Annotated in this window: 79 protein-coding genes and 6 pseudogenes; 41 read left to right on the top strand and 44 right to left on the bottom strand. The window is 71.5% G+C overall.

Annotated elements, in window-relative coordinates; all coding sequences use genetic code 11:
- The first annotated feature begins 168 nt into the window (after positions 1-168).
- The 3 genes from ACXJMZ_RS21380 (at position 169) to ACXJMZ_RS21370 (ending at position 6,323) form a co-directional block, all read left to right on the top strand.
- Positions 169-4,392 carry a hypothetical protein gene (locus tag ACXJMZ_RS21380; RefSeq protein ID WP_457031663.1) on the top strand — a complete coding sequence of 1,408 codons (4,224 nt, stop codon included), beginning with the start codon at positions 169-171 and terminating at the stop codon, positions 4,390-4,392.
- Positions 4,393-4,669: 277 nt separating this feature from the next.
- Positions 4,670-5,251: a hypothetical protein gene (locus ACXJMZ_RS21375; RefSeq protein ID WP_457031662.1), complete on the top strand. Its 582-nt coding sequence runs from the start codon at positions 4,670-4,672 to the stop codon at positions 5,249-5,251.
- A gap of 112 nt (positions 5,252-5,363) precedes the next feature.
- A complete protein-coding gene (locus ACXJMZ_RS21370) occupies positions 5,364-6,323 on the top strand; it encodes a spherulation-specific family 4 protein (RefSeq protein WP_457031661.1) in 960 nt (319 codons plus the stop codon).
- On the opposite strand, the gene ACXJMZ_RS21365 is transcribed toward ACXJMZ_RS21370, so the two are convergent.
- The 3 genes from ACXJMZ_RS21365 to ACXJMZ_RS21355 are packed head-to-tail and all read right to left on the bottom strand — an operon-like array spanning position 6,227 to position 9,764.
- Positions 6,227-7,267: an agmatine deiminase family protein gene (locus ACXJMZ_RS21365; RefSeq protein WP_457031660.1), complete on the bottom strand. Its 1,041-nt coding sequence runs from the start codon at positions 7,265-7,267 to the stop codon at positions 6,227-6,229. The two genes, ACXJMZ_RS21370 and ACXJMZ_RS21365, sit on opposite strands and share 97 nt — an antisense overlap.
- Positions 7,268-7,303: 36 nt before the next feature.
- Entirely contained in the window at positions 7,304-9,022 is a 1,719-nt protein-coding gene (locus ACXJMZ_RS21360; protein ID WP_457031659.1) for an urease subunit alpha, read from the bottom strand.
- Between the two features lie 31 nt (positions 9,023-9,053).
- Positions 9,054-9,764: an urease subunit gamma gene (locus ACXJMZ_RS21355; RefSeq protein WP_457031658.1), complete on the bottom strand. Its 711-nt coding sequence runs from the start codon at positions 9,762-9,764 to the stop codon at positions 9,054-9,056.
- Positions 9,765-9,997: 233 nt separating this feature from the next.
- On the opposite strand from ACXJMZ_RS21355, the gene ACXJMZ_RS21350 reads away from it, so the two are divergent.
- The 4 genes from ACXJMZ_RS21350 to ACXJMZ_RS21335 all read left to right on the top strand — a co-directional run bounded on the left by ACXJMZ_RS21350 (position 9,998) and on the right by ACXJMZ_RS21335 (position 14,698).
- Entirely contained in the window at positions 9,998-10,963 is a 966-nt protein-coding gene (locus tag ACXJMZ_RS21350; protein ID WP_457031657.1) for a quinone oxidoreductase family protein, read from the top strand.
- Positions 10,964-11,032: 69 nt separating this feature from the next.
- On the top strand, positions 11,033-11,500 hold the full coding sequence (locus ACXJMZ_RS21345) for a MarR family winged helix-turn-helix transcriptional regulator (RefSeq protein ID WP_457031656.1): 468 nt from the start codon (positions 11,033-11,035) through the stop codon (positions 11,498-11,500).
- Between the two features lie 285 nt (positions 11,501-11,785).
- Entirely contained in the window at positions 11,786-12,187 is a 402-nt protein-coding gene (locus ACXJMZ_RS21340; RefSeq protein ID WP_235502448.1) for an ATP-binding protein, read from the top strand.
- A gap of 288 nt (positions 12,188-12,475) precedes the next feature.
- Entirely contained in the window at positions 12,476-14,698 is a 2,223-nt protein-coding gene (locus ACXJMZ_RS21335; RefSeq protein WP_457031655.1) for a SpoIIE family protein phosphatase, read from the top strand.
- A gap of 34 nt (positions 14,699-14,732) precedes the next feature.
- Here ACXJMZ_RS21335 and ACXJMZ_RS21330 read toward each other — a convergent pair whose 3' ends face one another.
- The 5 genes and pseudogenes from ACXJMZ_RS21330 to ACXJMZ_RS21310 form a co-directional block, all read right to left on the bottom strand.
- Complete coding sequence (locus tag ACXJMZ_RS21330) at positions 14,733-15,776, bottom strand: DUF2637 domain-containing protein (protein ID WP_457031654.1); 1,044 nt, start codon at positions 15,774-15,776, stop codon at positions 14,733-14,735.
- Between the two features lie 171 nt (positions 15,777-15,947).
- A pseudogene (locus ACXJMZ_RS21325) lies at positions 15,948-16,744 on the bottom strand ((2Fe-2S)-binding protein).
- Between the two features lie 115 nt (positions 16,745-16,859).
- Positions 16,860-17,645 (bottom strand): hypothetical protein, encoded by a 786-nt coding sequence (locus tag ACXJMZ_RS21320; protein WP_457031653.1) that lies wholly within the window; start codon positions 17,643-17,645, stop codon positions 16,860-16,862.
- A gap of 151 nt (positions 17,646-17,796) precedes the next feature.
- Positions 17,797-18,657 carry a hypothetical protein gene (locus ACXJMZ_RS21315; protein ID WP_457031652.1) on the bottom strand — a complete coding sequence of 287 codons (861 nt, stop codon included), beginning with the start codon at positions 18,655-18,657 and terminating at the stop codon, positions 17,797-17,799.
- Positions 18,658-18,745: 88 nt separating this feature from the next.
- Complete coding sequence (locus tag ACXJMZ_RS21310; RefSeq protein ID WP_457031651.1) at positions 18,746-19,399, bottom strand: nucleotidyltransferase family protein; 654 nt, start codon at positions 19,397-19,399, stop codon at positions 18,746-18,748.
- Positions 19,400-19,529: 130 nt separating this feature from the next.
- On the opposite strand from ACXJMZ_RS21310, the gene moaA reads away from it, so the two are divergent.
- Positions 19,530-20,525 (top strand): GTP 3',8-cyclase MoaA, encoded by a 996-nt coding sequence (gene moaA / locus ACXJMZ_RS21305; protein ID WP_457031650.1) that lies wholly within the window; start codon positions 19,530-19,532, stop codon positions 20,523-20,525.
- 97 nt (positions 20,526-20,622) lie between these two features.
- On the opposite strand, the gene ACXJMZ_RS21300 is transcribed toward moaA, so the two are convergent.
- From ACXJMZ_RS21300 to ACXJMZ_RS21290, 3 genes are all read right to left on the bottom strand, one after another.
- On the bottom strand, positions 20,623-21,909 hold the full coding sequence (locus ACXJMZ_RS21300) for an MFS transporter (protein ID WP_457031649.1): 1,287 nt from the start codon (positions 21,907-21,909) through the stop codon (positions 20,623-20,625).
- Positions 21,906-22,511 (bottom strand): ArsR/SmtB family transcription factor, encoded by a 606-nt coding sequence (locus ACXJMZ_RS21295; protein ID WP_457031648.1) that lies wholly within the window; start codon positions 22,509-22,511, stop codon positions 21,906-21,908. The genes ACXJMZ_RS21300 and ACXJMZ_RS21295 overlap by 4 nt, the downstream gene beginning before the upstream one ends.
- A 69-nt stretch (positions 22,512-22,580) precedes the next feature.
- On the bottom strand, positions 22,581-23,327 hold the full coding sequence (locus tag ACXJMZ_RS21290) for an HNH endonuclease family protein (protein ID WP_457031647.1): 747 nt from the start codon (positions 23,325-23,327) through the stop codon (positions 22,581-22,583).
- Between the two features lie 228 nt (positions 23,328-23,555).
- On the opposite strand from ACXJMZ_RS21290, the gene ACXJMZ_RS21285 reads away from it, so the two are divergent.
- On the top strand, positions 23,556-25,094 hold the full coding sequence (locus ACXJMZ_RS21285) for an alpha/beta hydrolase (protein ID WP_457031646.1): 1,539 nt from the start codon (positions 23,556-23,558) through the stop codon (positions 25,092-25,094).
- A 28-nt stretch (positions 25,095-25,122) separates the two neighbouring features.
- Here ACXJMZ_RS21285 and ACXJMZ_RS21280 read toward each other — a convergent pair whose 3' ends face one another.
- The gene (locus ACXJMZ_RS21280) at positions 25,123-27,393 is read right to left on the bottom strand and encodes an ArnT family glycosyltransferase (protein WP_457031645.1); all 2,271 of its coding nucleotides are present in this window, start codon (positions 27,391-27,393) and stop codon (positions 25,123-25,125) included.
- Between the two features lie 79 nt (positions 27,394-27,472).
- A complete protein-coding gene (locus tag ACXJMZ_RS21275; RefSeq protein ID WP_457031644.1) occupies positions 27,473-28,666 on the bottom strand; it encodes an alpha/beta hydrolase in 1,194 nt (397 codons plus the stop codon).
- A 112-nt stretch (positions 28,667-28,778) separates the two neighbouring features.
- Here ACXJMZ_RS21275 and ACXJMZ_RS21270 point away from each other — a divergent pair, with 112 nt between their 5' ends.
- A complete protein-coding gene (locus tag ACXJMZ_RS21270) occupies positions 28,779-29,795 on the top strand; it encodes a LacI family DNA-binding transcriptional regulator (RefSeq protein WP_457031643.1) in 1,017 nt (338 codons plus the stop codon).
- 85 nt (positions 29,796-29,880) lie between these two features.
- Positions 29,881-31,020: pseudogene (locus ACXJMZ_RS21265) on the top strand (acyltransferase); the annotation flags it as partial.
- A gap of 47 nt (positions 31,021-31,067) precedes the next feature.
- Here the strand turns inward: ACXJMZ_RS21265 and ACXJMZ_RS21260 are convergent.
- Positions 31,068-33,629 carry a discoidin domain-containing protein gene (locus ACXJMZ_RS21260; RefSeq protein ID WP_457031642.1) on the bottom strand — a complete coding sequence of 854 codons (2,562 nt, stop codon included), beginning with the start codon at positions 33,627-33,629 and terminating at the stop codon, positions 31,068-31,070.
- A 310-nt stretch (positions 33,630-33,939) separates the two neighbouring features.
- On the bottom strand, positions 33,940-35,160 hold the full coding sequence (locus ACXJMZ_RS21255) for an ROK family transcriptional regulator (protein ID WP_457031641.1): 1,221 nt from the start codon (positions 35,158-35,160) through the stop codon (positions 33,940-33,942).
- Between the two features lie 146 nt (positions 35,161-35,306).
- On the opposite strand from ACXJMZ_RS21255, the gene ACXJMZ_RS21250 reads away from it, so the two are divergent.
- From ACXJMZ_RS21250 to ACXJMZ_RS21235, 4 genes are all read left to right on the top strand, one after another.
- The gene (locus ACXJMZ_RS21250) at positions 35,307-36,620 is read left to right on the top strand and encodes an ABC transporter substrate-binding protein (RefSeq protein WP_457031640.1); all 1,314 of its coding nucleotides are present in this window, start codon (positions 35,307-35,309) and stop codon (positions 36,618-36,620) included.
- A 1-nt stretch (position 36,621) separates the two neighbouring features.
- Positions 36,622-37,530 carry a carbohydrate ABC transporter permease gene (locus ACXJMZ_RS21245; protein ID WP_457031639.1) on the top strand — a complete coding sequence of 303 codons (909 nt, stop codon included), beginning with the start codon at positions 36,622-36,624 and terminating at the stop codon, positions 37,528-37,530.
- 154 nt (positions 37,531-37,684) lie between these two features.
- The gene (locus tag ACXJMZ_RS21240; protein WP_457031638.1) at positions 37,685-38,527 is read left to right on the top strand and encodes a carbohydrate ABC transporter permease; all 843 of its coding nucleotides are present in this window, start codon (positions 37,685-37,687) and stop codon (positions 38,525-38,527) included.
- Between the two features lie 17 nt (positions 38,528-38,544).
- Positions 38,545-39,885 carry a GH1 family beta-glucosidase gene (locus ACXJMZ_RS21235; RefSeq protein WP_457031637.1) on the top strand — a complete coding sequence of 447 codons (1,341 nt, stop codon included), beginning with the start codon at positions 38,545-38,547 and terminating at the stop codon, positions 39,883-39,885.
- Between the two features lie 287 nt (positions 39,886-40,172).
- Here the strand turns inward: ACXJMZ_RS21235 and ACXJMZ_RS21230 are convergent, their stop codons facing one another.
- The 4 genes from ACXJMZ_RS21230 to ACXJMZ_RS21215 form a co-directional block, all read right to left on the bottom strand.
- The gene (locus ACXJMZ_RS21230) at positions 40,173-40,592 is read right to left on the bottom strand and encodes a hypothetical protein (protein ID WP_457031636.1); all 420 of its coding nucleotides are present in this window, start codon (positions 40,590-40,592) and stop codon (positions 40,173-40,175) included.
- Positions 40,593-41,032: 440 nt separating this feature from the next.
- Positions 41,033-41,551, bottom strand: coding sequence for a hypothetical protein (locus ACXJMZ_RS21225; protein ID WP_457031635.1), 519 nt, complete (start codon positions 41,549-41,551; stop codon positions 41,033-41,035).
- Between the two features lie 25 nt (positions 41,552-41,576).
- Positions 41,577-43,607, bottom strand: a complete 2,031-nt coding sequence (locus ACXJMZ_RS21220) for a CocE/NonD family hydrolase (protein WP_457031634.1) — start codon at positions 43,605-43,607, stop codon at positions 41,577-41,579.
- A 24-nt stretch (positions 43,608-43,631) separates the two neighbouring features.
- Positions 43,632-45,119: a peptide MFS transporter gene (locus tag ACXJMZ_RS21215; RefSeq protein WP_457031633.1), complete on the bottom strand. Its 1,488-nt coding sequence runs from the start codon at positions 45,117-45,119 to the stop codon at positions 43,632-43,634.
- 227 nt (positions 45,120-45,346) lie between these two features.
- Here ACXJMZ_RS21215 and nicT point away from each other — a divergent pair, with 227 nt between their 5' ends.
- Together nicT and ACXJMZ_RS21205 are read left to right on the top strand one after the other, a co-directional pair.
- Complete coding sequence (gene nicT, locus ACXJMZ_RS21210; RefSeq protein WP_457031668.1) at positions 45,347-46,486, top strand: Nickel transporter NicT; 1,140 nt, start codon at positions 45,347-45,349, stop codon at positions 46,484-46,486.
- A 97-nt stretch (positions 46,487-46,583) separates the two neighbouring features.
- A pseudogene (locus tag ACXJMZ_RS21205) lies at positions 46,584-48,932 on the top strand (lamin tail domain-containing protein); the annotation flags it as partial.
- A gap of 57 nt (positions 48,933-48,989) precedes the next feature.
- Here the strand turns inward: ACXJMZ_RS21205 and ACXJMZ_RS21200 are convergent.
- Positions 48,990-49,757, bottom strand: a complete 768-nt coding sequence (locus ACXJMZ_RS21200) for an SGNH/GDSL hydrolase family protein (RefSeq protein ID WP_457031667.1) — start codon at positions 49,755-49,757, stop codon at positions 48,990-48,992.
- Between the two features lie 497 nt (positions 49,758-50,254).
- On the opposite strand from ACXJMZ_RS21200, the gene ACXJMZ_RS21195 reads away from it, so the two are divergent.
- Positions 50,255-51,910, top strand: coding sequence for an FAD-binding dehydrogenase (locus ACXJMZ_RS21195; protein ID WP_457031632.1), 1,656 nt, complete (start codon positions 50,255-50,257; stop codon positions 51,908-51,910).
- Positions 51,907-52,434 (top strand): HAD domain-containing protein, encoded by a 528-nt coding sequence (locus ACXJMZ_RS21190; protein WP_457031631.1) that lies wholly within the window; start codon positions 51,907-51,909, stop codon positions 52,432-52,434. The genes ACXJMZ_RS21195 and ACXJMZ_RS21190 overlap by 4 nt, the downstream gene beginning before the upstream one ends.
- A gap of 6 nt (positions 52,435-52,440) precedes the next feature.
- On the opposite strand, the gene ACXJMZ_RS21185 is transcribed toward ACXJMZ_RS21190, so the two are convergent.
- The gene (locus ACXJMZ_RS21185) at positions 52,441-52,875 is read right to left on the bottom strand and encodes a CBS domain-containing protein (protein WP_457031630.1); all 435 of its coding nucleotides are present in this window, start codon (positions 52,873-52,875) and stop codon (positions 52,441-52,443) included.
- Between the two features lie 163 nt (positions 52,876-53,038).
- Between ACXJMZ_RS21185 and ACXJMZ_RS21180 the strand changes: the two genes are divergently transcribed.
- Both ACXJMZ_RS21180 and ACXJMZ_RS21175 read left to right on the top strand, forming a co-directional pair.
- Positions 53,039-53,437 carry a (2Fe-2S) ferredoxin domain-containing protein gene (locus ACXJMZ_RS21180; protein WP_457031629.1) on the top strand — a complete coding sequence of 133 codons (399 nt, stop codon included), beginning with the start codon at positions 53,039-53,041 and terminating at the stop codon, positions 53,435-53,437.
- Between the two features lie 36 nt (positions 53,438-53,473).
- Positions 53,474-54,238 carry an aminotransferase class IV gene (locus tag ACXJMZ_RS21175; protein ID WP_457031628.1) on the top strand — a complete coding sequence of 255 codons (765 nt, stop codon included), beginning with the start codon at positions 53,474-53,476 and terminating at the stop codon, positions 54,236-54,238.
- Positions 54,239-54,254: 16 nt separating this feature from the next.
- Here the strand turns inward: ACXJMZ_RS21175 and ACXJMZ_RS21170 are convergent, their stop codons facing one another.
- From ACXJMZ_RS21170 to ACXJMZ_RS21155, 4 genes are all read right to left on the bottom strand, one after another.
- Positions 54,255-54,998, bottom strand: a complete 744-nt coding sequence (locus tag ACXJMZ_RS21170) for a hypothetical protein (RefSeq protein ID WP_457031627.1) — start codon at positions 54,996-54,998, stop codon at positions 54,255-54,257.
- Between the two features lie 3 nt (positions 54,999-55,001).
- A complete protein-coding gene (locus ACXJMZ_RS21165; protein WP_457031626.1) occupies positions 55,002-55,130 on the bottom strand; it encodes a hypothetical protein in 129 nt (42 codons plus the stop codon).
- A gap of 145 nt (positions 55,131-55,275) precedes the next feature.
- Entirely contained in the window at positions 55,276-56,268 is a 993-nt protein-coding gene (locus tag ACXJMZ_RS21160; RefSeq protein ID WP_457031625.1) for a hypothetical protein, read from the bottom strand.
- 143 nt (positions 56,269-56,411) lie between these two features.
- Entirely contained in the window at positions 56,412-56,885 is a 474-nt protein-coding gene (locus tag ACXJMZ_RS21155) for a Dps family protein (protein WP_457031624.1), read from the bottom strand.
- A gap of 415 nt (positions 56,886-57,300) precedes the next feature.
- Between ACXJMZ_RS21155 and ACXJMZ_RS21150 the strand changes: the two genes are divergently transcribed.
- Complete coding sequence (locus ACXJMZ_RS21150; RefSeq protein ID WP_457031623.1) at positions 57,301-59,634, top strand: glycosyl hydrolase family 95 catalytic domain-containing protein; 2,334 nt, start codon at positions 57,301-57,303, stop codon at positions 59,632-59,634.
- Positions 59,635-59,657: 23 nt separating this feature from the next.
- Positions 59,658-60,416: a GNAT family N-acetyltransferase gene (locus ACXJMZ_RS21145; RefSeq protein ID WP_457031622.1), complete on the top strand. Its 759-nt coding sequence runs from the start codon at positions 59,658-59,660 to the stop codon at positions 60,414-60,416.
- 45 nt (positions 60,417-60,461) lie between these two features.
- Here the strand turns inward: ACXJMZ_RS21145 and ACXJMZ_RS21140 are convergent, their stop codons facing one another.
- Positions 60,462-61,676, bottom strand: coding sequence for an FAD-dependent oxidoreductase (locus ACXJMZ_RS21140; RefSeq protein WP_457031621.1), 1,215 nt, complete (start codon positions 61,674-61,676; stop codon positions 60,462-60,464).
- A 65-nt stretch (positions 61,677-61,741) separates the two neighbouring features.
- On the opposite strand from ACXJMZ_RS21140, the gene ACXJMZ_RS21135 reads away from it, so the two are divergent.
- Positions 61,742-62,347 carry a PadR family transcriptional regulator gene (locus ACXJMZ_RS21135; RefSeq protein ID WP_457031620.1) on the top strand — a complete coding sequence of 202 codons (606 nt, stop codon included), beginning with the start codon at positions 61,742-61,744 and terminating at the stop codon, positions 62,345-62,347.
- A 156-nt stretch (positions 62,348-62,503) separates the two neighbouring features.
- Complete coding sequence (locus ACXJMZ_RS21130) at positions 62,504-63,655, top strand: S1 family peptidase (RefSeq protein ID WP_457031619.1); 1,152 nt, start codon at positions 62,504-62,506, stop codon at positions 63,653-63,655.
- A gap of 228 nt (positions 63,656-63,883) precedes the next feature.
- Here the strand turns inward: ACXJMZ_RS21130 and ACXJMZ_RS21125 are convergent, their stop codons facing one another.
- Positions 63,884-64,369 (bottom strand): peroxiredoxin, encoded by a 486-nt coding sequence (locus tag ACXJMZ_RS21125; RefSeq protein ID WP_457031618.1) that lies wholly within the window; start codon positions 64,367-64,369, stop codon positions 63,884-63,886.
- An 81-nt stretch (positions 64,370-64,450) separates the two neighbouring features.
- Positions 64,451-64,783, bottom strand: coding sequence for a YnfA family protein (locus ACXJMZ_RS21120; protein WP_457031617.1), 333 nt, complete (start codon positions 64,781-64,783; stop codon positions 64,451-64,453).
- An 80-nt stretch (positions 64,784-64,863) separates the two neighbouring features.
- On the opposite strand from ACXJMZ_RS21120, the gene ACXJMZ_RS21115 reads away from it, so the two are divergent.
- The 4 genes from ACXJMZ_RS21115 to ACXJMZ_RS21100 all read left to right on the top strand — a co-directional run bounded on the left by ACXJMZ_RS21115 (position 64,864) and on the right by ACXJMZ_RS21100 (position 67,043).
- On the top strand, positions 64,864-65,355 hold the full coding sequence (locus tag ACXJMZ_RS21115) for a GNAT family N-acetyltransferase (protein ID WP_457031666.1): 492 nt from the start codon (positions 64,864-64,866) through the stop codon (positions 65,353-65,355).
- Between the two features lie 93 nt (positions 65,356-65,448).
- The gene (locus ACXJMZ_RS21110) at positions 65,449-65,892 is read left to right on the top strand and encodes a DUF6325 family protein (RefSeq protein WP_457031616.1); all 444 of its coding nucleotides are present in this window, start codon (positions 65,449-65,451) and stop codon (positions 65,890-65,892) included.
- A 5-nt stretch (positions 65,893-65,897) separates the two neighbouring features.
- Positions 65,898-66,239 carry an SHOCT domain-containing protein gene (locus tag ACXJMZ_RS21105; protein ID WP_457031615.1) on the top strand — a complete coding sequence of 114 codons (342 nt, stop codon included), beginning with the start codon at positions 65,898-65,900 and terminating at the stop codon, positions 66,237-66,239.
- A 108-nt stretch (positions 66,240-66,347) separates the two neighbouring features.
- Positions 66,348-67,043, top strand: coding sequence for a GNAT family N-acetyltransferase (locus ACXJMZ_RS21100; protein ID WP_457031614.1), 696 nt, complete (start codon positions 66,348-66,350; stop codon positions 67,041-67,043).
- Between the two features lie 7 nt (positions 67,044-67,050).
- Here ACXJMZ_RS21100 and ACXJMZ_RS21095 read toward each other — a convergent pair whose 3' ends face one another.
- Complete coding sequence (locus ACXJMZ_RS21095; RefSeq protein WP_457031613.1) at positions 67,051-67,638, bottom strand: GNAT family N-acetyltransferase; 588 nt, start codon at positions 67,636-67,638, stop codon at positions 67,051-67,053.
- Between the two features lie 52 nt (positions 67,639-67,690).
- Positions 67,691-68,902 (bottom strand): pyridoxal phosphate-dependent aminotransferase, encoded by a 1,212-nt coding sequence (locus ACXJMZ_RS21090; protein WP_057228904.1) that lies wholly within the window; start codon positions 68,900-68,902, stop codon positions 67,691-67,693.
- A 98-nt stretch (positions 68,903-69,000) separates the two neighbouring features.
- On the opposite strand from ACXJMZ_RS21090, the pseudogene ACXJMZ_RS21085 reads away from it, so the two are divergent.
- From ACXJMZ_RS21085 to ACXJMZ_RS21075, 3 genes and pseudogenes are all read left to right on the top strand, one after another.
- Positions 69,001-69,351: pseudogene (locus tag ACXJMZ_RS21085) on the top strand (winged helix-turn-helix transcriptional regulator); the annotation flags it as partial.
- 79 nt (positions 69,352-69,430) lie between these two features.
- On the top strand, positions 69,431-69,886 hold the full coding sequence (locus tag ACXJMZ_RS21080) for a DUF3291 domain-containing protein (RefSeq protein ID WP_457031612.1): 456 nt from the start codon (positions 69,431-69,433) through the stop codon (positions 69,884-69,886).
- A 280-nt stretch (positions 69,887-70,166) separates the two neighbouring features.
- Positions 70,167-71,747: a S8 family peptidase gene (locus ACXJMZ_RS21075; protein ID WP_457031611.1), complete on the top strand. Its 1,581-nt coding sequence runs from the start codon at positions 70,167-70,169 to the stop codon at positions 71,745-71,747.
- Between the two features lie 73 nt (positions 71,748-71,820).
- Here the strand turns inward: ACXJMZ_RS21075 and ACXJMZ_RS21070 are convergent, their stop codons facing one another.
- The gene (locus ACXJMZ_RS21070; RefSeq protein WP_457031610.1) at positions 71,821-72,627 is read right to left on the bottom strand and encodes a GNAT family N-acetyltransferase; all 807 of its coding nucleotides are present in this window, start codon (positions 72,625-72,627) and stop codon (positions 71,821-71,823) included.
- A 93-nt stretch (positions 72,628-72,720) separates the two neighbouring features.
- On the opposite strand from ACXJMZ_RS21070, the gene ACXJMZ_RS21065 reads away from it, so the two are divergent.
- On the top strand, positions 72,721-73,515 hold the full coding sequence (locus ACXJMZ_RS21065) for an SGNH/GDSL hydrolase family protein (protein WP_457031609.1): 795 nt from the start codon (positions 72,721-72,723) through the stop codon (positions 73,513-73,515).
- A gap of 22 nt (positions 73,516-73,537) precedes the next feature.
- Here the strand turns inward: ACXJMZ_RS21065 and ACXJMZ_RS21060 are convergent, their stop codons facing one another.
- On the bottom strand, positions 73,538-73,912 hold the full coding sequence (locus tag ACXJMZ_RS21060) for a cupin domain-containing protein (RefSeq protein ID WP_457031608.1): 375 nt from the start codon (positions 73,910-73,912) through the stop codon (positions 73,538-73,540).
- A 147-nt stretch (positions 73,913-74,059) separates the two neighbouring features.
- Here ACXJMZ_RS21060 and ACXJMZ_RS21055 point away from each other — a divergent pair, with 147 nt between their 5' ends.
- The 3 genes from ACXJMZ_RS21055 (at position 74,060) to ACXJMZ_RS21045 (ending at position 75,763) form a co-directional block, all read left to right on the top strand.
- A complete protein-coding gene (locus ACXJMZ_RS21055; protein ID WP_457031665.1) occupies positions 74,060-74,467 on the top strand; it encodes a MarR family winged helix-turn-helix transcriptional regulator in 408 nt (135 codons plus the stop codon).
- Positions 74,468-74,621: 154 nt separating this feature from the next.
- Positions 74,622-74,972: a VOC family protein gene (locus tag ACXJMZ_RS21050; RefSeq protein WP_057228912.1), complete on the top strand. Its 351-nt coding sequence runs from the start codon at positions 74,622-74,624 to the stop codon at positions 74,970-74,972.
- A 119-nt stretch (positions 74,973-75,091) separates the two neighbouring features.
- Positions 75,092-75,763: a hypothetical protein gene (locus ACXJMZ_RS21045; RefSeq protein ID WP_457031607.1), complete on the top strand. Its 672-nt coding sequence runs from the start codon at positions 75,092-75,094 to the stop codon at positions 75,761-75,763.
- Here the strand turns inward: ACXJMZ_RS21045 and ACXJMZ_RS21040 are convergent.
- On the bottom strand, positions 75,732-76,394 hold the full coding sequence (locus tag ACXJMZ_RS21040) for an HAD family hydrolase (RefSeq protein WP_457031606.1): 663 nt from the start codon (positions 76,392-76,394) through the stop codon (positions 75,732-75,734). The genes ACXJMZ_RS21045 and ACXJMZ_RS21040 overlap by 32 nt on opposite strands.
- A 283-nt stretch (positions 76,395-76,677) precedes the next feature.
- Here ACXJMZ_RS21040 and ACXJMZ_RS21035 point away from each other — a divergent pair, with 283 nt between their 5' ends.
- Entirely contained in the window at positions 76,678-77,910 is a 1,233-nt protein-coding gene (locus tag ACXJMZ_RS21035) for a cytochrome P450 (RefSeq protein WP_457031605.1), read from the top strand.
- 6 nt (positions 77,911-77,916) lie between these two features.
- Complete coding sequence (locus ACXJMZ_RS21030; protein ID WP_057228920.1) at positions 77,917-78,108, top strand: ferredoxin; 192 nt, start codon at positions 77,917-77,919, stop codon at positions 78,106-78,108.
- 62 nt (positions 78,109-78,170) lie between these two features.
- Here ACXJMZ_RS21030 and ACXJMZ_RS21025 read toward each other — a convergent pair whose 3' ends face one another.
- Positions 78,171-78,695 carry a hypothetical protein gene (locus tag ACXJMZ_RS21025; protein WP_457031604.1) on the bottom strand — a complete coding sequence of 175 codons (525 nt, stop codon included), beginning with the start codon at positions 78,693-78,695 and terminating at the stop codon, positions 78,171-78,173.
- Between the two features lie 263 nt (positions 78,696-78,958).
- Here ACXJMZ_RS21025 and ACXJMZ_RS21020 point away from each other — a divergent pair, with 263 nt between their 5' ends.
- The gene (locus ACXJMZ_RS21020; protein ID WP_457031664.1) at positions 78,959-81,301 is read left to right on the top strand and encodes a Tex family protein; all 2,343 of its coding nucleotides are present in this window, start codon (positions 78,959-78,961) and stop codon (positions 81,299-81,301) included.
- Positions 81,302-81,355: 54 nt separating this feature from the next.
- On the opposite strand, the gene ACXJMZ_RS21015 is transcribed toward ACXJMZ_RS21020, so the two are convergent.
- Positions 81,356-81,922 (bottom strand): NUDIX domain-containing protein, encoded by a 567-nt coding sequence (locus ACXJMZ_RS21015; RefSeq protein WP_457031603.1) that lies wholly within the window; start codon positions 81,920-81,922, stop codon positions 81,356-81,358.
- A 121-nt stretch (positions 81,923-82,043) separates the two neighbouring features.
- Between ACXJMZ_RS21015 and ACXJMZ_RS21010 the strand changes: the two genes are divergently transcribed.
- The gene (locus ACXJMZ_RS21010; protein WP_457031602.1) at positions 82,044-82,868 is read left to right on the top strand and encodes a hypothetical protein; all 825 of its coding nucleotides are present in this window, start codon (positions 82,044-82,046) and stop codon (positions 82,866-82,868) included.
- On the opposite strand, the gene ACXJMZ_RS21005 is transcribed toward ACXJMZ_RS21010, so the two are convergent.
- The 6 genes from ACXJMZ_RS21005 to ACXJMZ_RS20980 form a co-directional block, all read right to left on the bottom strand.
- Positions 82,865-85,438: an ABC transporter permease gene (locus ACXJMZ_RS21005; RefSeq protein ID WP_457031601.1), complete on the bottom strand. Its 2,574-nt coding sequence runs from the start codon at positions 85,436-85,438 to the stop codon at positions 82,865-82,867. The genes ACXJMZ_RS21010 and ACXJMZ_RS21005 overlap by 4 nt on opposite strands.
- A 183-nt stretch (positions 85,439-85,621) precedes the next feature.
- The gene (locus ACXJMZ_RS21000; protein ID WP_457031600.1) at positions 85,622-86,314 is read right to left on the bottom strand and encodes a response regulator; all 693 of its coding nucleotides are present in this window, start codon (positions 86,312-86,314) and stop codon (positions 85,622-85,624) included.
- Entirely contained in the window at positions 86,311-87,981 is a 1,671-nt protein-coding gene (locus ACXJMZ_RS20995) for a sensor histidine kinase (protein ID WP_457031599.1), read from the bottom strand. The genes ACXJMZ_RS21000 and ACXJMZ_RS20995 overlap by 4 nt, the downstream gene beginning before the upstream one ends.
- Before the next feature lie 82 nt (positions 87,982-88,063).
- Positions 88,064-88,486, bottom strand: a complete 423-nt coding sequence (locus ACXJMZ_RS20990) for a MarR family winged helix-turn-helix transcriptional regulator (RefSeq protein ID WP_457031598.1) — start codon at positions 88,484-88,486, stop codon at positions 88,064-88,066.
- 6 nt (positions 88,487-88,492) lie between these two features.
- Positions 88,493-88,924: an SRPBCC family protein gene (locus ACXJMZ_RS20985; protein WP_457031597.1), complete on the bottom strand. Its 432-nt coding sequence runs from the start codon at positions 88,922-88,924 to the stop codon at positions 88,493-88,495.
- A gap of 90 nt (positions 88,925-89,014) precedes the next feature.
- Positions 89,015-89,971 carry a LysR family transcriptional regulator gene (locus ACXJMZ_RS20980; protein WP_457031596.1) on the bottom strand — a complete coding sequence of 319 codons (957 nt, stop codon included), beginning with the start codon at positions 89,969-89,971 and terminating at the stop codon, positions 89,015-89,017.
- A gap of 215 nt (positions 89,972-90,186) precedes the next feature.
- Between ACXJMZ_RS20980 and ACXJMZ_RS20975 the strand changes: the two are divergent.
- Positions 90,187-90,708: pseudogene (locus ACXJMZ_RS20975) on the top strand (snapalysin family zinc-dependent metalloprotease); the annotation flags it as partial.
- Positions 90,709-90,738: 30 nt separating this feature from the next.
- On the opposite strand, the gene ACXJMZ_RS20970 reads toward ACXJMZ_RS20975, so the two are convergent.
- From ACXJMZ_RS20970 to ACXJMZ_RS20960, 3 genes and pseudogenes are all read right to left on the bottom strand, one after another.
- The gene (locus ACXJMZ_RS20970; RefSeq protein WP_457031595.1) at positions 90,739-93,096 is read right to left on the bottom strand and encodes a SpoIIE family protein phosphatase; all 2,358 of its coding nucleotides are present in this window, start codon (positions 93,094-93,096) and stop codon (positions 90,739-90,741) included.
- A 58-nt stretch (positions 93,097-93,154) separates the two neighbouring features.
- Complete coding sequence (locus ACXJMZ_RS20965; RefSeq protein WP_457031594.1) at positions 93,155-93,982, bottom strand: SDR family oxidoreductase; 828 nt, start codon at positions 93,980-93,982, stop codon at positions 93,155-93,157.
- Between the two features lie 146 nt (positions 93,983-94,128).
- Positions 94,129-95,193, bottom strand: a pseudogene (locus ACXJMZ_RS20960) (hypothetical protein); the annotation flags it as partial.

The following is a 95,193-nucleotide window of genomic DNA, read 5'->3' as shown; positions in this document are numbered from 1 at the left end:
CAGCTGGACCCGGCGTACGCGGGTGATGGCAGTGATGTGCGGAACCAGGCGAAGGTCGCGACCGACAGCGCCGATCCGGATCTGTCGAACAACACGTCGGATGCGTCGACCGGTGGTCTGCCCGGTCCGGGGCCTGGCCCGAACCCGCCCTCCCCGGTGAAGGCCGACGTGGCGATCACGAAGAAGCCGGCCTCGGCTACTCCGGTCGCCGCGGGTGAGTCCTTCGACTACACGGTCACGGTGACGAACAACGGTCCCTCGCAGGCTTCGGGTCTGGTGGTGACTGATGCACTGCCGGTCATGCTGAAGTTCGTTTCGGCGAGCGATGGTTGTACGGCGACGGGTCAGGACGTGACCTGTCCGAAGCTGGGCACGTTGGCGTCGAAGGCGGCGAAGGCGTACACGATCACCGTGCGGCTCGACCCGGCCTACTCCGGTGACGGTTCGGGCGTTCGTAACCAGGCCAAGGTGGCCACCGATACTGCCGACCCGGACCTGTCCAACAACACCTCCGACGCGTCGACCGGTGGTCTGCCTGGACCGGGGCCTGGCCCGAACCCGCCCAACCCGGTGAAGGCCGACGTGGCGATCACGAAGAAGCCCGCCTCGACTACTCCGGTCGCACCCGGTGAGACGTTCGACTACACGGTCACCGTGACGAACAACGGGCCGTCGGATGCGAAGGGCTTGGTGGTGACAGATGCGTTGCCCGCCTCATTGACCTTTGTCTCGTCGCCCGACGGGTGCACGGCTTCTGGCCAGGACGCGTCGTGTCCGAAGTTGGCTACGTTGGCGGCGAAGGGTTCGAAGACCTTCACGATCAAGGTGCAGCTGGACCCGGCCTACTCCGGTGATGGCAGTGATGTGCGGAACCAGGCGAAGGTGGCCACCGACACCAGTGACCCGGACCTGTCCAACAACACCTCCGACGCCTCGACCGGTGGGCTGCCCGGTCCGGGGCCAGGCCCGAACCCGCCCTCCCCGGTGAAGGCCGATGTCGCGATCACCAAGAAGCCTGCATCGAGTGCCGCGGTCGCACCCGGGGAAACGTTCGACTACACGGTGACTGTCACCAACAACGGGCCGTCGCAGGCTTCGGGTCTGGTGGTGACTGATGCGCTGCCGTCGATGCTGAAGTTCGTTTTGGCGAGCGACAGTTGCACGGCGACCGGTCAGGATGTGACCTGCCCCAAGTTGGCCACGTTGGCGGCGAAGGGGTCGAAGACCTACATGATCACCGTGCAGCTGGACCCGGCCTATGCCGGTGACGGTTCGGATGTGCGTAACCAGGCGAAGGTGGCCACCGACAGTGCCGACCCGGACCTGTCCAACAACACCTCCGACGCCTCCACCGGCACCCTGCCCGGTCCGGGTCCCGGCCCGAACCCGCCTGCTGCGGTGAAGGCCGATGTCGCGATCACGAAGAAGCCCGCCTCGACCACTCCGGTCGCACCCGGTGAGACCTTCGACTACACGATCACCGTGACGAACAACGGGCCGTCGGATGCGAAGGGTCTGGTGGTGACTGACGCGCTGCCTGCCGCGCTGAAGTTCGTTTCGGCGAGCGACAGTTGCACGGCGACCGGTCAGGACGTCAGCTGCCCGAGGCTGCCCACGTTGGCGGCGAAGGCATCGAAGACGTACACGATCACCGTCCAACTCGACCCGGCCTACTCCGGTGACGGTTCGGACGTTCGTAACCAGGCCAAGGTGGCCACCGACAGCGCCGACCCGGACCCGACCAACAACACCTCCGACGGGTCCACGGGCACTCTTCCCGGTCCAGACCCGAACCCGCCCTCCCCGGTGAAGGCCGATGTCGCGATCACGAAGAAGCCCGGTTCGACCGCCCCGGTCGCACCCGGTGAGACGTTCGACTACACGGTCACGGTGACGAACAACGGGCCGTCGGATGCGAAGAGTCTGGTGGTGACTGATGCACTGCCTGCGATGTTGAAGTTTGTTTCGGCGAGCGACGGTTGTACGGCTGCGAGTCAGGACGTGACCTGTCCGAAGCTGGGCACTTTGGCGGCGAAGGCGTCGAAGACGTACAGGATCACCGTGCAGCTGGACCCGGCCTATGCCGGTGACGGTTCGGATGTGCGTAACCAGGCGAAGGTGGCCACCGACAGTGCCGACCCGGACCTGTCCAACAACACCTCCGACGCCTCGACCGGCACCCTGCCGGGGCCGGGTCCCGGCCCGAACCCGCCCAGTCCGGCCAGGGCAGACGTCGCCGTCACGAAGAAGCCGGCGTCGACCGCCGCGATCGCGCCTGGTGAGTCCTTCGACTACACGGTCACCGTCACCAACAACGGTCCCTCGGATGCAAAGGGCTTGACGGTCACGGACGCGCTGCCTGCCGCGCTGAAGTTCGTTTCGGCGAGCGACAGTTGCACGGCGACCGGTCAGGACGTCAGCTGCCCGAGGCTGCCCACGTTGGCAGCGAAGGCATCGAAGACGTACACGATCACCGTCCAACTCGACCCGGCCTACTCCGGTGACGGTTCGGACGTCCGCAACCAGGCCAAGGCGGCCACAGACACCACTGACCCGGACCCGACCAACAACACCTCCGACGCGTCGACCGGCACCCTGCCCGGCCCGGGTCCGAACCCGGCCAAGGCGGACGTCGCCGTCACCAAGAAGCCGGTCGGGACCAAGCAGATCGCACCGGGCGAGACGTTCGACTACACGATCACCGTCACCAACAACGGGCCCGCCCAGGCGTCCGACGTGAAGACCACCGACGCGCTCCCCGCGCCGCTGGCGTTCGTCTCCTCGGTCGACGGGTGCACCGCGGCCGGTCAGGACATGACGTGCCCAGCTCTTACGGTTCTGGCGGCCAAGGGGTCGAGGACGTTCACCTTCACCGTTCGACTGGACCAGGACTACGAGGGGGACGGCTCGGACATCGGCAACATCGCCAAGGTCACGGCCGCGACCGCCGACCCGGACCTGTCGAACAACTCCTCGGCCGCCGCCGGGCTGCCGGCCGGCAAGCCCCGCCGCGGTGAGGCCGACCTCGCCATCGACAAGTCGTCCATCGGTGCTGCGGTCGCCGCCGGGGAGAACGTCGACTACAAGATCACCGTGACCAACAACGGGCCATCGTCCGACAGTTACAAGGTGGTCCTGACCGACGAATTGCCGAAGCAGCTGACCTACGTCTCCTCCCAGCCGGCCGGGTGCACCGTGGACGCCGCGACCGGACGGGTCACCTGCCCGGCCAAGGGTCGCCTGAAGGTGGGCGAGAAGTTCTCCTACGTGCTCACCACCCGGCTGGACTCGTCCTACACGGGCGACGGCAGCGACATCGTCAACCGCGCCGTGGTCCACGCCGACAGCACCGACCCCAACCCCACCAACGACAAGGACACCGCCCCGCTGCCGGACGGCGGCCGGCCCGCCCCGCACAAGCGCGACATGGCAGCGCAGGCGATCGTGTCCAAGGAGAGCGTGCTACCCGGCGAAACGGTGGCGCTGACCGGCCGGATCAGGAACCACGGGCCGTCCACCCACCACGGCGAGGCCACTTTCGCGGTCACCCTGCCCGCCGAACTCTCGTTCGCCCAGGGGCTGCCGGGCCACTGCGCCGTGGAGAGCCCGCAGCGGGCGACCTGCAAGCTCCCGGCTGGCATCCTTCCCCAGCCTCGTACCGGAAACCGTGCCGCGCAGGACGGCTACGTTGACACCGAGTTCGCCCTGCGGGTGTCCCCGGATGCCGTGGGCGGCCAGACCCTCACCGGAAAGGTCCGGGTCAGCGATCCGATCGACCGGCTCCCCGACAACGACGAGGACACCTACACGCTGCGGATCGGAGCTGCCGCCGCCGACCTCGCACTGGCCAAGTCGGCCGGCTACCCGGCCGGCAAGACCCAGGTCGACCCCGGCGACACCTTCACCTACACCCTCACCACCACCAACCAGGGACCCTCCACTGCGGTGAATGCCAACGTCACCGACCCGCTGCCGGCCGCGCTGTCCTTCGTCTCCTCCCCGGACGGCTGCACCGCGAACGGCCGGACCGTCACCTGTGGGCCGGTCGCCCGACTGGCGCCGGGTGACAAGGCGGTCCACCGAATCCTCGTCAAGCTCGACCCCGCCTACGCGGGCAACGGGAAGGACGTCGACAACATCGCCACCGCGGCCTCCGACACCCCCGACCCCGACCAGAGCAACAACAGCAACAAGCCCGGCACCAATGGTCCCGACGGTGGCCCGCTGCACACCGGGAAGGCCCAGCCGTTGCCCAAGCCCAAGCCCCTTCCGCACACCGGCGTCGCCGTGACCGTGGCCGCCGCCGTCGGAACGCTTCTGGTACTGGTCGGACTCGGCTGCCTCGCGTTCGCGGGACGGCGTGGACGGCGGGGACGGCGCGGCCCGGCCTAGCACCTGACGCACCCTCATGCGGGCCCGGGACGGCACAGCCGTTCCGGGCCCGCAGCCGTATCCGCGCACCGGCTCGTAGCAACAGCCGGGCGCCGCCAAGCGGCGGTACGACGATGCCCCGATCGGATGATCACCCCGGGGCGCGATCGCCGGGTCACGGGCAACCCGCCTCCGCCCCGGCAGAGTTACGGCAAACGCATCGGCACGACCCGTGCGACGCGTGCTCCGGGAGGACGAGGCTTTGGCCAGTTCGAACGCGCGGTGGCAGACCGCGCTCATGATTGCCGCAGCACCGGTTGTCGTATGGTGCTGCCCGGCCATCGCCGCGGCCGCCGCACCCGCCGCACCCGCCGAAGCCCCGGCGCCGCCGCCGGCCCTGGTGGCGGTGGCGATCGACGCGGGCCGGGCCCAGGCGCAGGCCGGCGGCACCCTCACCTACACCGTCCGGGTCCGCAACGACAGCGACCGGCCCATCACGGGGGCGGAGATTTCCCAGATGCTCCCGCCCACGCTCCAGCCTCAGACCGCCGGACAGGGCGGGCAACTGGGTGCCACCCAGGTCACCTGGACCGCCGACCTGCCGCCCCGGCGCGACGTCACGCTCACCCTGACCGCCGGAGTTGCCAAGGACACCGCCCACACCGACAAGCTGGTGACGACCGCCTGCGTGCGCACCGAAGCGGGCCAGCCGCTGGCAGGTTGCGCCTCCAGTCGGCTCGCCTGGGAGCAGGAGAGCAATGCGGTCTGGCCGATGGTTGCCGCAGCCGGTGCGGGCGTGGTCACCGTGGTGGGAAGCGTCCTCGCCGTGCGCGCGCACCGCCGACGCCGGAGCTCCGGATCGGCGGTCGAGGTCGTCTGACCGAACGGGGTGTCCGCCCGGCCGACCGTCTCGCCGTCCACTGCCCGGTGCTGTCGAGTTGTCAGATGTTTCCGAGCCTGTCGGGCCGTGTGGATAACATCCGGAGCGAGCGATGGTGATCATCGCTGACGACTGGGGGGATTTCATGCGCATGCACAGCAAGGGCCTGCTGGCTCTGGCGTTCAGCTCGGTGCTGGCACTGACGACCGGTGCCTCCGGCGCCGCGGCGGACAGCCGCGGGCTGGAGATCGCGGTACCGGCCTATGTGTGGCCGGGCGACCCGATGCTGACGGGGCTTCAGGCGGCGTCGCCCGCCGCGTCCGTGGTGGTGCTCAACCCGGGGAACGGGGACACCCCGTTCAACGCCGCCTGGCAGGCGCAGGCCGACACCCTGCGCGGCGGGACCACGGCGACCGGAGCGAAGACCAAGGTGCTCGGCTACGTCCACACCGACAACGCCGCCCGTCCGCTCGCCGACGTGAAGGCGTCCGTCGACAACTACCTGAAGACCGCCGACGGCAAGCTGCACGTCGACGGCATCTTCTTCGACGTGGTCAGCCGCGACTGCGGCCCCGGGAACAGCTCCCGCGACTACTACCTGGCGCTGCGTCAGTACGTGCAGAGCACCGTCGACGCGCTCGACCCGGCTGTCCAGGAACTGGTGGTGGACAACCCGGGCACCGCGATTGCCGACTGCTACCTGGAGCCCGGACACCGCACCGCCGACACCTTCGTGACGTACGAGGGCACCTACGCGGGCTACACCGGCACCGGCTGGCTCGGCGGAAACGTCTTCAACCTCACCGCCGGCTACTACTCGGGTGCGAGCTTCGACCCGAGCGGCACCGCCTTCTGGCACCTGGTCTACGGCGTCCCCGGCACCCCGCAGATGCGGACCACCCTCGACACCGCCTTCACCCGTGGCGCGGGCTACGCCTACGCCCCCCCCCCCCCCCCCCCCCCCCCCCCCGACCGTCAGGCCTTGGGCTGCTGCTGGGTGATGCAGTGGATGCCGCCGCCGTTGGCGAAGATCTCGCGGGCGTCGACCAGTTCGACCTTGCGGCCGGGGTAGGCCTCGGCGAGCAGGTCGGCGGCGATCTGGTCGCGGGGGTCGTCGAAGGCGCAGAGGATGACCGCGCCGTTGGCGACGTAGTGATTGATGTACGAGTAGTCGACCGGCTCGCCGTCCTCGTCCGTGAGGACGGTGGGGGCGGGGAGTTCGATGACCTCCAGCGGGCGGCCCTGGGCGTCGGTGGCGGCACGCAGGATGGCGACCAGCTCCTGGCAGACCTCGTGGTCCGGGTGCGCGGGGTCGGGCTGGACGTGGGCGACCACGACGCCGGGGCGGACGAAGGAGGCGACGATGTCGATGTGGCCCCGGGTGCCGAACTCGTCGTAGTCGCGGGTGAGTCCGCGCGGCAGCCAGATCGCCTTGGTAGTGCCGAGCTGGGCGTGCAGCTCCGCCTCGACGGCCTCCTTGGTCCAGTCGAAGTTGCGGCCCTCGCCGAGCTGGACGGTCTCGGTGACCAGGACGGTGCCCTCGCCGTCGACGTGGATGCCGCCGCCCTCGTTGATCAGCCGGGAGGCGAAGCGCTGGACACCGGTCAGGCCGGTGATCTCCTCGGCGATGTGCTGGTCGTGCTCCCAGCGGGCCCAGGACTGGGCACCCCAGCCGTTGAACACCCAGTCGGTGGCCGCGAGTTCGCCGGAGTCGTTGATCAGGAAGGTCGGACCGATGTCCCGCATCCAGGCGTCGTCCAGCGGCCGCTCGACCAGCTCGACCTCGGCGGAGACGTAGCGCCGGGCGGCGTCCAGTTCGCCGGTGTTGACGATCAGGGTGACCGGCTCGTACCGGACGATGGTGTTGGCCACCCGGGCCCAGGCCTCCCGCGCGGCGCGCAGGTGCTCGGGACTGTCGAAGGTCGGGTTGTCGGTGGGGAACGCCATCCAGGTGCGCTCGTGCGGGTGCCATTCGGCGGGCATCCGGAAGCCGAGCGCGGCGGGGGTGTTGGTCATGGAGGTGTAGTCCTAAACGAGTGGGGGCCTATGCGATCAGAGGAAGTACAGGCGACTGAGGGAGACCGAGTCGGCCGGTTCGGAACGGAGCGGCGAGCCGTCCAGCGAGACCAGCCCGGTGTCTGACTCGACCTGGACGTTGCCGATCCGGGCGTTGCGCACCATGTCGCGCGGCCCGATGCCCCGGGTGTTGCGTACACCCACCCGGCGCCTACGGGTGGGGAGTTGGTCGGCCATCCGGTCCAGGTACGCGCCGTCGGCGGCGGCCTGGGCGACGAAGGCGACGGAGATGTCGGCGGCAGTGGCGCCGTGGGAGCCGAACTGGGGGCCGAGGATCAGGGGTTCGCAGCGATCGGTGGAGGCGTTGGGGTCGCCGACGACGCCGTAGGCGGGGAAGCCTGCCTTCAGGATCAGCTGCGGCTTGGCGCCGAAGTGGTCGGGCCGCCAGAGCACGATGTCGGCGAGTTTGCCGATTTCGATGGAGCCGACTTCGTGGGCGAGGCCGTGGGCGATGGCGGGGTTGATGGTGAGTTTGGCGATGTAGCGCAGGACGCGTTCGTTGTCGTCGCCGCTCTCCGCCGTGCCGAAACCGCCGTCGAGGGGGCCGAGTTCGGCCTTCATCTTGCCGGCCATCGCGAAGGTGCGGCGGACGGTTTCGCCGGCGCGGCCCATGCCCTGGGCGTCGGAGGAGGTGATGCCGATGACCCCGAGGTCGTGGAGGACGTCTTCGGCGCCCATGGTGCCGGCGCGGATGCGGTCGCGGGCCATGGCGGCGTCGCCGGGGAGGTCGACCTTGAGGTCGTGGGCGGAGACGATCATCCCGAAGTGCTCGCCGAGCGCGTCCCGGCCGAAGGGGAGGGTGGGGTTGGTGGAGGACCCGATGACGTTCTCCACGCCCGCCATCTTCAGGACGTTGGGGACGTGTCCGCCGCCGCAGCCCTCGATGTGGAAGGCGTGGATGGTGCGGCCGTCCAGCACCCGCAGGGTGTCCTCGACCGAGAGGCACTCGTTCAGGCCGTCGGTGTGCAGGGCCACCTGCACGTCGTACTCCTCCGCCACCCGCAGCGCGGTGTCCAGGGCGCGGGTGTGGGCGCCCATGTCCTCGTGCACCTTGAACCCCGACGCGCCGCCCTCGGCCAGCGCCTCGATCAGCGGCGCGGGGTCGGAGGACGAACCCCGGCCCAGGAACCCGATGTTGACCGGCCACGCGTCGAAGGAGTTGAACGCGTGGCGCAACGCCCACGGGGAGTTCACCCCGACGCCCCAGACCGGGCCGAACTCCTGGCCGATGATCGTGGTGACGCCGGAGGCCAGCGAGGCCTCCATGATCCTCGGTGACAGCAGGTGCACATGGGTGTCGATGGCACCCGCGGTGGCGATCAGGCCCTCGCCGGAGACGATCGTGGTGCCGGTGCCGACGACCACGTCGACGCCGTGCAGGGTGTCGGGGTTGCCAGCCCGTCCGATCGAGGCGATCCGGCCGTCGATCAGGCCGATCGAGGTCTTCCGGATGCCCAGCACCGCGTCGATCACCAGCACGTTGCTGATCACCACGTCGCAGGTGTCCCGGACGGCGGCGGCTTTGAGGTGCAGGCCGTCCCGGGCGGTCTTGCCGAACCCGGCGAGGAACTCCTCGCCCGGCTCCTGGGAGTCGGACTCGACCCGGATGATCAGGCCGCTGTCGCCGAGGCGGATCCGGTCACCGGCCCGGGGGCCGTGGACGGAGACGTAGTCGTGCGGGGTGATGGCGCTCATGCTGCGACCTCACGGAAGGGGCGGGCGGTGTTCACGTTTCGAGCTCCGCGTCGTCGAAGCTGGTCAGGTAGCCGGTGGCGCGCGCCTTGGTCAGGGCTGCCTCCCGTGCACCGGGTGCGTCGAGCGGGCCGTCCACCAGGCCCGCAAAGCCGATCGCGACCCGGTCGCCGCCGATCGGCACCAGGCCGACCTCGACGGTGGCGCCCGGGTCGAAGCGGACCGAGGAGCCGGCCGGGACGGCCAGGTGGGTGCCGTACGCGGCGGAGCGGTCGAAGGCCAGGCGCGGGTTGGCCTCGAAGAAGTGGAAGTGCGAGGTGACCGAGATCGGTACCGCCGAGGTGTTGTGCACCGGGAGCAGCAGGGTCTCCTCGACGGGGTCGTAGCCCGCGCCGCTGCCCAGCAGTGCCCCGCCGGGGGCGTGGTCGCCGAGTGAACCGCGGCCCCGGAACGGGTCGTTGATCACCGCGAGCCGGGTGCCGTCGTCGAAGACGGCTTCGACCTGGACCACCGTCACCACGTCCGGCACGCCAGGCAGGACATCGTCGGCGGTCAGCACGCTGCGCCCGGCCTCGATCGCCTCGGCCAGCCGTCGGCCGTCCCGGGCCGCCTCGCAGACGGTGTCCGCGATCAGTGCGGTGGCTTCCGGGATGTTGAGGCGTACGCCCCGCGCACGCCGGGCGCGGGCCAGCTCGGCCGCTGTGAAGATCAGCAGCCGATCCCGCTCGGTGGGGGTCAGTCGCACGGTGCCTCGCTCGCTCGTGCCGGTGGGTCAGTACAGAAGTCGGAACTCGACGCGGAAGTTAGAACGTCGTTCAAACATCTCCGGCCATTGAACCCGGGCCGGGCCGCCATGTCCAGCCTTGTCCGTCCCGGTCCGTTCGGCGCGTCGGATGTCGCAACCGTGTATTCGGTGGCGATGAAATGACAGTGGCCTGATATAAATATGGCAACGTACATCGAGAGAGGGGCGCACTCATGCGCGCAGTCCGCTACACCCGCACCGGCGGCCCCGAGGTCCTGGAGCTCGCCGACATACCCGCTCCACTGCCCGGGCCGGGCGAGGTCGCCATCGACGTCAGCCACGCCGGGGTGCACTTCGCCGACGTGATGTTCCGGCGCGGCCAGTTCCCGATCGGCCTGCCCGCCGTCCCCGGCATCGAGGTCGCGGGCACCGTTGCCGCCCTCGGCGCCGGGGTGACGGGGCTTCAGGTCGGCGAGGCCGTGGTCGCCGTCCCGACCGGCTTCGGCGGCAACGCCGAGCGGGTGGTGGCCCCGGCCGTCACCACGCTGCCGCTGAACGGGCTCGACCCACTGCTGGCCGCCGCCACCGCCTGCAACGCCGCCACCGCCGTCGGCACCCTGCGCGGGGCGGCCCGGATCGCAGCGGGTGACCGGGTGCTGGTGCTCGGCGCCTCCGGCGGCCTCGGCAGCCTGCTCGGCCGGCTCGCCACCGAGTACGGCGCCGCCCTGGTGGTCGGCGCCGCGAGCACCCCCGAGCGCGCCGCCCGGGCCGCCGCCCACGGATACCGGCACGCGTTCGCGTACGCCGAACTGGCCGACCGTACGCCCGGGCTGACGGACGGCCACGGCTTCGACGTGATCATCGACTCGGTCGGCGGCGAGCCGCGCGCCCAGGCCCGCGCCCTGCTCGCGGTGCTCGGCCGCCATGTGGTGATCGGCAACGCCGCCGACCAGGACCTGAGCCTGGACGCCAACCAGGTCTGGTACGACAGCTTCACGCTGGCCGGCTACAACCTGGGCGGTGTGCTGGCCCGCCGCCCCGACCTGTTCCGGGCCCACCTCGCCGAGGGCCTGCGACTGGTCGCCGACGGCATCCTCACCCTCGACGTCCAGGAGATCGGCTGGGACGGCGTCGCCGAGGCACACGCCCGACTGGAGGGCCGGACCGCCGAGGCGAAGTACGTGCTGCGCACCGCCTGACCCATACTGGACCGGTCCCGCGCACGCCCTCGACCGGCCCCGCGCACCGCCGACGAGAGGCCCCGGCCGATGAGCAGCAGCACCGACCCCGCCGAGCTGCTGGCCGGCCCCCAGGGCGCCCAGCTCCGCCTCGGGCTGGCCATCAAGCAGGCCGAGCAGGCCATGATGGCGGCCAAGGCGGAGGCGCTGCGCGGCCTGGAGCTGACCGTGCCGCAGTACGCCGTGCTGCTCCAGCTCGTCGACCGCCCCGACCGCTCGGGGGCCCAGCTGGCCCGGGGAGCCGCCGTCACCCCGCAGACCATGGCCGGGGTGCTGGCGAACCTGGAGGCCAAGGGCCTGATCGAACGTCAGCAGTCCGAGGTGCACGGCAAGGTGATGCTGTCCCGGCTCAGCGAGACCGGCCGGGCCCTGGTCACCGAGGCGGACACCCGCGCGGTCGGGGTCGAGGCCGCCCTCTGGTCCGCCTTCGACCCGGCCGAGCGGGAGCAGCTCCGCGCTCTGCTGCTCCGAGCGGTCTCCGCCCTCCAACGGCCGTAGCCGAACCAAACCTCCGGAGCACCCCGAAAGGGATCACTTCTGGCCCGCTGAGCTCCACTTCACCCCAGGTGATCGGGTACCTACTGTTGCGTAGCCCGACCACTGGGCATGAGGATGGTCGTCAGTATCGGGACAGGCCGCCGGCGGGGGACGCGGAGCGGCCGGCTGTCCGAACGAGGGGTGGGGGCGTACGTGATGGACGGTCAGGCGAGATTTCCGCGGCAGCGGACGGCTTCGAGCAGCGACCAGGTTCGGCCCAGGGGCTTCGGGGAGGAGACGCCGCCGGTGCACGAGCCCGGCTGCGCCCTGCACCGCAGACTGCACGCGGCGCTGGCCCCCGCCGACCTGATCGCGGTGGGCGCTGTCCGCCGTCGGCTGCGAGCCGCACTCAACCACTGGGGCGTGCCCCAACTCGCGGACACCGCCGAGCTGCTGGCCTCCGAGCTGGTCACCAACGCACTGCTGCACACCGAGCGCGGCGCGGTGCTGGACGCGGTGCTCACCCCGGAGCAGCGGCTGCGGATCGAGGTGCAGGACACCACCACCAGGCTGCCCGGCCGTCGGACGCCGAGCGAGACCGCCACCTCCGGCCGCGGGCTGCTGCTGGTGGAGGCCCTCGCCGACGACTGGGGCGTCCAGCTGCGCGGCGACGGGAAGGTCACCTGGTTCGAGCTCGGAGCGGCTTGATCACGGGCCGTGGTGGTGTCACGAAAGCAGCCGTGACCATTGCCCACGAAGCGCCGATGTGCTGACCTGGCAGTGTCCGGTGTAGCCGATGCCGAATCCTCGCCCTATCCGCGCTGGTGAGGCGGTACTAGTAATCTTTCGGCAGGATAGTGAGAATGTGTGCGCGGGAAGGCGGCGGGGAGAACCGAGCCTCGACCGACCACCACCGCCCGACGCACCGCCCACCACTCAGCACACGGCCATCGCAGTCCGCCCGGACGGCGTGGCCATGGCAGCGGCAGGAGAAGCATGGCGACAGAGCCCGAGCCGCAGGGGCCCGCACGCCGTACCCCACCGGCCCAGTCCTCCCGCAGTGCGGCGGCCGCCGGTTCGCTCCGGTCCGCCGCCGGCCTGGCGGGCGGGCGGATCGTCCCCGCCGTCTCCCGGGGCCTGCCCACCCGTACCGGCGACTCCACCCCCGACTGGCTCGAGCCGGCGATGGCCGCCAACGGCATCGGCTCCTTCGACTGGGACATCCGCCGCGACCGCCTGGAGGGTGACCAGCGCGCCTGCGCCATCCTCGGCCTGCAGCCGGGCCGGTTCGACCGCAGCTCGGGGGCCTTCCTGGCGATGCTGCACCCCGAGGACGCACCGGTGGTCCGCCGCCGGGTCGAGCGGGCGGTCACCGAGCTGGGCCAGTGCGGTGCCTACTACCGGACGGTGTTCCCGGGCGGTGACCTGCACGCGGTGCGGTTCCGCGGCCGGGTGCTGGCGGACGCCTTCGGGCGGCCGTCCCGGATGGTCGGCTTCGTCTGGGACGCCACCGTCGAGCTGCACAAGCGCGAGCGGGCCGGGGCGATGGCCCAGCTGCGCGAGGAGCGCTCCCGGTTCATCAAGGAGGCCGCCCGGGCGCTCTCCGAGGCCGTCACGGTCCGGGACGTGGCCCGGGTCTTCACCGAGCTGCCGCTGCCCGGCCTGCCGCCGGACGGCCTGGTGCTCTCCTCGCTGGAGGCCGGCCGGCTGCAGATCCTCGGCGCCAGCGGCTACCGCGCGGGCGACCTCCAGCAGTACGACCGCACGCCGATCTCGCCCGCCCACCCCGCCTCCGAGGCGATCCGCAACCGGGTGCCGATCTTCATCTCCAGCCGGGACGAGTACCGCGACCGCTATCCCGAGGCGTACCCGCAGCTGGCCCAGGGCGGTCCGCGCAGTGCCTGGGCCTTCCTGCCGCTGGTCGCCAGCGGGCGGCCCATCGGGGTCTGCCTGGTCAGTTTCGACGACGACCGGGAGCTGGACGCGGACGAGCGCACCCTGCTCTCCACCCTCGGTGGGCTGGTCGCCCAGTCCCTGGCCAGGGCCCGGCTGCACGACGCCGAGCACGAGCTGGCGGCCGGTCTGCAGCGGGTGATGCTGCCCCGTACGGTGCCCTCGGTGCCGGGTGTGACCACCGCCGTGCGCTACCTGGCGGCCGGTTCGGGCCTGCAGATCGGCGGCGACTGGTACGACGTGGTGCCGCTGCCCGGCGGGCACGTCGGCCTGGTGATCGGCGACGTGCAGGGCCACGACGTGCACGCGGCGGGCATCATGGGCCAGCTGCGGATCGCGCTGCGCGCGTACGCCGCCGAGGGCCACCCGCCCGCCGCGGTGATGGCCAGGGCCTCCCGCTTCCTGGCCGACCTGGACACCGACCACTTCGCCACCTGCACCTACGCCGAGGTGAACGTCGACTACGGCGTGGTCTACGCCGTCCGGGCGGGCCACCTGGATCCGGTGGTGCGGCGCGGCGACGGCAGCGCCACCATCGTGCCGGTGGCCGGCGGTCTGCCGCTCGGGGTCGCGCCGGACGAGGAGTACCGGGTGACCCGGTTCAGCCTGGACCCGGGCGAGACGGTGGTGCTCTGCACCGACGGCCTGGTCGAGTCCCGCGAGATGGACCTGGACACCGGCTTCGCCCGGCTCTGCGCCGCGGTCTCCCAGGAGCTGCCCGGCCGGGACGAGGGCCCGCGCGACCAGCTGGAGGAGCTGGCCGACCGGATCGCCTCGCAGGCCGCCGACTCCACCGAGCGCGAGGACGACATAGCGCTGCTGCTGCTCCGCTGGGACGGCCCGGCGGGCGGCCTGGCCGCCCAACAGCTGCGCCGCCGGATCGGCCAGGCCGACCTGGCCCGGATCTCCGAGCTGCGCGGCGAGCTGCGGGACGCGCTGCGCCGCTGGGGCGTCGGTGAGCTGGTGGATACCGCCGAGCTGCTCGCCTCCGAGCTGGTCACCAACGCGATCCGGCACACCGACCGGGACGCGATGTTCACCGCGCGGCTCTACCGCGAGACGGACGGCGACGGGACCAGGGTCAGGCTGCGGGTCGAGGTGGAGGACGAGTCCGACCTCTGGCCGACCCGGCGGACGCCGGGGGAGCAGGCCTCCTCCGGGCGCGGGCTGATGCTGGTGGAGGCGCTGGCCGACGGCTGGGGCGTGGAACCGCGCGGCACCGGGAAGCGGATGTGGTTCGAACTCTGCCCGGAGCGGGCCGAGTAGCTTCCCGGGGAGCCTGCCGGGGCCCGCAAGGGCGTCAGCCGAACTGCTGCTCAAGGTCCTTCAGCTTCTGCTCCAGCGAATCCAGCCGGGGCAGCGTCATGGTGTCCTCCTCGGGCGTGAGGTCGACGCTGCGGCGGGCCGGCAGCCCCGGCTGGGTGGCCTTGCCCTCGACCGCCTGCTCCTCGGCGGCCCGCTCCTCGGCCAGGGTCTCGCCCGCTATCGCGGGCTCCGAGCTGCCCGCCTCCAACTGCGCGGCGGCGAGCTGTCGTTCGGCCGAGCGGGGCCTCCAGTGCCCGCCGGGCTGCCGCCCGATCGCCCGGATCTCGGCCCGCTCACGGCGGCTGGCCAGCCGCTGCCGCTCGCGGTCCAGCGCGGCCTGCCGCTTGTCGTCCCGGACCTCCTCGACCGCCTCGTCCAGGCTGCGGACGCCCTCGAGCAGCATCAACGACCAGGCGGCGTACGTCTCCAGAGGCGCCCTCAGCCAGCGGACGATCCGGATCTGCGGCAGCGGGCGGGGCACCAGGCCCTGCTCGCGCAGCGCGGCCCGGCGGGTCTGCTTCAGTGCGCGGTCGAACAGGATCGCCGCCGAGAGCGACATCCCGGCGAAGAACTGCGGTGCACCGACGTGGCCCAACCCGCGTGGGGCGTGCACCCAGTTGAACCAGGCGGAGGCCCCGGCGAAGAACCAGACCAGCAGCCGGGAGCCGAGCGCGGCGTCACCGTGGCTGGCCTCCCGGACGGCGAGCACCGAGCAGAACATCGCGGCGCCGTCCAGACCGAACGGGACCAGGTACTCCCAGCCGCCGGACAGGCCGAGGTTCTCCGTACCGAAGCCGACCAGGCCGTGGAAGGAGAGCGCGGCCGCGACCCCGGCGCAGCAGAACAGCAGGGTGTACGAGGCACCCCCGTACAGCGACTCCTTGCGGCGGCGGCGCTCCTCGGCGCGCTCCCAGGAGTCGCCCGAACCGGCGGCCGCTGCGGCGGCCCTGGTCCGCAGGAAGGTCACCAGGACGGCGACCACCACCAGACCGGTCACGCCCGTGACGGCCCAGCCCAGTGGAATATCGGACAGTTTCATGGCCGGAACCAGCCTCGCTTTCCTGCCTTTTGATGGCGAGCCACCACTATGGCGGATGTGTGCCGTCCATTTGGCTGATTCGCCGTCAATGCACCGAGGAGAGGGAATTCCGACCTGGTTCTATCCGTACGGTCCGATGAAATGACCGAACTGATTCGAACTTTTTCTCGCCTATTCCGAGCAGACGCGCGGACAGGTCGGACAGACCTCTTCCGGCCGCACGGTGTAGAAGAGGCAGCAACTCACCCTGGTCCTGGTCCGGGTGGCCGTCGCCGACTCCACCGACTCCACCGGGCGGAAGTCCGCCCCGCCGACGAACGGTGCGTCACTCGGCCCCGGCAGCAGCTCGGACACCTCGGCGGCGGCCCGCTCCTCCTCGCCGAGCAGGGAGCCCAGGAACCAGAGCCCTTCGATCACGTCGTCGGTGGCGATGCCCCAGAGGGTGCGCGGACCGCGCCGCACCAGCGGGCGGAAGGCGGCCAGCACCGGCGTCAGGTGCTCGGTCAGGGCGGCCAGCAGCTCGGCCCGCAGGGCGGGCCCGTCCGGGACCACCCGGGTGCCGGGGGCACCGGCTGCCGGGTCGTCCGGCAGGCAGGCGAACCCGGCCGGTCGGACGAGGAGTTCACCGGCGGCGCGGTTGATCGCCACCCGGTCGACCGGCAGCCGGGGCACCCGGCGCTCCAGGAACCAGGGCAGCGTGAAGGCCAGCGCGGCCGGCCAGAGGTACCGGTGCAGCGAGAACCCGGCGGCCACATCCTGGCGGAGCGGCTCCCCGTACTCGGCCAGGCCGAGCCCGGCGTCGAAGGCCACCATCTCCCGGAGCGCCGACCCGTCCCGGACCAACTCCGCGGCCGCCGCGSCCCGGTGCAGATCCGCAGGCTCGGGAACACCGCGTGCTGGCGGGCGTAACTGCCGTGCAGTGGGGCTGTGCTGACGGGCCGACGGGATTTGGTGCTGCTCACGGTCATGCTGGCCCGATCGGGACGACCGGAGCTCCACGGAGCCCGGGGACGGCAAGGTGCACCTGCCGGTCTCCCCAGTCAGGTTAGGCTCACCTTATCTGATGCCGTCCCCGGCTGCCCGTCAGGCGCGGCCGTCCGGGGGAGCGGTGGGGGCGGGCACCGGGTTCAGGCGGCGCGCGAGCCAGACCGGTACGCCGCCGAGTGCCTGCACCAGCCGGGCCGCCTCCGCGCGCAGCCGGACCGCCTCGGCCGGCTCCGACACCTCGGCGAGCGCGGCCAGCGCGGGGGCCACCCCCACGGTGAAGCCGAGCTCCTCACGGATTGTCAGCGAGGCCCGGAAGCCCTCCCTGGCCCGCTCCAGTTCGCCGGCCGCCAGCGAGAGCGAGGCCAGGTGGCGCCAGGTGTACGAGCGCAGCAGCTCGTCCCCGACCCGGTCGGCGCCCTCGTGCGCCCTGCGGTACGCGATCCAGGCCGCCGTGCGGTCGTGCAGCAGGTTCTCCGCGACCAGGCCCCGGCGGAAGTCGAGCAGCGGCCGCCCGGGCGCGTCCGGCGGCAGCAGGGCCGAGGTGCGGCCGAGTGCGGCCTGGGCCTCGTCCAGCCGGTCGCGCGGGCCGAGCACGCTGGCGACGTACGCCAGGAAGCCGCGGGCGCAGGTCGCGCCGGCCCGTTGGTCGGCCGTGGTCGCACCGGCCTCGGCGAGGCGCAGGGCCTGTTCGGCCTGCTCCCAGTGCGCGGCGGTGAACATGCACTGTTCGATGAGGAGTTCGGCTCGGCCGAGTGCGGCCGACGGATCGGCTGCGGCAGCCGGGCGGAGCAGTTCAGCGGCCTCCTGCCAACATCCACGGGAACGCAGTCGCCACACCGCGTCCGTCTTGCTGCCCCCCAGGGCCGTACCGTGCTCCGACAACGCCACCTCCTTGTGTGCGGTGTCCAGCGAGCGGGCTGCTGTGGCGGCAATTCAACACGTGGGTGAGCTTGTGCACCAGATCACGAGCGGGAGATGATCCGGAACCATCCGCTCCTCATCGAGTGGTCCAGACCGGTCGGGGTGGCTCGGATCAGAACGTCCAGCCGGTCTCCATCAGCGCCTCGGCGGCGCCGTTGGCGGGCTGCGGTATGCCCGCCGGGTCCAACCGGAAGAGTGCGACCAGCAGTTGTTCGCCCCGGACCACGGCCTGCTGGGTGAAGCCGGAGAGGGTGAACAGTGCGGCGGCGATCTCCTCGGTGTGCAGGGTCTGCAGCCAGAGACACTCCACCGTCTTGATGTCGGCCGGCGTACCGGCGGCGTCCACCTGGGCCACCATCCGGGTACCCAACAGGGTGATGGCCGAACTGTCCTGATCCTCCGTCAGCTCCAGGTCGTCGAAGCCGAGCCACTGGAGGTAGCGGGCCGCCGTCAGCACCGCGTCCTCCTGGGTGCGCACCGGGTGCGGCCGGAACGGCGGTCGCTGCTGCCAGGCGGCGGGCTGCAGGTGGGTGCTCTGCGGCGGCACGGTCTGCCCGCCGCCGGACGCGATGCCGGTGAACGGGCGGGCGATGTGCGGCCGTTGCTCCTGTGGACGGCGGGACTGGCCCGGGCCGAGCGGCCCGGTGCTCTGTAGCCGGGGCGCGCGGTCCACCGGGAGGCGCACGGTGGCCCCGCAGTTGCAGGTGAACTCCGGCTGCGGCCACTGGTCGTTGCGCCCGCAGTGCGGGCAGCGCATGCTCAGCCAGGAGTCCTCCCAGGACCGGAACCTGATCTGGACCGGCACACCGCCGCGCAGCAGCGGGACGCGCAACTGGGCGCCGCAGGGGCAGGGCAGGCTGGGCGGCTCGTACAGGTGCTCGCGGCGGCAGGCCGGGCAGCGGATCTCGGTCGCGCCGTAAGGCCGCTCGGCCCCTTGCTCGTTGAAGTCGTCGGGCAGCGGCACTCCGGGCATTGCTCGCACCGTCCTTCTGGTCGCCTGGCCGGGGTCGTTACCCATCGTCGCTGATCCGCCGGGCTGTCGCCGCGATTTGCGGCAATCCTCAGGGAGAGACCAGGGGCACATCAGGGGCGCACGACCGACCGTTCTGACGGTCCGTCCAGCGGGCGAGGTCGGCCGGAGTGTCCAGGTCGTCCGGCACGGCGACGTCGCCGCACTCGACCAGGCGCACGTCAGGGGCGTGCGCGGACAGCAGCGCGCGGGCCCCGGCGTCGCCCTCCGCACCGGCGGCCGCCTCGGCGAAGTGCCGGGCGGCGATCAGTACGGGGTGCCCGCGCCGGCCGCCATAGGCCGCGGCGGCCAGTTCGGCGCCGGCCCGGTGGGCGGCCAGCAGTCGGGCGACGGCGGCGGGGGTGACGCCGGGGGTGTCCACCAGCATCACCAGGACGGCGTCGGCCCCGGCGGGCAGGGCGGTCAGTCCGGCCAGCCCGGCCCGGAGCGAGGAGCCCATACCGCTGGTCCAGTCAGGATTGTCGACAAGAAGACAGTTGCCGGTGTCGGCGGTGGCCCGTACCTGCTCGGCGGCCGCGCCCAGCACCGCGACCGTGGTGTCGCAGCCGCCGGCCCGGACCACGGCCAGCGCGTGTTCCAGCAGGGGGCGGCCCCGGTAGCCGATCAGCGCCTTCGGCCGGCCGCCGAGCCGCCGCCCGCCGCCCGCGGCGAGCACCAGGGCTGGAACGTAAGGGAGAGCGGCCATGAGACCAGTCTGCCGCCCGGTCCGGGGCCGGGGGAGTTGTGTGATCGCACAATGGTGGTCGGTGCTGCCGGGGTGGCGGCCGGGTCTTCCACCCCTGGAACTTCCCGGGGCTGGGACCTGTACTGAACAGATGTACACCGCACCTCCTCCGCTGGTGGACCGGTACGGCCGGGTCCACACCGATCTGCGGGTCTCCCTCACCGACCGCTGCAACCTGCGCTGCACGTACTGCATGCCGGCCGAGGGGCTGAACTGGCTCCCCAAGGCCGAGGTGCTCACCGACGACGAGATCGTCCGGCTGGTCCGGATCGCGGTCACCCGGCTGGGCATCAGGTCGATCCGGCTGACCGGCGGCGAACCGCTGCTCCGGCGCGGCCTGCCCGGCCTGGTCGCCCGGCTGACCGAGCTCGGCCCCGAGGTCTCGCTCACCACCAACGGCATCGGCCTGGCCCGGATGGCGGCCGACCTGAAGAGCGCCGGGCTGCACCGGGTGAACGTCAGCCTGGACACCCTGCGGCCCGAGCGCTACGCCGAGATCACCCGCCGGGACCGGATCACCGACGTGTTCGCGGGGCTGGCCGCTGCCCAGGCCGCCGGTCTGGCGCCGGTGAAGATCAACGCGGTGCCGGTGCGGGGGGTGAACGAGGACGAGATCCTCGACCTGGTCGAGTTCGCCGCCGAGCACGGGTACCTGATGCGGTTCATCGAGTCCATGCCGCTGGATGCCCAGGGAGCCTGGGAGCGGGACAAGATGATCACCGCCGACGAGCTGCTGGCCGTCCTGACGGAGCGTTGGGAGCTGATCCCGGTCGGCCGGCACGGCAACGCCCCGGCCGAGGAGTGGCGGATCGCCGGGACGGACACCGTGGTCGGCGTGATCGCCTCGGTGACCCGGCCGTTCTGCGGCGGCTGCGACCGGGTCAGGCTGACGGCCGACGGGCAGCTGCGGAACTGTCTGTTCGCCACCCAGGAGTCGGACCTGCGGGCGCTGCTGCGCGGCGAGGCCGACGATCCCGCGATCGAGCAGGCCTGGCGCAACACCATCGCCCGCAAGGGGCCCGGCCACGACATCAACTCCGCCGACTTCGTCCAGCCGGACCGGCCGATGTCCGCGATCGGGGGTTGAGGGGTCGCCTCCGGCGGGGTTCGGGGTGGCGTGGGTGTGCGGTTGGGCTGGCCGATGTCCGCGATCGGCGGGTGGTGCGGGCGGCTCCGACGCAGCGTCAGGCGCCTGCGGGTTCGGGGGTGGGCGCGGGCTCGCCCCGGCCCGACCAGAGCAGGGCCCCGGCCAGTAGGGCCACGCCCCCGAGCAGCCAGGGCAGCGACCCGGCCGGCAGTGTGCCGGCGGTCAACCCGGCGGCGGCGCCGGTCAGTTGCAGGGACAGGGACTGGACGGAGAGCGCGGTGGCGCGTCCGGCGCCGGTGACCCGGCGGTGCAGCAGGTCGCTCTCGTTCGGCCCCGCCGCACCCAGCCCGAGGTAGAGCAGGCCGTAGCCGGTGGCGGCGAGCAGCAGGGCGGCCGGGCCTCCGTACGGCATGGTGGCGCCGAGTAGCAGCAGGCCGACCGCGCCGGTGCCCAGGCTCGCCAGGACCGCGCGCTCGCCGCTGCCCGCCAGCCGGGCGACCGTGGGCGCGAGCTGGCTGCCGAGACCCGAGCAGACGAAACCGGCGCAGGCGAGCCCGGCGAGAAGCACTGCGCCCGACTCGGGCCGGCCGGTCAGGGCAGCGGACCGTCCTGGGGCGAGGAGTTCGACCGTGGCCAGCGCGGCCCCGGTTGCCCCGGCGCTCAGCAGCACCCGGCGGAGCAGGTCGTCACGGGCCCCCAGGCGCAGCCCGTCGAGCACGGTGGCCGGGACGCCCCGGAGCAGGCCGCGTACGGTGACGGGCGGTCGGGCGGGCTCGGGCAGGGCGGTCAGGACGTAGCAGACGAAGGCGATCTCGACGGCCGCGCCCAGCAGCAGCGGGACGGAGAGCGGGAGCACCAGACCGGCGGTGGCCGCGCCGAGGTCGAGGCCGGACCGGCTTCCGAGCAGCCAGGGCAGGCCGCCACCGACCAGCGTGCCGAGGGCGAGGGCGGCGGAGGCCGCCGAGCTGCCCCTGGCCAGGCCGGTGCGTAGCTCCGCGTCGGGCCCTGAGACCGCCTGGACGGTGTCGACGTACCAGGATTCGGCCGGGCCGCTGAACAGCGCGCGGGCCGCGCCCTTGAGGACCGCCCCGAGGGCGAGCAGCCAGAGTGCGGTGCCGAGTGCCTGGAGGGTGAGCGCGACCAGGCTCAGCAGCCCGGCGGCAGCGAGCACGGGTCGGCGGCCGAGGACATCGGAGAGGCCGCCGGTGGGCAGTTCGAGTGCGGCGGCGGTGAGCGAGTAGGCGGCGACCAGGCCCGCGACGCCGGCCAGCGTGACGCCCCGTTCGGTGAGCAGCAGGACCAGGGGAGCGATGGTCAGGCCGACCGGCAGCCAGCAGAGGAAACTGACCGTCAGATAGCGGCGGCGGGCCTGCGGCTCGCTCACTCCGTGCCTGCGGTGGGCTCGTGCGCCGCCAGCGGCAGCCCGGCGGCGAGTACGACCACCTGGGCTGCGCGCGGGTCGGTCTCGTCCCGGGCGGTCAGTTCGGTGAGTTTCCGCTCGAAGGTCTGCCACAGCTCGGCCAGCGACTCGGGCGTCAGACGGGGCATCAGGTCGCTGATCCCGGACGGCTCCACCCACTCGGGCCCGAGCCGCCCGGCGGCGATGTCCTGTTCGTGCCGGGCGAGCGAGCTCTCCAGGTGCTCGACCTGACGCCGGCGGAGCAGGCTGAGGGAGGCCCGGCCGTCCGGGGTGGCCGCCAGCGCCTCGTTGCTCCACGAGGTCAGGGCGTGCACGGCCTGCCAACGGCGCTCCCGCCCGTCGCGGTGCGCGGCCTCGGCGACGAACGCGTACTTGGCCAGGACCCGCAGGTGGTAGCTGGTGGAGGCGGAGGACTCCCCGGTCCTGGCGGCGAGTTCACTCGCGGTGGCGGGGCCGTCCTGCCGCAGCAGGCCGAGCAGGCGGATCCGCAGGGGGTGGGTGAGGGCCTTCAGTGCGGCCGCGTCCTGGGTGGGATCGAGCAGGCGGTGGTCGTCTTCGGAGGGCATGACCGGAGCCTAGGGCGGCCGAAGAGTTTGCAAAAGTAGTTTTGCAAAACTTCTTTGGTAAAGCTCGGATCAGCCGGCGCACTGGGCGAGCATGACCTTCTTGTCGGCCGGGGCGACCGGGAGTTGGTACTTGAGCGAGACCTGGGCGAACCGGACGGCGTAGGAGCAGCGCACCGCCTCGTTGGCGGGCAGCCACTCGGCCGGGCCTGAGTCGCCCTTGGAGGCGTTCTGCGAGCCGTCGGCCGGGATCAGGTTGAGCGGGTCGTTGGCGATCTGGACCCGCTTGGCCTTGTCCCACTTGGCGGCGCCCATCTGCCAGTCGTAGGACAGCGCCATCACGTGGTCGATCTGGATCTTGCCGGCCTGCTGCTTGTTCCACTGGACGGTCTTGCCGGTGTACGGGTCGTAGATGGTCATCCCGGTCACCACGCACGTCGAACCGTCCTTGTGCTCAAGGGACTTGCCGTCCCGGGCGAGCAGGTCGTCACGGGTGCCGCAGTCGTTGTGGCCGAGCGGCACGCCGTCCACGTTGTCCGTCCACGGCGGGCCGAACTGGTCGCGGTCGTACCCGGCCTTGCCGCCGCTCTCGCCGGTGGCCACCTTGGCGATCAGGTCGCGGGCGGCCTTGCGGTCCTCGGGCGAGGTGATCGGGCCGAGGCCGGGCTTGGTGCCGTCCGGGTTCTGCAGCGGGTTGCTGCCGAGGGCGGTGGCGGGGGCCCGGTCCTGGGAGTTGGCGCCACTGCTGCAGGCCGCCAACGCCGGTGCGAGCAGCAGGAGAAGAGCGGTCGCGATCAGGGTGGTACGGCGGTCGCGCACGGAGTTCTCCCCCGGGTGGTGGTGTGGGTGGCTGACGGTTCACCAGCAGAGCAGCCGCCTCACGGGGGGTCAAGTCGGCGCGACGGCGCACCGCGCGGGTGCGTGGAGGCTCACATCCGGGATGCGGGACGAGGGGAAACGCATGCGAGGAATCGGGGGTGGGGGTGATATTCGTGTGCGGTGAATAAAAAGATCGTCAGATTGTTCCGGTGCAGTGCGACGGCCGTGGTGGCAGCCGTACTGCTGGCCGGGTGCACGAGTTCCGCCGCCCCCTCCGCCGACTCGGCCGGCTCGCCGACTCCGGTCGCCAGTACGACCCCCAGCCCCACCCCGAAGCCGACGGGTGAGGCGGACCCGGCGCTGAAGCCGTTCTACGGCCAGCAGATCGCCTGGGCGGCCTGTGCGGACGACGCCGGGACCGAGAAGGTCGACGAGTCCGCGTTCCAGTGCGGCAAACTGCGCGTTCCGCTGGACTACGCGGCTCCCGCCGACGAGGCGATCGAGATCGCGCTGGCCCGCCGTCAGGCCGCCAAGCCCGACCAGCGGCTGGGCTCGCTGCTGGTGAACCCGGGCGGCCCGGGCAGCTCCGGGGTCGGGCATGTCCAGCATTCCTCGCTCTACCGGGAGGGCCCGCTGCGCGACCGCTTCGACCTGGTCGGCTTCGACCCGCGCGGGGTGGCCTCGAGCGCTCCGGTGCGCTGCCTGGACGACAAGGCGCAGGACGCCTGGGACTCCTCCGACGCCCGGAACGGCAGCCGCGGCAAGACGCTGGCGGACGGCTGCGCGGCCAACTCCGGCAAGCTGCTCGCCCACGTCGGCACCCGCGACGCCGCGCGGGACCTCGACGTGCTGCGGGCCGCCCTCGGCGAGCCGAAGCTCAACTACCTCGGCTTCTCCTACGGCACCTACCTCGGCACCCGCTACGCCGAGCAGTTCCCGGAGAAAGTCGGCCGGGTGGTGCTGGACGGTGCCGTGGACCCGCTGACCACGACCTTCGACAGCACCGTGCTGCAGACCATCAGCTTCGAGAAGTCGCTGCGGGCCTTCGCCGCCGACTGCGCCGGACAGGCACAGTGCACTCTCGGCAAGGACCCGGCCAAGGCGGCCGAGAAGCTGGCCAAGTTCCTCGACGGTCTCAAGGACGAGCCGCTGACCACCTCCGACGGCCGCAAGCTGACCGCCTGGTCCGGCTGGACGGGTGTGCTCGCCGGGCTGTACGGCGACCGGTCCCGCTGGGAGAACCTGCGCAACTCGATCGGCTGGGCGATGGCCCGGGACAAGGGCGACTACCTGCTCGCCCTGGCCGACAGCTACTACGGCCGGGAGGACAACGGCACCCACGACAACGGGATGGACGCCTACGCGGCGATCCTCTGCGCCGACCCGATGGCCGCGCCGCCGACCGACGCGCAGTTCCAGGCCGCGAAGCAGCAACTGCACGACCAGGCCCCGCTGATCTCCGCGCACTTCGCCGACGAGGACCTGTTCGACCCGGACTGCCGGGCCTGGCCGTACCACCCCGTCGAGCAGCTCAAGCCGATCGGCCCGACCGGACCCGAGCCGATCCTGGTGGTCGGCTCCACCGGCGACCCGGCCACCCCGTACGCCTGGGCGGAGAAGCTCAGCACTCTGCTGACCAACGGCGTGCTGCTCACCCGGGAGGGGGAGGGCCACACCGGCTACGGCAAGAACACCTGCACCACCGACGCGGTGAACGCCTTCCTGACCACGGGTCAGGCGCCCCCGAAGGGCACCCGCTGCGCCTGAGGCCCGGCCCCGGCCGGTCCGGGACAGGTCAGTTGCCGGTGGTCAGGTCGTAGACCGTGGTGCCGCCGACCGTCCGGGCCGTGAAGGTGGCCGCGACCCAGGCGGAGATCTCGGACGACTGGCTGGAGCCGCCCATGCTGCCGCCGCCCATCCCGCCTTCCGCGCCGCCCATGCCGCCCGCACCGCCGATGAAGTAGTGCACCTTGCCCTGCTGGACGTACTGCTTGAACGCGTCCAGGGTGAGCGAGGGGTCGGAGCCGTTGAAGCCGCCGAGGGCCATCACCGGTGCACCGGTCGCGAGTTGGTAGCTCGCCTGGTTCTGCGAGCCGACCGCTGCGGCGATCCAGGTGTACCGGTCGGCGTCCTGCTTCAGGAGCTTCGCCAGCTCGTCGCTGACCTGGGCGCCGTTGATCAGGCCGCCCATGCCACCACCGCCCGCGCCGCCGCCCATACCGCCGCGGCCGCCGGTCTCGCCGATGCCGCCCGCAGGGAGCCGCCCGCCGGTCTGGCCACCGGGCCGGCCGCCGCCCTGCGGGAATGCGCCACCCGGGACCGCCCGGGCGCCGGGCGGCAGTTGGCCGCCGCCGGGGATGAGCGTCAGCCGACCGTCCTCGCCGCCGCCGGGGAGCCGCATGCCACCGGGGCCGCCCATCGCACCCTCGACCCGGGGGCCGGCGGTCGGGATCGAGCCGGTGTGCGCGGTCGAGACGGTGTCCACCGCGTACGCCGCAGGCCCGCCGAGTACGGCGGCCAGTGCCACCACTCCGGCGGCCGCACCGATCCGTCCGGCCACCCGGGCGGGCAGCCTGGTGCCCGCGAGCAGGGCGACGGCAGCCAGCAGGCCGCCGACCAGGACCGCCCAGCGCAGCCACGGCACGAAGTCGGTGCTGCGCCCCAGCAGGACGTACCCCCAGACCGCGGTGCCGCCGACAACGAGGCCGAGCAGCGCCGCGTACGGCAGCCGCCGGCGGGCCCGCCAGAGGCCGTCCACGCCCATGCCGACCAGTGCGGCCACCGCCGGGGCCAGCGCCACCGTGTAGTACTGGTGGAAGATGCCGGACATGTAACTGAAGGTCAGCGCGGTGCAGAGCAGCCAGCCGCCCCAGACCAGGAAGGCGGTCCTGGCGCCGTCGGTGCGCGGGGCCCGGCGGGTGGCCCAGAGGCCGACCAGCAGCAGGAGCAGCGCGGCGGGCAGCAGCCAGGCGATCTGGCCGCCGATGTCGCCGTCGAACAGCCGGGTGATGCCGGTCTCGCCCCAGCCGCCGCCCTGGCCGCCACGGCCACCGCCGCCGCCGACGCTGCCGGTCTCCTCACCGGTCAGTCGGCCGAAGCCGTTGTAGCCGAAGGTGACGGAGAGGAAGCTGTTGTCCTGCGAGCCGCCGATGTAGGGCCGGGCGGAGGCCGGGGTGAGCTCGACGATCGCCACCCACCAGCCGGCCGAGGCGATCATCGCCCCGGCGCCGTACAGGAGTTGGAGCACCCGTCGGCCGAGCCCGGTCGGTGCGACCAGCAGGTACACCAGGGCGAAGGCGGGCAGCACCAGGAAGGCCTGCAGGGTCTTGGTGAGAAAGCCGAAGCCGAGCATCATGCCCACGAAGAGCATCCACCGGGTACTCGCCGTCTCGGTGGCCCGCACCAGGCCGTACGCGGCCAGCGTGAGCAGCAGCACCAGCAGCGCGTCCGGGTTGTTGAACCGGAACATCAGCGCGGCGACCGGCGTGAGGGCCAGCACCGCACCGGCCACCAGGCCGCCGAGCGGGGAGAACCGGCGGCGCACCGTGGCGTACACGGTGCCGACGGTGGCCACGCCCATCAGGACCTGCGGGGCCAGCAGGGCAAAGGAGTTGAGGCCGAAGATCCGGACCGAGAGGGCCATCGGCCAGAGCGACATCGGCGCCTTGTCGACGGTGATGAAGTTGGCCGCGTCCGAGGAGCCGTAGAAGAACGCCTTCCAGCTCTGCGAACCGGCCTGGACGGCGGCCGAGTAGAAGGAGTTGGCCCAGCCGGAGGAGCTCAGATTCCAGAAGTAGAGCAGCGCGGTGGCGGCCAGCAGGCCGAGCAGCGCGGGGCGGGCCCAGGCCGGGTCGTCAGGTCGGCCGCGCCAGGCGCGGGTGGGCAGCGTCCGCAGTCGGCCGGCCCAGGAGGACGGGCCCTTGGGGCCGGCCGCCGGGAGCTCGACGGGTGGGAACAGTGGTTCGACCGTGGCCCGTGCCGGGGGCTCGGGGGTCTCCGGCGGCGGGTAGTTCGCAGCCTCGGGCCACGGTTCACTGGTGGGAGGAGGGGAACTGGTCGTGGTCATGAGCGCTACGCTCTGCTGCCCCGCTGAGATTTTCGTGAAGCACAGCTATGAGCACGGTCAGGAATTGACCGGAGCGCCGTCAGGCCGGCTGAACGGGCGTCAGCTGTTTGCCGAGCCACTCCAGCGCGGGCGGGATCTCCCTGGTCCAGGTGTGGAAGTTGTGGCCGCCGCTGTCCAGGGTGATGGTGGCCAGCCTGGTCGGCGCCTTGAAGGCGGCCACCATCTTCTGGGTGGCCGGGTAGTTCTGCTCGTTGTAGCTGGTGGCCAGCCTGGTCGGCGCCTTGAAGGCGGCCACCATCTTCTGGGTGGCCGGGTAGTTCTGCTCGTTGTAGCTGGTGGCCAGCAGCAGCGCAACGGTCGGCGGCGGCGTGTGCTTCAGCCGCCAGACCAGGTCGTTCTCCCGCTCCAGCTGCTCGTTGCCGCCGAACAGGTCACCGGTGGTGACATCGGTCGGCGCGGTGTAGTAGCCGGACAGCGAGATCGCGGTGCGGTACGAATCCGGCCTGCGCAGCGCGAACTTGAGCGCGCAGTAGCCGCCGGTGGAGTTGCCGATCACCGCCCGCTGCTCAGGCTGGTCGGACACCCGGTAGGAGGCCGCCACCGCCTTCGGCAGGTCCTCGGCGAAGTAGGTCTCCACCTGCGGTCCGTTCGGGATGTCGATGCACTCGGTGTCCCGGTTGCCGACCACGGTCGGACGCATCATCACCAGCACGGTCGGCGGCAGCTTCCCGGCCTCGACCGCGGCCAGCGCCGAGGCGGGGTACGCCATCAGCGAGATCAGCTTCTCCGCCGACCCGGGGTACCCGGCCAGCACCAGGGCCATCGGGAACTTCCGTTCGGCGTACCCCGGTTGGAAGTACTGCGGCGGCAGGTAGACGTACGCGGAGCTGCTGAGTCCGGAGGACGCGCCCTTGATCTCGACCTGCTGGATCACCCCCGCGCGCTCCCGGGCCGAGCCCTGCGAGGAGTACACCTTCTGCTCGCCCCGGACCGCGACCGGCTTGCCGGGCTGCTGCTCGACCACCGTGCCGGGCTCGCCGTCGGAGCCGAGCAGGTCGCTCCAGCTGGTGTAGAAGCCGAAGTAGGAGTTGGCCACCAGGCCCATCGCCACCAGCACGGTGACCTGGGTGGCCAGGAAGGCGCCGAGCCGACCGGTCCAGGACTTCCAGCCGGGTCCGGCCAGTTTCGGCCAGAGCGAGAGGGTGGCGACGAAGGCGGCCGTCGCGAGCAGGACGGCGATGATCTGAGTCAGGTTTCCGGTCAGGCTGGGCACTTGCTGATCGTAGATGAGAGATTCCTGAGAGTTCGCCAGACCCCACCGACCGGGCACCGGCGGGCGGCAGAGGGTCGGAGCGGTACTCCGCGCCCGTGCTATAAACGGCCACATGAGCGAAGCCCTGGCCCGGCGGGCCGCCACGCTGGAGGATGTGGCCCGAGCTGCGGGTGTGTCCCGGTCCACGGTGTCCCGGGTCATCAACAACATCCGCAACGTCGACCCCGAGTTGCAGCAGACCGTCCGCGACGCGGTGGCCGCCACCGGATACGTCCCCAACGCCGCCGCGCGCGCCCTGGTGACCCGGCGGGCGGGTGCGGTGGCGCTGGTGATGTCCAGCTCGGCCGGGCAGGAGGAGATCTTCACCGACCCGTTCTTCGGACGGGTGGTGGGCGGAATGATCGGCGCGCTGCGCCCGCTCGGGGTCCACCCGGTGCTGATGCTGGCCGACGACCCGGCCGCCCGCGAACAGGTGCTCTCCTACCTGCGGCAGGGCAACGCGGACGGCGCGATGCTGGTCTCCACCCGGGCCGACGACCCGCTGCCGGGCCGGCTGCTCGAAGCCGGGCTGCCCACCGTGCTGTTCGGCCGGCCGGCCGAGCCGCTGCCGGGGCAGCTGAGCTGGGTGGACCTGCGCAATGTCGAGGGCGGCCGGCTGGCCGCCGAGCATCTGCGGGCCAGGGGCTGCCGACGGATCGTCACCATCGCGGGTCCGGCCGCGATCTCGGCCGGGGCGGACCGGCTGGCCGGTGCCCGGGCGGTGCTCGGCGACATCCCGGCGGTCGAGGGCGACTTCGGCCAGGCCAGCGGGGCCCGGGCGATGGAGCGGCTGCTGGCCGAACACCCGGACCTGGACGGGGTGTTCGCCGCCAACGACCTGATGGCGCGTGGCGCGGTGGCGGTGCTCACCGAGCACGGCCGACGGGTGCCGGCGGATGTCGCGGTGATCGGCTTCGACGACAGCAGCGCCGCCACGGTCGGGCTGCCGCCGCTCACCACGGTGCGGCAGCCGGTGGAGGAGATGGCGGCCGAGATGACCCGGATCCTGCTGGACCGGATCGCCGACCCGCTCTCCGGGCCCGGCTCGGTGCTGTTCGATCCTGAACTGGTGATCCGCGAGTCCGCCTGACCGGCGAAGGAAATTCGTACACCTCTCGATGGATGAGTGGCACCGGTCTAGTCCACTATCGTTCCGGTAGCCACCGGGAGGCCCGATGATCCGCTCTGCGCAGAGCCGCACCATCCATGCCGGACACGCGTCGGGAGCGGTGGTCCGCTGCGGCGTCTCCGACGCGATGCTGGCCGAACTCCCGGTCTCCGTCGTGTTCTTCTACGACAAGGAACTGGACCGGGACCGGCTGGCGGCCGGACTGGCCGAGGCGCTCGGCCGGGCACCGCTGTTCGGCGGGCGGCTGCGGGCGGGCGAGGACGGACTGGAGATCGTCTGCTCGGACGCCGGGGTGCCGCTGGTGACGGCCGAGGCGGCCGAGACGCTGCCCGAGGCGATGAGCAGGATGACGCTCGGCTCCTCCGGCTACGTGGACCACGTCGAGGCCAACCGGGCGCACTCCGGCGAGGCGCCGCTGTTCACCGTCAAGGTCAGCCGACTGGCCGACGGCGGAACGGCGTTGGGGTGCTCCTGGCACCATGTGATCGGGGACGTGCAGAGCTTCATGACGCTGATGCGGGCCTGGTCGGCGGCGGTCGAGGGCACCGAGCCGCCCGAGGTCGGCATCGCCCGTGACCGGGAGAGCTTCCTGGACGCGGTGCTCCCGGCCGAGGACTCCGGACGGCTCGGGTTCCGGATCCCGGAGCCGGCGGAGGCCGAGCTGCTGGCACACGAGTTCCGTACCGCGCCGCGCGCCAACCGGACCGTCCAGGTCTACTTCACCGACGGCGAAGTGGCCGCGATGAAGGCCGAGTTCGGCGCCGCCACCGGGCGGCGGCTGTCGGCCAACGACGTGCTCGCGGCCCATGTGGTCACCACCGTCCGGCAGTTGGACGAGGACACCGAGGCCCGTGACCTGCTGCTGCCGGTGAACGTCCGGCGGCACCTGGGCATCCCGGCCGGTCAGCTCGGCAACCTGCTGGGCGAGGTGGTGCTGCGCTGCGCCCCGGCGGGGGAGCCGGCCGCGCTGGCCGCCGGGATCCGCTCGGCCGTGGACGAGTTCGCCACCGCGCACCTCAGCCTGCGGACCAACCGGGACTTCCTGGCCTCGGTCGGCCGGGAGCGGCTGCGGGACTGCGTGCCGCTGGGCTTCGACCCGGCCAACAAGACCTTCACGCTCTCCAGCTGGAGCAAGGCGGGGGTGTACGAGGTGGCCTTCGAGGGCCACCGCCCGCTCGCTTTCAGCCCCGGTGCCAGTGTCCAACTCCCCCGCCGGGGCCACCGACGCGGCCCTTACGGGAAGGAGACGACCACCGAGGGGGTGGTGCCCGTACCCGAGGTGGGCGCACCGATGTCGTTGATCACGTGGTTGTACTGGCCGTTGCCGCCCAGCGAGACCACCAGCAGGTCGTGGAACTTCACGCCCGGCTTGACCGGTGCCTCGAAGCCGTGGTCCTGACGGATGGTCGGGTCCACGTTGTAGTAGCAGTAGCTGCCCAAGCCCCAGCCCTCGTGGGTGGTGACGTTGTCACCGACCTTGTAGGCCGCGTACCCCTGGACCGAACCGTTCTGCACGGCGGCCTGGTTGGGCGCGTCGTAGGCCTTCTCGTTCTGGAAGAAGACGGTCTTGCCGTTGTTGCCGTACCACTGCACGTCGTACTTGTTGAAGTGCTCGACGAACAGGCCGGTGGCCAGCACGTCGTCGCCGTTCACGACCAGGCCGTAGTCCGAGCGGTTGGTGTCCCAGCCCCAGCCCTCGCCGTGGTCGGCGCGCCACAGCCAGGTGTGGTCGATGATCGCGTCGTCGCTGTTCACCACGACGGCGGTGGTCGCCTTGCCGGCGCCCGCGCCGCCGACCCGGACGAAGACGTCCTGGACGGTGGTCGGGTTGGCGCCGTGGTCGGCGGCGGAGTTGGCCGGGCCGACCTCCAGCAGGGTGGCCGAGTTGACCGGGCCCGCGTCGATCAGGAAGCCGGCCAGCTTGACCCCGTCCACGTCGGCGACCCTCATCGCCGTCACCCCGTTGTCCGGGATGATCGTGGCCAGGCCGAGGCCGAGCACCACGGTGTCCGCGCGGGTCACGTTGATGGTCTGGTCGACGTGGTAGACGCCGGGCGTGAACAGCAGGTTGAGGCCCTGGGCCAGCGCCGCGTTGACGGTCGCGGCGGTCGCGCCGGGCTTCACCACGTAGAACTGGTTCAGCGGGATCGAGCTGCCCTGCGGGGTGCCCGCCCAGGAGACGCCGCTCGCGTTGGTGCGCTTGGCCGGGGTGAAGACCTTGTAGTCGTTGCCGTCCAGGTAGAGGAAGGGCTTCTCCCGGGAGACCGGGGTGGTGTCCAGCGTGGTGTACGGCGGGTTCGGGAAGGCCCCGCCGGCCGGAGCGCCCTGGACACCGGAGAAGACCTGGTTCCAGACGCCGTTGCTGAAGCCCTGGATCGAGCTGTCCCGGGTGTACCACTGCTGCTGCGAGTAGTTGCCGATCTGGCCGTCGACCTTGCTGTCGGCGATGTAGCCGCCGGAGGCCCAACCGTAGCCGCTGGGGGCCAGGTTGAGACCGCCCTTGACGTGCATCCGGCGGAACGGTGCGGCCTGCGAGACCGCCCAGCGGTCGGTGCCGTTGACGGGGTTGAGCGCGAGGTTCTCGGTCGAGCGCCAGAAGTTCTGGGTGGCGTTTCCGTTGAACCAGCCCGCGTCGACCGTGACGTCACCGTTGATGTTGGTGTCGTCGGGGGAGAGGCCGAGGCCGGAGATCGAGGTGTAGAAGCCGATCTGCGCGTTCAGGTTGTTGTACGTACCCGGCTTGAACAGGAACTGGTAACGGCCGGTGCCGAACTGGGCCGACTCCTGCTGGGCGAAGACCTCGTCCAGCTTCGCCTGGATGTTCGGCGTCGAGGGGTCGAAGACGATCACGTTCGGGCCGAGGTCGCCGCCACCGGGGATCGGCGGCACACTGCCGCCGCCCGTGTTGACCTGGAACTCCCAGAGCGAGTAGCCGTAACCGGTGCCCCGGGTCTGGCCGTTCATCCTGACGTACCGTCCGGAGCCGCTGACGTCCAGGCTCTCGGTGCCGCCCGTGCCGTTGGTGGTGGTCCGCACGGTGGTCCAGCTGGTGCCGTCGTTCGAGGTCTGGAGCTGGTACGACTTCCCGTACGCGGCCTCCCAGTTGAGCACCACGTGGCAGATCTGCTGGACCGAGCCCAGGTCGACCTGGAGCCACTGCGGGTCGCTCGCGGCGGAGGCCCAGCGGGTGCCGTTGTTGCCGTCGGTGGCCAGGGCTGCGCCGGTGCCGCCGTTCTCGGTCGAGGAGGCGGTGGTCGGCCTGCCCTGGGCGGCGTTGGTGGTGCCACAGGTCGGGGGTGTGGCGCCGGTGGTTCCGAAGACCTGGAACTCCCAGAGCGAGTAGCCGTAGCCGGTGCCCCGGGTGATGCCGTTCATCCTGACGTACCGTCCGGAACCGGTGACGTTGATCGTCTCCAGGCCGCCGGTGCCGTTGGTGGCGGTGTACACGGTGGTCCAGCTGGTGCCGTCGGCCGAGGTCTGGAGCTGGTACGACTTCCCGTACGCGGCCTCCCAGTTGAGGACGACCTTGCTGATGGTGGCGGTGGCGCCCAGGTCGACCTGGAGCCACTGCTGGTCGGTCGCGGCCGAGGACCAGCGGGTGCCGTTGTTGCCGTCGACGGCCAGGGCCGCGCCGGTGCCGCCGTTCTCGGTCGAGGAGGCGGTGACCGTCTTCCCCTGCGAGATCAGCGAGTCGGCGGCGCTTGCGGTGGCGCCGGGTAGGGCGAGCACTGCTCCGGAGAGCAGGGCAAGCGTGGTGGTGGTCGCGGCAATACCGCGTGCCGAAGTGAGCCTCACGGGCTTCTCCTGCGCTGGGTGGGGTGGGGGTGGGGGAGGCGCAGCGGCGGACAGACGCGCCGTCGGAGTATCTCGGAGAGCGCTCCCCGAGGGGAGTGTGTAGGGCTCAACTTCCCACTGTCAAGGAGCCGGTGAGCATTCGGCACACGATCGAGTTGCACTGTCCAGGGGCTCGGGGAACTGCGAGGAGATCTGGCGCGTGGGTCACTGCGAAGGTGCCTGACCACCCTCGACCTGCAACGTCTTCCGAGGTCGGCGTCGCAGTTCCCCGAGCCCCTGGCATGTGCCACCTGGGCGCAGTGCGTGAGCTCTACGGTCGAGCGGACAGGTCTCCGCCCGAGTCGAGGAAGCGCGAGAGCGGGAGGGTGGCGGCGCCGACGGTGACGGCGTCGGGGCCGAGCCGGCCGAGCTCGATGGAGGTCTGGGCCCGGGGGAAGCGCAGGGCGTACGAGGTGGCCGCGTCCCGGACGGCGGGAAGCAGGCGGGGGCCGAGCAGCAGTCCGGCCCAGCCGCCGATGATGATCCGTTCGGGGTTGAACAGGTTGATCAGGTCGGCGATCGCCGCGCCGAAGTACTCGGCGGACTCGGCGAGCAGCGCGACGGCTGACGGTTCGTCGCGTTCGGCGGCGGCCAGCAGGGCCGCCAGGCCCTCCTTCTCCGAGCTGCCGGGCGGCGCCTCGCCCCAGCGCTCGACCAGCGCCTCGGCGCCGACGTACGCCTCCAGGCAGCCCCGGGAGCCGCAGCGGCAGAGCCGTCCGCCGACGTGCACCTTGGTGTGACCCCACTCGCCCGCGCTGCTGGTGGCGCCCCGGAACCGGGCGCCGTCGGCGATCACGCAGGCACCGACACCCGAGCCGAACAGCGCGACCACCGCGTGCCTGGCGCCCTGCCCGGCGCCGAACCACATCTCGGCCTGGCCGAGCGTCTTGGCGCCGTTGTCGACGTAGAGCGGCAGGTCGGTGCCGGCCCGCAGCAGGCGGCCGAGCGGGACGGCGTCCCAGTCCACGGTCTGGCTGTGCACCACGATGCCCAGTCCGTCCTGGCCCGGTTCGCCCTGCTCGACGATGCCGGGCACCCCGACGCCGACGCCCAGCACCTGGGACTCCCGGACGCCGGTCCGCTTCAGCACCTCGCCGATGCCGGTGAGCATCAACTCGACCACGTGGTCCACGTCGTGGCCGTGGTCGGAGAGCGGGTGGTCGCTCGCGGCGAGCTCGGTCAGGGCCAGGTCGAACAGTGCGACCCGGACCTGGGTCTCGCCGACGTCCACCCCGATCAGGTGGGCCCGGTCCGGGGTGACCTGGAGCAGGATGCGCGGTCGGCCGCCGTCCGACTCGACCGATCCGCACTCCTCGACCAGGCCGTCCGAAATCAGTTCGCCCACCACGTTGCTGACCGATCCGCCGCTCAGTCCGCTGATCTGGCCCAACTCCTGTCTGCTCAGCGGACCTTCGAAGTACAGCCGGTGCAACAGGGTGGATCGACTGCCCCGTCGCAGGTCACGGACGGTCTGCTTGCCTCGCTCTGCCATCTGGTCTCCCTCCTGATCCGAATCTATCGCTGCACGGACTCTTGACGCCAGCTTTTCTCACACGTTAAATCACGGTCCGAAGTAAGCATCAGAGCTGGCGACTTCACCCCACCATCCCCACCCACTCGTCCGAGAGGGACACGGTCATGCGCATCAACCGTCTTGCTGCGGCCACCGCCCTGGTTTCCGTCCTCACCCTGACCGCCACCGCCTGCGGCGGCGGTTCCACCTCCGGAGGCGGCGACAACAGCAGCCCCAAGACTCTCACCTACTGGGCGAGCAACCAGGGCACCAGCCTGGAGAACGACAAGCAGGTCCTCGAACCCGAGCTGAGAAAGTTCGAGGCGCAGACCGGCATCAAGGTGAAGCTGGAGGTGGTCCCCTGGTCCGACCTGCTGAACCGGATCCTCGCCGCCACCGCCTCCGGCCAGGGCCCCGACGTGCTGAACATCGGCAACACCTGGTCCGCCTCGCTCCAGGCCACCGGCGCGCTGCTGCCGTTCGACGACGCCACCTTCGGCAAGATCGGCGGCAAGGACCGGTTCCTCCCGGCGACCATCGCCTCGGCCGGCGCGGCGGGCAAGGCCCCCGCGGCGGTGCCGCTGTACTCGATGGCGTACGGCCTCTACTACAACAAGAAGCTGTTCGACGCGGCCGGCATCAGCAAGCCCCCGGCCACCTGGGAGGAGCTGGTGGCGGACGGCCAGAAGCTGACCAAGGACGGCAAGTACGGCCTGGCGATCGAGGGCGGCAACGTCTCGGAGAACGTCCACCACGCCTTCGCCCTCGGCAAGCAGCACGGCGCGGACTGGTTCGACGCCGCGGGCAAGCCGGCCTTCGACACCCCCGAGGCGGTCGCGACGGTCAAGCAGTACGTCGACTTCATCGCCAAGGACAAGATCGCAGCCCCCGGCAACGCCGAGTACGCCGCCAACCAGTCGGTCACCGACTTCGCGAGCGGCAAGGCCGCGATGCTGATGTGGCAGGCCGCCGGGGCCTCGCTCAAGTCGCACGGGATGAACCCGGATGACTACGCGGTCGCGCCGATCCCGCTGCCCGCCGGTGCCAGCGGTAGCAAGGCGACCAGCTCGATGGTCGCGGGCATCAACCTGGCGGTCTTCAAGAACAGCAAGAACACCGACGGTGCGCTGCAGTTCGTGAAGTTCATGACCAGCAACGAGGAGCAGATCCAGCTCAACAAGACCTACGGCTCGATCCCGCCGGTGAAGGACGCCCAGGCCGACTCCGCCTTCGCCACCCCCGAGCTGAAGATGCTGTCGAACGTGCTCGCCACCAGCGCGGCCCCGCTGCCGCAGGTCGCCAACGAGAGCCAGTTCGAGACCCTGGTCGGCACGGCGGTGAAGAACCTGCTGGCCGCAGCCGCCGCCGGCAAGCCGGTCACCGAGGACTCGGTGAAGGCGGAGCTGACCAAGGCCCAGCAGCAGATGCCGGCCAGCTGACATGACCAGACGGCGACTTGGCCTGCCTTACCTGCTCCTGCTCCCGGCGCTCGCCCTGGAGTTGCTGATCCACCTGGTCCCGATGGTGGTCGGCATGGTGATGAGCTTCAAGCAGCTCACCCAGTTCTACATCCGGGACTGGTCGACCGCTCCGTGGTCCGGCCTCGACAACTACCGCGTGTCGGTGGACTTCTCCGCCCCGATCGGCCAGTCGCTGCTGAACTCGTTCTGGGTCACCTGCCTGTTCACCGCCCTGGCAGTCGGGTTCTCCTGGCTGCTGGGGACGGCGGCGGCGGTCTTCCTGCAGGAGTCGTTCCGGGGCCGCGGGCTGCTCCGGACGCTCTTCCTGATCCCGTACGCCCTGCCGGTGTACGCGGCAGTGATCACCTGGTCGTTCATGTTCCAGCGCGACACCGGGCTGGTCAACCACGTCCTGGTGGACCAGCTGCACCTGTTCGACGAGAAGCCGTTCTGGCTGATCGGCGACAACAGCTTCACCGCGCTGGTAGTGGTGGCGGTCTGGAAGACCTGGCCGTTCGCCTTCCTCACCCTGATGGCCGGCCTGCAGAACATCCCGCGCGAGCTGTACGAGGCGGCGGCGATGGACGGCGCCGGCGTCTGGCAGCAGCTGCGGAAGATCACCCTGCCCTCGCTCCGGCCGGTCAACCAGGTGCTGGTGCTGGTGCTCTTCCTGTGGACCTTCAACGACTTCAACACGCCCTACGTGCTGTTCGGGAAGTCCGCGCCGGAGCAGGCCGACCTGATCTCCATCCACATCTACCAATCCTCCTTCGTCACCTGGAACTTCGGGGCGGGCTCGGCGATGTCCGTACTGCTGCTGCTCTTCCTACTTCTGGTGACCGCCATCTACCTCTTCTTCACCTCACGCCGGAGGGACGCCGATGCCTAGGTCACTCCGACGGTCGGGGGGCGGCGTCGCGACGCCGGGGCACGCACCTCGCCGGCTTCTCGTCAGTCGCCGCAGCTCCGCTGCTACTCCTTCCTCGGCACCGCCGAGCCACGCACCCCAACGCCGCTCCTTCTTCCGCCCCCCGACCGCCGGAGTGACCAGGCCCCCCGCCTCGTTCCTCTGGACCCGCCGGATCTTCCTCACCCTGCTGACCGCCTTCACCCTCACCCCCGTGCTGGTGATGGTCAGTTCCTCGCTCAAGCCACTGCAGGACGTGCAGGGGCAGTTCCGTTGGATCCCCAGCGAGCTGACGTTCCGTCCGTACCTGGACATCTGGAGCACCGTCCCGCTGGCCGACTACTTCGTCAACTCGCTGATCGTGTCGGTGAGTGCGACCGTGCTGTCGGTGCTGATCGCGATCTTCTCGGCGTACGGCGTGAGCCGGTACCGGTTCCGGGGACGGAAGTTGTTCACCGTCACGGTGCTCTCCACCCAGATGTTCCCCGGCATCCTGTTCCTGCTGCCGCTCTTCCTGATCTTCGTGAACATCGGGAACGCCACCGGTGTCGCGCTGTACGGCAGCCGGGGCGGGCTGATCCTGACCTATCTGACCTTCTCGCTGCCGTTCTCGATCTGGATGCTGGTCGGCTACTTCGACTCCATCCCAAGAGACTTGGACGAGGCGGCGGCGGTGGACGGCTGCGGCCCGCTGCGCACCCTGGTGCGGATCGTGGTGCCGGCCGCCACCCCCGGGATCGTCGCGGTCAGCGTGTATGCCTTCATGACCGCCTGGGGCGAGGTGCTGTTCGCCTCGGTGATGACCAACGACACCACCCGCACCCTCTCGGTCGGGCTGCAGGGCTACGCCACCCAGAACGACGTGTACTGGAACCAGGTGATGGCCGCGTCCCTGGTGGTCAGCGTGCCTGTGGTAGCCGGCTTCCTCCTTCTTCAGCGCTACCTGGTCGCCGGGCTCACCGCCGGGGCCGTCAAGTGACCCTCTCCGAAAGGCAGATGATGGATCTCAGTGCTCTCCCCGACGACTTCCTCTGGGGCGCGGCCACCGCCGCCTACCAGATCGAGGGCGCGGTGAACGAGGACGGCCGGGCGCCCTCGATCTGGGACACCTTCTCCCACATCCCCGGCAAGGTCGACAACGGCGACACCGGTGACGTGGCGTGCGACCACTACCACCGGTGGCCCGAGGACCTCGGCCTGGCCGGCCAACTCGGCCTGGATGCCTACCGGTTCTCGATCGCCTGGCCCCGGGTGGTGCCGCTCGCCGACGGCGTGGTCAACCCGGCCGGACTGGACTTCTACGACCGCCTCACCGACGCCGTGCTCGCCGCCGGGATGACGCCCTTCCCCACTCTCTACCACTGGGACCTCCCACAGGCCCAGCAGGACCGGGGCGGCTGGGCCGTCCGCGACACCGCCCTGCGGTTCGCCGAGTACACCGAGGTGGTGGCCGCACGGCTGGGTGACCGGATCACCCACTGGGCCACCCTCAACGAGCCGCTCTGCTCGGCCTGGATCGGCCACCTGGACGGCACGATGGCCCCCGGCATCACCGACCTGACCACCGCCGTCCGGGCCTCGTACCACCTGCACCTGGGCCACGGCCTGGCCACCCAGGTGCTCCGTTCCACCGTCCCCGGCGCGCAGATCGGCATCGTCAACAACCTCAGCCCGATCGAGGCCGCCTCCTCCAGCGAGGCGGACCTGGCGGCCGCCGTCCGGGCCGACGGTCACATCAACCGCTGGTGGCTGGACCCGGTGTTCGGCCGGGGCTACCCCGAGGACATGGTCAAGCTCTACGGCGTCGACCTCCCGATCCAGGACGGCGACCTCGACCGGATCGGCGCCCCGCTGGACTGGATCGGACTCAACTACTACTTCCGCCAGTTCGTCGCCGACGACCCGACCGCCCCGGCCCCCGGCTTCCGCCAGGTCCGCGGCCCGAACGCCGAACACACCGCGATGGACTGGGAGGTGCACGGCCCCGGCCTGGAGCAGCTGATCCTCCGCCTCGCCGAGGACTACGGCGCCCGGAAGATCTACGTCACCGAGAACGGCTCCGCCTACCAGGACACCGTGGCCGCCGACGGCACCGTCCACGACCCGGAGCGCACCGCCTACTTCGAGCAGCACCTCGCCGCCTGCGCCCGCGCGGTCGCCCAAGGCGCCCCGCTGGCGGGCTACTTCGCCTGGTCCCTGCTGGACAACTTCGAGTGGGCGTACGGCTACGACAAGCGCTTCGGCCTGGTCCACGTCGACTACGAGACCCAGCAACGCACCATCAAGACCAGCGGCCACCGCTACGCGGAACTCATCCGCAACCACCGCACGCGGTAGTACCTCGCCCGGAGGTCGCTCCGTCGCCCAGCTCGCTATCAGGGCCACAGCAAGCACCGCCGCCTCCAAGGCGAGCCTGCAGGCCTCGGGCGCCATGCCCAACGGCCAGGATGCAGGCACTTCAACCGCCTGGCAGAGCTGCAAGATCTCACCGCCGTTGGCGGGCCAGATCATCTCATCCTCGGATAGCGCCCTCCTCGCCCAGCAGCTGCGCGGCGAAAGACTCCCGCCCGTACCCGAGGCCGGCGGACCACGGGTACGGGCGGAGAGCTGGTGAGCACCGGACCTCAGCCCGATACCCTCCGGAACGGTGTTCGTACCGGCCGGTCAGCCGTTGGGGAGAGCATGAGCTCACCGTCCTTCTTGACGAACTCGAGGTAGGTCGTGCAGGGCTTGCCCGGCCCGAAATAACCGTCGAGCGTCACGTACATCCCAGGTTCGGAGTCGTTGCGATGCGCGAGCTTCCAGGTGCCGGTATAGGGCCTGGGGGTTCCGAACTCCGTCTGGCTGCCGACGCAGAACGACTCGGCGACAGTGGCCGCGCCGATCCGCCCGTCCTGCAGGATCTTGAGTGTCTCGCCCGCTACCGACCAGTTCCCGACCGGGTTCAGAGCCGGAGTCGATCCCCTCCCGAACAGCAGGAAGGCAAGCGCGGCAACGGCGCTGACAGCAGTCGACAGTGCCACGCAGTGCCGGGGCAGTTTCACGGAGCTCCTTTCAGTGTTCGCTATTCGTCTAGTCGTGGAAGTCGCTCTGCCTGGCGTAGATGTCCTCGCGAACGTACTGGTTCGCCTGGGCCACGATGTACTTGAGAGCGTCCGCCTGCACCGTTCAGTTCTGCTGACGTTTCTGGGTGTCCCGGCCGATCGGCCGTCCCTTCACGTTGTTGTAGAGGTCTGTCAGGTGATCCGGACAGGTATCTCCGACCGGCGTTCCCGTCTCGTGTGCGACACCCCCCGACAACGGAGCGGCTGCCCTTCGGTACGACTGCAACTCGACCTACACCGACCAGGTCTGGAAGATCTGAGCCACCAACACCGCAGCCCTTCCCACTGACAGCACTCCCTCGGCCTGCCCACCGTCACCATTGGTGGGCAGGCCGAGGTTTTCCCAGCCCGGGTACGCGCCCCGACCAGCGCTAGATGCGTCAGACCCCGTAGCCGTCGTCCGGAGTGCCGGCCGGGATGGGTGGGCAGTCGTGGGGGTCGTGGCTGACCACCTTGTTGAGGACCGGGTCCGCGAGGAGTGGGCCGTCGTAGTCGTCTCGGGTGGTGAAGCAGAAGCTGACGGTCACGCCGCCCGGTTCGGTCAGCACGGTGCATTGGCCGTCGATGCGGTCGTCCCTGGTCCAAGGCACGTCCAGAGCATCCAGACGGGCGAGCACCGTGCTGAGCGGCAGCTCGGACTCGAAGGTGCCCGCCACCGGGTACTCCACCTCGCCGTGCCAGGCCGGCACGATCACCATGGTCACCAACCGGCACTGGCAGACCACCAGTTGCAGGTCGCCGTAGCCGAACCAGTGCGGCCAGCGCCGACGCTTGTCGACCGGATCGCCCACCCACGGTGGCCCGAGGGCGGCGGCCAGCTCGGGCAGCGGTACCCGGCAGCCGACCGGCCCGATCAGGCCGGTGCGGCCGAACTCGGTCAGGACGTCCAGTGCGGTCATGACCCGGAAGCCTGCCAGACCGGGGTCAGGACGCCGTGCGCGGGATGCGCCGCTCCCAGTCGCGCTCGAAGATGACGTCGCCGGCCTCGAGCGCCGTGAGGCGGCTGCGGGTGGTGAAGTGGGTGGCGTCGCAGGTGATTTCGGAGCGGGTGTGGACGGTGACGTCCCAGCCGAGGTCCGGGCGTTGGAGGCGGACGGTCCAGTCGGAGCGGGTGGTGGCGGAGAGTGGGTCGTCGGTGAGGATGCGGTAGGCCTCGACGGCCTGTTCGTCGAAGATGAGGCCGTCGGGGTAGCGGCGGGAGCCGCCGTAGTTGGGGTCGACCTCGAGGCGCCACTCGCCGGTGGCTACGTCGCGCAGGATCTGGCGTTCGGGGCGGGCGGTGAGTGGTTCGGTGTACCGGAGGTCCAGGCCGACTGACTGCTCGGGGGGCTCGAAGGTGATCGGTGCGGAGCCCGCGTCGGCGGCCAGGTGACGTACCGGCAGGGCCAGCACGCTGTGGCCGGGGTCGATCTCGAAGCCGGCGGCATCCGGCTGGGGCCAGATCCAGGGCCAGTAGGCGGAGGAGAGGGCGAGCCGGATCCGGTGGCCGGCCGGGAACGCGTGGGCGATGGAGACCAGGGAGAACTCGACCTCCTCGACCGCACCCGGGGTCCACTCGACCACCCGGTCGCGGCCCTGACGGGCGGTCAGGTTGAGCACGCCCCGGGTGACCAGGGTGGAGGAGCCGTCCGGCGCGACGTCGCAGAGCCGGGCGATCACCTGGCCGCGCCGGGTGTCGCAGCGCACCCGGAGGCGGACCGAGGCGTTGCCGAGGATCTCCATGGGCTCGGGCAACGGCGTGGTGTCGAAGCAGACCGAGCGGCCGTCCTCCTCGCGCTGGTCCGGCGGCAGGTCGGAGGCGTTGCCGAACGGGAAGAACCGCCCGGCGTCCACACCGGTGTGCTGGGGGGAGCGGACCCGTACGAAACGGTCCAGGGAAGAGGTGCCGGCCGTGCGCAGCGCGTCGTCCAGGCCGTAGTGGATCTCGCGGACGTCCGGCGAGGGCCAGGAGTCCTCGCCGACCCACCGTCCGGGCCGGTTGGCGTAGACAGTGGCGGGCGGCACCGACTCGTTCATCCAGGTACGCAGCGCGGGTTCCGCCAGCACCCCCGTGTCGATGTCCTTGAGCCAGTGGTCCCACCAGCGCAGCGTCTCCTGCAGGAAGCCGATCGCCGGGCCCGGCGGCAGGCCCCGGTCGGGGTACTGGTGCGACCAGGGGCCGATGATGCCCCGGACCGGCGCGTCCAGGTGTTCGACCAGCCGCAGCACGGTGTCGCGGTAGGGGTCGGCCCAGCCGCCGACGGCGAGCACGGCGGCCTTGATCGCGCCGTAGTCCTCGCAGACGCTGCCGTGCCGCCAGTAGTCGTCCCGGGTCTGGTGCGAGAGCCACGGGTGGATGAACGGGTCGACGGCTTCGAGGCGGGAGCGCCAGATCCGCCGCCAGTCCTCGCCGACGTACTTCGGGTCCGGCGGCCGTCCGACGAAGGCGAGCATGGTGGCCGACCAGGCGTGCATGTCGACCGCGAGCAGTGAACCGCCCATGTAGTGCACGTCGTTGTCGTACCGGTCGTCGGTCGAGCAGACCGTCACCACGGCCTGCAGGGCGGGAGGCGCCAGCGCCGCGATCTGCAGGCTGTTGAAGCCGCCCCAGGAGATCCCGAACATGCCGACCCGCCCGCTGCACCAGGGCTGCGCGGCCAGCCACTCCACCACCGCGACCCCGTCGGCCAGCTCCTGGGCGGAGTACTCGTCGCCCGGCAGCCCACCGGAGTTGCCGTGGCCCCGGACGTCGACCCGGACCGAGGCGTAGCCGTGGCCCGCGTACCAGGGGTGGCGCTGGGCGTCGCGCGGCGCCGTCCAGTCGGTCAGCCGGTACGGCAGGTACTCCAGCAGGGCGGGCACCGGCTGGTCGGTGACGGGGCGCCAGATCCGGGCGTACAGCTCGGTGCCGTCGGCCAGTGGGATGCGCAGGTCTTCGCGGGTGGTCCCGTACGGGTAGCTGTCGGGGTGCTGCATCGAGGGGACCTCCTGGGTGTGGCCCTAGTGGACGGGGTGCATGGTCCGGCGCATCCAGGGGAGCGCGAGGTACAGCGCGATCCCGGCGGCCACGGCGAACAGGCCGAGCGTGCCGTAGTACACCGAGTCGGCGATCTCGCCGTAGAGCTTGGTCAGCTGGGCGGCGATGCCCTGGGAGAGGGCGAGCGAGAGGAACCAGACCGCCATGGTCTGGCTGGCGAAGTGACGGGGCGCCAGCTTGCTGGTGGCGGACATGCCGGTGGTCTCCAGCAGGATGTCGCCGCCGCCCATGAAGAGGTAGCAGCCGAGCAGCCAGAGCCCGGCGATCTGGTAGTCGCCGCTCTTGCCCGCCGTGGCCGGGACCAGGATCAGGAAGGAGATGCCGGCCGCGAACAGCGAGTAGGCGATCTTCCGGGAGGCGTGCGGCTGGCGGTGGTCCAGCCGGACCCAGAGTGCGGCGATCACCGGGGCGAGCAGCACCTCGATCGCGCCCAGGATGGAGGTCCACCAGCTGGACGGGAAGTGCCAGCCGAAGATGCTGTTGTCCACGTGGTCCACCGCGAGCAGGGCGAGCGTGGTGTAGGAGGAGAACAGCACCAGGTTGAAGACCACCGAGGCGAGGAAGAGGATCACGTACGGCCGCAGCCGGCCGCGCTCCTCGCGGGTCACCTCGGGGCTGCGGAACATCACCGCGAAGTAGGCGATCGGGGCCAGCACCGAGACCAGCGTGATCAGGTCGACAGCGCGGTCCATGGTGAGCCAGCCGACGAGTTGCAGCAGCACCCCGACGGCGGCCACCAGGAGCACCACCGCCACCGCCCGGCCGGCCCAGCGGCTGCGTTCGGCGTCGGTGAGCGGGTGCACCGGGCCGCGGTCGCGGTGCAGGGTGGAGCGGCCGTGCACGTACTGGATCACCCCGAAGGTCATCCCGATCGCGGCGGCCGAGAAGCCCCAGTGCCAGCCCTTGTTCTGGCCGAGCCAGCCGCTGACCAGCGGGCCGGCGAAGGCGCCGATGTTGATCGCCATGTAGTAGAGGGCGAAGCCCGCGTCCCGGCGGTCGTCGTCGGTGGAGTAGAGCCCGCCGACCAGGGTGGCGGCGTTCGGCTTCAGGAAGCCGGTGCCGATCACGATCAGGCCGAGGCCGACCCAGGTCATGCTCGCGGTGGGCACCGACATCGCGTAGTGCCCGCAGGCGATCAGCACGCCGCCGTAGAGGACGGCCCGGTAGGAGCCGAGCATCCGGTCGGCCACCCAGCCGCCGACCACCGAGGTCAGGTAGACCAGGGTGCCGTAGGCGGAGACCACCGAGGCGGCGGTCCCCTGCATCATGCCGAGGCCGCCGTTGGCGACCGAGTCGGCGAAGTAGAGCACCAGGATGGCCTGCATGCCGAGGAACGAGAACCGCTCCCAGACCTCCAGGCCGGAGAGGGTCAGCAGGCCGCGGGGGTGACCGAAGAAGGAGTGGTCCAGCCGGGCGGAGTCCTGGCTCTCGAGGTCTGTGCTGTTCAGCAAGGGAGCTGCCTTCGGTCGGTCCTGGTGATCACCGAATCAGACAATAGATGACTTTTACGCCTATTTCCTGACGGAATATGAGCTGTGGCGCCGTCAGGGCGGCCCGAGTGCTCCCATGCGCCGGGGTGGCGCAGTTGCGCATGGCTTGCAACTGCGACCGACTACGGGGAAAGATGGCCCAGCTCGGCGACCTGGGCATCTCGTACGACTTCATGGAGGACTGCCGCATGGCTGCGACCGGCCGACTGCGCGACCGGCTCACCCGTCCGGAGTGGCTGCGACTCGCCGGGATGGGGGGTTTCATCCTGGCGCTGCACGTGATCGGGTGGTTCACCCTGATCGGGCTGGTCGCCCCTGAGCAGTACGACGTCGGCGGCCAGGTCTTCGGCGTCGGGATGGGGCTGACCGCCTACACGCTCGGGATGCGGCACGCGTTCGACGCGGACCACATCGCGGCGATCGACAACACCACCCGCAAGCTGATGGGGCAGGGGCAGCGGCCGCTCTCGGTCGGCTTCTGGTTCTCGCTCGGCCACTCCTCGGTGGTCTTCGGCCTCTGCGCGCTGCTCGCCTTCGGCATCCAGTCGCTGGCCGGGCAGGTGGAGTCGGACGACTCCACCCTGCACGACCTGACCGGTCTGATCGGGGTCAGCGTCTCGGGCGTGTTCCTGGTGCTGATCGGCCTGATCAACCTGGGCGCCTTCAACGGCATCCTCAAGGTGTTCCGGAAGATGCGTCAGGGCGAGTTCGACGAGGCCGAGCTGGAGCGCCAGCTCGACAAGCGCGGCTTCCTGAACCGGATCCTCGGCCGGGTCACCCGGGCCGTCACCAAGCCCTGGCACATGTACCCCGTCGGCCTGCTCTTCGGCCTCGGCTTCGACACCGCCACCGAGGTCTCGCTGCTGGTGCTGGCCGGCGGCGCGGCCGCCTTCCAACTGCCCTGGTACGCGCTGCTGGTGCTGCCGGTGCTGTTCGCGGCGGGCATGAGCCTGCTGGACACGATCGACGGCTCGTTCATGAACTTCGCGTACGAGTGGGCGTTCTCCAAGCCGGTCCGCAAGATCTACTACAACCTCACCGTCACCGGCCTCTCGGTGCTGGTCGCGCTGGTGATCGGCACCGTCGAGCTGGTCGGCCTGCTCGGCGAGAAGCTCGACATCACCTCGGGCCCGGTGGCCTGGATCGGCGCGATCGAGTTGGACATGGTCGGCCGGGAGCGCTGCCAGTCGCAGTCTCCCGGCCCGGGCCGTCGCCGTACCAGGTGGTCGGCCGTCTTCCGGTGGTTTCCAACTGTTAACGGGCAACCCCTTGTCGGGTCATTTTCTACGCGCGTATCTTGGGGCCCGCCGGGTCGGCCCGGCAGATGATCTACGCGGGTAGTGCGCCGTCGTGCGCTGCCTGACCCACCCTCAGCTCCCGGCGACCCCACGCGCGTCGCGAGCTTGGACCGAGGAGTTCTGCCCGGTGACCAAGTCCACCGCTCCCCGCCGTTCCCGCCGCAGCCTGCTGCGTGCGGCCGTCCTGCCCGTCGCCGTGGCGGGTTCGCTCGTGCTCGCCCCGCTCCCGAGTGCCCTCGCCGCGCCCTCGGCCGACGTGGTGATCTCCGAGGTGTACGGCGGCGGTGGCAACTCCGGTGCCACGCTGAAGAACGACTTCATCGAGCTGGCCAACAAGGGCGGCGCCGCCTTCGGTCTGGCCGGGTACAGCGTGCAGTACCTGCCGGGCACCCCGAGCGCCGGTTCGAAGTGGGGCGTCACCACGCTGACCGGTTCGGTCGCCCCCGGCGGCCGTTACCTGATCGCGGCGGCGGCGGGCACCGGCGGCACCGTGGCGCTGCCCACCCCGGACGCCACCGGCACCCTGGCGCTCTCCGGCACCAGCGGCACGATCGCGCTGGTCCAGGGCACCGACCCGCTGACCTGCAAGACCGCCGCCGACTGTGCCGCCGACCCGCGGATCAAGGACCTGGTCGGCTTCGGCACCGCCGTGGTCCGGGAGGGTTCGGGCCCGGTCACCGGAGCGAGCAACACCGCCTCGGTGGCCCGTACTTCGGGCCTGCCGGACACCGACGACAACGCCGCCGACCTCAAGGCCGGGGTGCCGAGCCCGGTCAACTCCGCCGGTGAGGCGCCCGAGGGCGGCGACACCCCGACCGGTCCGGTCGAGCCGGGCAGCATCCGGATCCACGACATCCAGGGCAACACCCGGCTGTCGCCGAAGACCGGCAAGACCATCGCGGGCGTTCCCGGCCTCGTCACCGGTGTGCGCACCTACGGCTCCAAGGGCTTCTGGATCCAGGACCCGAACCCGGACGCCGACCCGGCCACCAGCGAGGGCCTGTTCGTCTACACCGGCAGCACCCCGACCGTGGCGGTCGGCGACTCGGTGCTGGTGACCGGCAAGGTCGCCGAGTACTACCCGGCGTACAGCGCGGGCGGCCAGTCCATCACCCAGCTCACCGCGCCCGCCGTCACGGTGCTCTCGGCCGGCAACGCGGTGCCCGCGCCGTTCGTGCTGGACGGCGACAGCATCCCGGCGGCGTACGCGCCGGACGCGGCCGGCGCCAGCATCGAGGGCCTCACGCTGGCTCCCGCCGACTACGCGCTGGACCGGTACGAGTCGCTGGAGGGCATGAACGTCCGGGTCGAGAACACCCAGGTCGTGCAGGCCACCGACCAGTACAGCGAGCTCTGGGTGCAGGCCCGCAAGCAGGACCTCGCCAGTAGCCGCGGTGGAGCGATCTACCTCGGCTACGACAAGCCCAACTCCGGCCGGGTGATGATCCAGTCGCTCATTCCGTTGGCCGACCGCCCGTTCCCGACCGCCAACGTCGGCGACCGGCTGACCGGGATCACCGACGGCCCGCTGGACTACAACCGCTTCGGTGGCTACACGCTGGCCGCGACCACGCTGGGCGCGGTGCAGGACAACGGCCTGCAGCGCGAGGTGACCGACCGGGCGCTGCCCAGCGAGGTCGCGATCGCCACCTACAACGTGGAGAACCTGGACCCGAGCGACCCGGACGAGAAGTTCGCCGAGCTCGCCAAGGGCGTGGTGACCAACCTGCGTTCGCCCGACATCATCGTCCTGGAGGAGATCCAGGACAACAACGGTGCGGTCAACGACGGTACGGTGGACGCGAGTTCGACGATCGCCAAGTTCACCGCCGCGATCGCCGCAGCGGGCGGCCCGGCCTACGACTGGCGCTCGATCGCCCCGGAGAACAACAAGGACGGCGGCGAGCCCGGCGGCAACATCCGCAACGTCTTCCTGTTCAACCCGGACCGGGTCTCCTTCACCGACACCCCGGGCGGCACCGCCACCGACGCGGTGGACGTCACCGGCACCGGCAAGTGGGCCTCGCTGACCGCCTCGCCGGGCCGGATCGACCCCGGCAACGAGGCGTGGGGCTCCAGCCGCAAGCCGCTGGTGGGCGAGTTCAAGTTCCACAACAAGAAGATCTTCGTGATCGCCAACCACTTCAACAGCAAGGGTGGCGACCAGGGTCTGGACAGTCGCTTCCAGCAGCCGGCCCGCAGCTCCGAGGAGCAGCGGACCAAGCAGGCGGCCGTCGAGCAGGCCTTCGTCGCCAAGCTGCTGGCGGCCGACCCGAACGCCCGGGTGGTCTCGGTAGGCGACTTCAACGACTACCAGTTCTCCCCGGCGCTCGCCACCCTCACCAAGGACGGCGTGCTGCGGGACCTGGTCAACTCGCTGCCGGAGAACGAGCGTTACTCGTACGTCTTCCAGGGCAACTCGCAGGTGCTCGACCACAGCCTGGTCAGCCCGGCGCTGAAGCACGTCGAGTACGACGGCCCCGGACCGCAGTTGAGGTCCGGGGCACTACCGTTTCGGTGGGCTGTGGCGGCGTCAGTGGCCGAGGGTGCGCAGCACCGTGTCGGCCATCACCCGCTCACCGGCCGCGTTCGGGTGGAACGGGGCGGCGGGGGACTGCGGCAGCAGACCCTCGATCCAGGGGTTGTCCGAGCAGGCGTCGTGCCCCTTGGTCGGGCCCGCGGTGTCCACGTAGGTCGCGCCGTTCGCGGCGGCGGTCCGGGCCAGCATGGCGTTCAGGTCGGTCAGCACGCCGTGCAGGTACTCCACGTCGCCGGGAGTGACGGGCTGCCGGTTGATGCAGGTCGAGCCGTTCGAGGGCATCACGGAGGGGTAACCCACCAGCAGGACCTTGGCGTTGGGGGACTTGGCCCGGATCTTGCGCAGACCGTCCGCGAGCTGGGGCTCGGCGGCGGCGATCCGGGTGCGCAGCTTGTCCTCGCCGTAGACCCACTGGAACTGCCAGTCCTGCCAGACCCAGTGCCCGTCGGCGTAGACGTCCTTGCACGGGGTGCCGAAGGGGTTGACCACGGCCCCGCCGACGCAGGTGGCGATCAGCTCGGCGACGCCGAGGTCGCTGACCCCGAGGTCGTTGCCGCCGATGCCGAGGGTGACCAGCGCGGTGTCCGCCTTGAGGGCGTTCAACTGGGGCTCGTAGAGGCCGTACTGGGCCTCGGTCAGGTGCTTCACCTTGGCGGCCGAGCAGGTGACGTCGGTGTACGTGGTGCTCTGCAGTGCGGCGGCCACCAGGTGGCCGTAGTTCTGGTCCGAGCGCAGGCAGAGCCCGCCGGACTGGTTCGGCACCAGGGCGCCGGCCGCGTACGAGTCGCCGAGCGCGACGTACGGGCCCGCGCCGGTCCCGGCCTGGGCGGTGGGGGCGGTCAGCGCACCGACCGCGGTGGTCGCCAACAGGGCGCCGAGCAGGGCGGGGAGACGCTTTCGGGCAGGGCTGAGCACGGTTCCTCCTGAGGGGGTGGAGAGAATCGGCGGGTGGGTGGGGGCAGATCAGCCGGCTACTACTGGCAAGTAAGTTACTGGCAGGTTAATCAGGCTGTCCAGAGGCCTCGCGGAATTACCGAATATCCGTCAACTGACCCTGGAATTACGCTCCATGGCGGATCGTTTGGCCACGTATTCCGCTACGGTGCGGAGCGGAAGGAATTCCCGTTCCGGAAATCCGGCCGGTCTCCCGGACGGTATTTTGCGAGCGCGCTGCGGCGGGGGGAGGTTACCGGCCGGTTGACCTGGTGAGCCGGAGGCCGCAGAATCCGGACACGCCTGCTCACTCTGGAGGATCACCCGTGACACTGGACGCCGACGTCATCGTGATCGGAGCCGGGTTGGCGGGCCTGGTCGCCACCGCCGAACTCACCGACGCCGGGCGGAAGGTGATCCTGCTCGACCAGGAGCCCGCCGCCTCGCTCGGCGGGCAGGCGCACTGGTCGTTCGGCGGGCTGTTCCTGGTCGACTCGCCCGAACAGCGCAGGATGCGGATCCGCGACTCGCACGAGCTGGCCTGGCAGGACTGGCTCGGCACGGCGGGCTTCGACCGTCCGGAGGACACCTGGCCGCGCCGCTGGGCCGAGGCGTACGTCGACTTCGCGGCCGGCGAGAAGCGCTCCTGGCTGCACGGACAGGGCGTCAGGTTCTTCCCGGTGGTCGGCTGGGCCGAGCGTGGCGGACTGCTGGCCAGCGGGCCCGGCAACTCGGTGCCGCGGTTCCACATCACCTGGGGGACCGGTCCCGGCCTGGTCGAGCCGTTCGCCCGGAGGGTGCAGGCCGCCGCCGCGCGTGGGCTGGTCGACCTGCGGTTCCGGCATCGGGTGACCGGGCTGTCGGCCAGTGCGGGCGCGGTCGACACCGTCACGGGCGAGGTGCTGGTGCCCAGCACGGTGGCCCGGGGCGAGGGCAGCTCGCGGGAGGTGGCCGGCTCCTTCGAGCTGCGGGCGCAGGCGGTGATCGTCACCTCCGGCGGCATCGGCGGCAACCACGAGCTGGTCCGCAAGGCCTGGCCGGCCCGGCTCGGCACACCGCCCGAGAAGCTGCTCTCCGGGGTCCCCGTGCACGTGGACGGCCTGATGCTCGGCATCACGGGCGAGGCGGGCGGTCACCTGATCAACGGCGACCGGATGTGGCACTACACCGAGGGCATCGAGAACTGGGACCCGATCTGGGCCAGGCACGGCATCCGGATCCTGCCGGGCCCGTCCTCGCTCTGGCTGGACGCGCACGGCAAGCGGCTGCCGGTGCCGCTGTTCCCCGGGTTCGACACCCTGGGCACGCTGGAGCACATCATGACGACCGGTCACGACCACACCTGGTTCGTGCTCACCCAGAAGATCATCGAGAAGGAGTTCGCGCTCTCCGGGTCCGAGCAGAACCCCGACCTGACGGGCAAGTCGGTCCGTGACGTGCTGCGCCGAGCGCTGCCTGGCGCCACCGCGCCGGTCGAGGCGTTCAAGAAGCACGGGGTCGACTTCGTGGTCGCGGACTCGCTGGAGGAGCTGGTCCGGGGGATGAACGCCAAGACCCCGGACACGCCGATCGACGAGGCCGATCTGCGCCACGAGATCGAGGCCCGGGACCGCGAGATGGCCAACCCGTTCAGCAAGGACCTCCAGGTGACGGCCATTCACGGTGCCCGCCGCTACCTGGGTGACAAGCTGATCCGGACCGCCTCCCCGCACCGGCTGCTCGACCCGAAGGCCGGGCCGCTGATCGCGGTTCGGCTGAACATCCTCACCCGCAAGTCGCTCGGCGGCCTGGAGACCGACCTCGACTCGCGCGTGCTGCGCGCCGACGGCTCGGTGCTCGAGGGCGTCTACGCGGCGGGCGAGGCGGCCGGGTTCGGCGGGGGCGGCGTACACGGCTACCGCTCGCTGGAGGGCACCTTCCTCGGCGGCTGCATCTTCTCCGGCCGGGCAGCGGGCCGGGCGGCGGCGAAGGCCACGGCGTGAGCGTGGTTCCGCTGCTCTTCCTGGACGTCGACGGGCCGATCGTCCCGTTCGGGGCGACCGCCGGCTACCCGACCTTCGGCACCGGGCATCGACAGCCCGGCACGAACCCGCTGCTGGTCCGGGTCGACCCCGCGCTCGGGCCCCGACTCTTGGCACTGCCCTGCGAGTTGGTGTGGGCCACGACCTGGATGTCCGACGCCAACGAGTGCCTCGCCCCACTGCTCGGCCTGCCCGAACTGCCCGTGGTCAGCTGGCCGGAGCCGTCCGAGGACGGCGAACGCGGCGGCCTGCACTGGAAGACCCGGACACTGGTTGCCCGGGCGGCCGGCCGGCCGTTCGCCTGGGTCGACGACGAGCTCACCGACGCCGACCGCAGCTGGGTCGAGGCCCACCACCGGGGCCAGGCCCTGCTGCACCGGGTCGACCCACGGTGCGGCCTGACGGACGCGGACTTCGCCACCCTCGACGCGTGGCTGCGCCCGCGCGCAGACGGGCCACCGGCGAGTGACCGGTGGCCCGTGTGAGGGAGCTCAGCGCTTGAGGTAGACGGTGTCCATGAAGTCGACGATCTGCTGGTCCGTCAGCCGGCCGCCGTTCCGGTGGCCCATCGCCAGGTCGGCCTCGCTGATCATGCCGACCAACCGGTCGTTGTCGATCACCGGGATCCGGCGGATCTGGTGCTGCTCCATCTTCTTGAGCACCTCGTCCATGCTGTCGTCCGCCCGGACGCAGTGCAGGTGGCCGCTCAGCTCCATCGCCTTCATCATGGCCGGGTCCTTGCCCTCCGCGATACATCGGGTGACGATGTCGCGGTCGGTGATGATCCCCTTGAGCATCTGGTCCTCGCCGCAGATCGGCAGGGCCCCGACCCCCATGTCCCGCATCATCATGGCGGCGTCGAGCAGGGTCTGATCGGCCCGGACGCACTGGGCACCGGCGTGCATGATGTCGCTTGCCTTGATCATGAGTTGACCTCCGAGTCGCCCCCGGGAGGTCCGGAGTGCGACTTCGGTCACCATAAGCAGCGGTGAGAGGGCCCGCACGGCGAGCGAACGACGCCGGATACCCTCGGCCGTCGGGGGTGCGTCATGCCCCTGAACAGTGCGACTGCCCGTTGGAGGGGAACTGATGGCTCGTAAGGCCCGTAAGGAAGCCGCCGCCGCGCCGGTGACGGTGACGGTGTGCCGGGGGTGCTGCTGCGGGACGGAGCGACGGCATCCGGAGGTCGACCACGCGGCGCAGCTGGTCCGACTGAAGGAGGGCGTCGGCACGGCCGGCCGGGTCCGGGCGGTGCCCTGTCTGGACGCCTGCGACCACTCCAACGTGGTCGTGGTCAGCCCGTCGGCGGAAGGGCGGGCGGCCGGTGGGCGGCCGGTCTGGCTCGGCTGGGTGCTGGCGGACGACATGCTGGACGAGATCACTGACTGGGTGAAGGCCGGCGGTCCCGGCATCGCGGAGTCGCCCGGCACGCTCGACCTGCAGGAGTTCGCGGTCTCCCGTCGGGTGCGCGAGGGCCTGCCCGGCTGAGACCCGGCGGGCGTGCGGCCTGGCATGCTTCGGAGCATGGCGGAACTGAACGGCAGGCCGGTACGCCCGGCGGAGCTCCAGGCCCTGGCGCTCACCAACTACGGGCACTTCACCACCATGCGGGTGACCGACGGCCGGGTGCGTGGGCTGACGCTGCATCTGGAGCGGCTCCGGCAGGACTGCCGGGCGCTGTTCGGTACCGAACTGGAGCTCGGCCTGGTCCGGGAGTACGCGGGCCGGGCGGTGCCGCCTGGGGGTTCGCTGATGCTGCGGGTCACCGTCTTCGACCCCGCGCTCGACCTGGCCGGCCTGGCCGGGAAGGCCGCCCCCGCCGTCCTGGTGACGACCCGTCCGGCGGGCGGCACCGAGCTGCCGCCGCTGCGGGTCCGCTCGGTCCCGTACGTCCGGGACCTGCCCGAGGTGAAGAGCGTCGGCCTGTTCGGGGCCCTGCACCACCGCCGGGCGGCCCAGCTGGCCGGGTACGACGACGCGCTGTTCACCGACCTCACCGGCGCCGTCAGCGAGGGCGGCACCTGGAACCTCGGCCTGGTCCGGGACGGTGAGCTGGTCTGGCCGCAGGCCGCGTACCTGCCCGGCACCACGATGCGGTTGCTGGGCCCCGGCCGCACCGAACGGGTCGCTCTCCGGGACCTGCCCGCCTACGACGCGGCGTTCGCCACCAACGCGGCCGTCGGCGTCCGTCCGATCGCGACCGTCGACGAGGTCGGCTTCGATCCGGCGCACCCGCTGCTCGCCGAGCTCGCCACCGCCTGGGCCGGGCTCCCGGGTACGCCGCTCTGATCCGGGCCCGGAGGTGTCACGGGCCGGGCTTTCCGGCGATCGCGTTGTAGACCTTGATCCGCAGACGGCGCTGCCAGCCCTCGCGCTCCTCCCGGACCCGGGCCCGGTCGGCCTTCCGGCTGCCGACCGGGTAGCGGGCCCGTGCCCACGGGGACCCGGGGCGGGCCAGCCGGAGCGCGCCGACCACGGCGATCAGGGGGACGAGCATCCCGAGCAGACCGGTGAACGCCTTGCCTTTGCTGAGCGCGACGAGCGCGAAACCCGCATTGACGGCCACCGTCGTCGCGTACGTCCAACCGGAGACCGGTGCACCGTCGGCTGACGCCTCGTCGGCTCCGAACGGGACCGCCCCGAGCAACAGCAACCCGCAGACCGCCGCGCCGAGCACCACGGTGTCCACCGAGAGGCGGCCCTCCTCGGACCAGTAGACGTCCCGCAGATGCAGGATCAGCGCGAACTCGTCCAGCACGAGCGCGGTGCCGATACCGAAGAGCGCGGCCGCGATCTCGGCCCACGGATGCTCGCCGCCGATCGGGGAGGCCAGCCCCAGGCCACCGATGATCATGAAGACCACACCGAAGACCACATGGTGGATGTGCAGCCCGCCAGGCGTGACGTTCTGCGGCCACCAGGAGACCTCCGCCCGGATCATTCGCACGCTGAGCCGGATGAAGAGGAACGCCCCGAGGAAGCCGAGCAGCAGGACGAGCAACGGCTGCTTGCCCGGGTCCAGGATCTCCTCCCGGTACCAGGTACCCACGGGTCAGACCTCGCGCTCGGCGAGCGCCTCGGCCGGCGTCGCAGCACGGAACCACGGCGCGTTCACATCCATCAGCCGCTTGCGCCGGTCGGGGCCTGCCGCTGTCGTCTCCCCGGTCTGATCAGATCTCATGTGTCGATGCTGGCACCGGCGCAGACCGCGCGCAGTGCGACGGTCCCGCTGAGCTGCGCCGTCCATGGCTCCGATCGAAGGGGGACCACTGTCCGGGACCACAGCAGCCGGGGTACCACGCCCCCGGCTGCTGGTGTGCGTGCCGTCAGTAACCCCGGGCGCTCTTGCCGGGGTTGGCCTGCTGGACCTTGGAAGCCAGGTCGTGGCCGTCCTTGGAGACGTTGTAACGGTCCATCATGTAGTTCATCGAGGCCGCGCAACTGGCGACCGGGTCGTAGATGTTGGTCGAGGTCCCCTGCTGGTGGTAGGCGGCGAAGGTGCTCGGGATGCACTGCCAGGGGCCGCGTGAGGAGTTCGCCGGGTAGCCGTCGGACTGCTTCGGGCCGGTGGCGTTGCTGTCCCAGCCGTTGGCCAGCGGGAGGGAGTTGTAGGAGGACTCGCGACCGGCCATGGTGAGCAGGCCCTTGGTCCACTGCTCGCGGGCCTTCGGGTCGGTGATGCCCATCAGGTCCAGGGTCTGGCCGATGTAGTCCCGGACGGCGGCCTCGCCGCTCTTCCACGAGCCCCGGCCGCTGTACTCGACGTCCTTGACCGGGATCTTGCCCTCGTGCGACGGCTTCGCGTCCGGGTCGTCGCCCTTGTCACCGCTGTCGTTGCCGTGGTCGTTGCCGCCCTGGTCACTGCCGTGGCCGTTGCCGTGGCCGTTGCCCTTCCCGTTGCCGTGGCTGTCGTCGTTGCCACTGGGCTTCGGCTTGTCCGGCTGCTGACGGTCCTTGTCCTGCTTGCGCTGGTCCTCCTCGGCCTTGCGGTCCGCCTCCTGGTAGGCCTTGATCACACCTTGGAGCTTCTGGACGTCCTCGGCGATCGCCTTGGTGAGCTTCTCCTTGGTCTGCTGGAGCTTCTCGGCCCGGTCGTTGATGTCCGCGACCTCGCCGGCCACCTGGCCGGCCACCGCGGCGAAGCCGACGATCCCGGCGAACGGCGCGGCCATCAGGTCGGTGGCGACCGCCTTGGCCACCGTGCTCTTGATCTGGCCGAGCTTGGCGCTCATCTCGGCCATCCGCTCGCTCATCTGCTGCCAGTCCCGCTGGATCTCGGCCAGCTCGGTCAACGAGACCCCGAACTTGTCACCGCTCATACGGCCCTGCCCCCCTGCTCCCGGTCCGCCTGCGAACCTTCGCCCGCACCCCGTGTGTTGACGTTCGGTCAATCATCCTGCCATGGCGAGGCCGCCCACCGAAGAGCGCGGTGGGCGGCCGGGGTCGGCAGGGGCCGGACGGGTCAGGCGGTGTTCTCCGCCTGGGCCATCCAGGAGTACTTCTCCAGGTCGGCGGTGAGGCTGATCAGGATGTCCTGGCTGACCGGGTCGGCCTCGGCGGTGGCGTCGATCCGGCCGCGCATCCGGGTGATCACGGCCGCGAGCGCGTCGACCAGAGTGCCGACGGCAGCCGAGTCGACCACCTGGCCCTCGGGGGAGGTGGAGATCCCGCTGGTGTCGGCGACCGTCTTGGCCCGGCCGTCCGGCGAGACGCCGATCGCGGCCGCCCGCTCGGCGACGGTGTCGGAGTGCAGCCGGGCCAGCGCCACCACCTCGTCCAACTGGAGGTGGACCGAACGGAACCGCGGGCCGACCACGTTCCAGTGCAACTGCTTTGCCACCAGGGAGAGATCGATCAGATCGACCAGCGCCCCCTGCAGTGCCTCACCGACGACCTTGCGGTCGGTGTCCGGCAGCGGGCTCTTGATTCCGTACATCGGGTTGCCTCCTGGACTGGGTTCGACTCCGCTGGTCAGCATGCCACGGGAAGTGGACAAGCCGGTCATTTCGCCGCCACTGGGCGAGCCCCGCAGGGGGCCGAAATCCAGGCGCCCGGGTGGAGTTCGTTCGGGGTCTGTCGATCGAAGCGCTTCGAAGTTGGGGGTGATGCCCTGGACTGTCAAGGCGCCGTTCACCGGCCCGTCCGTCGGGTTTCTGCTGTCGTGGCTGTTCCAGGCCACAGTCGGGGGAGCGTTCTCCGATCCGCGTCCCGTCAAGGCTTGAAGCGTCAAGCGCGTGCAAACCCTTGTGTGTCGCCGTTCGCTGTCCTAGCCTCGGCGCGAAGTTGAAGCGCTTCGACACTGTGCTTCGACGGTGCATGCCGATCACCACCCCAGGAAGGCTTCCCGCCTCATGTCCCGTCATGGCATCCACGACACCGCCCCCGCCACCCGCTGGGAGGACGCCTACCTGAGCGGCAACGGCCGGCACGGCGCGCTGGTGCACGGCCGGACCGACGCCGAGACGGTGGTGATCACCCATCACGACCTGGTGCTGCCGGACGCCGCGTCGGGCGTCGCGCCGCCCGCACTGGCCGGTGAGCTGGCGGCCGTCCAGGACCTGTTGCTCGCGGGCGAACAGGCGGCGGCGGTCAGCCGGTTCGGCGGCGACTGGGAGCCTCGGTACGTCCAGCCGTTTCACCCGGGCTTCGCCGTCGGCTGGGTGCGCTCGCGCCGGAGCGAGGTCACCGAGTACCGCCGGGAGCTGGACTTCCGGACCGGCGTGGTCACCACCCGCTGGCGGGAGGGCGGTGGCGAGTGGCTGGCCGAGTGCTTCGTCTCCCGGGCCGACGACGTGGTCGTGCAGCGCCTGGTCGCCCCCGAGGGGAGCACGGTCGAGGCCGAGATAGGCCTGGACGGCCGGCTGCCGGGTGCTCCGGACGGCCTGCGTGCGGCGGTCCGCTCGGTGTACCGGCCGGCCGAGATCCCCGGCTCGGCGGAACTGCCGCGCGACACCGCCCTGTTGCGCCTGCGAGCCCGTTACCCCGACAGCGAGTACGGCTACCGGGGCGCGGCCCGGATCGTGGCGACCGGCGGTACGGTGCGCTGCGACGGACCCCGGGTGTACGTCTCCGGCGCTTCGGAGGTGCTGGTGCTGACCCGGACCGCCCGGGGGGAAGTCGGTTCCCCGACCTCCGAGTTGAGCCGACTCGACACCGGGATGTACCGGCTGCCCGCCGACCACGGGGAGCTGCTGATGCGACACGTCGCCCTGCACGGCGCCGCCTACGACCGGGTCGGGTTGGACCTCGGCGCGACGGAGGCCGACCGGCAGCAGCCCGCCGCCGAGCTGCTGGAGCGTCAGGCGGCCGACCCGTCGGTACTCCGACCCGCGCTGCTGGAGGCGCTGTTCGCGGCCGGCCGGTACCACCTGCTGTCCGCCTCCGGTGTGCTGCCGCCCCGGCTCTGCGGCCTCTGGGCCGGTGACTGGCACACCGCCTGGGGCGGCGCGTTCACCACCAACGCCAACCTCAACCTGCAGGTCGCCGCCGCAGCCACCGGCGACCTGCCCGAGGTGACCATGGCGCTGGCCGCGCTGATCCGGGGTCAGCTGGCCGACTGGCGCACCAACGCCCGGTTGCTCTACGGCGCCCGGGGGGTGGTCGCCCCTGCGCACACCGACGGTACCAACGGGCTGCAGTACCACTTCAACCACAGCTGGGCGCACCACCTCTGGACGGCCGGCGCGGACTGGCTGCTGCAACCGTTGGTCGAGCACGTCGAGACCTCGGGTGATCTGACCTTCCTGCGTGCGGAGTTGCTGCCGCTGCTGGGAGAAGTCGCGGACTTCTACACCGACTTCCTGTCGCGGACCGACGCCTCGGGCGCGCTCGTCCTGGTCCCCTCCTACTCCCCGGAGAACCATCCGACCGGCCCCGACGGCACCCGGCTCCCGGCCGCCGCCTCGGTGAACGCCACGATGGACCTGGCCGCCGCCCGGCACGCCCTGCTCACCGCCGCCGACCTGACCGAGCGGCACACCGCCGCCTCCGGCGCGCGCTGGCGGGCGGTCGCCGCCAGGCTCCCGGGCTACCGGGTGAACGCCGACGGCGCACTCGCCGAGTGGGCCTGGCCGTCGTCCGGCGACAGCTACGACCACCGGCACGTCAGCCACCTCTACCCCGTCTGGCCGCTGGACGAGATCAGCCCCGACACCACCCCGGCCCTGGCCGAGGCGGCCCGCACGGCGCTGCTGCTGCGCGGCGACGAGAACCACTCCGGGCACGGCCACCTGCACCGCGCGCTGGCCGCCGCCCGGCTGGACGACCCGGTGCTGGCGGGCCGCCAACTGGCCCAACTGCTGCTCCGGGGCTTTCACTTCCGCTCCCTGATGACCAGCCACTACCCCGACCGGGACGTGTACAACGCGGACGTCGCGCACGCCCTGCCGGCCGTGCTGACCGAAATGCTGCTCCGCTCGCACCCCGCCACGGCCACCGACCCGGCCCGGCTGGTGCTGCTCCCGGCGCTGCCCGAGGCACTGCCGTCCGGACGCCTGTACGGGCTGCGGACCCGATTCGGCGCGGTGGTGCGGTCGTTGAGTTGGTCCCCGGCGGCCGTCACCGTGGTGCTGTGCAGCCCGGTCGACCAGGAGGTGACGGTGCGGTCGGGCCCGGTGGGCAAGCACGCTCCGGTGCGGCACCTGCTGACGGCCGGGGTGGAACGGACGATTCGCTTCGACCGCTGACCGCCCTGACCTACCATCGGTTGATGCCGACCAGTGAGCTGCTGCGTGCCAACGCCTTCCGGACCGCCTTCGCCCGCCGCCAGGCCACCGAGGTCCGGGAGGTGGCGGGGGGCTTCCTGGCTCTGAACGCGGCCTTCCCGCTGTCGTACGAGCACAACCAGCTGCACATCGACGGCGCCGTCGGGCCGGCCGCCCTGCTGACCCTGGCGGACGCGGCGCTCGCGCAGGTCCGGCACCGCCAACTGACCGTCTACGACGCCGAGTCGGGTGCCGCGTGCGTACCGCTCTTCGAGGCGGCCGGGTACCAGCACATGACCGAGGTGGTGCTCGCCCACCGGGGCCCGACCCCGGCTCCGTCGGTGCTCGCCGCGCCGGTGGAGCTCCCCGAACTGGCGGTCCCGTACCGGGCCCGGCTGCGGGACTGGATGCCGGAGGTCTCCGAGGAGGCCATCGAGCAGCTGATCACCCGTCGGGAGGCCCGCCGGAACGGAGCGCCGGAGGTGCTCTTCCTCGGCGCGCGCAGCACCGACGGCCGGGTCGCCGCCTGGGCCGACCTCTACCGTGACCCCGCCGCGGGCATCGCCCAGATCGAGGACCTGGTCACCGCCCTGGACCACACCGGCCAGGGCCACGGCGACACCGTGCTCACCACCGCCCTGCACCTGGCCGCCGAACAGCCGCTGCGCTTCCTGGTCGCCGACGCCGAGGACTGGCCGATGCACTGGTACGCCCGGCGCGGCTTCGTGCCGATCGGTGAGTGCCACGCGTTCACCCGCTCCTGACCTGGCCGCCTCCTGCTCGTGCGTCGCGGGGCCCGATTCCGGTCATCACCCCACCGGGGCGTCGAAGTCGATCGGGTACTGGAACTGCCAGGCGTTCTTCTCGGGTTTCATCAGCTTGAACATCGTCGGCAGCACCGCGTCGCGGATCACCCGCGCGACGGGGCCCGCGGCCTTGCGGGCGTTGGTGCGGGCGGTCTCCTTGATGATCCGCTCCACCCGGGTCCGGCGTAGCTCCTCGTAGCGGACCAATGCCTGAGGCAGGGTCAGGTCGCGCAGGCAGCGGGCGAGTTCGACCGAGCTCTCCGCGGCGATCGAGGCGCCCTGGCCCGAGCTGGCGGAGGGTGCATGGGCTGCGTCCCCGGTGAGGACCATGCGGCCGCGGCTCCAGCGCACCGACCGCGGCATGCTCTCGGTACTGCCGGTGAAGAGCATCGTCTCCGGGTCGGTGGCCGCCAGCATCCGCTCCGCCGGGGTGGCGTCGCCCTCGCAGGCTTTCGCCAGGTGCTCGAGCCAGTACGCGCCGCCGCGCTCGCGCTGCTCGTTGAACGAGAGCGGCTGCGCCACCGGCAGGTTGATGAACCAGACGGCCGTGCCGTCGGCGAAGACGTGCCAGGCAAAGAAGCACCGCTTGCCGAAGGTCATCTGCATCATGCCGTCGGTGGGCGCGACGCCGGCGTCGGCAACCATCGCGCCGAACCCGGCCGTACCCGCGAACTGCGGCGCCGGGGCGGCCGGGTCGATCAGGCGGCGCACCGTGGAACGCAGCCCGTCCGCGCCGATCAGCACGTCGGCGGTCGCCGTGCTGCCGTCCTCGAAGCGCGCGGTGACACCGTCGGCGTCCTCGCTCGCGTCGACGATGCGCTTGCCGTAGACGGTGGTCAGACCCCGCTCCTCGGCTGCCTCACGCAAGGCGCGAAACAGCTCCGCGCGGAGCACGAAGCGCATCGGGTCGATACCGGGCAGCGTGCCGAACTCGGCCAGTTTCCTGCCGTTCCAGCTCCGCAGCACGATGCCGTTCATCTGGGTGCTGACCGCGCGGACCGCATCGCCCACACCGATCGCGTCGAACGCCTGGAATCCGTTCGCCGCCAGGCCCATGCCGCCGCCGACCTCGTCGGCCGGGGCGCCGTACGCCTCGAAGATCGTCGCCTCGATGCCCGCCTGCTGCAGCGCCATGGCGGTGACGGGACCGGCGATACCACCGCCGATGACCAGTGCGGAGCGGACCTTGCCGTTCGTCGTGCCAGTCGAGTTCGTCATGGCTAGATAGTTGCATTGTTACTAGTGTCTTAGCAACTAGTTCGACAGTGGATAGCATCGAGCCCATGAGTACTGCGCCCCGGAGTTCCCCCCTCGCTCTGACCGTCCTTGCCCTGCTGCACTACAAACCGCTGCATCCCTACGGCGTCCAGCGTCTGCTCAAGGAGTGGGGCAAGGACCAGGTCGTCAACGTCGGCCAGCGGGCCGGCCTGTACCGGACCATGGACCGCCTGCTCACTGCCGGACTGATCGCCGTCCGGGAGACGGGCCGGGACGCGCAGTACCCGGAGCGCACGGTCTACGAGGTCACCGATGCGGGCAGCGAGACGGCGCACCGCTGGCTCGACGAGATGCTCTCCACGCCGAAGCAGGAGTTCCCGGAGTTTCCCGCCGCGCTGTCGCTGCTCATGATGCTGACGCCGGAGATGCTGCGGGATGCGCTCAGCCGCCGCGTCGAGGTATTGGGGGCGGCGCTCGCTCGGCATGAGGCGGAGCTCGCCCGGGAAGCGGAGAGCGGGCTGCCGCGGATCGCGACGCTGGAACTGGAGTACGTGCGCACGATGACGGCGGCGGAGCTGGCATGGGTCCAAGGCGTCCTGGCCGAGCTCGCGGACGGACGGCTGGCCTGGTCACCCGAGGAACTGATCGCATACGCAGGCGGGGATGGGTGACTGTCGAGGCAGCTTCGACCGTCTCGGCAAGTACAGCTCAAAACAAGGAGGTTGAGTGCCTTGACGGGCTCGGGTCACGGCAGCACACTCCCACACAGGAGTTCGTGAGAGCGCTCTCACCGTGAATCGAAGCCCCGAATCAAGGAGAGAACCAGAATGCGGCGAACGAATGTGGCGCGGGCAGCTATGTCCGCCCTCCTGCTCTTCACCACCCTCGGGCTCGGCCTCTCCGGCGCCTCGGCCGCCCCTGCGGCCGGGCAGTTGACGCCCGGTCTGGTGAGCGCGCTCCAGCGTGACCTCGGCCTGACCGAGAGTCAGGCGACGGCACGGCTGGCCGCCGAGCAGACGGCGTCCCGACTTGCGCCGCAGGTAAGGGAGTTGGCCGGTGAGGCGTTCGGTGGATCCTGGTTCGACCCCGCGCGTGGCAGGCTCGTGGTCGGACTCACCGACCTCGCCCGCAGCGACCGGATCCGGGCGGTGGGAGCCGACACCACGACTGTCGCCCACACCGAGGCGGCCCTCGACCGGACGAAGGCCGCCATCGACGCCCACAGCCGTCGGTCCTCGGCTCCGGCCGGGGTGAGCAGTTGGCGGGTCGACCCCCGGCGCGGTGCGGTGGTGGTCGAGGTGGCCACCGGCGCCCGGCAGGACGCGCGGGTGGAGGCGTTCATCGCCGCGGCCGGCGCGGCCGGACCGGTGGTGGTCGAGGAGACCTCCGGCCGAACCCCGCAGACCTTCTCGGCGGGCACGGTCGGCGGTGATCCGTACTACATCAACGGCAACACCCGCTGCTCGATAGGTTTCTCGGTGCACGGCGGCTTCGTCAGCGCCGGGCACTGTGGCGGGGCCGGCAGCAGCGTGGTCGGCTGGGACGGTTCCTGGATGGGCACGTTCGCGGGATCCACCTTCCCCGGCAACGACTACTCCTACATCCAGATCGGCGGCGGCTGGTGGACGGCGCCGGTCGTGCTCGGCTGGGGGACCGTCAGCGACGCTCTGGTGCGCGGCTCGTGGGAGGCACCGGTCGGGTCGTCGGTCTGCCGGTCCGGCTCCACCACGCACTGGCACTGCGGCACCGTCCTCGGCCGGAACGAGACGATCAACTACAGCGCCGGCGCGGTCTACGGGATGACCAGGACCAGTGTCTGCGCCGAACCCGGCGACTCCGGCGGCTCGTTCATCACCGGTGACCAGGCCCAGGGCGTGACCTCGGGCGGCTGGGGCGACTGCCGCAGCGGCGGCCAGACCTGGTTCCAGCCGGTCAACCCGATCCTCTGGCGGTACGGGCTCACCCTGGTCACCGCCTGACGGGCTGCACCAACTCGCCGTCGCACCGGCTGTTCTTACGGTGCGACGGCGAGTGCGGACCAGGAATCGGCCCGCCGGTCAGCATTTGGTGACCTGCTGGAGCGGGCGAGCCGGCCGGCGGGCGCTACCGCACCACGGTGATTCGGGCGTACGGCAACGACGTCGACCTGCCGTCACCGGTCGGGTTCACAGTGCCGACCGAGATCCTCAAGAACTACGTGCGCTGACTCAGCCCTCCGCGAGCGTGGCCAGCTGGGCGGTCAGGGTGTCGGTGTGCTGGAAGGTCAGGCCGGCCAGGGCGATGTGACGCCAGGTCACCGTGCCGCCGGCGTCCAGGATGAAGACCGACCGGCGCAGCCCCAGACCGGGCACGCTGATCCCGTACGCCCGCGCGACGGCGCGGTCCGGGTCGGCGAGCAGGGGGAAGGCCAGCCGGTGCTTGCGGGCGAAGCGTTCGTGGCTGTCCAGGTCCTGCGGGCTGATGCCCCAGACGGTGGCGCCCAGGTCCTTGAAGCGGTCCAGGTCCGAGGTGTACTCGCAGAGCTGCTTCGTGCAGACCGGGGTGTCGTCCCCTGGGTAGAACACCAGCACCAGCGGACGGCCCTTGGCCTCCTCCAACCGGTACTCGCGTCGCTCCGCGAGGTCCTCGGCCAACAGGAGGCCGGGCAGTGTGAACGACGGAGCCGACGCTCCGACCTCGGGCGGCTTGGCCATGGAACTTCCCTCCCGTACTGAAGCAGTGCCTCTGGCACTGTACTTGCTCCCGGCGGCTGCGCCGAGGACGCCCGTCAGGTGTCAGCGGCGGGGGCCGTACATGATGACCGCGACGCCGGCCAGGCAGATCACCGCGCCGAGGACGTCGGAGCGGGTGGGGCGGAAGCCGTCGACGGCCATGCCCCAGAGCAGGGAGCCGGCCACGAAGACACCACCGTAGGCGGCGAGGACGCGGCCGAAATTGGAGTCGGGCTGGAGGGCGGCGACGAAGCCGTAGCCGCCGAGGAGGACGATGCCGAGGCCGGCCAGCCACCAGGGGCGGGCTTCGCGGACGCTCTGCCAGATCAGCCAGCAGCCGCCGATCTCGGCGACGGCGGCGACTGCGAACAGGGCGGCGGAGCGGAGCACGGGCATGAGGGGAGCCTAGTGGCGCTGCGTCGGGGGGCTGGTCTACTGAAACAGTCGTTGCAGTAGAGGGTGCGAGTGGGGACATGATGGCGGAGCGCGAGGTGGTCGTCCGGCTGCTCGACAGGCCCGGAGACCTGGGCTGGACGGTGTTGGCGCACGGTGAGTTCTACGACCGGGAGTTCGGCTGGGACGCGAGCTTCGAAACGCTCGTCGCCCGGATCGTCGCCGACTACGCCGACGGGACGGAGCCCGGGCCGCAGGCGGCGTGGATCGCGGAGGTCGACGGGGAGCGGGCCGGCTGCGTCTTCTGCGTTCGCGCGGACGACCGGACCGCGAAGCTGCGCCTGCTGCTCGTCGATCCGGCCGCGCGGGGTCTGGGTCTGGGAGCCCGGCTGGTCGAGGAGTGCCTGCACTTCGCGCGGACCGCCGGGTACGAGGCGATCACCCTGTGGACCAACGACGTGCTGAGCTCGGCCCGGCAGATCTACCGGAAGCACGGCTTCGAACTCGTCGCCGAGGAGCCCCACCACAGCTTCGGGCACGACCTCGTCGGCCAGACCTGGCAGCGCCGCCTGTAGTGAGCGGTAGCGGGTCGGGTCGCCCAAGGAGAGCCTGTCCGTTATGTTCTGATTTGAGAGTTCGTCAGATCATGAACCGAAGGACGGTGCGGAGTGCCCGGAAATCTCACAGTCGACACGGTCGGTCCGGTGGACGTTGCGGTGGTCGCGTTCGACGGCAGCCGGTTCAACGGCAGCATTGCTCCGGCCCTGCTCGACCTTCAGGAGAGCGGGACGATCCGGATCCTCGACCTCACCTTCATCCGCAAGGAGCGTGACGGCGGGGTCGAGGTGATCGAGGTCGCCGACTCCGAGGTGGCGGCCGCGTTCGAGCGCGCCACCCAGGCCGAGTTCGACCTGCTCAGCGAGGACGATCTGCAGGCCGTGGCGGCCGACCTGGAGCCCGGGTCGTCGGCCCTGGTGCTGGTCTGGGAGAACACCTGGGCGGCCCGGCTGGCGGCCGCGCTGCGCAACTCCGACGGGCGGGTGCTGTTCCTGGAGCGCATTCCGCGCGACGAGGTCGTGGCGGCCATCACCGCACTGGACAAGGAGCTCTGAGCGCGATGCGCCGACGGATGGGACGACCCGGCCTGCTCGGGACGGTGGCCAGGACCGCAGTGGTGGCCGGTACGGCCACGGCGGTGTCCGGGCGGATGCAGCGCGGCGCGGCCGATCGCAACGCCCAGCAGGAACAGACGGCCGCCGCGCAGCAGCAGGCGATGGTCGACCAGGCCGCCGCCCAGGCGGCCGCGCAGGTCGCGAGCCAGCAGCCGCCGCCCGCCGCAGCACCGGCTCCGGCCGAGGACCGGATCGGCAAGCTCACGGCGCTGGCCGAGCTGAAGGCCAACGGCCTGCTGACCGACGAGGAGTTCGCCGCCGAGAAGGCGCGCGTGCTGGGGTCCTGACGGGCCGTCGGTCTTAGCCCGCCTGGTCAGCCGTTGGAGCCGGAGCTGCCCTGGTTACGATGATCCGGGCCACGCTGAGCGGGCGTGGGAGATCGGAGCCGGAACCTGATGTCCGAGTCGCATCCGCTGGACAACCCGGTCGTGGCGTCGCTGACCGGGCCGCACGCGCCGTTCGCCGAGCGGCGGGGGCAGGCGGTGCGGTACCCCGGGGATGTGACGCCCTTTCACGGACTGCCGGACCGGCCGCAGGCGGCGGACTGGGCGGACCTGGCCGCACTGGCCGGGCCGGGCGCGGTGGTGCTGCTCGCGGTCGACGCGGCGGTCGCGCCGCCGGAGGACTGGGCGGTGGTCTTCCGCGTCGACGGCGTGCAGCTGACCGGCGAGGACGTGCTCGGCAAGGCGGACCCCGAGGTGGTCGGGCTGGGGCCCGCCGACGTGCCGGAGATGCTCGCACTGGTCGAGCGGACCCGGCCGGGGCCGTTCCGGACCAGGACCATCGAGATGGGCTGCTACCTGGGCGTCCGCCGGGACGGGGTGCTGATCGCGATGGCGGGCGAGCGGATGCACCCGCCCGGGCACACCGAGATCAGCGCGGTCTGCACCGACCCCGGGTACCGGGGCGAGGGGCTGGCGTCCCGGCTGATCCTGGCGGTGACGGCAGGGATCCGGGAGCGCGGCGAGGTACCGTTCCTGCACGCGGCGGGCGACAACACCAACGCGATCCGGCTGTACGAGGCGCTGGGCTTCCGGCTCCGGCGCGCGATCACCTTCACGGGCGTCCGGGTGCCCGGCTCGGCCGGGTGACGGTCGGTCAGAGTTCGCCCTGGAGCAGGGCGTGCAGGTGCATGTCGTGCCAGCCGTCGGCGTGCAGCTGGGAGCTGCGCAGGGTGCCTTCGAGCCGGTAGCCGGACTTCTCCGCCACCCGGCAGGAGGCCGGGTTGGCCACCGAGTGGCGCAGCCCGAGCCGGTGCAGGCCGAGCTCGTCCAGTGCCCACCGGCTGATCCGCTCGGTGGCGGCCACGGCCACGCCGCCGCCCCGAGCGGGCGGCAGGAGCCAGTAGAGGATCTCGGCGCTGCCGCCCCGGAGGTCGATCTCGTTCCAGCCGGTCAGGCCGACGGCCACGTCACCGGGGCGGGCGATCGCCCAGATCGCGCCCTGCTCGGCACGCCAGCGTTCGTGCATCCGGCCGATCCGCTCGCGCGCCTCCTCCGGTGTCCCGAGCGCGAAGAGGTTCCACTGCCGGATGTCCGGATCGCGGCTCGCGGTCAGCAGGCTCTCCGCGTCGTCCGGCTGCCAGGGCCGGAGCTCCAGGCCTCCCGGCAGGTCGAGCACGGGCTGCTCGCTCGCGGCCATCCGGCCGGCGGGAACGACGGGAGGCGGAGGCCAGACACTGGTCATCGCGGCATCGTGCCAGAAAGCCCCGCCGCCACGCCAGCGATCTTGGCCGGGCCTACTGCCGGTAGGTGGTGAGGAACCGGCCGATCCGGCTGATCGCGGTCTCCAGGTCGTCGGCCCGGGGGAGGGTGACGAAGCGGAAGTGGTCCGGGCGGGGCCAGTTGAAGCCGGTGCCCTGGACGATGTGGATCTTCTCGCGGAGCAGCAGGTCGAGCACGAAACGCTCGTCGTCGACGATCCGGTGCACGGCCGGGTCCAGCTTGGCGAAGGCGTACAGCGCGCCCTTGGGCTTGACGCAGCTGACGCCGGGGATCTCGTTGAGCGCCCGCCAGGTGACGTCGCGCTGTTCGGTGAGGCGGCCGTTCGGCAGCGTGAGGTCCTGGATCGACTGGTGGCCGCCGAGGGCGGCCTGCACCGCGTACTGGGCCGGGACGTTGGGGCACAGGCGCATGCCCGCGAGCATGGTGAGCCCCTCCAGGTAGTCCTTGGCGTGCTGCTTGGGGCCGGAGACCACCAGCCAGCCGCTGCGGAAGCCCGCCACCCGGTACGCCTTGGAGAGGCCGTTGAAGGTGAGGGTGATGACGTCGTCGGCGAGCGCGGCGAGGCAGTGGTGCTCGACGCCGTCGTACAGGATCTTGTCGTAGATCTCGTCGGCGAGCACCATCAGGCCGTGCCGGCGGGCGAGTTCGAGGATGCCGAGCAGCAGTTCCTTCGGGTAGACCGCGCCGGTCGGGTTGTTCGGGTTGATGACCACGATGGCCTTGGTGCGGTGGTTGATCTTCGAGGCGATGTCGTCGAGGTCGGGGTACCACTCCGCCTCCTCGTCGCACAGGTAGTGCACCGCCTTGCCGCCGGCCAGCCGGACCACGGCCGTCCAGAGCGGGAAGTCCGGTGCGGGGACCAGGACTTCGTCGCCGTCGTCGACCAGCGCCTGGACCGCCATCTGGATCAGCTCGGAGGCCCCGTTGCCCAGGTAGACGTCATTGACCGTCACTCCCTCGACCCCGCGCTGCTGGTAGTACTGCACCACCGCGCGGCGGGCGGGCAGGATGCCGCGCGAGTCGCTGTAGCCGTGCGCGTTGGGGAGGTTCCGGATGATGTCCTGGAGGATCTCCTCCGGCGCCTCGAAGCCGAACGGGGCCGGGTTTCCGGTGTTCAGCCGCAGCACGCTGTGCCCGGCCTCCTCGAGCGCGTTGGCCTGCTCGACCACCGGGCCGCGGATCTCGTAACACACGCCCGCCAGCTTGCTGGACTGCCGAAACTCCACTGCGGCCTCCTGGACCGTCGCACCGCGCCATCATTCGGTTGCTTTGTTCTACCAAGTAAGCACTTGGAAAGTCCAACCTTTTGGCTATGCTGATCCACATGTCACGCCGAAGCTACGACCAGTACTGCGCCGTCGCCCGCGCCCTGGACGCGGTGGGGGAGCGCTGGAGTCTCCTGATCGTCCGTGAACTCCTGGCCGGACCACGCCGCTACACCGACCTGCACGCCGACCTGCCCGGGGTGTCGACCGACATCCTGGCCACCCGGCTCAAGCAGCTCGAGGGCGAGGGCGTGGTGGGGCGCCGCAAGCTGGAACGCCCCGCCAACGCGGTGGTCTACCAGCTCACCGAGCGCGGCCTGACGCTGCGTCCGGTGGTGGACGCGCTGGGGGTCTGGGGGCTGGAGGCGCTGGGTGAACCCCGGCCGACCGACGCCGTCCGGGAGCACTGGGTGACCGGTGACCCGGCGGGGGCGACCAAGGGCTGAAATTGCCGGGGGCCGATCGGCCGTCCGGGCTATCGTCCGCCCCATGACGGCCCATCACCAGCTCGCGCAGATCAACATTTCCCGGCTGCTCTTCCCGATCGACGGCCCCGAACTCGCCGACTTCGTCACCGCCCTGGATCCGGTCAACGCGCTCGCCGAGAGCGCCGAGGGTTTCGTCTGGCGGCTCGCCGACTCCGCCACCGACGGGACGGTGCGGATCTTCGAGGACGACTGGCTGATCGTCAACATGTCGGTCTGGCGGGGTCCGGACGCGCTGGAGACCTTCGTCTACAGCCCCGAGCACATCGCGGTGCTGCGCCGCCGTCGGGAGTGGTTCGCCCGGGTGGGCGAGGCGATGACCGCGCTCTGGTGGGTGCCGGCCGGTCACCTGCCGACCGTCGCGGAGGCCGAGCGGAAGCTGGTCGAGCTGCGGGCGAAGGGGCCGTCGGCGGAGGTGTTCACGCTCCGTGAGACCTTCCCGGCGCCCGATCGGATCTGACGGATCATCAAGGCCGGTCGTACGGGCGGTGATTGGCTGCCATCCGATTGTGTCCTGCACGTGACAATCGTTCCCAGCTCTTGTGCGTCCGGCCGTCGGTGGGTCAATCTTTCGCTGACGGCCGGAAACGCAGCACGGGGCCCATGTCGTCCCCTGTTTGTCATGGGCATGAATGATTCTGCATGGGCCCGCTGTGTCGTCACGCCCGGACCGGACCCCATGTGCCGGATCCCACCGGGAAGTTGAGCACGTACCGCCCCCACCTAGGAGGAACCCTCTGATGGCAGTGATACGTCCCTCCCGACGCGGCCTGGTCGCCGCCACGGCGGCCATCGCGGCCGTGCTGGCCCTCGGGGTCGGCTCGGCGCTGCCCGCGGCGGCCGCGGCCGCGGCCCCGGCCGAAGGCGTGATCGCCAACGCCGGCGCCCCGGGCACCGTCAAGGACAGCTACATCGTGGTGCTCAACCAGGGTGTAGCGGCCGCGAGTTCGGACCACGGGCAGGCCCTGGCGCAGAAGTACGGCGCCCGGATCACCCGGGTCTACTCGGCGGCCCTGAACGGCTTCGCCGCCCAGCTCTCCGAGGCGCAGGCCAAGCGGCTGGCCGCCGACCCGGCGGTCGCCAAGGTCTCGCAGAACCGGACCTTCCACGTCGACGCTACCCAGCCGAGCCCGCCGTCCTGGGGCCTGGACCGGATCGACCAGAAGGCGCTGCCGCTGAACAGCAGTTACAGCTACCCCGACACCGCCGGTGAGGGCGTCACCGCCTACATCATCGACACCGGGGTCCGGATCAGCCACAGCGAGTTCGGCGGCCGGGCCAGCGACGGCTACGACGCGATCGACAACGACAACACCGCCCAGGACGGCTACGGCCACGGCACGCACGTCGCCGGTACGGTCGCGGGCAGCTCGTACGGGGTGGCCAAGAAGGCGAAGATCGTCGCGGTCCGGGTGCTCGACAACTCCGGCTCCGGCACCACCGAGCAGGTCGTCGCGGGCATCGACTGGGTGACCGCCCACGCGGTCAAGCCGGCCGTGGCCAACATGAGCCTCGGCGGTGGCGTGGACGACGTGCTCGACGCCGCCGTCCGCAGGTCGATCGCCTCCGGCATCACCTACGGGGTCGCGGCGGGCAACGACAACCAGAACGCCAGCACGCACTCGCCGGCCCGGGTCTCCGAGGCCATCACCGTGGGGTCGACCACCAGCACCGACGCGCGGTCCAGCTTCTCCAACTACGGCAGCCTGGTGGACCTGTTCGCGCCCGGCTCCAGCATCACGTCGTCCTGGAACAGCGGCGACACCGCCACCAACACCATCTCGGGCACCTCGATGGCCACCCCGCACGTGGTCGGCGCGGCCGCCCTCTGGCTGGCCGACCACCGCACCGACACCCCGGCCCAGGTGGCCACCGCCCTGGTGAACAACGCCACCAGCGGCGTGGTGACCAGCCCCGGCACCGGCTCGCCGAACAAGCTGCTGTACGTCGGCTCCGGCACCACCACCCCGCCCACCGGGCCGAAGTTCGAGAACGCCGGTGACTACGCGATCGCCGACAACACCACCGTCGAGTCGCCGGTCACCGTCAGCGGTGTCACCGGCAACGCCCCGGCCGCGCTGAGCGTCGAGGTGGACATCAAGCACACCTACAAGGGCGACCTGAAGGTGGACCTGGTCGCGCCCGACGGCTCGACCTACCTGATCAAGAACTACGGTGACGGCGGCAGCGCCGACAACGTGATCGGGACCTTCACCGTGAACGCCTCCGCCGAGGTCGCCAACGGCGTCTGGAAGCTGCGGGTGAGCGACAACGCCGCCGCCGACATCGGCAAGATCGACCGCTGGGCGCTGCAGTTCTGACGCCTGGTCAGCAGTTGAGTCGGGGTCGCACCCTTCAAGGTGCGGCCCCGGCTTGCTGCGCCAACGGGCCCGGCTACTCGGCCGGTTCGGCGATCAGCGCGGTGCCGACCGGGCGGAAGCCGACCCGGGCGTAGATCCGGGCCACGTCCTGGTCGCCCGCCGACAGGAAGACCGTCTCCACCCCGCGGGCCCGGGCGTCCGCGACCAGCACCGAGGTGACCGCGTACCCGAGGCCCTGGCGGCGGGCGGACGGCAGGGTGCCGATGCCGACCACCTCGCTGACCGGACCGACCGGCAGGTGCTGGCCGCCGCACAGCGCGGTGCCGTCCGGGCCGAACGCGGCGGCCACCACGGACAGGCCGTCCCGGACCCGCCCGGCGATCCGGGCGGCCGTGCCGTCGTCGGTCAACTTGGCGGTCATCGCGGCGAGTTCCTCCCGACCTGCGGTGCCTATCGCGGTGCCGGGCTCGCTGAAGGAGAGGAAGGCCACCGCGAGCGCCGCGGCCAGCGCCGGCTCGTCTGCGCCGACCACCCGGGCGGTGGCCGACGGGGCGGTGGCGGCAGCCGGGTCCAACACCATCAACGGGTGCTCGTGCACCGAGAGTCCGGAGCCTTCGACGGCGGCGCGCAGGCCGGGGGTGGTCTCGGCGACCCACTCGAAGCACTCCGGCTGGCCGAGCTCACGCTGCCGGGCCCTGACCCGGTCCACGTCCGCCACCGTCACCGGCGCACCGGTCCAGCCGAGTGCGGGCCTGGCGTAGTACGGCCAGCCTTCGCCCTCCCGGACGAAGAGCGAGAGCGGCCCGAAGCTCTCCGAACGGGCGGAACTGCGGGGTGCGGTGTCGTAGTACCGCTCAAGGCGGTCGAGGAGATCGGTCACGCGCGCATGCAACCAGCACCACGGGCGATCCGCCACCGGATATCGGGACCACGGCTTACCGGCCGGTAGTACGGGGCGTACGATTGTTGAGCTATGGACAACATCACCACCGCCACCACGTACCGCAGCTATGTCGCCGTCGGGGACTCCTTCACCGAGGGCATGTGCGACGACCTGCAGCCCGACGGGCAGTTCCTCGGCTGGGCCGACCGGGTCGCCCGGGCGCTGGCCGCCGAACAGGGGCCCGGCTTCCGCTACGCCAACCTGGCGGTGCGCGGCAAGCTGATCGGCCAGATCCACGACGAGCAGATCGACTCCGCCGCCGCGATGGGCGCCGAACTGGTCACCCTGGCGGGCGGGCTGAACGACGTGCTGCGGCCGGGCTGCGACGTGGACCAGGTGGAGGACCTGCTCGGCCGGTCGGCCGAGCGCCTGCTTGCGGGCGGCGGCACCGTGGTGATGTTCACCAGCACCGACCCGACCAGGCGGATGGGCGGCAGTGCCCGGCTGCTGCCGCCGATCCTGCGGATGAAGGCGTTCGTGGAGGGGCTGGCCAAGGCCCACCCCAACCTGGTGGTGGTCGACCTCTACTCCGCACCCTGCTTCGACGACCGCCGGCTCTGGGACGAGGACCGGCTGCACCTCTCGCCGGAGGGGCACCGCCGGGTGGCCACCGCCGTCCTGGAGGCGCTGGGACGCCCGGCCCCGTTCGACTGGCGGGCCCCGCTGCCGACCGCCGAGCCGCGCGGTCGGAGCGCGAAGCTGCGCTCCGACCTGCGCTGGCTGCGGATCCACCTGGGTCCCTGGATCGGCCGCCGCCTCACCGGAAGGTCCTCCGGCGACGGGCGGGTGCCGAAGCGGGCCGAGCTGCTGCCGTACGAGGGCTGACGGCCCGTCCGACGAAGGTCGGTCAGTTGGCCCACGGCGGGGCGATGACCGTGCCGTCGGCGAGGGTGGCCTCGAGGCCGACGCTGGTGGTGACCCAGGCGGTGGCGGGCAGGTCGCCGGGGTTGTCGAAGCAGAAGCTGGAGCCGGCGGGGACGATCACGGTGTCGCCGGGAGCCAGCGTGCTGCGCTCGCCGTCCAGCAGGACGTCGGGGGCGCCCGCGAGCAGGTGGACGATCTCCTCGCGGCTGACGGTGTGTGCGGTGCCTGACGTCCCGGCCGGGACGTCCAGCCGCCAGGCGCAGAGCTCGGCACTGCCGGTGGCGGGGTTGGCGTGGGTGGTGAACCGGGCGCCGTGGATCTCGTGCACGGTGGTCTGGGTGCTGCGGATGACGGGCAAGGGCCTCTGCTCTCCTCGATGGTCAAGCTGCTTGTCTATATGGTCAAGCCACTTGACCGTTTCGTCAAGGGGATGACATCAATGAGTGGCACAATCTCGCGCATGAGCGAGCCCGACCCCATCGCCCTGAGCATCCCTCCACTGCTGATGGCCCTGACCGCCGACGTGGTCCACGAGATCGACGCGGGCGTCCGCCGGCGCGGTTTCGAGGACCTGCGTCCGGCCCACGGCTTCGCCTTCGCCCGGCTCGCCCCGGGGGGTGCCACCGTCAACGAGCTGGCCGAACACCTCGGCGTCAGCAAACAGGCCGCCAGCCAGATGGTGGAAGAACTGGTCCGCAAGGGCTACGTCGTACGCCATCCGCACCCCACCGACGCCCGTGCCAAACTCATCGAACTGACCGGCCGCGGCTGGGAGTGCACCCGCGCCGCCGACGCGGCCGCCGCCGAGGCGGTGGTCCCGTGGGCTTCGGTCCTGGGGCCCGAACGGCTCCGACAGCTTCATGACGACCTGGCCCGGCTGGCCCCCTCGGGGCGGTTGCGGCCGGTGTGGTGACAGACCGTCGGTCCACGGATCGAAGCTGGTTGGTGTACCCGGCGCACGTCCGTCCGCCGGGTCGCACGCCGCCCCCGGATCTCAGGACCAAGGCCTGGGTGGCACTTCGGCGGTTCGCGCGGGCGGTCGGCGGCGCGACTTCTACGATCGGGTCATGTTCAGTGGCGCACACGTGATCCTGCACAGCTCGGACGCCGAGGCCGACCGGGCGTTCGTCCGTGACGTGCTCGGCTTCGCCCATGTCGACGCCGGCCGCGGTTGGCTGATCTTCAAGCTGCCGCCGGCCGAGCTGGCCTTCCATCCGACCGAAGCCCCGCCGCACAGTGAGTGCTACCTGATGTGCGACGACCTCGACGCGGTGCTCGCCCGCCTGGCCGAGCACGGCGTCCGGCCGGTCGCACCGCCGACCCGGCAGAGCTGGGGCACGGTCACCGCGATCCCGCTGCCGAGCGGCTTCGAGCTGCCGCTCTACCAGCCCACCCACCCGGTCGCGTACGGGCTCTGACCGGACCTGGGCCTGAGCTTCGCGGGCCGATGATGAAACATCGTCAGAAGTTGCTATCGTGCCGGTGATTCAACGGCACGCGAGTTCCGTCGCGGCCACCAGAGCACTCGGGGGAATCCATGGAGCAGCGGCCACCTTCCTTCGGCGACCCGGCCGGTCCGCCGACTGGCGTCTTTGGGCCGCCGGAGGCCCACCGGCGGTCGCCGGTGATGGTCTGGGGCGTGGTGGCGGCGGCCGTGAGTGCGGTCGCCGGAGTGGCCAGCGCCGTGGCGGCGTTCATGGGCGGCAGCTCGCAGCCGTCCGCCGCGCCGACGACTTCGGTGGTCGCGCCGGCCCCAACCCCGGCGGACGGTTCGGCAGCTCCGGCCACGAGTGCCACCGCGAAGCCGGCTCCGGTCCCCGCCGCCGGGGTGGCCGTGCGCTGGACGGGGAAGGTGGTGCTGGGCATGGAGGGCATCGACCTGACCCAGGTTCCGCCGGTCAAGGGCAGCTCCAACACGCTCTCGTTCCTCCAGCCGTCCGCAAGGCGCACCGGCAGCAACGGCATGGAGGTCAAGGGCAAGTCCGCACTCTGGACCGAGGCCGGCGAACCGACCGCCCAGGGCTGCCGCAACCTGCTGCTGACCCAGTCGCACGACCAGGTGGACGTGGTCGCGGGTGACCAGGTGTGCGTGGTCGACGAGAGCTCGCCGATCGGCCTGCTCAAGATCACCAAGACCCACTACTCACAGGGCAGTTACGGCGAACTCGACGCCGAACTCACAGTCTGGGACCTGCTCCTGAAGCGCTGAGCCCCGCCACCGGCGTCAGTGCCGCGCGCAGATCGGCCGCGCCGCGGAAGTGAACACCCGTCATGCCGAGCTGCTCGGCGGCTTCGACGTTCTCCTGCCGGTCGTCCACGAAGAGGCAGCGCCCGGGTGCGGTGCCGGCCCGGGCCGCGGCGATCTCGTAGATCCGGCGGTCCGGCTTCGCGACGCCGACCAGTGCGCTGTTGACCACGTCGTCCGCGAGGTCGGCGAGGCCGAGCCGGGCGAGGTCGTCATCCAGCCACGGGGTCGCGTTGGTGACCAGCAGGACGGGGCAGTGCGTACGGGCCCTGCGCAGCAGGTCGACCACCTCCTGGTCGGCCCGAACCGGGCTGCCGGTGAAGGCGGTTGCCAGTGCACGCGCATCGGCGGCCCCGGCCCGGGAGGCGAGTCCGGCGGCGATCGAGTCCGCCCACTGCTCCCTGGTGAGCTGTCCGAGGATCAGTGGCAGCGCAGTCTGCGGGCCGAAGGCCACCGCCGAGGTGCTGCCCGGGGGCAGACCTGCGGCGCGTTCCAGGCGGGTCACCTCGGTGTGGTCGAAGAAGCGGATCACGCCGTCGATATCGCACAGGACGGCGTCGAAGGCCGGCCTGCGGGGACCGGGTAGCGGTGTCATCCCGCCTGGATACCACCCGGCGTCGGCCGTCGGCCACTGGATTCAGTGCTCCGGTGATCCGTCAAGAGGGCTCGGTGCGACGCCCGTGCTTTCGGCCGCAGGCGATCTGACATGACCACTACCAAATTCGAGGTCGTGCGTCCAGGGACGATACCGGTGGCTGGGGTCTTGAAGCACCGTTCTGAGGGGTCCGCTAGGGGGTTAGTGGGGCGCCCGGAGTAGATATCTTCCCTTTCGCAAAGGTGCTCGACTGGTCCCAGGGGGCCGAACAATGGGAGCGGAAATGACCGAAATTGATACCTCCTCACCTCTCAGACAAGACCCGCCGCAGTTCCCGATGGAGCGGAAGTGCCCGTTCCAGCCGCCGGCCGAGTACGCCGTGATGCGCGCCGAGGAGCCGGTCTCCAAGGTCACGCTCTCGGTGTCCGGCAAGGAGATGTGGGCGGTCAGCCGACAGGAGCACGTGCGTCAGGTTCTCACCGACCCGACGATGAGCTCGAACTTCAAGCACCCCGGCTACCCGCTCCAGGTGCCGGTGCCGGACGACATCCTGCAGGCGATGGAGCTGCCGCTGGTCGCGATGGACCCGCCCGTGCACGGCCGGCACCGTCGGGAAATCATCCCCGAGTTCACCCTCAAGCGGATGCAGGCCCTCACCCCGCGCATCCAGGAGATCGTGGACCAGCACGTCGACGCGATCCTCGCCAAGGGCGGGCCGGTCGACCTGCTGACCGAACTCGCCATCCCGGTCCCGTCGTTGGTGCTGTGCGAGCTGCTCGGCGTGCCGGCCGGGGACATCCCGGAGTTCCGCGACTTCGCCGAGGTCACGGTGCGCAGCGACGTCACCCCGCAAGAGGTCGGGATGGCCATCCACCAGATGGACGTCTACCTCGACAAGCTGGTCACCTCGAAGGAGGAGTCCCCGACCGAGGACGACCTGCTCGGGCGGATCGTGCTCAAGAACAAGGAGGAGGGAAACCTCAACCACCGGGAGATCGTCGCGCTCGCCCGGATGCTGATCTCCGGTGGCTTCGACACCCTCACCAACATGATCGTGCTCGGCGTGGCCGCCCTGCTCGAACACCCGGACCAGCTCGCCCAGATGAAGGCGGACCCGGAGCTCACCCGGAACGCCATCGAGGAGCTGCTGCGCTTCCTCAGCATCGCCGACTCGGCCCCCTCCCGGGTCGCCACCCAGGACCTCGAGGTCGGTGGCGTCAAGATCAAGGCGGGCGAGGGCATCATCAACCTGACCGCCTCGGCCAACCGGGACGAGACCGTCTTCGAGAACGCTGACCAGCTGGACATCTTCCGCGAGATCGGCCTGCACTCCGCGTTCGGCCACGGTGTCCACCAGTGCCCCGGCGCCAGCCTGGTCCGGGTCGAGCTGAAGATCGTCTACGACACCCTCTTCGCCCGCATCCCCAACCTGCGGCTCGCGGTGCCGGCGTCGGAGCTCCCGTTCAAGCGCGCCACCCTCATCCAGGGCCTGGACGCACTACCGGTCACCTGGTGACCTCCGATGGCCCTCTCGGTCCATCGTGAACGCTGCATCGGCTCGGGAACCTGCGTCTTCACTGCGCCGGACGTCTTCGCCCAGGACGAGGAGGAGGGTCTCGTCACGCTCCTGACGGACGGCACCGACCACGTGCCGGCTGTCCGCTCGGCCGTCGAGCGCTGCCCCGTCGCAGCGATTTCTCTCGACGAGGACTGACCCCCACTCAGGGACCGGGGTGCTGCGGCCGCCCTCCGCAGCACCCCGGCTCTGCAGGACGGTCAGACCGCACGGCGCCGCCGACGGTACGAGAGCGTGACGGCCGCGAGCAGCGGGGCCCAGGCGACCTGCGGCAGGTAGACGAAGCCGAGCAGGGTGTGGCCGAGCGGGGTCATGTCGGCGTGCGGGAAGGTCCACCACAGTAGGAACGGCGTCCACAGGCAGGCCAGCACCACCACCCCGACCGTGGCGGGGACCACCGCAGCCCGCACCGGCACCGACCGACCGCCCAACACCGGTATCCAGCGCGGCAGTACCTCGCCCCAGGGCCGGACCAGGCCGAGCGTGAGCAGGGCGGCCAGCTCGCTCACCGCACTCAGCGCGATCAGGTACACCGCGCCCCAGCCGGGGCCCATCGACCCCTGTGCCGCCAGGTAGCCCTCCTCGGTGTACCCGGCGTGCTGCCCGGCCGCCAGCAGCAGACGCCAGATCCCGCACGGCAGGGAGACCAGCGCGGCGGCATGGGCGGCCCGGACCGCCCAACGGGGTGCGGGTGAGGCGGTGGCGGTGAGCTGAGTGGTCGTCATGGACACCATCCTTTCCGGCCGGTGGCCACCTTCACGTCCACCCGGAGGGGGGGCCGGTAGGCCCGCTCCGGACGGACGCCCGCCCGGCGGTCTCACCCGCGCGGGGGAGCGCCCTCATCCCCGCTCCGGTGACGGCGGGTCGCAAGGATCAGGGTCCCGCGCCACCCCCGGGATGCAGGTCGCACCCGTCCGGTCGGGGTTACCTGCCAGAATGCGGGGCGGAACTCAGGCTGAATCAGGAGAAGGTGACCGGCTTCGTGACCATGCCAGTCGAACGGAAGATCGCCGAAGAGCTGGGCGTACGGGAGGGGCAGGTGAGGTCTGCCGTCGAACTGCTCGACGGCGGCGCCACCGTGCCGTTCATCGCGCGCTACCGCAAGGAGGTCACCGGCGAGCTCGACGACACCCAGCTGCGCACGCTCGAGGAGCGGCTGCGCTACCTGCGGGAGTTGGAGGAGCGGCGGGCCGCCGTGCTGGAGTCGATCGAGAGCCAGGGCAAGCTGGACGACGTCCTGCGTGCGCAGATCCTGGCCGCCGACTCGAAGGCCCGGCTGGAGGACATCTACCTCCCGTACAAGCCGAAGCGGCGGACCAAGGCGCAGATCGCTCGCGAGGCCGGTCTCGAGCCGCTCGCCGACACGCTGCTCGCCGACCCGTCCAAGGACCCGGCGGCACTCGCGGCGGGCTACCTGAACGAGGTGGTGGCCGACGCCCCGGCGGCGCTGGACGGGGCCAGGTCGATCCTGGTCGAGCGGTTCGGTGAGGACGCCGACCTGGTCGGCACGCTGCGCGAGCGGATGTGGACCCGGGGCCGGCTGGTCGCCACCGTCCGGGACGGCAAGGAGCAGGACGGCGCCAAGTTCGCCGACTACTTCGACTTCGCCGAGCCGTACGGCAAGCTCCCCTCGCACCGCATCCTGGCGATGCTGCGCGGCGAGAAGGAGGAGGTGCTCGACCTCGACCTCTCGCCGTACGAGGGCGCCGACGGCGATCTGCCCGGCGAGAACGACTACGAGCAGCGGATCGCCGCCAAGTTCGGCATCGCCGACCGGGGCCGCCCGGCGGACAAGTGGCTCGGCGACACCGTCCGGTGGGCCTGGCGGACCAGGATCCTGGTCCGGCTCGGCATCGACCTGCGGACCCGGCTGCGGCAGGAGGCGGAGGACGAGGCGGTCCGGGTCTTCGCCGCCAACCTGCGCGACCTGCTGCTGGCCGCCCCGGCCGGCACCCGCGCCACCATGGGCCTGGACCCGGGCTTCCGGACCGGCGTGAAGGTCGCGGTGGTGGACGCCACCGGCAAGGTGCTCGGGTACGACACCATCTACCCGCACCAGCCCGCCAACAAGTGGGACGCCTCGATCAACACCCTGGCCGCGCTGGCGAAGCAGCACGACGTCGAGCTGATCGCGATCGGCAACGGCACGGCCTCCCGGGAGACCGACAAGCTGGCCGAGGACCTGATCAAGCGTCACCCCGAGCTGAAGCTCACCAAGGCGATGGTCTCCGAGGCGGGCGCCTCGGTGTACTCCGCCTCGGCCTTCGCCTCGCAGGAGCTGCCGGACCTGAACGTCTCGATCCGGGGCGCGGTCTCGATCGCGCGCCGGCTCCAGGACCCGCTGGCCGAGCTGGTCAAGATCGACCCCAAGTCGATCGGCGTCGGCCAGTACCAGCACGACCTGAGCGAGTTGAAGCTCTCCCGGTCGCTGGACGCGGTGGTCGAGGACTGCGTCAACGCGGTCGGCGTGGACGTCAACACCGCCTCCGCGCCGCTGCTCACCCGGGTCTCCGGGGTCACCGGCACGCTGGCCGACAACATCGTGGCGCACCGCGACGCGAACGGCCCGTTCCGGACCCGGCGGGCGCTCAAGGACGTGGCGCGGCTCGGCCCGAAGGCGTTCGAGCAGTGCGCGGGCTTCCTGCGGGTCCCCGGTGGTGACGACCCGTTGGACGCCTCCGGGGTGCACCCCGAGGCGTACCCGGTGGTGCGGAAGATCCTCGCCGCGACCGGCGGCGACCTGCCGTCGCTGATCGGCAACGGGGCGGCGCTGCGGGCGCTCCGGCCGTCCGACTTCGCCGACGAGACCTTCGGCGTGCCGACCGTCACCGACATCCTCGGCGAACTGGACAAGCCGGGGCGCGACCCGCGACCCGCGTTCCGTACCGCGACCTTCAAGGAGGGCGTCGACAAGCTCGGCGACCTCGAGGTGGGCATGGTGCTGGAGGGCGTGGTCACCAACGTCGCGGCCTTCGGTGCCTTCGTGGACGTGGGCGTCCACCAGGACGGTCTGGTGCACGTCTCGGCGCTGTCGAAGAACTTCGTCAAGGACCCGCGCGAGGTGGTCAAGCCCGGCGACATCGTCAAGGTCCGGGTGGTCACGGTGGACGTGCCGCGCAAGCGGATCGGGCTGACGCTGCGGCTGGACGACGAGGTCGGTGCTGCGGCGCCGCGCGAGCGGGATCGGGACCAGGACCGGAACCGCGACCGTGGCCGGGGAGCGGGCTCGAAGCCGCCCCGGCAGGACCGCAGGAGCGCCCCGGCTCCCGCGCCCGCCGCCAACAGCGCGATGGCCGACGCGCTCCGGCGGGCCGGTCTGACCGGCAAGTAGGCGGTCCCCGGCCCACCGCTGCCGACGTGGCGGTGGGCCGGATCCGCTTGGACGCTAGCGTCCCCGGCGGGACTCGACCGCGAGGGCGACCAGTTCGTGCCACCAGGTCTCGCGGTGGTGGGTGAGCAGGTGCTGGGCCTCGGCCGGGTCCATCGCGCGGACCTCGACCACCTGTTCGCCGTCCTCCGGGTTGCTCGGCTCGGAGTCCACGGTGACCTCGGCCCAGCCCCAGAGCCAGGCCTTCTCCGGGTGCGGCTGCCAGGGGCGGTACGGCACCGGATGGTCCGTCACGCAGCGGTGGGCGCCGATCCAGACCGGCTCGCCGAGCAGCCGGGCGCCGGCCTCCTCGCGGAGCTCGCGGGCCAGGCAGCTCTCGATGCTCTCGGCCGCCTCCCGGGTGCCGCCGGGCAGGAACCAGTGCCCGCGGGCGTCCCGGCAGAGCACCACCTGATCGCCGGAGAAGCCCACCAGGTGGATGTTGGTGATGAGTTCGTCGGGCGGCAGCACCGCCGAGAACTGTGCGTCGATGCCGCCCCAGGACCAGCGCTGGGGCGCGTGCAACTGCGGGAACCGGGCCGCCAGGTCCGCGAGTTCCGGTGCTCTCTCCGAGGTGTCCGTCATTCACAGATGGTAGTCCTTCCGGCGCCCGGTCGAGGAGATCTTCCAGCCGGACGACCCGGCAGGCCGGCCGTCCGGCCGTCCGACGTAGGGTGAGGCGCACCTGCCGAACGGAGCCCCGCCGATGTCCCGGATCCTCTATGTCACCGACCTGACCTACCCGGCCCGGGGCCGCCGCTACTGCGACGAGGACATCGCGCTGTCGGCCGCGCTGCGCAGCGGCTTCGAGTTCGAGCTGGCGCTCTGCCACCCGCTGGACGCGGCCGCCCTGATGGACGGCTTCGACCTGACGGTGGTCCGCAACAGCGGTCCGGTGCTGCACTACCAGGAGAGCTACGACGCGTTCCGGGCCGGGGCGCTGGCGAGCGGCACCCGGGTCTTCAACCCGCTGCACGGCCGGGGCGACATGGCGGGCAAGCAGTACCTGCTCGACCTGACCGCCGCAGGCCACCCGGTGATCCCGACGGTGGCGGACCGCGCCGACCTCGGCCTGCTGCCCGAGGTCGCCGAGTACGTCACCAAGCCGAAGCTCGGCGCCGACTCGATCGGCCTCGCGGTGCTCCCGGCCGCCGCCGTGGCCGAGCTGGAGCTCGACGGTTCCACCCTGCTCCAGCCCCGGATCGACTTCCGGTACGAGGTCTCCTTCTACTTCGTCGGCCGGGAGTTCCAGTACGCGCTGTACGCCCCGGACCCGGCCGCCCGCTGGCAGTTGGAGCCGTACCGGCCGACCGCCGCCGACCTGGCGTTCGCCCAGACCTTCGTGGACTGGAACTCGCTGGACCACGGCGTGCAGCGGGTGGACGCCTGCCGGACGGCCGAAGGCGGCCTGCTGCTGGTCGAGTTGGAGGACCTCAACCCCTACCTCTCGCTCGACCTGGTGGACGGGCCGACCCGGGCCGCCTTCGTCGCCGCGATGGCCGGCTCGATGCACGAACTGCTGCTCAGCTAGGTAGCGTTGATCGCCCGCAGGATGTTCAGGCGGGCTGCCCGGCGGGCCGGCCAGACCGCCGCCAGCACCCCGATCGCCAGGCTGAGCAGCAGGAACAGGCCGAGCCGCGCCCAGGGCAGCACGATCTCGTACTGCGGGAGCGAGGATTTGCTGAGGCTGCCGCACGCCCAGGCTAGGAAGATCCCCGTGCCGATGCCCAGGACTGCGCCGAACAGCGAGATCACCACCGATTCCAGGCGCACCATCTGCCGGACGCCCCTGCCGCTGAGGCCGATCGCGCGCAGCAGCCCGATCTCCCGGGTCCGCTCGAAGACCGACATGGCCAGGGTGTTGACGACGCCGAACACCGCGATGACGACGGTCATGCCGAGCAGGCCGTACATCATGTTGAGCATCGCGCCGATCTCGCCGGACTGAGCCTTCGTCAACTGATCCTGGTTCTGCACCTGGAGGAGCGGGCTGTTGCCGAGAGCGGCTCGGATGTCCTGGTCGAGGCCGCTCGTGTGCCGGTCGGGCGCGGCCTTGACCAGGATGCTGTCGAGCCTCCCGCCGTTCGCGTACGGCAGGACCTCGTCCATGGTGCCCAGGGCGCCGCCGACGGCGCGGGTCTGCTGGTAGACACCGACGACGGTCAGCTCTTTCTTACCGTGGCCGTAGCCCACCGTGCCCTGGAAGGTGTCGCCCTTCGTCAGGCCGGTCTCCTTGGCCAGCTTGTCGGAGAGCGCGACCTTGCCGGGGCCGAGGTCGGCGAGCGAGCCGCTGCTGAACCTCAGGTCGGAGACCCTGCCGAGCCGCTGCGGGTCCGCACCGGTGAGCGTGGCGTACTCGCCCCGCGCCCCCAGGGTCGAGGAGGCGAGGGACACCGACTCCGTGACGCCCGGGACTTCGGCGACCTTCGTGCCGAGTGCGGGGTCGAGGCCGCCGGAGCCGGTGTTGGACACCTGGTAGTCCGCGGTCAGACCGGCTACTGCCGCCGCCCTGAGCGCGGCGTTCATGGAGCTGCCGGTCACGCTCAGGCCCGTGATCAGGGTGAGCCCGATCATCAGGGCGGAGGCGGTGGCGGCCGTGCGGCGCGGGTTGCGCAGCGCGTTCTCCTCGGCGAGTTTGCCGCTGACGCCGAAGAACCGGGTGGTGAACGCCCCCGCGAGCCGGATCAGCGGCCGGGACAGCAGCGGTGCGATCACGATCATGCCGGTCAACGTGAGCACGGAGCCGAGTGCGGCGGCCTTCAGGTTGGAGTCGCCCCCGTTCGTCTGGGTGGAGACGTACAGCAGGACGAGGACACCAAGGCCGGTGAGCAGCACCCCGAGGCTGTGGCGGAGCATCAGGCTGCGCCTGGGCGGCGTCTGGTCGACGGAGGTCAGCGCCTCCACCGGTGCGACCTTCGCGGCCTTGCGGGAGGGCAGCCAGGCGGCGAGCACGGTGACGCCGACGCCGACCAGCAGGGACCGGACGAGCGCGTCCGGGGAGATCACCAGCGGGCCGTCCGGCAGGCCCGCGCCGCTCGCGTTGAGGAGCGGCCTGAGGGCGGTTGCGATACCGAGTCCGAGCGCGATGCCGGCTGCCGAGGCGCCGAGTCCGAGCAGTCCGGCCTCGGCGAGGACCGCGCGGACGACCTGGCGGCGGGAGGCTCCCACGGCGCGCAGCAACGCGGTCTCCCGGCTGCGCTGGGCGATCAGCATGGTGAAGGTGTTGGCGATGACGAAGGCCCCGACGAACAGCGCGATCCCGGCGAAGGCCAGCAGCATCCGGGTGAGCGCCTTGGTGCTCTCGGCGATCCGCTCCGCCTGCTCGTGCGCGAGCTGGGCTCCGCTGGTGACCGTGATGCCCTCGGTGGGCAGCAGCGCGCGGATCCGGCCGGTGAGCTCCTGGTTGTCGGTGCCGGGTGCGGAGCCGACGGCCAACTCGTCGAACCGGCCCGCCTGCAGGAAGAGTTGCTGCGCGGTGCGGGTGTCGAAGAGCGCGAGGCTGCCGCCCGCGGTCACGCGCGGGTCGTCGGTGTCGACGGTGCCGACCAGCTTCTTGGTGAGTACGGGGCCCGTGGTGGCGAAGCGGACGGAGTCACCGATGGCGTAGCCGGCCTTCTCGGCGGTACGCCGGTCCAGGGCCAGCTCTCCGCCGCCGGTGGGGCTGCGTCCGGCGCTGACCGGGAAGCGGCTGTCCCGGTCCGAACCCGGTGTGTCCGGTGAGTAGTTGGCCGCCAGGTTCTGCCAGCTGTTGTCGGCGTTCAGCGGTCGGCCGTCCTTGGCCGCCAGGGTGGCGGTGCCGTTGACGGTGGGGTGCACGGACGTGACGCCGGGCACGGCACGGACCTGGTCGGCGAGCTCAGCGGTGAGCGCGGTGGACCGGCTGTCGTCCGCCGCGCTGTCGGAGTTCCGCTCGGCAGCGGCCTGTACGGAGACCGCGACGTCCTTGAGGTTCTTGGCGGAGGCGCCGCGAAGGGCCTGGGTGACGGTGTCGCCGAAGACCAGCGTGCCGGAGACGAAGGCGACGCCGAGCGTGATCGCGAGGGCGGTCATGATCAGGCGGGCTCGGTGCGCGAAGACGTTGCGCAGGGCTGTACGCAGCATGGCGGTGGTCCAGTTCCGGGGTTACGGGGGGAGAGGTTCGGTGACTTCCTCATCCTCGATGCGCCGTGCTGACGAACCGTCGGCCGCAGGGCCTGACCGCGACGTCTGCCGAAGGTCGGGCCCGGGGGCGTCCGTACTCCTCGGGGCGGACGGCCGGCTCTGTCCCTCGGCAGACCCGGGCTCTCAGGACAGCAGCCCCGTCCGGTGGGCGAGCACCGCCGCCTGGACCCGGCTGTCGGTGCCCGTCTTCACCAGGACGGCGCTGACGTGGCTCTTCACCGTGCCCACGCCGATGCCCAGTTGACGGCCGATCTCGGCATTGGCGAGGCCCTGGCCCAGCAGGACGAGGACGTCGCGTTCCCGGCCGGTGAGCGCTGCCAGCCGCTGCACTGCCGGTGCCTCCTCGGGGCCCGGCCGGCCGGTCCCGCCGTCGAGCATGCGGTCGATCACGCTGCGGGTGACCTTCGGTGAGAGCACCGCGTCGCCCACGGCGGCGGCCCGGACGGCGCTGACCAGCTCCTGCGGGCCGTCGTCCTTGAGCAGGAAGCCGGTGGCGCCGGACCGCAGCGCGCGCGTCACGTTCTGCTCGTCGCCGAAGGTGGTGAGCATGACGACCTGCGGCCGGGGCCGGAGCTCGAGCAGCCGCTCGATCGTGGCGAGCCCGTCGAGCACCGGCATCCGGATGTCGATCAGGGCCACGTCGGGACGGGTCTCACCGGCGACCCGCACGGCCTCCTCGCCGTTCGTCGCCTCGCCGACCACCTCGATGCCTTCGGCATGACGCAGGATCAGCCGGACGCCGTGCCGGATCAGCTCCTCGTCGTCGGCGAGCAGGACCCGGATCGGGCGGTGGTCGGAGACGGGCAGGTCGGTCACGGGCTCTCCCACGGTGCTGTGCGCGACACCAGGGGAACGGCGAAGCGGTCGATCGTGGCCAACGTATCGCCACGGAAGCAGAATCGGGTGATCCTGAGGTGGTCGGGGGGCTCGGCAGCAGAGCCATCGAGCGGAAACGTCGAGTACATGCAGCTCGTCACCGACTCCGGGTGGGCCGGCTCCCGGCCCGTCGCCGCCGCGCGGGCCGCCGTGCTGTCCCCGTACACGGCCTCCTCCACCATCGTGCGGGACATCCCGATCCGGGGCGGCTCGTGGTTGCGGGGGTCGGGCTCCGGGAACGCCTGGCTGACCAGCACCAGGCCGCACATCATCAGCACGCCCACGCCCATCAGGCCGAGGAACCCGCCGAGGGCCTTCACGGCACGGCGCCGGACACCGGCGGGTGGGTGGTCGGCGGGCGGTGCCGACGGTGCCTCACGCTGCGGGGCGCCCACGGCGGCCAGGCTCGCTCCCGGGTCCGGCAGCGCCGGGATCCGTGCGGTCACCGCGAAGCCGCCGGCCGACGTCGGGCCGGCCTCCAGGGTGCCGCCGAGCAGTGCTGCCCGTTCCCGCAGCCCGGCGTGGCCGCGCCCCGAGCCCAGGCCGGTCTCCGCCTCCGGGGGCACGGGCGGACGCCCGTTGCGTACGAGCACCTCCACCCGGTCGTCGGTGTGGGTGACCGCCACGGTGACCCGGGCTCCGGCGGCGTACCGGTGCACGTTGGTCAGCGACTCGCGCACCACCCGGTGCACCGCACGCCGTACCTGGGCCGGACGGTCGTTCAGGTCGGGGCCGTCCCAAGTGAGATCGACGGGTATGCCGCCGCTGCGCGACTCCTCGGCCAGCGCCTCGACGTCGGACCGGGTACCCGTGCTGTCGGTCAGCGCGTCGGTTCCGGTGTCCCGCCCCAACGGCCCCAGCACACCGAGCACTTCGCGCAGTTCCCGCATCGCGTCCGCGACGGAGCGGCGCACCAGGGCCGCCACGTCGCGGAGTTCGGGCGACTCCTGCTGCAGGGCCATCTCCAGGCCGCCGGTGTGCAGCGAGATGACGCTGAGCCGATGGCCGATCAGGTCGTGCATCTCGGCGGCGATCCGGGACCGTTCGTGGATCCGGGACTCGCTGTCCGCGAGCCGACGGGCCGCCTCCGCGGCGGCGGCCCGGTCCCGGAGCGCCCGCAGCAGCCGGTCCTCCTGGCCGCCCGAGATGCCGAGAAGTCCCGGCAGCAGCAGCGTGGTGGCGGCGAGTACGGCGCCGAGCGCGAGCCCGAACGCGTGGCCGCCGAGCCCGAGGACCGGGGCGAAGACGGCGCCGACCAGCGTCGCCAGCACGGTCGAGGCGAGCAGCACCGCACTCCGGCGCCGAGGGACCGTCAGGTGCTTGGCCGTGGTGTACGCGGTCATCGCGGCCGGCAGCCCGGCGGCGGGCAGCAGGCCCACGACGGCGGAGATGCCCAGCAGGCTCATGGTGGGGAAGCGACGGCGGACGGCGAGCAGGGCGAGGGCGACGGCACCGAGGAGCAGCTGAAGCTCGCCGGACGGGCCCTGGCCCCCCAGGATCAGCTGGGTGAGGAGCATCAGCAGCGCGCCGCCGGTCACTTCCGCGAGCGCGCGCCACAGCCCCCGGCGCTGTTCGCCGGGGGCTGTGAACGGATTTCGGGAGGCCATCGGCCAATTGTCCGGGGCGGTCGTGCGGGTCCGTATGCGACCTGGGGATGAGGTGCGCTCTGCCGAAAGCCAGAGACCGGCCCTACTCCTCGGGGTGCGCGAGCCGGCCGAGCAGCGCGACCACAGTGTCGCGTGGCACCGGGCTGAAGAACTCCGTGTCGACCTGCTCGACGGCGGCGATCGCCCGGGGTGCCAGTTCGGCCCCGGTGGCGGTCACCCGCAGCCGGCGGGCCCGGCTGTCGGCCGGGTCCACCTCGCGCTCGACCAGGCCCTTGGCCTCCAGAGTGCGTACCACCTGCGAGGTCATCTTCACGTCGGTGCCCGCCTGCCGGGCCAGTGCCTGCTGGCTGGGGTGCTCACCCTGGCCGTTCAGCCACCAGGTGCAGGCGAGCAGCACGAACTGAACGTGCGTCAGATCGAGCGGCGCGAGCGCCGTGGCGATGCCGCGCTGCCAGCGCAGGGTGGCATGCCAGAGCAGGAAGCCGGGACTCTCGGCCGGCTGCACCGGCGGTCAGCCCCGGGCCGCGTGCGCGACCAGCGCGGCCATCGTGTCCGGCCAGTCGGCGGTGATACCGGGGCCGATCTCCGGGCCGACCTGGTCGGCGCCCTCGCCGGTGATCTCCATCCGGTAGACCACCTCGGTGCGCCCGGAGCCGAGCGGGGCGAGCCGGTGGGTGGTGCGCAGCACCAGCCCGCCGAAGCGCGCCTCGTCGGTGAAGTGCTCACCCTCGCCGAGCTCGACCACGGTCAGCTCGATCGGGTCCTCGCCGGGCGGGGTCATGGCGATCGTGGCGCCCACCGCGAACGGGCCCCGGAAGTCGATCTTCTCGATCTCGCCGTTCCACTCGCCCCAGCCGTCCACATCGGCCCAGAGCTGCCAGATCGCCTCGGGGGCGGCGTCGGTCTCGATGCTGTGCTGGTACGTCCACATGGGTGCCTCCACGGCGCTGATTGTCTATGCGAAGACTATCTGCGCGAAGAGTATTCGTCCAGGCCCGGTTCCAGGCACGGCTTCAGGCCCGGTTCCGGGCGGTCAGTGCGCCAGCAGGCGGGGCAGCGAGCTGTCGTTGCTGAGCAGCCAGGCCAGGTAGGACGGGTTGGTGCCGGCCAGGTCCAGGTAGGCCGCCCGAAGGTCGGCGTACAGGCCGTCGAAGGCGGGTGCGCTGAGCGCGCGGGGCCGCCAGACCAGTAACAGGCGGACGCTGAACGGGTTGCCGTGCACGGGGCGGATCACCGTGCCGGGGCCGGGCAGTGAGGTGGGCTGGCAGGGGCGGACGGCCTCGCCGGAGGCGACCAGTTCGGCGGCGGTGGCGTTGTCGCGGACCTGGACCACCCGGGGGTTGAGCCCGGCCTCGGAGAGCACCCGGCGCAGTGCCGCGTACTCGTGGTCGGCGGTCGGGTCGACCATCCAGGCGTCGGCGGCCAGGTCCTGCAGCCGTACCACCGGTGAGCCGGCCGCCGGGTGGCTCAGGGCGAGGGCGACGAACTGCGGCTCGCGGGCGATCAGTACCCGGTGCTCGGCGTCGGCGGGCAGCCGGAGCGGGAAGCCCTCGCTCTCGTGCACCAGGGCGATGTCCAGCTGGTCGGCGGCGACCAGGTGCAGCAGGGCGTTGGCGGAGATGTCGATCCGGATGGTGGTGCGGGTGTCCGGCAGCCGGGTGTGCACCCGGCGCAGCCAGTTGGCCACCGCGCGGCTGCCCACGCTGCCGATCCGCAGCGTCAGATGCTCGGAGTCGTCGGCCTCCTGGCGTGCGGCGGTGACCAGTTCGGCCATGTCGGTGATGATCGTCCGGGCCCGGGCGAGCACGGTGTGGCCGAGCGGGGTGAGCTGGCTGCCGGTCCGTTCGCGGGTGAACAGCCGCCCGCCGAGGGCTCGTTCGATCCGGTGCAGCTGGGTGCTGACGGAGGGCTGGCTCGTGCCGAGCTGCCGGGCGGCCTTTCGGACGCTGCCGGTGTCGGCGATCGCGCACAGCACACGAAGGTGTCTCACCTCGAGCTCCACAGGGGGAGCTTACGGCCGACCGGCCGTTCACGCCAGGGACATGTCAGATGCGCCGGGAGGGGGTATAGGACGGCGTTATCTCCGGCTGGCATCATCCGCAGGCCGGTCGCAGTGGCCGAAGCTCGGTGGCACGACAGTCCGTCCCCCACTCCCAAAGCACTTGCCCCACAAGGGCTTTGGAAGCCATGAACTGGAGTCCCCAGATGAAGCGCTCGATGCTCTCCGCCGCGGTGGCCGTCACCCTGGGCCTGTCCGCGGGGCTGCTGGCCGCGCCCGTCGCGAGTGCGGCCCCCCAGCCGCAGGCGGTCGCCCAGTACGCCGGATCGGCCGCCGAGCAGGCCGACGTCAAGGCCTTCCACGAGGCCGTGATGAAGTCCGCGCTGGCCAAGCAGGCGGCGAACCCGTACCTGCTCGCGGTGGTCGTCACCTACGACGCCAGCAGCGCGCCGACCTTCCGCACCCAGATCTCCAACAGCGCCCAGATCTGGAACGGTTCGGTGCGCAACGTCCAGCTCCGGTCCGGCACCAACGCGGACTTCCGCTACTACGAGGGCAACGACTCGCGCGGCTCCTACGCCAGCACCGACGGCCACGGCAGCGGGTACATCTTCCTCGACTACCGGCAGAACCAGCAGTACAACTCCACCCGGGTGACCGCCCACGAGACCGGCCACGTGCTCGGCCTGCCGGACCACTACTCGGGTCCGTGCAGCGAGCCCGGTCCCCCGGGGGCGGGGCCGCTGGCGTGCGCGGGGTCAGTCCGCCGTCCGGCAGGCCAGCAACAGGGCGACGTCGTCGGCGCGGTGGGACGAGCGCTGGGCGTCCCGCAGCAAGTGGTCGGCCAGGGCGCCGAGTTCGGCGGCGGGGGAGTGCGCGAGGTCGGTGCGCAGGAGGTCCAGGCCCTCGTCGAGCGGGATGCCGGGTCGTTCGATCAGGCCGTCGGTGAACAGGGCCAGGATCGCGCCGACCGGCAACTGCAGCGTGCTGGCCGGGTACTTGGCGCCCGGGTCGATGCCGAGCAGCGGACCGCCGGCCAGGTCGAGCGGCTCGGTGTGGCCGTCGGGGAGACGCAGCAGCGGCGGCACGTGCCCGGCCCGGACCGCGAGCGCTTGGCCGGTGGCCGGGTCGAGCCGGATCAGGCAGCAGCTGGCCAGCAGCCCGGGGTCGAGGTCGAGCAGCAGCTGATTGGTCCGGGTCAGCACCTCGTCCGGCTGGCTGCCGCTGGTGACGAACGCCCGGACTGCGCTCCGAAGTTGGCCCATGGTGGCGGCGGCGCCGACATTGTGTCCCTCGACGTCCCCGATCACCAGGCAGACCCCGGCGGGGGTGCTGATCGCGTCGTACCAGTCGCCGCCGATCTCCATGCCCCGGGTGCCCGGCAGATAGCGGGCGGTCACCGCGAGACCGGGCACCTCCGGCAACCGGTGCGGCAGCAGCGCCTGTTGGAGACCCCGGGCGAGCGCGAACTCGGCGTCGTACAGCCGGGCCCGCTCCAGCGCCTGGGCGATCAGGCCGCCGAGCGCGGTGAGGACGGAGCGGTCCTCGCTGGTGAACCGCCGGGGCCGGTCGAAGCCGAGGATGCAGCTGCCGACCGGCAGCCCGGAGGCGATCAGCGGCAGGAAGGCCCAGGCCCGCATCTCGTCCTGGACGATGCCGGGGTAGGCGGCGAGCAGCTCGGCCGGCGACTCGAAGAAGGCGGGGGCGCCGCTGCTGAACACCTCGGTGCCGGGCAGCCTGGCCCGGACCGGGGTGCCCTCGAACGGGGTGAGGAAGCCCTCCGGGTAGCCGGTCTGCGCGACCAGGTGCATCCGGCCGGAACGGGCCAGGTAGAGCGCCATCTCCTGGCCGTCGAAGCCGGGCAGGATCTGGTCGATCACGCAGTCGCAGACCTCCTTGACGGTCACCGCCTCGGTCAGCGCGCTGGCCAGCTGGAGCAGGTGGTAAGTGGCCCCGAGGGTGGCGGGGGTGGCGGGTGGTGCCTCCGGCAGGGCGGCCCGGTGGGCGCCCGGCGGGCCGGCCGGGACGATCCGTACGGTCAGGCCGTGCGCGTCGGGGTAGAGCGAGAAGGCCAGCCAGTGGCCGGGCGGGCGGGCCGCCAGGAAGGCGGTGGGCTGCTGGGCGAGCATCGCGGACCGGTACCGGTCCTCGTACGCCGGCTCGGCCAACCAGGGGAGTACGGACCAGGGGTGATGGCCCGTCAGTTCCTCCCGCCCGAGTTCGAGCAGTAGTTCGGCGGCGTGGTTGAGGTAGCTGATCCGACCGTCCGGGTCGAGTGCCACCACGCCGTCGCGGAGCCGCTCGACCGCGGCCACCGCGGCGGTCGCGGCGTCGGTGTCGAGGGCGACCACAGCGACCGTGCCCGGGCGGCCGGGCCGGCCGTGCAGGTCGAGCCGGCGTCGGCCGTCCCGCAGCCGGACCCGGAGGGTGAACGGCGCGTCCGCGCGCAGTGCGGCCAGCAGCGGCTCGATGTCGGCCGGCTCCAGGCGTTCGGTCAGCTCCTGGGCCCGGCCGCCGAAGTCCTCGGGGGCCAGGCCCAGCACGGCGAGCAGCGCCGGGTCCGCGGTGATCCGGCCGTCGGCGAGCCGCCAGTCCAGGCCGCCGGCCCGGGGCGCGGGTCCGCCGGTGGTGGGGAGCGGCACCACTACCGGGGCGGCTGGCGCCGTCGGCACCTCGTCGTCCAGCGCGGCGGCGAGCCGGTTCGCGGTGGTCCGCAGCTGCCGCTTGGCGCCCGGCGGCGGTACGGCGGAGCTGGGCCAGAGGACGGCCAGGACGCCGATCGGCCCGCTGGCGGTGTTGATCGGCGTGCAGGCGAAGGCGTGCACGTACGGCAGCCCGACGGCGAGCCGGGGGAAGCGCCGCATGGTGTCGTCGGCGTCGGCCACCTGCACAGTGCGGCCGGTTCGGAACGCCTCGGCGGCCGGGAGCGGGGCGCCCACCGGGATGTGCCGGAAGGCGCTCAGCAGGTGCGGCGGGACGCCGGTGACGGTGCTCAGCACCAGCGAGCGGCCGTCGGCCGAGCGCAGGTAGAGCACGCCTCCGTAAGCCGAGGTGGTGCGGACCGCACGCAGCAGCGCCTCGGCGAGCAGAACCTCGGTGGGTTCTCCCTGGCGCATGTTCTACTCTGTGCGCCGCGCCACCGGGGGTGTCAACCGGAGGGCTGCCGGTGGCCGGTTATTCGGCCAGCTCGGCGAAGGCCCTGGCGGCGGCCAGCTCGTCCCGGGCGGCCTGTTCGACCTGCTCCAGGTAGGCGTAGGCGTCCGGCCCTGCCGGGACCCGCAGCGGGGTGTCCTGCTCGGCGGCCACCAGCCGCAGCACCAGCTCGGCGAAGGACTCGGGCCGGTTCAGCCCGGGGGCGGTCTCCAGCTGCCGCATCGCCTCCCGCATCGGTTCGAGCTGCTCGGCGTAGGCCGGGACGCGCCGGGCGGTCTCGGCGATGACGGTGCCGTAGCGGGTGGCGAAACCGCCGGGCTCGACCACCGAGACCCGGATGCCGAACGGCCGCACCTCGGCGGCCAGCGCCTGGCTCATGCCCTCCAGGGCGTACTTGCCGGTGACGTACGCGCCCAGGCCCGGAAACGCCGTCCGGCCGGCCAGCGAGGAGACGTTGACGATGTGCCCGGCCCCCTGGGCCCGCAGCAGCGGCAGCACGGCGCGGACCAGCCGCCAGGGGCCGACCACCAGGGTCTCCAGCTGGTCGCGCAGCTCCTGGTCGGAGACCTCCTCGACGGCGCCGAGCAGGCCGCTGCCGGCGTTGTTGACCAGCACGTCCAGCCCCCCGAAGCGGTCGGCGGCCAGCGCCACCGCCTCGTCCACCTGCGCCTGGTCGCGGATGTCGAGCGCGGCGGTGAGCACCCGGTCGGGGTGGCGGCGGCTCAGCTCCGCCAGGGTGGCGGGCTTGCGGGCGGTGGCCAGGACGGTGTCGCCTGCTGCGGCGACGGCCTCCGCCAGCGCCAGGCCGAGGCCCGAGGAGCATCCGGTGATCAGCCAACGACGTGCCATGTGTCCCCCTGAGGTCCGATCCGATCGGCCCCACGGTCCCAGAAACGGGGGCCGGTTGCCGCACCGTACGCGGGGGCGGTCGGAGGTGTCCGGGGGCGCGAAGGCGGTGGCCGCGATGCGCCCCCGGTACGTACCTGTCCGGTGGCCTACTCCGGCGCCGTCACCACCTCCAGCGCCGCGTCCCGGACGTCCGGCAGCGGGTGGCGGCGCAGTGTCCGCAGCACGGCCCGCCACTCGGCGGGCCAGCCGAGCCGGGGGCCGAAGCTGACGAGCAGTCCGAGCGCCAGCAGTCCGGTCGCCGACTCGCCGTCAGCGGCCAGCTGTTCGGCCACCGGCCGGATCTGCTCGGGCGTATCCGGCAGCCGGTCCCGGCCGAGCCGGGTGCTCAGCCGGTGGGCGGCGGAGGCGGCCAGGGCGGGGCGGCCGGCGCAGACCTCGGCCAGTTCGCGCAGCTGCGCGGAGAGCGCCTCGGCCGCCGGATCGACCAGCCCGAGCAGCACGTCGACCCGGTGGGCGGGCTGCTCGGCCAGCAGGGCGGCCAGCCCGGCCAGGTTCGCCCTGATCCACGGCTGGTCGGGTCGGGGCAGGCCGCCGACCAGGGTGGTCAGTCGCTGCCGGGCGGGCAGGTCGCGGTCGGCCAGGGCGTCGAACTCCCCGGCCCGGAGGCTCGCGAGCAGCCCGGTGACCGTGCGGTGCAGCACGCTGCCGGGGGCGGTGCCGCCGAGCGGGTGCGGCAGGTCGTTGCCCGCCAGTGCGGTCAGGGCGCGGGCGGCCGCCTGCCAGGTGTGCCGGTTCGTCAGGTCGGTGACCAGGGCGGGCAGCACGTCGGCCGCCTCGGGTGCGAACCGTGCCCAGGTGGGCAGTTGGCCGAGCGCAGGGATGGCCGCCTCGGGCCGGTCGGTGCGGCAGACCTCGCCGACCAGCCGGGCGAACCGGGCCCGGTGGGCCTCGGCCAGCTGCCACGGCCAGGTGCGCAGCAGGGCCGTCGCGGTCTGCGGCGAATCGGTGGCGGCCGCGCCGAACAGGGCCCAGACCTCCTCGCGTTGGAGCAGTCCGGCCCCGGCCGCGATCACGGCAGCCTGGACGTCCGGGTGCTGACCGGGCGTCAGATAGGCGGTCCGGAGCAGTTCGGCGGCCCGCTCCGGCGGCAGGTATTCGGCCGCCAGCCGGACCGCCTCCTTGCGGGTGGTCACCTTGCCGCCCGTCAGCAA

Source organism: Kitasatospora sp. P5_F3 (assembly GCF_054049135.1).
The sequence above is the reverse complement of the archived record's forward strand: the minus strand, read 5'-3'. Positions and strand labels throughout refer to the sequence as shown.

Coding starts and splice junctions, on each gene's coding strand:
- ACXJMZ_RS21370 (WP_457031661.1), top strand. CDS start 5,364: ATGGTGATCATCGCTGACGACTGGGGGGATTTCATGCGCATGCACAGC.
- ACXJMZ_RS21075 (WP_457031611.1), top strand. CDS start 70,167: ATGGCAGTGATACGTCCCTCCCGACGCGGCCTGGTCGCCGCCACGGCG.
- ACXJMZ_RS21055 (WP_457031665.1), top strand. CDS start 74,060: ATGGCCCTGACCGCCGACGTGGTCCACGAGATCGACGCGGGCGTCCGC.
- ACXJMZ_RS21115 (WP_457031666.1), top strand. CDS start 64,864: ATGGCGGAGCGCGAGGTGGTCGTCCGGCTGCTCGACAGGCCCGGAGAC.
- ACXJMZ_RS21270 (WP_457031643.1), top strand. CDS start 28,779: ATGAGCGAAGCCCTGGCCCGGCGGGCCGCCACGCTGGAGGATGTGGCC.
- ACXJMZ_RS21360 (WP_457031659.1), bottom strand. CDS start 9,022: ATGAGCGCCATCACCCCGCACGACTACGTCTCCGTCCACGGCCCCCGG.
- ACXJMZ_RS21375 (WP_457031662.1), top strand. CDS start 4,670: ATGATTGCCGCAGCACCGGTTGTCGTATGGTGCTGCCCGGCCATCGCC.
- ACXJMZ_RS21165 (WP_457031626.1), bottom strand. CDS start 55,130: ATGAGATCTGATCAGACCGGGGAGACGACAGCGGCAGGCCCCGACCGG.
- ACXJMZ_RS21130 (WP_457031619.1), top strand. CDS start 62,504: ATGCGGCGAACGAATGTGGCGCGGGCAGCTATGTCCGCCCTCCTGCTC.
- ACXJMZ_RS21080 (WP_457031612.1), top strand. CDS start 69,431: ATGACGGCCCATCACCAGCTCGCGCAGATCAACATTTCCCGGCTGCTC.
- ACXJMZ_RS21030 (WP_057228920.1), top strand. CDS start 77,917: ATGGCCCTCTCGGTCCATCGTGAACGCTGCATCGGCTCGGGAACCTGC.
- ACXJMZ_RS21175 (WP_457031628.1), top strand. CDS start 53,474: ATGGCGGAACTGAACGGCAGGCCGGTACGCCCGGCGGAGCTCCAGGCC.
- ACXJMZ_RS20965 (WP_457031594.1), bottom strand. CDS start 93,982: ATGGCACGTCGTTGGCTGATCACCGGATGCTCCTCGGGCCTCGGCCTG.
- ACXJMZ_RS21015 (WP_457031603.1), bottom strand. CDS start 81,922: ATGACGGACACCTCGGAGAGAGCACCGGAACTCGCGGACCTGGCGGCC.
- ACXJMZ_RS21295 (WP_457031648.1), bottom strand. CDS start 22,511: ATGCCCTCCGAAGACGACCACCGCCTGCTCGATCCCACCCAGGACGCG.
- ACXJMZ_RS21350 (WP_457031657.1), top strand. CDS start 9,998: ATGCGCGCAGTCCGCTACACCCGCACCGGCGGCCCCGAGGTCCTGGAG.
- ACXJMZ_RS21005 (WP_457031601.1), bottom strand. CDS start 85,438: ATGCTGCGTACAGCCCTGCGCAACGTCTTCGCGCACCGAGCCCGCCTG.
- ACXJMZ_RS21095 (WP_457031613.1), bottom strand. CDS start 67,638: ATGACCAGTGTCTGGCCTCCGCCTCCCGTCGTTCCCGCCGGCCGGATG.
- ACXJMZ_RS21035 (WP_457031605.1), top strand. CDS start 76,678: ATGACCGAAATTGATACCTCCTCACCTCTCAGACAAGACCCGCCGCAG.
- nicT (WP_457031668.1), top strand. CDS start 45,347: ATGGCTGCGACCGGCCGACTGCGCGACCGGCTCACCCGTCCGGAGTGG.
- ACXJMZ_RS21010 (WP_457031602.1), top strand. CDS start 82,044: ATGTCCCGGATCCTCTATGTCACCGACCTGACCTACCCGGCCCGGGGC.
- ACXJMZ_RS21345 (WP_457031656.1), top strand. CDS start 11,033: ATGAGCAGCAGCACCGACCCCGCCGAGCTGCTGGCCGGCCCCCAGGGC.
- ACXJMZ_RS21225 (WP_457031635.1), bottom strand. CDS start 41,551: ATGACCGCACTGGACGTCCTGACCGAGTTCGGCCGCACCGGCCTGATC.
- ACXJMZ_RS21045 (WP_457031607.1), top strand. CDS start 75,092: ATGGAGCAGCGGCCACCTTCCTTCGGCGACCCGGCCGGTCCGCCGACT.
- ACXJMZ_RS21280 (WP_457031645.1), bottom strand. CDS start 27,393: ATGACCACGACCAGTTCCCCTCCTCCCACCAGTGAACCGTGGCCCGAG.
- ACXJMZ_RS21120 (WP_457031617.1), bottom strand. CDS start 64,783: ATGCCCGTGCTCCGCTCCGCCGCCCTGTTCGCAGTCGCCGCCGTCGCC.
- ACXJMZ_RS21245 (WP_457031639.1), top strand. CDS start 36,622: ATGACCAGACGGCGACTTGGCCTGCCTTACCTGCTCCTGCTCCCGGCG.
- ACXJMZ_RS21135 (WP_457031620.1), top strand. CDS start 61,742: ATGAGTACTGCGCCCCGGAGTTCCCCCCTCGCTCTGACCGTCCTTGCC.
- ACXJMZ_RS21050 (WP_057228912.1), top strand. CDS start 74,622: ATGTTCAGTGGCGCACACGTGATCCTGCACAGCTCGGACGCCGAGGCC.
- ACXJMZ_RS20970 (WP_457031595.1), bottom strand. CDS start 93,096: ATGCGCCAGGGAGAACCCACCGAGGTTCTGCTCGCCGAGGCGCTGCTG.
- moaA (WP_457031650.1), top strand. CDS start 19,530: ATGTACACCGCACCTCCTCCGCTGGTGGACCGGTACGGCCGGGTCCAC.
- ACXJMZ_RS21330 (WP_457031654.1), bottom strand. CDS start 15,776: ATGAAACTGTCCGATATTCCACTGGGCTGGGCCGTCACGGGCGTGACC.
- ACXJMZ_RS21150 (WP_457031623.1), top strand. CDS start 57,301: ATGTCCCGTCATGGCATCCACGACACCGCCCCCGCCACCCGCTGGGAG.
- ACXJMZ_RS21105 (WP_457031615.1), top strand. CDS start 65,898: ATGCGCCGACGGATGGGACGACCCGGCCTGCTCGGGACGGTGGCCAGG.
- ACXJMZ_RS21155 (WP_457031624.1), bottom strand. CDS start 56,885: ATGTACGGAATCAAGAGCCCGCTGCCGGACACCGACCGCAAGGTCGTC.
- ACXJMZ_RS21100 (WP_457031614.1), top strand. CDS start 66,348: ATGTCCGAGTCGCATCCGCTGGACAACCCGGTCGTGGCGTCGCTGACC.
- ACXJMZ_RS21140 (WP_457031621.1), bottom strand. CDS start 61,676: ATGACGAACTCGACTGGCACGACGAACGGCAAGGTCCGCTCCGCACTG.
- ACXJMZ_RS21255 (WP_457031641.1), bottom strand. CDS start 35,160: ATGGCAGAGCGAGGCAAGCAGACCGTCCGTGACCTGCGACGGGGCAGT.
- ACXJMZ_RS21020 (WP_457031664.1), top strand. CDS start 78,959: ATGCCAGTCGAACGGAAGATCGCCGAAGAGCTGGGCGTACGGGAGGGG.
- ACXJMZ_RS21235 (WP_457031637.1), top strand. CDS start 38,545: ATGATGGATCTCAGTGCTCTCCCCGACGACTTCCTCTGGGGCGCGGCC.
- ACXJMZ_RS21025 (WP_457031604.1), bottom strand. CDS start 78,695: ATGACGACCACTCAGCTCACCGCCACCGCCTCACCCGCACCCCGTTGG.
- ACXJMZ_RS20995 (WP_457031599.1), bottom strand. CDS start 87,981: ATGGCCTCCCGAAATCCGTTCACAGCCCCCGGCGAACAGCGCCGGGGG.
- ACXJMZ_RS21220 (WP_457031634.1), bottom strand. CDS start 43,607: ATGCAGCACCCCGACAGCTACCCGTACGGGACCACCCGCGAAGACCTG.
- ACXJMZ_RS21365 (WP_457031660.1), bottom strand. CDS start 7,267: ATGACCAACACCCCCGCCGCGCTCGGCTTCCGGATGCCCGCCGAATGG.
- ACXJMZ_RS21335 (WP_457031655.1), top strand. CDS start 12,476: ATGGCGACAGAGCCCGAGCCGCAGGGGCCCGCACGCCGTACCCCACCG.
- ACXJMZ_RS21065 (WP_457031609.1), top strand. CDS start 72,721: ATGGACAACATCACCACCGCCACCACGTACCGCAGCTATGTCGCCGTC.
- ACXJMZ_RS21125 (WP_457031618.1), bottom strand. CDS start 64,369: ATGGCCAAGCCGCCCGAGGTCGGAGCGTCGGCTCCGTCGTTCACACTG.
- ACXJMZ_RS21180 (WP_457031629.1), top strand. CDS start 53,039: ATGGCTCGTAAGGCCCGTAAGGAAGCCGCCGCCGCGCCGGTGACGGTG.
- ACXJMZ_RS21145 (WP_457031622.1), top strand. CDS start 59,658: ATGCCGACCAGTGAGCTGCTGCGTGCCAACGCCTTCCGGACCGCCTTC.
- ACXJMZ_RS21250 (WP_457031640.1), top strand. CDS start 35,307: ATGCGCATCAACCGTCTTGCTGCGGCCACCGCCCTGGTTTCCGTCCTC.
- ACXJMZ_RS21185 (WP_457031630.1), bottom strand. CDS start 52,875: ATGATCAAGGCAAGCGACATCATGCACGCCGGTGCCCAGTGCGTCCGG.
- ACXJMZ_RS21040 (WP_457031606.1), bottom strand. CDS start 76,394: ATGACACCGCTACCCGGTCCCCGCAGGCCGGCCTTCGACGCCGTCCTG.
- ACXJMZ_RS21160 (WP_457031625.1), bottom strand. CDS start 56,268: ATGAGCGGTGACAAGTTCGGGGTCTCGTTGACCGAGCTGGCCGAGATC.
- ACXJMZ_RS21315 (WP_457031652.1), bottom strand. CDS start 18,657: ATGCCCGGAGTGCCGCTGCCCGACGACTTCAACGAGCAAGGGGCCGAG.
- ACXJMZ_RS21310 (WP_457031651.1), bottom strand. CDS start 19,399: ATGGCCGCTCTCCCTTACGTTCCAGCCCTGGTGCTCGCCGCGGGCGGC.